110 protein-coding genes, 4 tRNA genes, 1 other RNA gene, 1 pseudogene and 1 riboswitch (2 of these 117 cut by a window edge) are annotated in these 113,640 nt (G+C 55.4%); of the genes and pseudogenes, 54 read left to right on the forward strand and 62 right to left on the reverse strand.

Annotation, left to right across the window (positions count from 1 at the left end):
* The 5 genes from mukE to RS584_RS07600 form a co-directional block, all read left to right on the forward strand.
* A protein-coding gene (gene mukE / locus RS584_RS07580; protein WP_017384823.1) for a chromosome partition protein MukE crosses the window boundary here: on the forward strand, positions 1-572 show its 3' portion. The gene continues 133 nt to the left of window position 1, outside the view; only the last 572 of its 705 coding nucleotides appear in the window; its start codon lies beyond the left edge, outside the window; its stop codon occupies positions 570-572.
* Positions 572-5,020, forward strand: coding sequence for a chromosome partition protein MukB (gene mukB, locus RS584_RS07585; RefSeq protein WP_315749213.1), 4,449 nt, complete (start codon positions 572-574; stop codon positions 5,018-5,020). Before mukE ends, mukB begins: the two co-directional genes overlap by 1 nt.
* 179 nt (positions 5,021-5,199) lie before the next feature.
* Positions 5,200-7,023: a L,D-transpeptidase gene (gene ldtD / locus RS584_RS07590; RefSeq protein WP_032647901.1), complete on the forward strand. Its 1,824-nt coding sequence runs from the start codon at positions 5,200-5,202 to the stop codon at positions 7,021-7,023.
* 175 nt (positions 7,024-7,198) lie between these two features.
* On the forward strand, positions 7,199-7,750 hold the full coding sequence (locus RS584_RS07595) for a YcbK family protein (protein WP_003858202.1): 552 nt from the start codon (positions 7,199-7,201) through the stop codon (positions 7,748-7,750).
* A 20-nt stretch (positions 7,751-7,770) separates the two neighbouring features.
* Positions 7,771-8,418, forward strand: a complete 648-nt coding sequence (locus tag RS584_RS07600; RefSeq protein WP_032619969.1) for an MBL fold metallo-hydrolase — start codon at positions 7,771-7,773, stop codon at positions 8,416-8,418.
* A 53-nt stretch (positions 8,419-8,471) separates the two neighbouring features.
* Here the strand turns inward: RS584_RS07600 and RS584_RS07605 are convergent, their stop codons facing one another.
* From RS584_RS07605 to pncB, 4 genes are all read right to left on the reverse strand, one after another.
* Positions 8,472-9,662, reverse strand: a complete 1,191-nt coding sequence (locus tag RS584_RS07605) for an amino acid aminotransferase (RefSeq protein WP_017384820.1) — start codon at positions 9,660-9,662, stop codon at positions 8,472-8,474.
* A 184-nt stretch (positions 9,663-9,846) separates the two neighbouring features.
* Positions 9,847-10,905, reverse strand: a complete 1,059-nt coding sequence (gene ompF, locus RS584_RS07610) for a porin OmpF (protein ID WP_017384819.1) — start codon at positions 10,903-10,905, stop codon at positions 9,847-9,849.
* 606 nt (positions 10,906-11,511) lie between these two features.
* Positions 11,512-12,912, reverse strand: coding sequence for an asparagine--tRNA ligase (gene asnS / locus RS584_RS07615; RefSeq protein WP_315749217.1), 1,401 nt, complete (start codon positions 12,910-12,912; stop codon positions 11,512-11,514).
* A 168-nt stretch (positions 12,913-13,080) separates the two neighbouring features.
* A complete protein-coding gene (gene pncB, locus RS584_RS07620) occupies positions 13,081-14,283 on the reverse strand; it encodes a nicotinate phosphoribosyltransferase (protein WP_015570954.1) in 1,203 nt (400 codons plus the stop codon).
* 254 nt (positions 14,284-14,537) lie between these two features.
* Here pncB and pepN point away from each other — a divergent pair, with 254 nt between their 5' ends.
* A complete protein-coding gene (gene pepN / locus RS584_RS07625) occupies positions 14,538-17,150 on the forward strand; it encodes an aminopeptidase N (RefSeq protein WP_015570910.1) in 2,613 nt (870 codons plus the stop codon).
* A 100-nt stretch (positions 17,151-17,250) separates the two neighbouring features.
* On the opposite strand, the gene ssuB is transcribed toward pepN, so the two are convergent.
* Genes ssuB through ssuE form a run of 5 tightly spaced genes read right to left on the reverse strand, consistent with a single transcriptional unit; the run spans position 17,251 to position 21,491 of the window.
* Positions 17,251-18,021, reverse strand: coding sequence for an aliphatic sulfonates ABC transporter ATP-binding protein (gene ssuB, locus RS584_RS07630; RefSeq protein ID WP_015570909.1), 771 nt, complete (start codon positions 18,019-18,021; stop codon positions 17,251-17,253).
* Entirely contained in the window at positions 18,018-18,809 is a 792-nt protein-coding gene (gene ssuC / locus RS584_RS07635; RefSeq protein WP_003858185.1) for an aliphatic sulfonate ABC transporter permease SsuC, read from the reverse strand. The genes ssuB and ssuC overlap by 4 nt, the downstream gene beginning before the upstream one ends.
* A 9-nt stretch (positions 18,810-18,818) precedes the next feature.
* The gene (gene ssuD, locus RS584_RS07640; protein WP_315749219.1) at positions 18,819-19,964 is read right to left on the reverse strand and encodes an FMNH2-dependent alkanesulfonate monooxygenase; all 1,146 of its coding nucleotides are present in this window, start codon (positions 19,962-19,964) and stop codon (positions 18,819-18,821) included.
* Positions 19,961-20,923, reverse strand: a complete 963-nt coding sequence (locus RS584_RS07645) for a sulfonate ABC transporter substrate-binding protein (RefSeq protein WP_047732497.1) — start codon at positions 20,921-20,923, stop codon at positions 19,961-19,963. The genes ssuD and RS584_RS07645 overlap by 4 nt, the downstream gene beginning before the upstream one ends.
* Positions 20,916-21,491 carry an NADPH-dependent FMN reductase gene (ssuE, locus tag RS584_RS07650; protein ID WP_003858180.1) on the reverse strand — a complete coding sequence of 192 codons (576 nt, stop codon included), beginning with the start codon at positions 21,489-21,491 and terminating at the stop codon, positions 20,916-20,918. Before ssuE ends, RS584_RS07645 begins: the two co-directional genes overlap by 8 nt.
* Positions 21,492-21,740: 249 nt before the next feature.
* Here ssuE and pyrD point away from each other — a divergent pair, with 249 nt between their 5' ends.
* On the forward strand, positions 21,741-22,751 hold the full coding sequence (pyrD, locus tag RS584_RS07655) for a quinone-dependent dihydroorotate dehydrogenase (RefSeq protein WP_015570907.1): 1,011 nt from the start codon (positions 21,741-21,743) through the stop codon (positions 22,749-22,751).
* Positions 22,752-22,917: 166 nt separating this feature from the next.
* A complete protein-coding gene (gene zapC, locus RS584_RS07660) occupies positions 22,918-23,460 on the forward strand; it encodes a cell division protein ZapC (RefSeq protein WP_315749222.1) in 543 nt (180 codons plus the stop codon).
* On the opposite strand, the gene RS584_RS07665 is transcribed toward zapC, so the two are convergent.
* Positions 23,457-24,566: a YcbX family protein gene (locus tag RS584_RS07665; RefSeq protein ID WP_047732491.1), complete on the reverse strand. Its 1,110-nt coding sequence runs from the start codon at positions 24,564-24,566 to the stop codon at positions 23,457-23,459. The two genes, zapC and RS584_RS07665, sit on opposite strands and share 4 nt — an antisense overlap.
* Before the next feature lie 98 nt (positions 24,567-24,664).
* Between RS584_RS07665 and rlmKL the strand changes: the two genes are divergently transcribed.
* The 6 genes from rlmKL (at position 24,665) to rmf (ending at position 32,590) form a co-directional block, all read left to right on the forward strand.
* Positions 24,665-26,773 carry a bifunctional 23S rRNA (guanine(2069)-N(7))-methyltransferase RlmK/23S rRNA (guanine(2445)-N(2))-methyltransferase RlmL gene (rlmKL, locus tag RS584_RS07670; protein ID WP_315749226.1) on the forward strand — a complete coding sequence of 703 codons (2,109 nt, stop codon included), beginning with the start codon at positions 24,665-24,667 and terminating at the stop codon, positions 26,771-26,773.
* A gap of 12 nt (positions 26,774-26,785) precedes the next feature.
* Positions 26,786-28,693, forward strand: a complete 1,908-nt coding sequence (locus RS584_RS07675) for an ABC transporter ATP-binding protein (RefSeq protein WP_047719337.1) — start codon at positions 26,786-26,788, stop codon at positions 28,691-28,693.
* A 13-nt stretch (positions 28,694-28,706) separates the two neighbouring features.
* Positions 28,707-29,960, forward strand: a complete 1,254-nt coding sequence (gene pqiA / locus RS584_RS07680) for a membrane integrity-associated transporter subunit PqiA (protein WP_017693685.1) — start codon at positions 28,707-28,709, stop codon at positions 29,958-29,960.
* A 4-nt stretch (positions 29,961-29,964) separates the two neighbouring features.
* The gene (pqiB, locus tag RS584_RS07685) at positions 29,965-31,605 is read left to right on the forward strand and encodes an intermembrane transport protein PqiB (protein WP_015570901.1); all 1,641 of its coding nucleotides are present in this window, start codon (positions 29,965-29,967) and stop codon (positions 31,603-31,605) included.
* Entirely contained in the window at positions 31,602-32,168 is a 567-nt protein-coding gene (gene pqiC / locus RS584_RS07690) for a membrane integrity-associated transporter subunit PqiC (RefSeq protein ID WP_315749231.1), read from the forward strand. Before pqiB ends, pqiC begins: the two co-directional genes overlap by 4 nt.
* Before the next feature lie 254 nt (positions 32,169-32,422).
* Positions 32,423-32,590, forward strand: a complete 168-nt coding sequence (gene rmf / locus RS584_RS07695; RefSeq protein ID WP_003858162.1) for a ribosome modulation factor — start codon at positions 32,423-32,425, stop codon at positions 32,588-32,590.
* A 71-nt stretch (positions 32,591-32,661) separates the two neighbouring features.
* Here the strand turns inward: rmf and fabA are convergent, their stop codons facing one another.
* Positions 32,662-33,180 (reverse strand): bifunctional 3-hydroxydecanoyl-ACP dehydratase/trans-2-decenoyl-ACP isomerase, encoded by a 519-nt coding sequence (gene fabA, locus RS584_RS07700; protein WP_000227926.1) that lies wholly within the window; start codon positions 33,178-33,180, stop codon positions 32,662-32,664.
* A gap of 68 nt (positions 33,181-33,248) precedes the next feature.
* A complete protein-coding gene (locus RS584_RS07705; RefSeq protein ID WP_315749233.1) occupies positions 33,249-35,009 on the reverse strand; it encodes a Lon protease family protein in 1,761 nt (586 codons plus the stop codon).
* 186 nt (positions 35,010-35,195) lie between these two features.
* Here RS584_RS07705 and matP point away from each other — a divergent pair, with 186 nt between their 5' ends.
* The gene (gene matP, locus RS584_RS07710) at positions 35,196-35,648 is read left to right on the forward strand and encodes a macrodomain Ter protein MatP (RefSeq protein ID WP_006809347.1); all 453 of its coding nucleotides are present in this window, start codon (positions 35,196-35,198) and stop codon (positions 35,646-35,648) included.
* A gap of 65 nt (positions 35,649-35,713) precedes the next feature.
* On the opposite strand, the gene ompA is transcribed toward matP, so the two are convergent.
* Positions 35,714-36,766, reverse strand: a complete 1,053-nt coding sequence (ompA, locus tag RS584_RS07715) for a porin OmpA (protein WP_017694761.1) — start codon at positions 36,764-36,766, stop codon at positions 35,714-35,716.
* Positions 36,767-37,122: 356 nt separating this feature from the next.
* Complete coding sequence (sulA, locus tag RS584_RS07720) at positions 37,123-37,632, reverse strand: SOS-induced cell division inhibitor SulA (RefSeq protein WP_026080726.1); 510 nt, start codon at positions 37,630-37,632, stop codon at positions 37,123-37,125.
* A 217-nt stretch (positions 37,633-37,849) separates the two neighbouring features.
* On the opposite strand from sulA, the gene RS584_RS07725 reads away from it, so the two are divergent.
* On the forward strand, positions 37,850-38,476 hold the full coding sequence (locus RS584_RS07725) for a TfoX/Sxy family DNA transformation protein (RefSeq protein WP_017384804.1): 627 nt from the start codon (positions 37,850-37,852) through the stop codon (positions 38,474-38,476).
* Here the strand turns inward: RS584_RS07725 and yccS are convergent.
* Entirely contained in the window at positions 38,433-40,595 is a 2,163-nt protein-coding gene (gene yccS, locus RS584_RS07730; protein ID WP_315749236.1) for a YccS family putative transporter, read from the reverse strand. The genes RS584_RS07725 and yccS overlap by 44 nt on opposite strands.
* 18 nt (positions 40,596-40,613) lie before the next feature.
* On the reverse strand, positions 40,614-41,060 hold the full coding sequence (locus RS584_RS07735; RefSeq protein WP_003858149.1) for a YccF domain-containing protein: 447 nt from the start codon (positions 41,058-41,060) through the stop codon (positions 40,614-40,616).
* Positions 41,061-41,182: 122 nt separating this feature from the next.
* Between RS584_RS07735 and helD the strand changes: the two genes are divergently transcribed.
* Complete coding sequence (helD, locus tag RS584_RS07740; RefSeq protein ID WP_063151327.1) at positions 41,183-43,237, forward strand: DNA helicase IV; 2,055 nt, start codon at positions 41,183-41,185, stop codon at positions 43,235-43,237.
* Positions 43,238-43,290: 53 nt separating this feature from the next.
* Here helD and mgsA read toward each other — a convergent pair whose 3' ends face one another.
* Both mgsA and csgI read right to left on the reverse strand, forming a co-directional pair.
* A complete protein-coding gene (gene mgsA, locus RS584_RS07745) occupies positions 43,291-43,749 on the reverse strand; it encodes a methylglyoxal synthase (protein ID WP_003858146.1) in 459 nt (152 codons plus the stop codon).
* 80 nt (positions 43,750-43,829) lie between these two features.
* Positions 43,830-44,492, reverse strand: a complete 663-nt coding sequence (csgI, locus tag RS584_RS07750; RefSeq protein ID WP_032653163.1) for a curli synthesis inhibitor — start codon at positions 44,490-44,492, stop codon at positions 43,830-43,832.
* A 171-nt stretch (positions 44,493-44,663) separates the two neighbouring features.
* On the opposite strand from csgI, the gene RS584_RS07755 reads away from it, so the two are divergent.
* On the forward strand, positions 44,664-45,077 hold the full coding sequence (locus RS584_RS07755) for a CoA-binding protein (protein ID WP_006809337.1): 414 nt from the start codon (positions 44,664-44,666) through the stop codon (positions 45,075-45,077).
* 32 nt (positions 45,078-45,109) lie between these two features.
* Here RS584_RS07755 and hspQ read toward each other — a convergent pair whose 3' ends face one another.
* Both hspQ and rlmI read right to left on the reverse strand, forming a co-directional pair.
* Positions 45,110-45,427, reverse strand: a complete 318-nt coding sequence (gene hspQ / locus RS584_RS07760) for a heat shock protein HspQ (protein WP_017693678.1) — start codon at positions 45,425-45,427, stop codon at positions 45,110-45,112.
* 60 nt (positions 45,428-45,487) lie between these two features.
* Positions 45,488-46,678: a 23S rRNA (cytosine(1962)-C(5))-methyltransferase RlmI gene (gene rlmI, locus RS584_RS07765; RefSeq protein ID WP_015570890.1), complete on the reverse strand. Its 1,191-nt coding sequence runs from the start codon at positions 46,676-46,678 to the stop codon at positions 45,488-45,490.
* 93 nt (positions 46,679-46,771) lie between these two features.
* On the opposite strand from rlmI, the gene yccX reads away from it, so the two are divergent.
* The gene (gene yccX / locus RS584_RS07770) at positions 46,772-47,053 is read left to right on the forward strand and encodes an acylphosphatase (protein ID WP_017693676.1); all 282 of its coding nucleotides are present in this window, start codon (positions 46,772-46,774) and stop codon (positions 47,051-47,053) included.
* Here the strand turns inward: yccX and tusE are convergent.
* Both tusE and yccA read right to left on the reverse strand, forming a co-directional pair.
* Entirely contained in the window at positions 47,050-47,379 is a 330-nt protein-coding gene (gene tusE, locus RS584_RS07775) for a sulfurtransferase TusE (RefSeq protein ID WP_003858129.1), read from the reverse strand. The genes yccX and tusE overlap by 4 nt on opposite strands.
* Positions 47,380-47,467: 88 nt before the next feature.
* Positions 47,468-48,127, reverse strand: coding sequence for an FtsH protease modulator YccA (gene yccA, locus RS584_RS07780; protein WP_003858127.1), 660 nt, complete (start codon positions 48,125-48,127; stop codon positions 47,468-47,470).
* Between the two features lie 270 nt (positions 48,128-48,397).
* Between yccA and RS584_RS07785 the strand changes: the two genes are divergently transcribed.
* Both RS584_RS07785 and RS584_RS07790 read left to right on the forward strand, forming a co-directional pair.
* Positions 48,398-50,026 carry an ABC transporter substrate-binding protein gene (locus tag RS584_RS07785; RefSeq protein WP_315749240.1) on the forward strand — a complete coding sequence of 543 codons (1,629 nt, stop codon included), beginning with the start codon at positions 48,398-48,400 and terminating at the stop codon, positions 50,024-50,026.
* A gap of 144 nt (positions 50,027-50,170) precedes the next feature.
* Positions 50,171-50,258, forward strand: a tRNA-Ser gene (locus RS584_RS07790).
* A gap of 60 nt (positions 50,259-50,318) precedes the next feature.
* Here RS584_RS07790 and RS584_RS07795 read toward each other — a convergent pair.
* Genes RS584_RS07795 through RS584_RS07805 form a run of 3 tightly spaced genes read right to left on the reverse strand, consistent with a single transcriptional unit; the run spans position 50,319 to position 53,112 of the window.
* Positions 50,319-51,080 carry an ABC transporter ATP-binding protein gene (locus tag RS584_RS07795; protein WP_315749242.1) on the reverse strand — a complete coding sequence of 254 codons (762 nt, stop codon included), beginning with the start codon at positions 51,078-51,080 and terminating at the stop codon, positions 50,319-50,321.
* Positions 51,077-52,108, reverse strand: a complete 1,032-nt coding sequence (locus RS584_RS07800; RefSeq protein ID WP_315749244.1) for an iron ABC transporter permease — start codon at positions 52,106-52,108, stop codon at positions 51,077-51,079. Before RS584_RS07800 ends, RS584_RS07795 begins: the two co-directional genes overlap by 4 nt.
* Positions 52,105-53,112 (reverse strand): ABC transporter substrate-binding protein, encoded by a 1,008-nt coding sequence (locus RS584_RS07805; RefSeq protein WP_315749246.1) that lies wholly within the window; start codon positions 53,110-53,112, stop codon positions 52,105-52,107. The genes RS584_RS07800 and RS584_RS07805 overlap by 4 nt, the downstream gene beginning before the upstream one ends.
* A 502-nt stretch (positions 53,113-53,614) precedes the next feature.
* On the opposite strand from RS584_RS07805, the gene RS584_RS07810 reads away from it, so the two are divergent.
* Positions 53,615-53,702, forward strand: a tRNA-Ser gene (locus RS584_RS07810).
* A gap of 42 nt (positions 53,703-53,744) precedes the next feature.
* Here the strand turns inward: RS584_RS07810 and RS584_RS07815 are convergent.
* Complete coding sequence (locus RS584_RS07815) at positions 53,745-54,746, reverse strand: magnesium transporter (protein ID WP_015570882.1); 1,002 nt, start codon at positions 54,744-54,746, stop codon at positions 53,745-53,747.
* 60 nt (positions 54,747-54,806) lie between these two features.
* Positions 54,807-54,976, reverse strand: a riboswitch (M-box (ykoK) riboswitch).
* Between the two features lie 159 nt (positions 54,977-55,135).
* Here RS584_RS07815 and RS584_RS07820 point away from each other — a divergent pair.
* Positions 55,136-55,639 carry a DedA family protein gene (locus tag RS584_RS07820; RefSeq protein WP_015570881.1) on the forward strand — a complete coding sequence of 168 codons (504 nt, stop codon included), beginning with the start codon at positions 55,136-55,138 and terminating at the stop codon, positions 55,637-55,639.
* Position 55,640: 1 nt separating this feature from the next.
* Here the strand turns inward: RS584_RS07820 and RS584_RS07825 are convergent, their stop codons facing one another.
* Positions 55,641-56,390 carry an SDR family oxidoreductase gene (locus RS584_RS07825; RefSeq protein WP_315749249.1) on the reverse strand — a complete coding sequence of 250 codons (750 nt, stop codon included), beginning with the start codon at positions 56,388-56,390 and terminating at the stop codon, positions 55,641-55,643.
* A 100-nt stretch (positions 56,391-56,490) separates the two neighbouring features.
* Here RS584_RS07825 and RS584_RS07830 point away from each other — a divergent pair, with 100 nt between their 5' ends.
* On the forward strand, positions 56,491-56,850 hold the full coding sequence (locus RS584_RS07830; RefSeq protein ID WP_017384779.1) for a winged helix-turn-helix transcriptional regulator: 360 nt from the start codon (positions 56,491-56,493) through the stop codon (positions 56,848-56,850).
* Between the two features lie 66 nt (positions 56,851-56,916).
* On the opposite strand, the pseudogene RS584_RS07835 reads toward RS584_RS07830, so the two are convergent.
* Positions 56,917-57,024, reverse strand: a pseudogene (locus RS584_RS07835) (winged helix-turn-helix transcriptional regulator); the annotation flags it as partial.
* A 153-nt stretch (positions 57,025-57,177) separates the two neighbouring features.
* Between RS584_RS07835 and agp the strand changes: the two are divergent.
* On the forward strand, positions 57,178-58,419 hold the full coding sequence (agp, locus tag RS584_RS07840) for a bifunctional glucose-1-phosphatase/inositol phosphatase (RefSeq protein WP_063623930.1): 1,242 nt from the start codon (positions 57,178-57,180) through the stop codon (positions 58,417-58,419).
* A gap of 32 nt (positions 58,420-58,451) precedes the next feature.
* Here agp and RS584_RS07845 read toward each other — a convergent pair whose 3' ends face one another.
* Both RS584_RS07845 and wrbA read right to left on the reverse strand, forming a co-directional pair.
* A complete protein-coding gene (locus RS584_RS07845) occupies positions 58,452-58,679 on the reverse strand; it encodes a YccJ family protein (protein WP_006809324.1) in 228 nt (75 codons plus the stop codon).
* 18 nt (positions 58,680-58,697) lie between these two features.
* Complete coding sequence (wrbA, locus tag RS584_RS07850; RefSeq protein ID WP_006809323.1) at positions 58,698-59,294, reverse strand: NAD(P)H:quinone oxidoreductase; 597 nt, start codon at positions 59,292-59,294, stop codon at positions 58,698-58,700.
* 390 nt (positions 59,295-59,684) lie between these two features.
* Here wrbA and RS584_RS07855 point away from each other — a divergent pair, with 390 nt between their 5' ends.
* The 4 genes from RS584_RS07855 to RS584_RS07870 all read left to right on the forward strand — a co-directional run bounded on the left by RS584_RS07855 (position 59,685) and on the right by RS584_RS07870 (position 61,748).
* Positions 59,685-59,855, forward strand: coding sequence for a general stress protein (locus RS584_RS07855; RefSeq protein WP_001273664.1), 171 nt, complete (start codon positions 59,685-59,687; stop codon positions 59,853-59,855).
* Between the two features lie 116 nt (positions 59,856-59,971).
* A complete protein-coding gene (locus RS584_RS07860) occupies positions 59,972-60,877 on the forward strand; it encodes a DMT family transporter (RefSeq protein ID WP_032653183.1) in 906 nt (301 codons plus the stop codon).
* Positions 60,878-60,950: 73 nt separating this feature from the next.
* Positions 60,951-61,220: a DUF1778 domain-containing protein gene (locus tag RS584_RS07865; protein WP_015570876.1), complete on the forward strand. Its 270-nt coding sequence runs from the start codon at positions 60,951-60,953 to the stop codon at positions 61,218-61,220.
* Positions 61,221-61,226: 6 nt separating this feature from the next.
* Entirely contained in the window at positions 61,227-61,748 is a 522-nt protein-coding gene (locus tag RS584_RS07870) for a GNAT family N-acetyltransferase (protein ID WP_032647926.1), read from the forward strand.
* A gap of 58 nt (positions 61,749-61,806) precedes the next feature.
* Here RS584_RS07870 and rutG read toward each other — a convergent pair whose 3' ends face one another.
* Genes rutG through rutA form a run of 7 tightly spaced genes read right to left on the reverse strand, consistent with a single transcriptional unit; the run spans position 61,807 to position 67,241 of the window.
* Complete coding sequence (gene rutG, locus RS584_RS07875) at positions 61,807-63,129, reverse strand: pyrimidine utilization transport protein G (protein WP_315749254.1); 1,323 nt, start codon at positions 63,127-63,129, stop codon at positions 61,807-61,809.
* A 21-nt stretch (positions 63,130-63,150) separates the two neighbouring features.
* Entirely contained in the window at positions 63,151-63,642 is a 492-nt protein-coding gene (gene rutF, locus RS584_RS07880) for an NADH-dependent FMN reductase RutF (RefSeq protein WP_252012125.1), read from the reverse strand.
* Positions 63,643-63,654: 12 nt separating this feature from the next.
* Positions 63,655-64,245 (reverse strand): malonic semialdehyde reductase, encoded by a 591-nt coding sequence (locus RS584_RS07885; RefSeq protein ID WP_032104810.1) that lies wholly within the window; start codon positions 64,243-64,245, stop codon positions 63,655-63,657.
* 9 nt (positions 64,246-64,254) lie between these two features.
* Positions 64,255-65,055 (reverse strand): pyrimidine utilization protein D, encoded by an 801-nt coding sequence (rutD, locus tag RS584_RS07890; RefSeq protein WP_315749259.1) that lies wholly within the window; start codon positions 65,053-65,055, stop codon positions 64,255-64,257.
* A gap of 7 nt (positions 65,056-65,062) precedes the next feature.
* Positions 65,063-65,449, reverse strand: coding sequence for a pyrimidine utilization protein C (gene rutC / locus RS584_RS07895; protein ID WP_315749261.1), 387 nt, complete (start codon positions 65,447-65,449; stop codon positions 65,063-65,065).
* Positions 65,450-65,460: 11 nt separating this feature from the next.
* A complete protein-coding gene (rutB, locus tag RS584_RS07900) occupies positions 65,461-66,150 on the reverse strand; it encodes a pyrimidine utilization protein B (RefSeq protein ID WP_062938614.1) in 690 nt (229 codons plus the stop codon).
* On the reverse strand, positions 66,150-67,241 hold the full coding sequence (gene rutA / locus RS584_RS07905; RefSeq protein WP_062938613.1) for a pyrimidine utilization protein A: 1,092 nt from the start codon (positions 67,239-67,241) through the stop codon (positions 66,150-66,152). The genes rutB and rutA overlap by 1 nt, the downstream gene beginning before the upstream one ends.
* Before the next feature lie 245 nt (positions 67,242-67,486).
* Here rutA and rutR point away from each other — a divergent pair, with 245 nt between their 5' ends.
* On the forward strand, positions 67,487-68,125 hold the full coding sequence (gene rutR, locus RS584_RS07910) for an HTH-type transcriptional regulator RutR (RefSeq protein ID WP_003858090.1): 639 nt from the start codon (positions 67,487-67,489) through the stop codon (positions 68,123-68,125).
* A 53-nt stretch (positions 68,126-68,178) separates the two neighbouring features.
* On the opposite strand, the gene RS584_RS07915 is transcribed toward rutR, so the two are convergent.
* Together RS584_RS07915 and putA are read right to left on the reverse strand one after the other, a co-directional pair.
* On the reverse strand, positions 68,179-68,571 hold the full coding sequence (locus RS584_RS07915) for a lysozyme inhibitor LprI family protein (protein ID WP_315749933.1): 393 nt from the start codon (positions 68,569-68,571) through the stop codon (positions 68,179-68,181).
* A 100-nt stretch (positions 68,572-68,671) separates the two neighbouring features.
* Positions 68,672-72,634, reverse strand: a complete 3,963-nt coding sequence (putA, locus tag RS584_RS07920) for a trifunctional transcriptional regulator/proline dehydrogenase/L-glutamate gamma-semialdehyde dehydrogenase (protein WP_315749265.1) — start codon at positions 72,632-72,634, stop codon at positions 68,672-68,674.
* A 422-nt stretch (positions 72,635-73,056) separates the two neighbouring features.
* On the opposite strand from putA, the gene putP reads away from it, so the two are divergent.
* Together putP and RS584_RS07930 are read left to right on the forward strand one after the other, a co-directional pair.
* Positions 73,057-74,565 (forward strand): sodium/proline symporter PutP, encoded by a 1,509-nt coding sequence (gene putP / locus RS584_RS07925; protein WP_315749267.1) that lies wholly within the window; start codon positions 73,057-73,059, stop codon positions 74,563-74,565.
* A 72-nt stretch (positions 74,566-74,637) separates the two neighbouring features.
* The gene (locus RS584_RS07930; RefSeq protein ID WP_315749268.1) at positions 74,638-75,057 is read left to right on the forward strand and encodes a DUF3574 domain-containing protein; all 420 of its coding nucleotides are present in this window, start codon (positions 74,638-74,640) and stop codon (positions 75,055-75,057) included.
* Positions 75,058-75,127: 70 nt separating this feature from the next.
* Here RS584_RS07930 and RS584_RS07935 read toward each other — a convergent pair whose 3' ends face one another.
* The gene (locus RS584_RS07935; RefSeq protein ID WP_131492736.1) at positions 75,128-76,312 is read right to left on the reverse strand and encodes a NupC/NupG family nucleoside CNT transporter; all 1,185 of its coding nucleotides are present in this window, start codon (positions 76,310-76,312) and stop codon (positions 75,128-75,130) included.
* Positions 76,313-76,563: 251 nt separating this feature from the next.
* On the opposite strand from RS584_RS07935, the gene efeU reads away from it, so the two are divergent.
* From efeU to phoH, 4 genes are all read left to right on the forward strand, one after another.
* Positions 76,564-77,397 carry an iron uptake transporter permease EfeU gene (gene efeU, locus RS584_RS07940; protein WP_315749272.1) on the forward strand — a complete coding sequence of 278 codons (834 nt, stop codon included), beginning with the start codon at positions 76,564-76,566 and terminating at the stop codon, positions 77,395-77,397.
* A gap of 40 nt (positions 77,398-77,437) precedes the next feature.
* Positions 77,438-78,565 (forward strand): iron uptake system protein EfeO, encoded by a 1,128-nt coding sequence (gene efeO / locus RS584_RS07945; RefSeq protein ID WP_062932061.1) that lies wholly within the window; start codon positions 77,438-77,440, stop codon positions 78,563-78,565.
* 3 nt (positions 78,566-78,568) lie between these two features.
* Positions 78,569-79,852 (forward strand): iron uptake transporter deferrochelatase/peroxidase subunit, encoded by a 1,284-nt coding sequence (gene efeB / locus RS584_RS07950; protein ID WP_023296295.1) that lies wholly within the window; start codon positions 78,569-78,571, stop codon positions 79,850-79,852.
* Positions 79,853-80,352: 500 nt separating this feature from the next.
* Positions 80,353-81,141, forward strand: coding sequence for a phosphate starvation-inducible protein PhoH (gene phoH / locus RS584_RS07955; RefSeq protein WP_315749275.1), 789 nt, complete (start codon positions 80,353-80,355; stop codon positions 81,139-81,141).
* 292 nt (positions 81,142-81,433) lie between these two features.
* Here the strand turns inward: phoH and RS584_RS07960 are convergent.
* From RS584_RS07960 to RS584_RS07970, 3 genes are all read right to left on the reverse strand, one after another.
* A tRNA-Ser gene (locus RS584_RS07960) sits at positions 81,434-81,521 on the reverse strand.
* A gap of 137 nt (positions 81,522-81,658) precedes the next feature.
* On the reverse strand, positions 81,659-82,336 hold the full coding sequence (locus RS584_RS07965) for an isochorismatase family protein (RefSeq protein WP_315749277.1): 678 nt from the start codon (positions 82,334-82,336) through the stop codon (positions 81,659-81,661).
* Between the two features lie 20 nt (positions 82,337-82,356).
* Positions 82,357-83,217 carry a pirin family protein gene (locus RS584_RS07970; protein ID WP_015570855.1) on the reverse strand — a complete coding sequence of 287 codons (861 nt, stop codon included), beginning with the start codon at positions 83,215-83,217 and terminating at the stop codon, positions 82,357-82,359.
* 109 nt (positions 83,218-83,326) lie between these two features.
* On the opposite strand from RS584_RS07970, the gene RS584_RS07975 reads away from it, so the two are divergent.
* Entirely contained in the window at positions 83,327-84,232 is a 906-nt protein-coding gene (locus RS584_RS07975) for a LysR family transcriptional regulator (protein ID WP_017384759.1), read from the forward strand.
* A 132-nt stretch (positions 84,233-84,364) separates the two neighbouring features.
* Here RS584_RS07975 and RS584_RS07980 read toward each other — a convergent pair.
* Together RS584_RS07980 and RS584_RS07985 are read right to left on the reverse strand one after the other, a co-directional pair.
* Positions 84,365-84,501: non-coding RNA, RtT sRNA (locus RS584_RS07980), on the reverse strand.
* A gap of 45 nt (positions 84,502-84,546) precedes the next feature.
* A tRNA-Ser gene (locus tag RS584_RS07985) sits at positions 84,547-84,634 on the reverse strand.
* A gap of 229 nt (positions 84,635-84,863) precedes the next feature.
* Here RS584_RS07985 and ghrA point away from each other — a divergent pair.
* The 4 genes from ghrA to RS584_RS08005 all read left to right on the forward strand — a co-directional run bounded on the left by ghrA (position 84,864) and on the right by RS584_RS08005 (position 87,777).
* Positions 84,864-85,802 carry a glyoxylate/hydroxypyruvate reductase GhrA gene (gene ghrA / locus RS584_RS07990; protein ID WP_315749279.1) on the forward strand — a complete coding sequence of 313 codons (939 nt, stop codon included), beginning with the start codon at positions 84,864-84,866 and terminating at the stop codon, positions 85,800-85,802.
* Between the two features lie 84 nt (positions 85,803-85,886).
* Positions 85,887-86,624 carry a phosphatase gene (locus RS584_RS07995; RefSeq protein WP_032670147.1) on the forward strand — a complete coding sequence of 246 codons (738 nt, stop codon included), beginning with the start codon at positions 85,887-85,889 and terminating at the stop codon, positions 86,622-86,624.
* 19 nt (positions 86,625-86,643) lie between these two features.
* Positions 86,644-87,198 (forward strand): molecular chaperone, encoded by a 555-nt coding sequence (locus tag RS584_RS08000; protein ID WP_315749282.1) that lies wholly within the window; start codon positions 86,644-86,646, stop codon positions 87,196-87,198.
* A 96-nt stretch (positions 87,199-87,294) separates the two neighbouring features.
* Positions 87,295-87,777, forward strand: coding sequence for a DUF1097 domain-containing protein (locus tag RS584_RS08005; protein ID WP_072159654.1), 483 nt, complete (start codon positions 87,295-87,297; stop codon positions 87,775-87,777).
* Between the two features lie 43 nt (positions 87,778-87,820).
* On the opposite strand, the gene csgG is transcribed toward RS584_RS08005, so the two are convergent.
* The 4 genes from csgG to csgD are packed head-to-tail and all read right to left on the reverse strand — an operon-like array spanning position 87,821 to position 90,168.
* The gene (csgG, locus tag RS584_RS08010; protein WP_315749284.1) at positions 87,821-88,654 is read right to left on the reverse strand and encodes a curli production assembly/transport protein CsgG; all 834 of its coding nucleotides are present in this window, start codon (positions 88,652-88,654) and stop codon (positions 87,821-87,823) included.
* Positions 88,655-88,680: 26 nt separating this feature from the next.
* The gene (gene csgF, locus RS584_RS08015; protein ID WP_003858054.1) at positions 88,681-89,097 is read right to left on the reverse strand and encodes a curli production assembly/transport protein CsgF; all 417 of its coding nucleotides are present in this window, start codon (positions 89,095-89,097) and stop codon (positions 88,681-88,683) included.
* Positions 89,098-89,123: 26 nt separating this feature from the next.
* Positions 89,124-89,513: a curli production assembly/transport protein CsgE gene (gene csgE / locus RS584_RS08020; RefSeq protein ID WP_058689476.1), complete on the reverse strand. Its 390-nt coding sequence runs from the start codon at positions 89,511-89,513 to the stop codon at positions 89,124-89,126.
* A 4-nt stretch (positions 89,514-89,517) separates the two neighbouring features.
* Entirely contained in the window at positions 89,518-90,168 is a 651-nt protein-coding gene (csgD, locus tag RS584_RS08025) for a biofilm master transcriptional regulator CsgD (RefSeq protein ID WP_017384754.1), read from the reverse strand.
* A 743-nt stretch (positions 90,169-90,911) separates the two neighbouring features.
* Here csgD and csgB point away from each other — a divergent pair.
* The 5 genes from csgB (at position 90,912) to ymdB (ending at position 93,342) form a co-directional block, all read left to right on the forward strand.
* Positions 90,912-91,367: a curli minor subunit CsgB gene (gene csgB / locus RS584_RS08030; protein ID WP_032647963.1), complete on the forward strand. Its 456-nt coding sequence runs from the start codon at positions 90,912-90,914 to the stop codon at positions 91,365-91,367.
* A 39-nt stretch (positions 91,368-91,406) separates the two neighbouring features.
* Entirely contained in the window at positions 91,407-91,862 is a 456-nt protein-coding gene (gene csgA / locus RS584_RS08035) for a curli major subunit CsgA (protein ID WP_003858043.1), read from the forward strand.
* Between the two features lie 56 nt (positions 91,863-91,918).
* Positions 91,919-92,251: a curli assembly chaperone CsgC gene (csgC, locus tag RS584_RS08040; protein ID WP_045342804.1), complete on the forward strand. Its 333-nt coding sequence runs from the start codon at positions 91,919-91,921 to the stop codon at positions 92,249-92,251.
* A gap of 153 nt (positions 92,252-92,404) precedes the next feature.
* The gene (locus tag RS584_RS08045; RefSeq protein WP_315749289.1) at positions 92,405-92,725 is read left to right on the forward strand and encodes a type 1 fimbrial protein; all 321 of its coding nucleotides are present in this window, start codon (positions 92,405-92,407) and stop codon (positions 92,723-92,725) included.
* An 80-nt stretch (positions 92,726-92,805) separates the two neighbouring features.
* The gene (gene ymdB / locus RS584_RS08050) at positions 92,806-93,342 is read left to right on the forward strand and encodes an O-acetyl-ADP-ribose deacetylase (protein WP_015570849.1); all 537 of its coding nucleotides are present in this window, start codon (positions 92,806-92,808) and stop codon (positions 93,340-93,342) included.
* 40 nt (positions 93,343-93,382) lie between these two features.
* Here the strand turns inward: ymdB and mdoC are convergent, their stop codons facing one another.
* A complete protein-coding gene (gene mdoC / locus RS584_RS08055) occupies positions 93,383-94,522 on the reverse strand; it encodes a glucans biosynthesis protein MdoC (RefSeq protein WP_032670142.1) in 1,140 nt (379 codons plus the stop codon).
* Between the two features lie 255 nt (positions 94,523-94,777).
* On the opposite strand from mdoC, the gene mdoG reads away from it, so the two are divergent.
* The 3 genes from mdoG (at position 94,778) to RS584_RS08070 (ending at position 99,164) form a co-directional block, all read left to right on the forward strand.
* Entirely contained in the window at positions 94,778-96,331 is a 1,554-nt protein-coding gene (gene mdoG / locus RS584_RS08060; RefSeq protein WP_015570847.1) for a glucans biosynthesis protein MdoG, read from the forward strand.
* Entirely contained in the window at positions 96,324-98,852 is a 2,529-nt protein-coding gene (gene mdoH / locus RS584_RS08065; protein ID WP_003858032.1) for a glucans biosynthesis glucosyltransferase MdoH, read from the forward strand. The genes mdoG and mdoH overlap by 8 nt, the downstream gene beginning before the upstream one ends.
* Before the next feature lie 84 nt (positions 98,853-98,936).
* Positions 98,937-99,164 carry a YceK/YidQ family lipoprotein gene (locus tag RS584_RS08070; protein ID WP_003858030.1) on the forward strand — a complete coding sequence of 76 codons (228 nt, stop codon included), beginning with the start codon at positions 98,937-98,939 and terminating at the stop codon, positions 99,162-99,164.
* Between the two features lie 7 nt (positions 99,165-99,171).
* On the opposite strand, the gene RS584_RS08075 is transcribed toward RS584_RS08070, so the two are convergent.
* The 3 genes from RS584_RS08075 to RS584_RS08085 form a co-directional block, all read right to left on the reverse strand.
* The gene (locus tag RS584_RS08075) at positions 99,172-99,546 is read right to left on the reverse strand and encodes a MysB family protein (RefSeq protein WP_220424214.1); all 375 of its coding nucleotides are present in this window, start codon (positions 99,544-99,546) and stop codon (positions 99,172-99,174) included.
* A gap of 79 nt (positions 99,547-99,625) precedes the next feature.
* Positions 99,626-100,861 (reverse strand): multidrug efflux MFS transporter MdtG, encoded by a 1,236-nt coding sequence (mdtG, locus tag RS584_RS08080; RefSeq protein ID WP_017384746.1) that lies wholly within the window; start codon positions 100,859-100,861, stop codon positions 99,626-99,628.
* A gap of 141 nt (positions 100,862-101,002) precedes the next feature.
* Positions 101,003-101,929: a Kdo(2)-lipid IV(A) acyltransferase gene (locus RS584_RS08085; RefSeq protein WP_315749295.1), complete on the reverse strand. Its 927-nt coding sequence runs from the start codon at positions 101,927-101,929 to the stop codon at positions 101,003-101,005.
* A gap of 218 nt (positions 101,930-102,147) precedes the next feature.
* On the opposite strand from RS584_RS08085, the gene RS584_RS08090 reads away from it, so the two are divergent.
* Positions 102,148-103,197: a rhodanese-related sulfurtransferase gene (locus RS584_RS08090; RefSeq protein ID WP_015570841.1), complete on the forward strand. Its 1,050-nt coding sequence runs from the start codon at positions 102,148-102,150 to the stop codon at positions 103,195-103,197.
* 38 nt (positions 103,198-103,235) lie between these two features.
* Here RS584_RS08090 and RS584_RS08095 read toward each other — a convergent pair whose 3' ends face one another.
* The 9 genes from RS584_RS08095 to mdtH all read right to left on the reverse strand — a co-directional run bounded on the left by RS584_RS08095 (position 103,236) and on the right by mdtH (position 109,897).
* Positions 103,236-103,814, reverse strand: coding sequence for a YceI family protein (locus tag RS584_RS08095; protein ID WP_017384744.1), 579 nt, complete (start codon positions 103,812-103,814; stop codon positions 103,236-103,238).
* A 1-nt stretch (position 103,815) separates the two neighbouring features.
* Positions 103,816-104,382, reverse strand: coding sequence for a cytochrome b (locus tag RS584_RS08100; RefSeq protein WP_017384743.1), 567 nt, complete (start codon positions 104,380-104,382; stop codon positions 103,816-103,818).
* Positions 104,383-104,607: 225 nt separating this feature from the next.
* The gene (locus tag RS584_RS08105; protein ID WP_003858014.1) at positions 104,608-104,721 is read right to left on the reverse strand and encodes a YceO family protein; all 114 of its coding nucleotides are present in this window, start codon (positions 104,719-104,721) and stop codon (positions 104,608-104,610) included.
* A 50-nt stretch (positions 104,722-104,771) separates the two neighbouring features.
* Positions 104,772-105,890 carry an N-methyl-L-tryptophan oxidase gene (solA, locus tag RS584_RS08110; protein ID WP_315749297.1) on the reverse strand — a complete coding sequence of 373 codons (1,119 nt, stop codon included), beginning with the start codon at positions 105,888-105,890 and terminating at the stop codon, positions 104,772-104,774.
* Between the two features lie 114 nt (positions 105,891-106,004).
* Positions 106,005-106,259 carry a biofilm formation regulator BssS gene (gene bssS, locus RS584_RS08115; protein WP_015570838.1) on the reverse strand — a complete coding sequence of 85 codons (255 nt, stop codon included), beginning with the start codon at positions 106,257-106,259 and terminating at the stop codon, positions 106,005-106,007.
* 274 nt (positions 106,260-106,533) lie between these two features.
* Positions 106,534-106,779: a DNA damage-inducible protein I gene (gene dinI / locus RS584_RS08120; RefSeq protein WP_003858011.1), complete on the reverse strand. Its 246-nt coding sequence runs from the start codon at positions 106,777-106,779 to the stop codon at positions 106,534-106,536.
* 74 nt (positions 106,780-106,853) lie between these two features.
* Positions 106,854-107,900 carry a dihydroorotase gene (gene pyrC, locus RS584_RS08125; RefSeq protein ID WP_315749299.1) on the reverse strand — a complete coding sequence of 349 codons (1,047 nt, stop codon included), beginning with the start codon at positions 107,898-107,900 and terminating at the stop codon, positions 106,854-106,856.
* 128 nt (positions 107,901-108,028) lie between these two features.
* Positions 108,029-108,589: a lipoprotein gene (locus tag RS584_RS08130; protein ID WP_017384739.1), complete on the reverse strand. Its 561-nt coding sequence runs from the start codon at positions 108,587-108,589 to the stop codon at positions 108,029-108,031.
* 99 nt (positions 108,590-108,688) lie between these two features.
* On the reverse strand, positions 108,689-109,897 hold the full coding sequence (gene mdtH, locus RS584_RS08135) for a multidrug efflux MFS transporter MdtH (RefSeq protein ID WP_003858008.1): 1,209 nt from the start codon (positions 109,895-109,897) through the stop codon (positions 108,689-108,691).
* A 236-nt stretch (positions 109,898-110,133) separates the two neighbouring features.
* On the opposite strand from mdtH, the gene rimJ reads away from it, so the two are divergent.
* The 4 genes from rimJ to murJ form a co-directional block, all read left to right on the forward strand.
* Complete coding sequence (rimJ, locus tag RS584_RS08140) at positions 110,134-110,718, forward strand: ribosomal protein S5-alanine N-acetyltransferase (protein ID WP_214604586.1); 585 nt, start codon at positions 110,134-110,136, stop codon at positions 110,716-110,718.
* Between the two features lie 9 nt (positions 110,719-110,727).
* Entirely contained in the window at positions 110,728-111,378 is a 651-nt protein-coding gene (locus RS584_RS08145; RefSeq protein WP_063931410.1) for a YceH family protein, read from the forward strand.
* 2 nt (positions 111,379-111,380) lie between these two features.
* Positions 111,381-112,304 (forward strand): Gfo/Idh/MocA family protein, encoded by a 924-nt coding sequence (locus RS584_RS08150; RefSeq protein WP_063931409.1) that lies wholly within the window; start codon positions 111,381-111,383, stop codon positions 112,302-112,304.
* Between the two features lie 129 nt (positions 112,305-112,433).
* Positions 112,434-113,640, forward strand: partial view of a murein biosynthesis integral membrane protein MurJ gene (murJ, locus tag RS584_RS08155; RefSeq protein ID WP_023303424.1) — the 5' portion only. Its footprint extends 329 nt past the window's final position; 1,207 of the gene's 1,536 nt are visible here — the first part of the coding sequence; the start codon lies at positions 112,434-112,436; the stop codon falls past the right edge of the window.

Consider the following 113,640-nt stretch of genomic DNA (forward strand, 5'->3'; position numbering starts at 1 on the left):
CCTTTTTGATGGACTTTCAGGAGTACCTGGAAGAGTTTTACGCTCGCTATAACGTTGAGCTGATCCGCGCGCCGGAAGGGTTTTTCTACCTGCGTCCGCGCTCTACCACGCTTATTCCGCGCTCGGTGCTTTCCGAACTGGATATGATGGTCGGCAAAATTCTCTGCTACCTCTATCTCAGCCCGGAACGTCTGGCGAATGAAGGGATCTTCACCCAGCAGGAGCTTTACGATGAGCTGCTGTCGCTGGCGGATGAAAGCAAACTGCTCAAGCTGGTGAATAACCGCTCAACGGGGTCCGATCTGGACCGTCAGAAATTACAGGAAAAAGTTCGCTCTTCCCTGAACCGTCTGCGCCGTCTGGGAATGGTCTGGTTCATGGGTCACGACAGCAGCAAGTTCCGTATTACCGAATCGGTCTTCCGCTTTGGCGCCGACGTGCGTGCGGGTGACGATGCGCGTGAAGCGCAGCTGCGCATGATCCGCGACGGTGAAGCAATGCCGGTGGAAAACCATTTGCAGCTCAATGACGAGCACGAAGAGAATCAGCCGGATAGCGGGGAGGAAGAGTAATGATTGAACGCGGTAAATTTCGCTCACTAACGCTGATTAACTGGAACGGCTTCTTTGCCCGAACCTTCGATCTGGATGAGCTGGTGACAACGCTCTCCGGTGGTAACGGGGCGGGTAAATCCACCACCATGGCGGCCTTCGTGACGGCGCTGATCCCTGACCTGACCCTGCTGCACTTCCGTAACACCACCGAAGCGGGCGCCACGAGCGGCTCCCGCGATAAAGGTCTGCACGGTAAGCTGAAAGCGGGCGTCTGTTATTCCGTACTGGACGTGATCAACTCCCGTCATCAGCGCGTGGTTGTAGGCGTGCGCCTGCAACAGGTTGCCGGTCGCGACCGTAAAGTCGATATCAAACCGTTTGCGATCCAGGGGCTGCCAACCTCCGTGCAGCCGACCGCGCTGCTGACGGAAACCCTGAATGAACGTCAGGCGCGCGTCCTGACGCTCCAGGAGCTGAAAGACAAGCTGGAAGCCATCGAAGGCGTGCAGTTTAAGCAGTTTAACTCCATTACCGACTACCACTCTCTGATGTTCGATCTCGGTGTGGTAGCCCGTCGTCTGCGCAGCGCGTCAGATCGTAGTAAATACTACCGTCTGATTGAAGCCTCCCTGTACGGCGGTATCTCCAGCGCCATTACCCGCTCCCTGCGCGACTACCTGCTGCCGGAAAACAGCGGCGTGCGTAAGGCCTTCCAGGATATGGAAGCCGCGCTGCGTGAAAACCGCATGACGCTGGAAGCGATTCGCGTCACACAGTCTGATCGCGACCTGTTTAAGCACCTGATCAGCGAAGCCACCAACTACGTGGCGGCGGACTATATGCGCCACGCCAACGAGCGCCGTATTCATCTCGACCAGGCGCTGGAGTATCGCCGCGAGCTGTTTACCTCCCGCAAACAGCTGGTGGCTGAGCAGTATAAGCATGTCGAAATGGCGCGCGAACTGGGCGAGCACAACGGTGCGGAAGGGGATCTGGAAGCCGATTACCAGGCGGCCAGCGATCACCTGAACCTGGTGCAGACCGCGCTGCGTCAGCAGGAAAAAATCGAGCGCTATGAAGCCGATCTGGATGAGCTGCAAATTCGTCTTGAAGAGCAAAATGAAGTGGTGGCCGAAGCCGCCGATTTGCAGGAAGAGAACGAAGCCCGCGCGGAAGCCGCCGAGCTGGAAGTGGATGAGCTGAAAAGCCAGCTTGCTGATTACCAGCAGGCGCTGGACGTGCAGCAGACGCGTGCGATTCAGTACAACCAGGCGTTGCAGGCGTTGCAGCGTGCCAAAGAGCTGTGCCATCTGCCGGACCTGACCCCGGAAAGCGCTGACGAATGGCTGGATACCTTCCAGGCCAAAGAGCAGGAAGCCACTGAGAAACTGCTTTCTCTCGATCAGAAAATGAGCGTGGCGCAAACGGCGCATAGCCAGTTTGAGCAGGCGTACCAGCTGGTGGTGGCGATCAACGGTCCGCTGGCGCGTAACGAAGCGTGGGACGTTGCCCGTGAGCTGCTGCGCGACGGCGTCAATCAACGCCATCTGGCCGAACAGGTGCAGCCGCTGCGCATGCGCCTGAACGAGCTGGAACAGCGTCTGCGTGAACAGCAGGAAGCCGAGCGTCTGCTGGCGGAATTCTGCAAGCGTCAGGGTAAAAATTACGATTTCGACGAGCTTGAGGCCCTGCACCAGGAGCTGGAAGCGCGTATTGCGGCCCTGTCGGATACCGTATCGAACGCCAGCGAACAGCGCATGACGCTGCGTCAGGAGCTGGAACAGCTTCAGTCGCGTTCGAAGACGCTCTTACAGCGTGCGCCGATCTGGCTGGCTGCACAAAGCAGCCTGAACCAGCTCAGCGAACAGTGTGGCCAGGAGTTTTCCTCCAGCCAGGACGTCACCGAATACATGCAACAGCTGCTGGAGCGCGAGCGTGAAGCGATTGTTGAGCGTGACGAAGTGGGTGCGCGCAAGCGTGACGTCGATGAAGAGATTGAGCGTTTAAGCCAGCCTGGCGGCTCAGAAGATCCGCGCCTGAATGCCTTAGCCGAGCGTTTCGGCGGCGTGCTGCTGTCTGAAATTTACGACGATGTCGGCCTGGACGATGCGCCGTACTTCTCCGCGCTGTACGGTCCATCCCGTAACGCGATTGTGGTGCCGGATCTGTCGCTGATTTCGGACCAGCTTGCAGGGCTGGAAGACTGCCCGGAAGATCTCTACCTCATCGAAGGGGATCCGCAGTCGTTTGATGACAGCGTATTCAGCGTCGACGAGCTGGAAAAAGCGGTGGTGGTGAAAATCGCCGATCGCCAGTGGCGCTATTCGCGCTTCCCGGAACTGCCGCTGTTTGGCCGCGCCGCGCGTGAAAACCGTATTGAAAGCCTGCACGCCGAGCGCGAAACGCTTTCTGAACGTTTTGCAACCCTGTCGTTTGATGTTCAAAAAACGCAGCGTCTGCATCAGGCGTTCAGCCGCTTTATCGGCAGCCACCTGGGCGTTGCCTTTGAGCCCGATCCGGAAGCTGAAATCCGCAAGCTCAACACCCGCCGTGGTGAGCTGGAGCGTGCGCTTGCCAGCCATGAAAATGACAACCAGCAAAGCCGCGTGCAGTTCGAGCAGGCGAAAGAGGGCGTTGCGGCCCTTAACCGCATCCTGCCGCGCCTGAACCTGCTGGCGGACGATACGCTCGCCGACCGCGTGGACGAAATTCAGGAACGTCTGGACGAAGCGCAGGAAGCGGCGCGCTTTGTGCAGCAGCACGGCAATCAGCTGGCAAAACTGGAGCCGATGGTTTCCGTTCTCCAGAGCGACCCGGAACAGTTTGAGCAGTTAAAAGAGGATTATGCCTGGTCACAGCAGGTGCAGCGCGAAGCGCGTCAGCAGGCGTTTGCCCTGACGGAAGTGGTGCAACGTCGCGCACACTTCGGCTACTCCGATTCAGCAGAAATGCTGAGCGGGAACAGCGATCTTAATGAAAAGCTGCGCCAGCGTCTTGAGCAGGCCGAAGCAGAGCGTACGCGCGCCCGTGAAGCGATGCGTACTCACGCCGCACAGCTGAGCCAGTACAGCCAGGTCATGGCCTCGCTGAAAAGCTCCTTCGACACCAAGAAAGAGCTGTTAAACGATCTGCATAAAGAGTTGCAGGACATCGGCGTTCGCGCCGACAGCGGTGCAGAAGAGCGGGCGCGTATTCGCCGCGATGAACTGCATGCTCAGCTCAGTAACAACCGCGCGCGTCGTAATCAGCTGGAAAAAGCGCTGACCTTCTGTGAAGCAGAGATGGACAACCTGACGCGACGCCTGCGCAAGCTGGAGCGTGACTATCATGAGATGCGTGAACAGGTTGTGACCGCGAAGGCGGGGTGGTACGCGGTGATGCGCATGGTGAAAGATAACAACGTGGAGCGTCGTCTGCATCGTCGCGAGCTGGCGTACCTGTCAGCCGATGAACTGCGCTCTATGTCGGATAAGGCGCTGGGCGCGCTGCGTCTGGCGGTGGCGGACAATGAACACCTGCGCGACGTGCTGCGTATGTCCGAAGATCCGAAGCGTCCTGAGCGCAAAATTCAGTTCTTCGTGGCGGTTTATCAGCACTTACGCGAGCGTATTCGTCAGGACATCATCCGTACCGACGATCCGGTGGAAGCGATCGAACAGATGGAGATCGAGCTGGGCCGTCTGACGGAGGAGCTGACCTCCCGCGAGCAGAAGCTGGCAATCAGCTCCCGCAGCGTGGCGAATATTATTCGTAAAACCATTCAGCGCGAGCAGAACCGCATCCGTCAGCTGAACCAGGGCCTGCAAAGCGTGTCGTTTGGCCAGGTCAACAGCGTGCGGCTGAACGTGAACGTGCGTGAGGCGCACTCCACGCTGCTGGACGTGTTGTCTGAACAGCACGAACAGCATCAGGATCTGTTCAACAGTAACCGCCTGACCTTCTCCGAAGCGCTGGCGAAGCTATATCAGCGTCTGAATCCGCAGATTGACATGGGCCAGCGTACGCCGCAAACCATCGGCGAGGAGCTGCTGGACTACCGCAACTATCTGGAAATGGAAGTTGAGGTTAACCGTGGCTCAGACGGCTGGCTGCGCGCGGAATCCGGTGCGCTCTCTACCGGTGAAGCTATCGGTACCGGTATGTCGATTCTGGTGATGGTGGTGCAGAGCTGGGAAGATGAAGCGCGTCGTCTGCGCGGCAAAGACATCTCACCATGCCGTCTGCTGTTCCTCGATGAAGCCGCGCGTCTCGACGCCCGCTCCATCGCCACGCTGTTTGAGCTTTGCGAGCGACTCGATATGCAGCTCATCATCGCGGCGCCGGAAAACATCAGTCCGGAAAAAGGGACAACCTATAAGCTGGTGCGTAAGGTGTTCCAGAACAGTGAACACGTACACGTCGTGGGCCTGCGTGGTTTCGCCCCGCAGCCACCGGAGTCTTTACCGGGCACGGCTGACGCCTCTTAACGCGGGGTGTGATAAAGGGCGGCGCTCAGGCGCCGCTTTTTTTATTCACTTAACTTGTGTTCAGGGCTGCGTTATCTTTAAACTTCTTTACATAAGGTAAGGCAGCAGCGAGTATGCCTTTCTATACTGAAGGAAAGCTCCAGAATAATGGGCATGTCGTGAAAAACAGGGGGCAAGGGATGTTGCTTAAGAAAAATCGTGGTCGTCAGCTGTCTGCGCTGAGTTTGTGCCTGACAGTGATGTTTGCTCCACTGTTTACCGCTCAGGCCGATGAGCCTGAAATTGTACCGACTGACAGCTCCGCGACGATGGGCGCGCAGCCGACGTCGCTGTCACAACCGCTGGATCAGTCTCCGGCGACGGCCATCATGGCCGGTATTAAACCGCTGCCGGAAGGCATCGATACTGAATCATTACGCCAGCAGCTTATGACCGGCCTGCCCTCGGGCTATACTCCCGCTTATATTAACCAGCTCACGTTGCTTTACGCTGCGCGCGATATGAAACCGATGTGGGAGAATCGCGAGGCGGTACGAGCCTTCCAGCAGCAGCTGGCTGAAGTGGCGATTGCAGGTTTTCAGCCGCAGTTCACGACCTGGGTTGAACTCCTGACCGACCCTGCTGTTACCGGACAGGCGCGTGACGTGGTGCTGTCTGATGCCATGATGGGTTACTTACAGTTTGTGGCGGGGATTTCGGTGAACGGCAACCGCTGGTTATACAGCAGCAAACCGTACAAGCTGGCGACGCCTGCGCTGTCCGTTATTAATCAGTGGCAGCTGTCGCTGGATAACGGCGAACTGCCGCGCTTTATCGCAAGCCTTGCGCCTGCCCATCCGCAATATGCCACGATGCATCAGTCGCTTCTTGAGCTGGTTGCGGATTCCCGCCCGTGGCCTCAGCTGCGTGGCACCACAACGCTGCGTCCGGGGCAGTGGAGCAGCGATGTGCCTGCGATCCGCGAAATTATGAAACGCTCCGGCATTCTCGACAGCGGCCCTAAAATTGCTCTGCCCGGTGACGAGACGCAAAATGCGGTCGTCAGCCCGTCGGCGCCGGTAAAAGAGAAAACGGCCGTTGCGTTGAGCAATAAGCCCGCCGCTTACGATCGCGAGCTGGTCGCCGCAGTGAAGCAGTTCCAGGCCGCGCAGGGGCTTGGCGCTGACGGCGTGATTGGTCCATCTACTCGCGACTGGCTGAACGTCTCTCCGGCCCAGCGGGCAGGAGTGCTGGCGTTGAATATCCAGCGCTTGCGCTTGCTGCCGGGCACGTTATCCACCGGCATTATGGTCAACATTCCGGCGTACTCCCTGGTCTACTATCAGGACGGTAGCGAAGTGCTGGCGTCCCGCGTGATTGTCGGCCGACCTGACCGAAAAACGCCAATGATGAGCAGCGCGCTGAATAACGTGGTGGTTAACCCGCCGTGGAACGTGCCGCCGACGCTGGCGCGCAAAGATATCCTGCCTAAGGTATGGAATGACCCGGGTTATCTGGAGCGACATAACTATACAGTGATGCGTGGCTGGAACAGCAAAGAAGCGATTGATCCCTGGATGGTCGACTGGTCAACGATTACGCCTTCGAACCTGCCGTTCCGTTTCCAGCAGGCACCGGGCGCACATAACTCGCTGGGACGTTACAAATTCAATATGCCAAGTTCGGACGCTATCTACCTGCATGATACCCCGAACCATAATCTGTTCCAGAAAGATGCACGCGCGCTTAGCTCGGGCTGTGTTCGCGTGAACAAGGCCTCCGAGCTGGCAAATATGCTGTTGCAGGATGCAGGCTGGAACGATACGCGGATATCAGATGCCCTGAAGCAGGGGGATACGCGTTACGTCAATATTCGCCACAATATTCCGGTCAATCTTTATTATCTGACGGCGTTTGTAGGCGCAGACGGACGTACCCAGTATCGTACAGATATTTACAATTATGATCTGACAGCGCGATCAGGCGCACAAATTTTGCCAAAAGCGGAACAATTAATCAGGTAAATGAAGTAGTTCGGTGAAAATGATTGTCGTAAGTTATGGTGAATATGAGGCGATCTGGCTGCAAGCCGCGTATTCACTGGGGTTGGGCGCCTTGACGTAGCAGGCTTTGCCAGTTATGGTGCCCTTCGTGCGCTAAGCATATTGACAATTTCTTTTACCTGTAGACCTGATTATCATGGACAAATTTGACGCTAATCGCCGCAAATTGCTGGCGTTAGGTGGCGTTGCGCTGGGCGCAGCAGCCATCCTTCCGACGCCAGCATTTGCCACCCTCTCGACACCTCGTCCGCGTATTTTAACGCTCAACAATCTGCATACTGGTGAGACGCTTAAAGCGGAATTTTTCGATGGCAGAGGCTATATTCAGGATGAATTAGCAAGACTCAACCATTTTTTCCGTGATTTCCGCGCGAATAAAATCAAAGCCATCGACCCTGGATTATTCGATCAGCTTTACCGCTTGCAGGGACTGCTGGGGACCAAAAGGCCGGTGCAACTCATTTCTGGCTATCGCTCTCTGGATACCAACAATGAACTGCGCGCCCACAGCCGTGGGGTAGCGAAAAAAAGCTATCACACTAAAGGGCAGGCGATGGATTTCCATATTGAAGGCGTTTCGTTAGCCAATATTCGCAAAGCGGCGTTATCTATGCGCGCAGGTGGTGTAGGATACTACCCACGTAGCAACTTTGTGCATATTGATACCGGGCCGGTTCGGCACTGGTAATAACGAAACACAGGAGCAGTATGAACTATCGTATTATTCCGGTTACCGCGTTCTCACAGAACTGTTCATTGATCTGGTGTGAACAAACTAAACTGGCCGCGCTTGTCGATCCCGGTGGAGACGCCGGGACAATCAAGCAGGAAGTCGCTGCCAGCGGTGTAACGCTGATGCAGATTTTACTCACCCATGGCCATCTCGACCATGTGGGTGCAGCGGCAGAACTGGCTGAACACTACGGTGTGCCGATTATCGGCCCGGAAAAAGAAGATGAGTTCTGGCTTCAGGGGCTACCTGCCCAAAGCCGTATGTTTGGTCTGGATGAATGTCAGCCACTGACACCGGACCGCTGGCTGAACGAAGGCGATCGCGTTAACGTAGGGAATGTAACTTTACAGGTGTTGCATTGCCCCGGGCATACGCCCGGCCATATTGTCTTCTTTGATGACGTGTCGCGCCTGCTGATTTCCGGTGACGTGATTTTCAAAGGGGGCGTAGGACGCAGTGATTTCCCACGCGGCGATCACGGTCAGCTGATTCAGTCGATTAAGCAGAAGTTATTGCCGTTAGGTGATGATGTGACGTTTATCCCTGGACACGGACCGATGTCGACGCTGGGCGATGAGCGGTTGCATAACCCGTTCCTTCAGGATGAAATGCCTGTCTGGTAAACCCGGTAAAATAAAAAAGCCTGCGCGATGCAGGCTTTTTTTATGGGTGCAGGTTACAGCACCGCGACAATGGCTTCGCACAGCGGCGCCATGTTGTCAGGCGTCATACCTGCAACGTTCACGCGGCCAGAGGCAACGGCATACACGCCAAACTCTTCACGCAGGCGCAGCACCTGCTCTTTGGTCAGGCCGCTGAAGGAGAACATGCCGTTCTGCTTGATGATGAAGCTGAAGTCACGGTCAGCGCCTTTCTCAGCCAGCGTGTTCACAAACAGCAGACGCATGCGCTGAATGCGCTGACGCATATCGTTCAGCTCTTGTTCCCAGATTGCGCGCAGCGCATCGTTGCTCAGGATCGTCGCGACCACAGACGCACCGTGTGCCGGTGGGTTAGAGTAGTTAGCGCGGATCACGGACTTCATCTGGCTGAATGCGCGATCGACGGTTGCTTCGTCAGCAGCCACCAGCGTACAGGCGCCGACACGCTCGTTATACAGACCAAAGTTCTTGGAATAGGAGCTTGCGACAATCAGCTCCTGATGCACGGCGGCGAATGCGCGCAGACCTTCTGCATCTTCTTCCAGACCACGGGCAAAGCCCTGGTAAGCGAAGTCGAACAGCGGCAGCCAGCCTTTTTCAACGGACAGCTTAGCCAGCTGTTCCCACTGTTCAAGCGTAGGATCGATACCGGTTGGGTTATGGCAGCAGCCGTGGAACAGCACCACATCGCCCGCCTGGGCTTCGCTCAGGCTGGCCAGCAGACCGTCGAAATCCAGCGCGTGGTTTGCCGCGTCGTAGTAGGCGTATTCACGCACTTCCAGACCCGCAGAATTAAAAACGCTCTTGTGGTTCGGCCAGCTTGGATTGCTTACCCACACACGCTTCACAGAGGTGTTTTTCGCCAGGAAATCTGCCGCCACGCGCAGTGCGCCGGTACCGCCTGGGGTCTGCGCCGTGCGGGCGCGTTTTTCGCTCACAATGGTGCTGCCTTTGCCGAACAGCAGCTCCTGGGTGCAGCGACCAAATTCAGGGATACCATCAATACCGAGGTAGTTTTTGGTGGTTTCGTTTTCCAGCAGATACTGCTCAGCTTTTTTGACGCTGGTCAGTACCGGAGTTTTGCCGGTTTCATCTTTATATACACCAATACCCAGGTTGATTTTGCCAGGGCGGTCGTCGGCACGAAACAGATCGGCCAGGCCCAGAATTGGGTCGGCAGGAGCGGCAGTAATGTTCTCAAACATGACGAAGTTCCATTGTGATTACAGAAGTGAAATCCGCTATCAGGTTAACGGTAGATTTACAAAATGCCAACCGTTTGCGACGAAAAGCGTGCGGCTTTTCAAAAGTCGCTATTATTTTCTCTCAGGAATAAAAAAACAGGGCCGAAGCCCTGTTCATTAAGCATATAACAACGAGGTGTGCTGATTAGAACTGGTAAACCAGACCCAGAGCCACGATATCGTCGTTGTTGATGCCCAGCTTGTTGTCGTCTTTCAGCTGGTTGATCTGATAGTCAACATAGGTAGACATGTTTTTGTTGAAGTAGTATGTCGCACCAACGTCGATGTAGTTGATGTAGTCTTCGTCACCGATACCTTCTACGTCTTTCGCTTTAGATTTGTAGTAAGCGATGGATGGACGCAGACCGAAGTCGAACTGGTACTGAGCGACGACAGAGAAGTCCTGAGACTTGTTAGCGAAACCACGGCTGCCCAGACGCGCTGCGTTACGCATTTCGCCATAAATAGCTGCCAGGTAGATGTTGTTCGCGTCATATTTCAGGCCGGTTGCCCACTGTTCAGCTTTGTCACCTTTACCCCATTCCAGCGTCTGCTGGTTGTTGGTACGGTCAGCTGCACCATAAGCACCCACAATGCCGAAACCGTCGAAATCATAGCTCAGAGAGGTTGCCCAGCCGTCACCGTTGGAACGTACTGCGTCATCACGTTCATTTTTGCCCAGGTACTGAACACCAAAGTTCAGACCGTCAACCAGGCCGAAGAAGTTGCTGTTACGGTAAGTCGCCAGACCACCCGTACGGCCTGCGAAGAAGTTATCGCTCGCGCCGGTGTCGCCGCCGAACTCAGGCAACATATCGGTGATGCCGATTGCGTCATAGACCAGACCGTAGTTACGACCGTAGTCGAAGGAGCCTGCGTCACCAAATTTCAGACCTGCGAATGCCAGACGGGTTTTGTTGCCGTTCTGTGCATCGCCACCTTCAGAGTTGTTACCCTGGAAGTTGTATTCCCACTGACCGTAGCCAGTCAGCTGATCGTTGATCTGAGTTTCACCTTTGAAGCCCAGACGCGCGTAAGTGTTGTCGCCATCGTTGCCCGCGTAATCAGAGAAGTAATGCAGGCCAACTGCTTTCCCGTAAAGATCTAATTTGTTGCCGTCTTTGTTATAGATTTCAGCAGCGTTTGCTGCACCGGCTACCAGCAGGGCAGGGACTACCACTGCCAGGATATTGCGCTTCATCATTATTTATTACCCTCATTGGTTTTTTTATGACACTCGCCACTGCCGCCAATAAATTCTGTCAATAAATATTTCCGGAACTATTGATGAGAGTTAGGTGTCTTTATGTGTCTGACAGGCATCTTTCCATTCATAGAACCGTTTCGCTACACTGAAAGTGCTACAATCTTCAAGATTCAGTTACCAAAAGAAAATATATGTAACTAAATATGTATTTTTGGGAACTTTGTGAAGCACCTCAAATTTCAGTGCCACCTGGCGAATTAAACATCCGCTTTATTCTTATATATATGATTTCCTTATGTTTAATTTAGCTAAAGGCCTTTCGTATAAACAGAAGTTAAACGGCTCATTTTTTCTTATGATCGATAAAAGCCATCCAGATGGCTGTGAAATTGGTTGTTTTTTATGCTAATGCGTAAGGATTGTTTTAAGCGCAATAAGAATGGGGTTATTTTTTTGTCTCAGGATATTTCGTGGAAACAAAACGTAACAGGTAGAGGTAATAGCGGGGTTGTGGTTTAAAGACGCTTACTTCTGACTGACGAAAACTGACATTGCAGGATAAAATAATGGCCAGCATTTGCTGGCCATTAATGATTTGGTCGGTTAGAAACTTGCGTTACGCGGTGTGCGTGGGAATGGAATCACATCACGTACGTTCTGAACACCTGTTACGTAAGCAATCAGACGTTCGAAGCCCAGGCCAAAGCCGGAGTGTGGAACGGTGCCGTAGCGACGGAGATCGCGATACCAGCTGTAGTCCGCCGGGTTCAGGCCCATCTCCTGCATACGCGCGTCCAGCACATCCAGGCGCTCTTCACGCTGGGAGCCACCGATGATCTCACCGATGCCCGGCGCGAGGACATCCATCGCGGCAACGGTTTTACCGTCTTCGTTAAGGCGCATATAGAACGCCTTAATGTCTTTCGGATAGTTTTTCACCACAACCGGTGCTTTAAAGTGCTTCTCTGCCAGATAACGTTCGTGCTCGGAGGAGAGATCCACGCCCCAGTAAACCGGGTTTTCGAATTTCTCACCGCATTTTTCCAGGATTGCGACCGCGTCGGTGTAATCGACCTGCGCGAAGTCTGCGGAGACGAAGCGCTCAAGACGGGCGATGGCGTCGTTATCGACACGCTCAGCGAAGAATTTCATGTCGTCTGCGCGCTCTTCGAGAACGGCTTTAAACACGTATTTCAGCATCGCTTCTGCCAGGGCTGCCGCGTCATTCAGATCGGCAAAGGCCACTTCCGGCTCCAGCATCCAGAATTCCGCCAGGTGACGGCTGGTGTTGGAGTTTTCCGCACGGAAGGTTGGGCCGAAGGTATAGATCTTAGACAGCGCACAGGCGTAGGTTTCACCGTTGAGCTGGCCGGAAACCGTCAGGAAGGCTTCTTTACCAAAGAAGTCTTTGTCGTAATCGACTTTACCTTCCGGCGTACGCGGCAGGTTTTCCATATCCAGCGTTGAAACGCGGAACATTTCACCTGCGCCTTCGGTATCGGAAGCCGTGATCAGCGGAGTAGAAACCCAGAAGTAACCCTGCTCGTCAAAGAAGCGATGCAGCGCCTGCGCCAGCGTATGACGCACGCGGGCAACCGCACCAATCAGGTTGGTGCGCGGACGCAGGTGCGCGACTTCACGCAGATATTCGATGCTGTGACGCTTTGCAGCCATCGGGTAGGTGTCAGGATCGTCAACCCAGCCGGTCACTTCCACCGAAGTCGCCTGAATTTCGTAGCTCTGACCCTGGCCCGGAGAGGCCACCACAACACCGGTGACGATCACGGAACAGCCGGTTGTCAGGTGCAGAACGTCATCATTGTAATTGGGCAGAGAATTATTAATGACGGCCTGTACAGGATCAAAGCAGGAACCGTCATAGACGGCGAGGAAGGAGATGCCAGCTTTAGAATCTCGGCGAGTACGCACCCATCCGCGCACGGTGACCTCCTGGTCAACGGCGACACGGCCCTGGAGTACGTCGGCTACAGGCACAACGCTCATAATATTCTCTCTGTTAATAGTCGGAAAAAATAAACACTTGTCCGCCCTTATAGGGGGGATATCTATGTTACCTGCCATCCGCTATCAGACAAGTAAATTTCACCGTCTTAAGAGAAGAAATAAGAAATTAATAAGAGAAGGGGAGCCATGAAGGCTCCCCCGAAGCCGTTAACTGGCTTTTTTAACCTGAGGCAAATCGAAGGCTTTACGTAATGCGCGGACAAACGCTTTGTCATGGCAGATGGTTTTGCCCGGACTGTCGGAGAGCTTCGCGACCGGCTTACCGTTACATTCCACCAGTTTTATGACGATGTTCAGCGGTTTCACCTGAGGAATATCACAGGTTAACCGCGTACCAATCCCGAAACTCAGGTTCACCCGCGATGAGAAATGGCGATAAAGGTCGACGGCTTTCGCCAGGTCAAGGTTATCGGAGAAGACCAGCACCTTACTCATGGGGTCGATGCCCAGTTTTTCGTAATGGGCGATGGCTTTCTCACCCCATTCAACCGGGTCCCCGGAATCATGGCGCAAACCCTGGTAGCGTTCGGCAAACTCAGGGCCAAAGTCGCGCAGGAACGCGTCCATGGTAATGCAGTCGGTAAGGGCAATACCCAGCCGATCCGGGTATTCCTCTAGCCACGCGGCGAGGGCGGCGCGCTGGCTGTTGGCAAGGTCAGGGCTGATCTGCTGGTGCGCCTGGAACCATTCGTGCGCCTGGGTGCCCATCGGCGTTAAATCAAGGCGACGTGCCAGATCGTAGTTACTGGTGCCAACGAACCACGGCTCCTGTTGCAGACGTCTGACAATGGCTTCCTGAACCTCGCGAGAGAAGCGGCGGCGCGTGCCAAAGTCCATCAGACGGAATCGGGACATATCCAGCCCTTCGGTCAGTCTGGAAAACTCAACGAGTTTATTCTCCAGAGCGGCAACCGCCTGCGTCACACCGGTTTCAGGGGAGCGATAGCGGTGGGCCAGCTCGCTGATCACGGCCAGAAGCGGCACTTCCCACATGATCACCTCGCGCCACGGGCCGGTCAGACGAATGTCCAGCTTGCCGTTATCATTGGTGACGGTGACCTGTTCCGGGTTATAGCGGAACTCACGCAGCCAGTTCAGATAATCCGCTTTAAAGAAAGGCAGGCCTGAAAGCCACTGATATTCGTCATCGGTGAGCGCCAGATGCTGCATGGCCTCGACCTGTTCACGAATGGAATCTGCGTAGATACCCAGCAAGTCGTCACCCCGGCAGCGAAATTCCGCCGCAACATGGACATCATGATAGTGGTGAAACACGGCTTGCTGCATATGCAGCTTGTACGCGTCGGTATCCAGCAACGTATGCAGAACCGGAGAAGCGAATTGAGTCATAGGTGCGCTGTAGCATCCTCTCACGGGAGCGTTTAGTACAATAAACAACTCCGGAGTATACCCTGTTTAGTGATTTATTGAACCCCGATCACAACATAAGCACACTTTATGGTCGAGAGCATTTCGTGCCCCGTGTTATAAAAATGTAGCTAAAAAGGGCGTTGTGCCTGAAAAGATGAACATTCTGCATAGCGCGTTTTACACAACAGGAATATATTGAATCGTTACTCGACAAACGATGCATAAGGTTTTCTATGACACAACAGCCACAAGCTAAATACCGCCACGACTATCGTGCGCCGGAATACCTGATAAGCGATATCGATCTGACTTTCGACCTGGATGCCACAAAAACCGTGGTGACGGCGGTAAGCCAGGTGACGCGCCAGAGCGCGACAGCCGTGCCGCTGCGTCTGGATGGTGAAGACCTGACGCTGGTTTCCCTGCATATTAACGATGAAGCCTGGTCAGACTATAAAGAAGAAGGCAACCAGCTGGTCATCGACAACCTGCCGGAACGCTTTACCCTGCGCATCGTGAATGAAATTAGCCCTGCCGCCAATACCGCGCTGGAAGGACTTTACCAGTCAGGCGTAGCCCTGTGTACCCAGTGTGAAGCCGAAGGTTTCCGCCACATTACCTGGTATCTGGATCGCCCGGACGTCCTGGCGCGCTTTACCACCAAAATTATTGCCGACAAAACGCTGTACCCGTACCTGCTTTCCAACGGCAACCGGATTGGTGAAGGGGAACTGGAGAATGGCCGTCACTGGGTACAGTGGCAGGATCCGTTCCCGAAACCCTGCTATCTGTTTGCGCTGGTGGCGGGAGATTTCGATGTCCTGCGCGACACCTTTAAAACGCGCTCTGGCCGTGAAGTCGCGCTGGAGCTGTTCGTGGACCGTGGCAACCTTGACCGCGCACCGTGGGCAATGACCTCCCTCATCAACTCCATGAAGTGGGATGAAACGCGCTTTGGCCTCGAATATGACCTCGACATCTATATGATCGTTGCGGTCGATTTCTTCAACATGGGCGCGATGGAGAATAAAGGTCTTAACATCTTTAACTCTAAATACGTGCTGGCGCGTACCGATACCGCCACGGATAAAGATTACCTCGATATCGAACGCGTTATCGGCCACGAATATTTCCATAACTGGACCGGGAACCGCGTCACCTGCCGCGACTGGTTCCAGCTGAGCCTGAAAGAGGGCTTAACCGTCTTCCGCGATCAGGAGTTCAGCTCCGATCTGGGATCGCGGGCGGTGAACCGCATCAACAACGTGCGCACCATGCGTGGTCTGCAATTTGCAGAAGATGCCAGCCCAATGGCGCACCCGATCCGCCCGGATAAAGTCATTGAGATGAATAACTTCTACACCCTGACGGTGTATGAAAAAGGCGCTGAAATTATCCGTATGATCCACACCCTGCTGGGCGAAGAGAATTTCCAGAAAGGGATGCAGCTTTACTTTGAGCGTCACGACGGCAGTGCGGCCACCTGCGACGATTTCGTCCAGGCGATGGAGGACGCCTCTAACGTCGATCTGTCTCATTTCCGCCGCTGGTACAGCCAGGCCGGTACGCCGATCGTGACGGTCAAAGACGACTACAACCCGGAAACCGAGCAGTACACGCTGACCATCAGCCAGCGCACGCCGCCAACTGCCGAGCAGGAAGAGAAACATCCGCTGCACATTCCATTCAGCGTTGAGCTGTACGACAACGAAGGCAACGTGATCCCGTTACAGAAGGGCGGCCACCCGGTGCATAACGTGCTGAACGTGACCCAGGCAGAGCAGACCTTTATCTTCGATAACGTCTATTTCCAGCCCGTTCCTGCCCTGCTGTGCGAGTTCTCCGCGCCGGTGAAACTCGAATACAAGTGGAGCGATCAGCAGCTGACGTTCCTTATGCGTCACGCGCGCAACGATTTCTCGCGCTGGGATGCGGCACAAAGCCTGCTGGCGACCTACATCAAGCTGAACGTCAACCGTTACCAGCAGGGCCAGCCGCTGACGCTGCCGGTTCATGTGGCAGACGCGTTCCGTGCCATCCTGCTGGATGAGAACATTGACCCGGCGCTGGCGGCTGAAATTTTAACGCTGCCTTCTGCGACTGAAATCGCCGAGCTGTTTGACATCATCGACCCGATTGCCATTGTCGCCGTGCGTGAAGCGCTGACCCGCACGCTGGCGACCGAACTGGCAGATGAGTTCCTCGCCATTTACAACGCCAACAAGCTGGACGCGTATCGGGTGGAACATGCGGATATCGGTAAACGTTCCCTGCGCAATACCTGCCTGCGCTATCTGGCGTTTGGTGAGGCAGAGCTGGCGAACACGCTGGTCAGCAAGCAGTACCACGAAGCCGATAACATGACGGATGCCCTGGCCGCGCTCGCCGCAAGCGTTGCCGCCGAGCTGCCGTGCCGCGATGCGCTGATGCAGGAGTACGACGATAAGTGGCATCAGGATGGTCTGGTGATGGACAAGTGGTTCATCCTTCAGGCCACCAGCCCGGCAGCCGATGTACTCAGCAAGGTTCGCAGCCTGCTGAAGCACCGTTCGTTCACCATGAGCAACCCGAACCGCGTCCGCTCTCTGATTGGTGCCTTCGCCAGCAGCAACCCGGCCGCGTTCCATGCTGAAGACGGCAGCGGTTATCAGTTCATGGTTGAAATGCTGACCGAGCTGAACAGCCGTAACCCGCAGGTGGCGTCTCGTCTGATTGAGCCGCTGATCCGCCTGAAACGTTACGATGCGCAGCGTCAGGCGAAAATGCGCGCCGCGCTTGAGCAGCTGAAAGGGCTGGAAAATCTGTCTGGCGATCTGTACGAGAAGATTGCTAAGGCGCTCGCCTGATGTAAAAAAGCCCGGTGGCGCTACGCTTACCGGGCCTACGTGGGGTCGCGGGGCATCGGTTTTCTCCCTCTCCCTGTGGGAGAGGGCCGGGGTGAGGGCATCAGGCATTAGCCTTTATCCGCTGAATCTCCGCTTCCCCACGTTTCATCACCCGATCCAGTACTTCGGCTTCCAGCTCCGCCAGTCTGGCCGATCCCACGCGGCGAGGACGTGGAATATCTACCGTCAGATCCAGACCAATTTTGCCCTCTTCTATTAACAGCACCCTGTCTGCCATTGCCACGGCTTCACTGACATCATGCGTCACCAGCAGCACCGTAAAGCCGTGCGTCTGCCAGAGGGTTTCAATCAGATCCTGCATCTCGATCCGCGTCAGGGCATCAAGCGCGCCGAGCGGTTCATCGAGCAGCAACAGGCCGGGACGGTGAATCAGCGCGCGTGCCAGCGCTACGCGCTGCTTTTGTCCACCCGACAGGGCCGCAGGCCACTCTCCCGCGCGATTCTCCAGCCCTACCGCAGCGAGTGCCTGCCGGGCGTCCTCCCGCCAGCTGCCCTTCAGGCCCAGCCCGACGTTATCCATCACCGTTTTCCACGGCAGCAGACGCGCGTCCTGAAACATCATGCGCGTATCATCCTGAATCGTGGCCAGCGGCGTAGTGCCTGCCAGAATGTCACCGCTGTTTGGCGCTTCCAGCCCGGCTAAAAGACGCAGCAGGGTACTCTTGCCGCCACCGCTGCGGCCGACAACGGCCACGAACTGTCCGGCAGGAATATGCAGATCCAGTGCATTCAGAATGGTGTTGTCGCCGTAGCGTTTGGTCACGCCGTTCAGCAGTAACGGTGTTCCCTGGTTCAGTCGTGCAGTATTCATGCTTTCGCCTCCTGAGCGGTGTAGGCCGGGTTCCAGCGCAGCCAGCTACGTTCCAGCCACTGGGCGCTGACGTCCGCAAGTTTGCCGAGCAGGGCATAAAGGATAATGGCAACCACCACCACGTCCGTTTGCAGGAACTCGCGGGCGTTCATCGCCAGATAACCAATGCCGGAGTTAGCCGAAATGGTTTCCGCCACGATCAGGGTTAGCCACATCAGGCCGAGCGCAAAACGCACCCCAACCATAATGGAGGGCAGGGCGCCCGGCAGGATCACATGGGTAAACAAGGCAAAACCTGACAGGCCATAGCTGCGGGCCATCTCAACCAGACCGCGATCGATATTGCGGATCCCATGCCAGGTATTGATATAAATCGGGAATAACGTTCCCAGCGCCACGAGGAAAATTTTGGCGCTCTCATCAATGCCAAACCACAGGATAACCAGCGGAATAAGCGCCAGATGCGGCACGTTACGCAGCATCTGAACGGAGGTATCCAGCAGCCGCTCACCCCAGCGTGACAGGCCGCTGATCAGCCCCAGCGTCAGGCCGATGCTTCCGCCAATCGAAAAGCCAATTACCGCGCGCCAGGAGCTGATGGCAAGATGTTGCCACAGCTCACCGCTGGCGCTTAGCGACCAGAACGCTTCCACAACGCCCTCCGGAGAGGGCAAAATGCGGCTCGACAGCCAGCCAGTTGAAGACGCCAGTTGCCAGACGAGGACAATGCCGACGGGCAGAAACCACGGCGCGGCGCGCAGCAGCCATTTTTGTGCGGTTGCAGACATGGTGGCTCCTTAGCTTTGCGCGACTTTTCTCGGGATAAACGCGTTCGCCACGGCTTCGCCCTGCAACTGTAGCTGACGTGGCTGCGGAATTTCCGGGATAGCGACATCCAGGTGCGGGAACAGCAGTTCACCCACCTTGTACGCCTCCTCCAGATGCGGGTAGCCAGACAGAATAAAGCTGTCGATCCCCAGCGCCGCGTATTCATTAATACGTGCCGCTACGGTTGGACCGTCGCCGACCAGCGCCGTGCCGGCGCCGCCGCGCACCAGACCTACCCCGGCCCACAGGTTCGGGCTGATCTCAAGATTTTCACGCTTGCCGTTGTGCAGGGAGGCCATCCGGTGCTGGCCCACGGAATCGGTTTTGGCAAACGCCGCCTGTGCTTTGGCGATAGTGTCGTCGTCCAGATGAGCGATCAGACGGTCGGCGGCTTGCCAGGCCTCGTCGTTGGTTTCGCGGACGATCACGTGCAGGCGAATACCGAAGCGTACCGTACGGCCATGTTCTGCGGCTTTAGCGCGTACCTGAGTAATTTTCTCTTTCACCAGCTCCGGTGGCTCGCCCCAGGTCAGATAGAGATCGACCTGCTCAGCCGCCAGCTCCTGCGCCACGTCCGACGATCCGCCGAAATAGAGGGGAGGGCGCGGCTGCTGTACCGGCGGGAAGTAGAGCTGCGCATTGCGAACGTGGATATGTTTCCCTTCGAAGGTGACGGTTTCCCCTTCCAGCAGACGTCGCCAGACGCGGGTGAACTCTGCGGAGGCTTCATAGCGCTCGGTATGATCGAGGAAGACGCCATCGCCCGCCAGCTCCTGCGGATCGCTGCCCGTCACCAGGTTGAACAGCGCACGGCCGTTGGAAAGCCTGTCCAGCGTTGCCGCCTGACGCGCCGCGACGGTTGGCGACACCACGCTCGGGCGCAAGGCTACCAGGAATTTCAGGCGCTGGGTGACGGGGATCATTGACGCGGCAACCAGCCACGCATCCTCACACGAGCGGCCCGTCGGGATCAGTACCCCGGTAAAACCGATGCGGTCTGCCGCCTGGGCGATCTGCTGTAGATAGCCGTGATCGACCGGGCGGGCGCCTTCTTCTGTGCCAAGATAGTGTCCATCACCGTGGGTGGGTAAAAACCAGAAAAGATTCAGACTCATGATTTTTTTCCTTCAATGCCAGCGGGTTGCCAGATGCGTTCGCGAATATTCACCTGCTTTGGAACCAGGCGGTTTTGATAAAAGAGGTCTGCCGTTTGCTGCTGGAGAGCGGCAACGTGGGCGTCAACCGGTGCTATGGTGGTGGGAGGACGGTGGTCAAGATAGGTGGCGATCACCGGTTCAGGCAGGCCCATGGTTTTTGCCAGCAGCGTGATGCTCTGCTGACGCTGGCTTTGGGTCAGCGCATCGGCCTGAGAGAAGGTATCCAGCACGTGCTGAATAAATGCGCCATTTTTCTCAGCGTAAGGACGTGCCGCCAGGTAGAACGAGCCGGTCTGCTTCAGGGTGGTGCCGTCTTTCAGCACCCGCACACCGCCCTGCAACAGTGCGGCGGAGTAGTACGGATCCCAGATAGCCCAGGCATCAACATTTTTTTGCTGAAACGCCGCGCGCGCATCGGCAGGCGTCAGGTAAACGGGCTGGATATCGGTGAATTTAAGGCCGGCCTCCTGCAACGCGCGCAGCAGCAGGTTGTGCGAGCTGGAACCTTTCTGGAAAGCAACCTTATGGCCTTTGAGGTCGGCGACGCTTTTGATCTCGCTGTTTTCCGGCACCAAAATAACCTCTGCCTTCGGTTTGGCGGGCTCAACGCCAACGTAAACCAGATCCGCCCCGGCAGCCTGCGCAAAGATCGGCGGGATATCGCCTGTGCTGCCTAAATCAATACTCCCGACGTTCAGCGCCTCCAGCATCTGTGGTCCGGCAGGGAACTCGACCCATGAGAATTTGGTCTCCGGGAAACGCTTCTCAAGCAACGCATGGCTTTTCGCCAGCACCATGCTGACGCTGCCTTTCTGATAACCGATACGCAGGCTCTCCGGCGCTTTCTCTGCCGCCTGAGCCAGCGACGCCACTGCCAGCAGACCTGCCAGCCCGATACGGGTAACTGTTTTAAACATGCGCCACTCCTTGTGATTGATGAAATGCCGCCGCGTGGCGATCCCGACGGTTCAGGGCGTGCCAGAAGGTTTCGAGCGCACTGTCGAGGCGGGTTTGCAGATTCGGCGTGAAATGGGGTTTATGCTGGTAGTCGATTACCTGTGAGTCGTCAGCGAAGACGCCATGCAGGATCTCCTGCGCTTTCAGCGCGTTCAGAACCGGCTTGAGGGCATAATCCACCGCCAGTAAATGGGCTACCGTACCGCCTGTGGCCAGCGGCAGGACGACCTTACCGTCCAGCGCGCGTTCGGGCAGCAGATCGAGCAGCGTTTTCAGTGCGCCGGAAAAAGAAGCTTTATAAATCGGTGTCGCGACGACCAGCCCGTCAGCACTCTTAAGTTGTTCGATCAGGGTTTTCAGCGCCGGGCTGTCGAAACGGGCGTAGAGCAGATCTTCAGGCGCGAAATTGTGCAAATTCCAGTGACACACTTCGACATCCAGAGCATTAAGCTTTTCGCGAGCGTATTCCAGCAGTGCGCTGGAGCGAGAGGGGAAGCGGGGGCTTCCGGCCAGGGTAATGACGCGCATGGTTGCTCCTTATAACTAATTGTTTGCTTTTATCTAACATTCATAACAATTTTCAGGAGTGTGACATTGCGCGGTTATTCCACTAAATGATTTATCCTCAGGATGAATGCAGAAAAATGCATAAGAAGCGAAGCGATAAGTAAACGATTGCGTTTTACGTGGCTTTTTTTGCCACAGGTCAATTCCCTTTCCGGGCGGGATCGCACATAATCCCCTCCCGGTTTGCACACCGGGAATCCAGGAGAGTTCATGTACTACCCCTTCGTTCGTAAAGCCCTTTTCCAGCTCGATCCTGAGCGCGCTCATGAATTTACATTTCAGCAGTTACGCCGTATTACAGGAACGCCTCTGGCCGCGCTGGTGCGTCAAAACGTGCCGGAAAAACCAGTTCAGTGCATGGGCCTGACTTTCAAAAATCCACTGGGCCTGGCGGCCGGTCTGGACAAAAATGGCGAATGCATTGATGCACTCGGTGCGATGGGCTTTGGCTCGATCGAAATCGGGACGGTGACGCCGCGTCCGCAGCCGGGAAATGACAAGCCACGTCTGTTTCGCCTGGTTGAAGCCGAGGGGCTGATCAACCGCATGGGCTTTAATAACCTTGGCGTCGATCATCTGGTTGAGAACGTTAAGAAAGCCCATTTTGATGGCGTGCTGGGTATTAATATTGGCAAAAATAAAGACACGCCGGTCGAGCAGGGTAAAGATGACTATCTGATTTGTATGGAAAAAGTCTATGCCTATGCCGGTTATATTGCGGTGAATATATCTTCGCCTAACACCCCAGGGCTGCGTTCATTACAATATGGCGAAGCGCTCGACGATCTTCTTAGCGCCATTAAAAATAAACAAACGGCGCTACAGGCGATCCACCATAAATATGTTCCGGTCGCGGTTAAGATCGCCCCGGATCTTTCGGCAGAAGAATTGATCCAGGTTGCCGACAGTTTAGTTCGCCATAATATTGATGGTGTGATTGCAACCAATACGACACTCGATCGCTCTCTCGTTCAGGGAATGAAAAACTGTGACGAAGCGGGTGGATTAAGTGGCCGTCCGGTACAATTAAAAAGCACCGAAATTATTCGCGCACTCTCCGCAGAATTAAAAGGCCAACTGCCGATTATTGGCGTGGGTGGCATTGACTCTGTCATCGCTGCACGCGAGAAGATGGCGGCAGGTGCATCGCTGGTGCAAATTTATTCCGGCTTTATTTTTAAAGGGCCGCCGCTGATTAAAGAAATCGTCACGCATATCTAATCTTTTCTCTTAATCAGACAACCAGGGCTTTATTTCCAGCCCTGGTTGTTTTATATTCCGTCATTGTTGCTTATTTAAACATTATAGTCTTTTATTACTAGTGTTATAAGCGAAGCGGCAAACAGGACATTTTTAGTACAGGACGTTTAGGGGACGGGAGAGAAACATGCGAATTAAACCTGACGATAACTGGCGCTGGTATTTTTGTGACGAGCATGACCGTATGATGCTCGACTTAGCCAATGGCATGTTGTTTCGCTCTCGTTTTGCGCGCCGAATGTTAACGCCAGACGCGTTTGCTCCCTCTGGCTTTTGCGTTGACGACGCTGCACTCTATTTCTCTTTTGAAGAAAAATGCCGCGACTTCGATCTCTCCAAAGAACAGCGCGCTGAACTGGTACTAAATGCGCTGGTGGCGATCCGTTTCCTGAAACCGCAAATGCCGAAAAGCTGGCATTTTCTCGCCCACGGCATGAGCTGGACCCCGGCTATCGGCGATGCGGCCAGCGTCAATCTGAGCGATACCGAAGAAGAGGTGAATTTGCTGGTGGTTGAACCCGGCGAAAACGCTGCGCTCTGTTTGCTGGCCCAACCCGGCGTGACCATTGCCGGGCGAGTTATGCAGTTAGGTGATGCCATCAAAGTGATGAATGACAGGCTGAAGCCACAGCTGCGCGTTGATTCCTTCAGCCTTGAACAGGCAGTTTAAGCTTCCAGCTGTACGGATGTTTTCGGGACACAGCTACAGCACAGGATCGTGCCGTCACTGCCAATTGCAGATTTCTTCAGGGCACTTACTTCACCATCGACCAGTTTAATGCGACAGCATCCGCAAATCCCCGCGCGACAGGAATACGGTACGCGGATACCTGCCTGTTCCAGCTGTTCCAGTAGCACCTGCTGATTGTTACCACGGATAACTTTGCCTTCCCAGTGAATATCCACCGCGGAAGCGACGTTGGTGACAACGTCAACCATCTCTTCTTCCTGACCTGCGCCGTACACCCTGGCAGGCCCGCGGGTGAGAATGTCGACCTCGTCGCCCACGCGGATCACGCCGCTGGAGCGGGGGATCAGGTTCTGGCCGAAGTCGACATCACCGTTATCCTGCGCGGTACGAAATGACTGCAAGGTTTTCAGCGGTTCGCCGGAAGGGTGTTTCTGGCCTTTCTCCGGGCTGACGGTGGTAAAAATACAGCGGCTGCACGGCTTCACGACATCAAAAATAACGCTGCCGATGCGGATCACTTTCCAGGTATCTTCATCCCAGGCATCCGCTCCGGTCACCACCAGATTCGGGCGAAACTGCTCCATCTGCACGCTGGCTTTGCAACGGTTTTGTAAATCACGCAGCGAGGCCTCGCTGGTCAGCAGGAAGGGAAAACCATCCGCGAAGGAGAGAGGAACCGCATCGTGGCGCTTCACGCGACGGGTCAGCGCAGGCCCAACCCAGCGCAGCTGAACGTCACGGGAGAAAAAGCCGCTCAGCCACTGGTTAATGTTATCCGGCGCGATACGCGCGGTAAAATGGTTGCCCCACACTTCCGTTGGCGCATCAAGCGGCGCAAAATCAGCAAAGCGGATCACGACGCATGAACCGTCCGGCGCGGTCAAATGCAGCCCGTCATGAAGCGGGGAAGGGGTAAAGCGAACCATCTGCGGGAACTGACGTGCGGTGATAAACGTACCGTCAGGCTCGGTGACCATAAAAATACGATCGAAGGCGAATCCGCTCATATCGGCCAGCGCGTGAGAGACGCCGATGCCGCGCATGGATTTCACCGGATGAATAAAAAGCCTGGATAACGTCGCCACTGCACACTCCCGCTAAAGAAAATAAGCCTTCAACTTTATGACATACACGCCATATTAGCTATAATGCGCGACAATTTTCTATGAGTAAAAGTGACGATATGAATTCTCTGTTTGCCAGTACGGCCCGTGGGCTGGAAGAGCTGTTAAAAACTGAACTGGAAGCCCTGGGCGCGAAAGAGTGCCGGGTGGTTCAGGGTGGTGTCCATTTTGAGGGCGACACGCGGCTTATTTACCAGAGCCTGATGTGGAGCCGTCTGGCGTCGCGCATCATGCTGCCGATGAAAGAGTGCAAGGTCTACAGCGATCTTGATCTCTACACCGGCGTACAGATGATCGACTGGACAGAGATCTTCACACCGGACGCTACCTTTGCGGTGCATTTCAACGGCGTCAACGATGAGATCCGCAACAGCCAGTATGGTGCCCTGCGCGTTAAGGATGCCATTGTGGATTGCTTCACGCGTCGCAATAAAGAACGTCCGAACGTTGACCGTGAAAACCCGGATCTGCGTATCAACGTCTGGCTGAACGGCGATACGGCCAGTATTTCCCTGGATCTGAGTGGCGCAGGCCTGCATCTGCGCGGCTATCGCGATCGCACCGGGATGGCGCCGATCAAAGAAACACTGGCTGCCGCTATCGTGATGCGCTCCGGATGGCAGCCAGGTACGCCGCTGCTCGATCCGATGTGCGGTTCCGGTACGCTGCTGATTGAAGCCGCGATGCTGGCCACCGACCGTGCGCCAGGGCTGCACCGCGGCCACTGGGGCTTCAAAGGCTGGGCGCAGCACGATGAGGCCATCTGGAAAGAGGTCAAAGACGATGCGCAGACCCGCGCCCGTAAAGGGCTGGCGGAGTACACCTCTCACTTTTACGGTTCGGACAGCGACGCACGGGTGATTGAACGCGCGCGCAGCAACGCCCGTCGTGCCGGTATCGGCGAGCTGGTGACCTTCGAGGTGAAGGACGTGGCGAATCTGACCAATCCTCTGCCAAAAGGCCCGTACGGTACGGTGATCAGCAACCCGCCGTATGGTGAGCGTCTGGACAGCGAGCCGGCGCTGATTGCACTGCACAGCCTGCTGGGCCGCAACATGAAAGCGCATTTCGGCGGCTGGAACCTCTCCCTGTTTAGCGCCTCGCCGGAGCTGCTGAGCTGCCTGCAATTGCGTGCCGATCGCCAGTTCAAAGCGAAAAACGGCCCGCTGGACTGCGTGCAGAAAAACTACCATCTGGCAGAGGTAGCGGCGGATAGCAAACCGTCAGGCGTGGCGGAAGATTACGCCAACCGCCTGCGCAAAAACCTGAAGAAATTTGAGAAGTGGGCGAAGCAAGAAGGCATCGAATGTTATCGCCTGTACGACGCTGACCTGCCCGAGTACAACGTGGCGGTTGACCGCTATGCGGACTGGGTGGTGGTTCAGGAATACGCCCCGCCGAAAACTATCGATGCGCAAAAAGCGCGTCAGCGTATGCTGGATGTGATTGCGGCCACCATCGCCGTACTTGGCATTTCGCCAAACAAGCTGGTGCTGAAAACCCGTGAGCGTCAGAAAGGTAAAAATCAGTATCAGAAGATGGGCGAGAAAGGCGACTTCCTCGAAGTGGGCGAATATAACGCGCGCCTGTGGGTTAACCTGACCGACTACCTTGATACCGGCCTGTTCCTCGATCACCGTATCGCCCGCCGCATGCTGGGCCAGATGAGCAAGGGGAAAGACTTCCTGAACCTGTTCTCCTATACCGGCAGCGCCAGCGTTCATGCGGGGCTTGGCGGCGCGCGTAGCACCACCACGGTAGATATGTCCCGGACTTATCTGGAGTGGGCAGAGCGCAACCTGCGTCTTAACGGCTTAACCGGCCGTCAGCATCGCCTGTTACAGGCCGACGTGCTGGGCTGGCTGCGCGATACCGACGAGCAGTTTGACCTGATCTTTATCGATCCGCCGACCTTCTCTAACTCCAAGCGTATGGAGGATAGCTTTGATGTTCAACGCGATCACCTGCGCCTGATGACCGACCTGAAGCGTCTGCTGCGTAAAGGCGGCGCCATTATGTTCTCGAATAACAAGCGCGGATTCCGCATGGATCACGACGGCCTGGCCGAACTGGGACTGAAAGCACAAGAAATCAGCCAAAAAACGCTGTCTCAGGACTTTGCCCGTAACCGTCAAATCCACAACTGCTGGCTGATCTCCGCGGTCTGAAAGGAAAAATAAATGTCTTTAATTAGTATGCACGGCGCGTGGCTCTCTTTCAGCGACTCACCGCTTCTCGATAATGCAGAGCTGCATATCGAAGATAACGAGCGCGTCTGTCTGGTGGGCCGTAACGGCGCAGGTAAATCGACGCTGATGAAAATCCTCAACCGTGAGCAGGGGCTGGACGACGGCCGTATTGTTTACGAGCAGGATCTGATCGTCTCTCGTCTGCAACAGGATCCGCCGCGTAACGTCACCGGCAGCGTGTACGATTTTGTGGCCGAAGGGATTTCAGAGCAAGCGGAATACCTCAAGCGTTACCACGAGATTTCGCATCTGGTGATGACGGACCCGAGCGACAAGAATCTCAACGAGCTGGCAAAAGTGCAGGAGATGCTCGATCACCACGGCCTGTGGCAGCTGGAAAACCGCATTAACGAAGTGCTGGCCCAGCTTGGCCTGGAAGCGGATATGGAGCTGTCGGCGCTCTCCGGCGGCTGGCTGCGTAAAGCGGCGCTGGGTCGTGCCCTGGTGAGCGGGCCTAAGGTGCTCCTGCTGGACGAACCGACGAACCACCTGGATATCGAAGCGATTGACTGGCTGGAAGGGTTCCTGAAAACCTTTAACGGTACCATTATCTTCATCTCCCACGACCGTTCGTTCATCCGCAACATGGCCACGCGCATTGTCGATCTTGATCGCGGCAAGCTGGTGACCTATCCGGGCGATTACGATACCTATCTGCTGGAGAAAGAAGAAAACCTGCGCGTGGAAGAGCTGCAAAACGCCGAGTTCGACCGCAAGCTGGCCCAGGAAGAGGTATGGATCCGTCAGGGCATTAAAGCGCGTCGTACCCGTAACGAAGGCCGCGTTCGCGCCCTGAAGGCGATGCGCCGCGAACGTAGCGAACGCCGCGAAGTCATGGGTAGCGCCAAAATGCAGGTGGAAGAGGCGTCCCGCTCGGGCAAGATTGTCTTCGAAATGGAGAACGTGAATTATTCGGTTGACGGCAAAGTGCTGGTGAGCGATTTCTCCGCTCAGGTTCAGCGCGGCGACAAAATTGCGCTGATCGGCCCGAACGGGTGCGGTAAAACCACGCTGCTGAAACTGATGCTCGGTCAGCTCCAGGCCGACAGCGGTCGTATCCACTGCGGTACCAAACTGGAAGTGGCGTACTTCGACCAGCACCGCGCCGAGCTGGATCCAGACCGTACGGTGATGGATAACCTCGCTGAGGGCAAACAGGAGGTCATGGTTAACGGCAAGCCGCGTCACGTGCTGGGCTACCTTCAGGACTTCCTGTTCCACCCGAAACGCGCCATGACGCCGGTGCGCGCGCTGTCCGGGGGAGAGCGTAACCGTCTTTTGCTGGCGCGTCTGTTCCTGAAACCCAGTAACTTATTGATTCTCGATGAACCGACTAACGATCTGGATGTCGAAACGCTGGAACTGCTGGAAGAGTTGATTGATGGTTATCAGGGAACCGTGATGCTGGTCAGCCACGATCGTCAGTTTGTCGATAACACCGTGACCGAGTGCTGGATCTTCGAAGGCAAAGGACGCATCGGGCAATATGTGGGCGGCTATCATGACGCGCGTGGACAGCAATCGCAGTCGCTGGCGCAAAAACAGGCGAAGACCAAAAATGTCGCTGAACCTGTTGTTGCAAAGGCAGAAACTGTCAAAAAGTCTCCTGCTAAAATGAGTTATAACTTGCAGCGCGAGCTGGAAGGGCTGCCGCAGCGTCTGGAAGAGCTGGAGGCTGCACTGGAAGCACTGCAAATCCAGGTCGCTGATGCGTCATTCTTTACGCAGCCTCACGACTATACTCAGAAAGTATTGGCTGAACTCTCCCAGGCTGAACAGGCGCTGGAAGAGGCATTTGAGCGCTGGGAGTACCTTGAGTCTCTGAAAAACGGCGCATAAACAGGGATAATCTATGTGTGACCAGCACCATGCCGATCGGCATATATTATGCTCGCAATGCGATATGCTCGTGGCGTTGCCAGAGCTTGGTCACGGACATAAGGCTGCCTGCCCGCGCTGCGGCGCTACGCTGACGACCGAGTGGGACGCGCCAAGGCAGCGTCCTACGGCTTATGCGCTGGCAGCCTTATTCATGTTACTGCTCTCCAATCTCTTCCCTTTCATCTATATGAAAGTGGGCGGGATGACCAGCCAGGTGGATTTACTGGAAATACCAGGCGTGATGTTCTCGGAAGATTACGCCAGCCTTGGCACCTTCTTTCTTCTTTTCGTGCAGATCGTCCCGGCTTTTTGCCTGGTCGTCATTCTGCTGCTGGTCAACCGCGTCAGGATGCCCACTGTCCTTAAAATCAAACTCGCGCGGATCCTGTTCCAGTTGAAAAGCTGGGGGATGGCGGAAATTTTTCTCGCGGGTATCCTGGTCAGCTTCGTGAAGCTGATGGCCTACGGCGATGTGGGGATTGGCAGCAGCTTTATTCCGTGGTGTCTGTACTGCGTGCTACAACTGCGCGCGTTCCAGTGCGTGGACCGACGCTGGGCCTGGGACGATATTGCCCCGGCGCCGACGCTTTCGCAGACGGTAAAGGTGGGTGTACCGGGTATCCGTCAGGGGCTTCGCTCCTGCTCGTGCTGCACCGCCGTGCTGCCCGCGGATGTCGAGGTGTGTCCGCGCTGTGAAACAAAAGGTCACGTCCGGCGTAAAAATAGCCTGCAATGGACCATGGCGCTGCTGGTGACCTCTGTCATGCTCTATCTGCCCGCCAATATCTTGCCGATCATGATCACCGATCTGCTCGGCGACAGAATGCCCTCGACCATACTGGCCGGGGTGATTTTGCTGTGGAGCGAGGGGTCTTACCCTGTAGCAGGCGTCATATTCCTCGCCAGTATTATGGTTCCGACCTTAAAGATGATTGCCATTGCCTGGCTTTGCTGGGATGCAAAAGGGCACGGTAAGCGAGACAGCGAGCGTATGCATCTGATTTATGAGGTCGTGGAATTTGTTGGCCGCTGGTCGATGATTGACGTATTCGTGATTGCGGTTCTCTCAGCGCTGGTGCGTATGGGGGGGCTGATGAGTATTTATCCCGCTATGGGGGCGCTGATGTTTGCGTTGGTCGTCATTATGACCATGTTTGCGGCCATGACCTTCGACCCTCGTTTATCGTGGGATCGTGAGCCCGATTCAAGCCATGAGGAAGAGTAAGAGCATGGAAAATAAGAGTGGAGAGGCTAAAGTGCAGAAGGTCAGAAACTGGTCGCCGGTGTGGATTTTCCCCATCGTGACCGCGCTGATCGGTGCATGGATCCTGTTTTATCATTACAGCCATCAGGGACCGGAAGTCACGCTAATTACCACCAATGCAGAGGGGATTGAGGGTGGAAAAACCACCATCAAGAGCCGCAGCGTGGATGTGGGTGTCGTGGAAAGCGCGACCCTGACGGATGATTTAACCCATGTTGAAATCAAGGCCCGCCTGAATGCCGGCATGGAAAAACTGCTCCATGAAGATTCTGTTTTTTGGGTAGTGAAACCGCAGGTCGGGAGAGAAGGGATCAGCGGCTTAGGAACGCTATTGTCCGGGGCTTATATTGAACTCCAGCCCGGCAACAAAGGCGCCCAGCCAGCAAACTATCAGCTGCTGGATTCACCGCCGCTTGCGCCACCGGATGCAAAAGGGATCCGCGTTATTCTGGACAGCAAAAAAGCGGGCCAGCTCTCGCCGGGCGATCCGGTGCTGTTCCGTGGATATCGCGTCGGTTCGGTTGAAACAAGCACCTTCGATCCGCAAAAACGGACCATCAGCTATCAGCTTTTTATCAATGCGCCTAATGACCGCCTGGTGACCAGCAACGTTCGCTTCTGGAAAGACAGCGGGATCGCGGTGGATCTGACCTCTGCGGGGATGCGCGTTGAGATGGGTTCACTCACCACGCTGTTTGGTGGGGGCGTCAGTTTTGATGTGCCGGAAGGTATTGATCTGGGACAACCGGTGGCGGAGAAAACCGCCTTCAGGCTGTTTGACGATCAAAAAAGCATTCAGGATGCGCTCTATACCGATCACATCGACTACCTGATGTTCTTTAAGGACTCAGTACGCGGCTTGCAGCCGGGGGCGCCAGTTGAGTTCCGCGGTATCCGTCTGGGAACCGTGGGACAAGTGCCTTACTTTGTTCCGGGACTCAAGCAGATGCTTGATGATGATTATCGTATTCCGGTGCTGATCCGCATTGAGCCTGAGCGTTTGATTAACCAGATAGGCGAGGACCAGGATATTGGGGAGCATATCAGCGATCTGATGAATCGCGGTCTGCGCGGCTCGCTGAAAACTGGCAACCTGGTCACAGGGGCGTTATATGTCGATATGGACTTCTATCCAAAAGCGCCACCAATGACGGGGATCCGTGAATTTGGCGGCTACAAAATCATTCCTACGGTCAGCAGTGGCCTGGCGCAGATCCAACAGCGCCTGATGGAAACACTGGATAAGATCAACAATCTGCCGCTGAATCCAATGCTTGAGGCCGCGACGGGATCACTGCATCAGAGCCAGGCGACGATGCAACGTCTGCAAACCACGCTGGATAATATCAACAAGATCACCGCCAACCAGTCCATGCAGCAGCTGCCGCAGGATATGCAGAAAACGTTGCGCGAACTGAATCGCAGTATGCAGGGCTTCCAGCCGGGCTCAGCGGCTTACAACAAGATGGTGGCGGATATGCAACGTCTTGATCAGGTTTTACGCGAGCTACAGCCCGTTCTGAAAACGCTCAATGAAAAGAGCAACGCGCTGGTGTTTGAAGCGAAAGACAAAAAGGATCCTGAGCCTAAGAGGGCGAAACAATGAAAAAATGGCTAATCATCGCAGGCGCACTGGTATTAACGGCCTGTAGCACTGGAAGCGATAACAAAAGCTACTACCAGTTGCCGTTAAGCGCGCAATCCGGTGCGCAGAGTAGCAGCTCGCAGGGCAGCCGTCTGCTGTGGGTTGAACAGGTTGCCGTGCCAGATTATCTGGCTGGCAACGGGGTGGTCTACCAGACCAGCGATGTGCAGTACGTTATTGCCAACAATAACCTGTGGGCCAGCCCGCTGGATCAGCAGCTACGCAATGCGCTGGTGGCGAATCTGAGCAGCCAGCTCCCTGGTTGGGTAGTCGCCTCGCAGCCTCTGGGAAGCGATCAGGATACCCTGAATGTTAACGTGACGGGATTCCATGGCCGCTATGATGGTGCGGTTGTTATCAGCGGGGAGTGGCTCTTGAATCATCAGGGCCAGCTGATTAAGCGTCCTTTCCATCTGGAACTGAAGCAGCAGAAAGATGGCTATGACGAAATGGTGAAAGTGCTTGCGCAGGGGTGGGCACAGGAGTCGGCTGCTATCGCAAGAGAGATTTCCCGGCTGCCATAAGTAAAATTCATCGACGAAAGCCGCACTCAGCTTCTTGCTGATTGCGGCTTTTTTTTCGTTTTATGTTCAGTTTGTTACTTGTCCCGCGTCACATTTTTTGTACAAACAATCTTCCATGTAGCTCACAAATATGACACCCGTATGAATTTTGAACGTTGACGCTGACGCCGATTCGGGGTATTCGTTAACTGTGCTTGCACATATTGCAATCACTGTTTTCTTTCCACCAGACAAAAGAATGAGGGAAACGAGGCATGAAGAGACAGAAACGAGATCGCCTGGAAAGGGCTCATCAACGTGGTTATCAGGCTGGCATCGCCGGACGTTCAAAAGAAATGTGTCCCTATCAGGCCCTGAATCAAAGGTCCCAATGGCTAGGGGGCTGGCGAGAAGCCATCGGAGACAGGGCAGTACTTGCTTGATACCGTCTCTTTAAAAAGAAACCTCCGCAATGCGGAGGTTTCGCCTTTCTGGAAGGGGCTAAAAGCCGTTATCAGAAAGCGGAGGTATCCTGGAACAGACCCACTTTCAGGTCGTTCGCGGTATAGATAAGACGACCATCTACCAGCACTTCACCGTCCGCCAGGCCCATAATCAGGCGGCGGTTAACGATGCGTTTGAAATGGATACGGTAGGTGACTTTCTTCGCGGTAGGCAGAACTTGACCGGTGAATTTCACTTCGCCTACGCCCAGCGCACGGCCTTTACCTTCACCGCCAAGCCAGCCCAGATAGAAGCCAACCAGCTGCCACATGGCATCGAGGCCCAGGCAGCCAGGCATTACCGGATCGCCAATAAAGTGGCAACCGAAGAACCACAGGTCCGGGTTGATATCGAGTTCTGCTTCTACGTAACCCTTATCAAAGTTGCCGCCGGTTTCGGTCATTTTCACGACACGGTCCATCATCAGCATATTTGGGGCCGGTAACTGCGGGCCTTTCGCACCAAACAGTTCACCGCGACCAGAGGCAAGAAGGTCTTCTTTAGTATAGGATTCGCGTTTATCTACCATGTTCTCAGTAAGCCTTATTTTAGTGAAGGACGCAGGATAGCTAACACGTGTACGCTGAACAAGTCCGATCAGTTAGCACTAAACCAACTTAACCAGCGTAACGGCCACGGGTAACGATGACGAGCATCCTGCTGTGTCGCCTGAGCTATACGTTCCTGAATGGTCTGCATCAGGGTTGTCTGGCCTTCGCCGTCCCAGACCAGGTTTGTCAGTAAGGGTAGTGCATCCTCAACCCCTTCGATGGCCCAGACGGCGAATTGTTGCTGTTCTACCGCATCCAGAATCGCCTGGCTCAGGCTCAAATGGCGAGCGTTAGGCGCCGGAATAATCACGCCCTGTTTGCCGTTTAAACCGCGCTGCTGGCAGATAGCGAAGAAGCCTTCGATTTTCTCATTCAGTCCACCCACCGGTTGAGCACGACCAAACTGATCCACGGAACCGGTAATCGCAATATTCTGATTAATCGGTACGTCTGCAAGCGCGCTGATCACGGCGCACAGCTCTGCCATCGAGGCGCTGTCGCCATCGACTTCACTGTAGGACTGCTCAAAGGTCAACGAGGCAGAGAAGGGGATCTGCTGCTCCAGCTGAAGTTCAGACATCAGGAATGCCTGCATGATCATCATGCCTTTGGCATGAATGTTTCCGCCTAGTTCGGCCTTGCGTTCGATATCGGTAAATTCGCCGTCACCAATGTGCACGACACAGCTGATACGGGAAGGCTCGCCAAAGGCGCGCGGGTGTCCGGGGAACTCGATGACGGATAAGGCATTGATTTGCCCGATACGTTCGCCTTCGGTCTCCACCAGAATCTGTTCCAGCAGAATTTCATCCTGCATACGGTCAGCAAGATAACCTTCACGCCATTCACGCTGGGCCAGCATCTGGCTAAGCTGCTCGCCGGTAAACGGACCGTTGCCGCTGATAACGCCCACTTCACGCAGCTGTTTACCGATCCAGAGCGGGCAGAGCGGCAGGGTTTCCTGATCGCCAGTGTAGCGTACGGCCTCGCGGATTAAGCCCGGCCACGCATCCTCGGCAGGCGAGGGCAGCGCGAAACGTTCCGCCACAGCCATAACCCACTGACACCACTGCGCCATGTCATCGGCATCGGCGATCTGAATATTGTCTTCAAATTCACTGTAAACCGCCTGCTCCGCGAGTTCTGGCTCCATTTCCTGGAAATCAGCCAGAGATTCACGGTCACCCGTCAGCACGACGGTCAGCGACAGCGGCATAGACGGAATGGAAACAGGCAGCGGACGTGAATCATCGTAGCCTACCCAGTCAAAACGTTGCTGCGACACCACCGTTTTCAGGCGCATCCACAGCAGAGGCTGTGCAAGCAGGGTGCGAAGGGAGATGAGCAACACACCACCGTTCGCGCGGTGTACCAGACCGGGTTGCAGTGACACATCGCCATTGAACTGACGAAGGCAGCCGAACAGCTGTTCTGCTTCCACCCAGTTGGCGGTAATCACCTCGCCTTTTGCAGCGAACAGTCCGTCTGCCTGTGTGGCAGGTTCGAAGGTCACGTCACGTCCGGCAATATGATACTGACCACCAAAAACGGCATTCGTTTTTGGCTGCAACTGGCGCATGGCATCACCGAGAAGCGTCAGATACTCGGCTTCTTCCGGGGCTTTGAGCAGCATGAAAGGAGATGTAGCCCATGGGGATGACATCTGCTCCAGCGCGTAATGCAAACGCGGTTGTGTATCGCTAAGTATGAATTCGTGTTCTTTTGTGAGGTCTGGCTGTGCAAACAGCTCCTGATAGCTCTCGGTATCCGGAACCAGGTCACGCCATGCAAGTTTCGTAATGGTCAAAGTTGATGTTTTTTAGTCAGAAGTAAAACCGTGGAGTATACCGTAAGCGGCGCACTCTGCCCAAGCAGGATTCGGGTTTTCGTCATGCGGATCGCCTGCGGCGTTTCACAGGATATGATTTCTTTTCAGCAGATTGCCAAAAAACTGATATTCTGAACAGAGTTACACGGTAACACTGAGATCGCAATGAAATATCAACAACTGGAAAACCTCGAAAGCGGCTGGAAATGGAAGTACCTGGTCAAAAAGCACCGTGAAGGGGAGCTGATCACCTGCTACATCGAAGCCAGCGCGGCACAAGAAGCTGTGGATATGTTGCTGACCCTCGAAAACGAACCGGTGCAGGTCAACGGCTGGATTGAGAAACACATTAATCCGGCCTTGTTAAACCGGATGAAGCAAACTATCCGAGCTCGTCGTAAACGGCATTTCAATGCCGAGCATCAGCACACCCGTAAGAAATCCATCGACCTGGAGTTCATGGTCTGGCAGCGTCTGGCCGGGCTTGCGCAGCGGCGCGGGAAAACCCTGTCGGAAACGGTGGTGCAGCTGATTGAAGATGCCGAGCACAAAGAGAAGTATGCCAGCCAGATGTCGACGCTGAAGAACGATCTACAGGCACTGTTAGGTAAAAAATAAGCTTTTTACTTTTCTTCAGATAATAAAAAACCCCGCATCGCGGGGTTTTTTTATAAGACGGTAACTTATGCCGCAGGCTGAGTTACAACGTCTTTGATACCTTTAACTTCGATCTCTACGCGACGATCTGGTGCCAGGCAGTCGATCAGTGCAGCGCGTGGTTTCACGTTGTCACAGGTAGAACCGGTAACTGGGTTAGATTCGCCCATACCACGTGGGGAGATCTTGTTAGCTGGGATACCTTTAGATACCAGGTAATCAACTACAGACTGGGCACGTTTCTCAGACAGACCCTGGTTGTAAGCGTCAGAACCGATACGGTCGGTGAAGCCCAGAACCACTACAGAACCGTCTTTAGGATCCAGGTTGCTCAGCTGGGTATACAGCTGATCCAGTGCCTGCTGACCTTCTGGTTTCAGGGTAGCTTTGTTGAAGTTGAACAGAACGTCAGACTTCAGAGTGAAGTGCTTGGTCTGTACTTCTGGAGCTGGAGCCGGAGCTGGAGCTACGACTGGCGCATCTTCCTGCTGACCGAAACGGTAAGAAACACCAACGCTCAGCATGCCGTTGTCTGGACGAACGCCAACGGTAGCACCGTCACCGATGTTGTTAACCCACTGGTATTCCAGACGGGTAGCGATGTCACGGGTCATTGCCCACTCAACGCCACCAGCGAATACTGGGGAAACACCAGTGTCGTGGTCGTCACCAGCGATGCTGTTGCTGGAGTCTGCACGCCATACCATGCCGCCCAGACGGGTGTACACGTCCAGATCGTCAGTTACTGGGTAACCCAGTTTAGCGGTCAGCTGTACGCCTTGAGCTTTGAAAGCGCCATTTACGTTGTCGCCTTTGTAAGGCATACGACCTAACCAGTCGTAACCCATTTCAAAGCCAACATACGGGTTAACCTGATAGCCACCGAACGCACCTGCACCCAGCTGGCTCTCGTGAGTAGGGCCATCGTTGTTCAGGCTGCTGTTGTACCAACCGGTGTCATGGAACTGAGACCAGCCCAGTTTACCACCTGCATACCAGGTATTATCTTTCGGAGCGGCCTGCGCTACGGTAGCGAAGCCAGCCAGTGCCACTGCAATCGCGATAGCTGTCTTTTTCATTTTTTGCGCCTCGTTATCATCCAAAATTTGCCATGAATATCTCCATCGGAGGAATCACGGTTAAATCCTTCACCGGGGGGCGTGGTCAAATATAAACCTACCGATATCTTCGGCTTAGGCCGAGCACCCCTGGCGATGTAAAGTCTACAACGTAGCTGAAAACTTACAAGTGTGAAGTCCGTCAGGCATATGAAAAAAAAAGTTCCGTATACCTAATATTTAACAATTTTTGAACGAATTTTGTGCAGTAAAATTAACGAGAACCGCGTCAGACAAGCCTTGCCGCAGTTTTGGCGCGTTGAACTTTTTTTGCATACTGCGGTCGAAAAAAATTCCAGGAAAACTCTTAAAATGACTCAATGGTACACATTTGAGTGAATTTTTAGCCCGGGATGTTGTCCTCTGCGATAGGAATCTCCACGAACCGGCCGCATGATGAAACCCATCGCGTTACCTTCTTCAGCCGCTTCAGTCAGACGCAAATGTTCCTCTTGCGACAGATCCTCAGGCAACCATCCAATCACGACGCTATAGTTCCCGGTACGTAATGCCCGGACCATCGACTCGACCGTATCGCAAGGGGAGAGTTGATTAATCTGCATCACCTTCGCTAACGGCAGGCCAGCCGACTGAACCCATTCACGACTTAATTTTTGCTGTGGCGTCAGCCAGAGCTGCCAGCGAGACTGTTGCCCGAGCTGCTGCAAAAGCGGCAGGAGTAAGAGTTGTGTTAACAGCGGCTGGTCTTCACGGTAAACCACTTCACTGATAAGCCCTGTCGATACACGCCCGATAGAATTCTGCGCAGCATTGCCTGCGGCAGAAGGAGAAGGTGTTAAGTGATTTGCATAGCCTGAAGTGTACATATTCATTCCAGCCCTGTAGTTACTGTATGGATATACAGTAACCCCTGTGTGCATAAAGATCAACCTCATTTTCGGAAAGCGACTCGCAAATTTCATCCATTCCTGGTGAACCTGAAAAAATCATCTTGCCCAACGGCAATAAGTTGCCTATTTTCCTGCTAACGGATCCGTTAGTAAGAAATATCGTGTTTACTGTATGATTTTTAATGGAATTATCATGAAAAAGATATCTTATGATCGGATTTATCAATCTCAGGAATACCTCTCTCCGCTGGGCGAAATTCATCATCGCGCCCTGTTTGGCGGTTATACCCTGGCCGTGGATGAAGCGGTGTTCGCGATGGTGTCTGACGGCGAGCTGTACCTTCGCGCCTGTGAGCAAAGTGCAAAATACTGTGTAAAAAACGCCTCCTCTTTTCTGACCCTGATGAAACGAGGACGGCCAGTGCTGCTTAATTACTACCGTGTGGATGAAGGTCTGTGGCAAAACAGGGAAAAGCTGCTTCAGCTCTCCTCGTTTGCGCTCGATGCCGCCAGGAAAGAGCGCTACCAGCGCCATCAGCGTAACCGGCTTAAGGATCTGCCGAACCTGACCTTTCAGATTGAGGTCCTGCTTATGGAGGCGGGCATTACCAATGAAGAGACGCTACGACAGTTGGGGGCGAAGACGAGCTGGCTGAAAATGCGCTCTAAGAATAAAGCGCTGAGTATCCGGGTATTGTTCGCGCTTGAAGGCGCCATTGAAGGGTTACATGAAGCGGCACTCCCGGCGGATATTCGCCGGGAGCTTATGGAGTGGTTTAATGCGCTGCCTGAGTCGCAGGGCCATCATTCCGCCAGGTAGCGATCTTCTGTCGCAGCCGACAAATTTCCGGCAGCAAAGCGATAAGCAGGCCAATTTGCTGTAGGACCAGCGGAGCTTTGTTGTCGGTGCCAGGATCAAGGTGTGCGATACGTTGCACCAGTTCATCCAGTGCCTGGTGAACCCGTGGCTCATCCGCAGGTTGATGATGAAGCGCATCATCAACGTAGCAAACGGCGTCGTCCAGCAGCGCCAGGATGCCCGGATTTGTCAGTTTCTCACGGTGGGCGCCAAGGGTAGAGATATAGCTGGTGAACGTGTGGTTCAGACACAGCATGCGGAAGGCTGTCTCCCGGATTTCTGCCGTGGCGCGCGGCTCAGTTGACATATTCGAGACAACGGAAGCCAGCTCTGCGTCCGTGTTATGCGCATCGCGACGGGCAATCCGATAGGCCAGACGGTTATCGCGACCCTGATGGTATTGCTCAAGAATAGCATCCAGATAGCGGCAGTTGGCGTTCATTGCTCTGTCGGACACGCGCGGTAAGTTACGAAAACGCCAGTCCGGCCAGATAAAGCTCACCGCCGCCCAGGCAATGGCGCAGCCGATTAGCGTGTCGATAACGCGAGGAAGGGCCACTTCAAAGCCTTCACCCAGCAGATTGAAGCAGAGCAGCACCAGCAGCGTGATGAACATCGTGGCGTGGGCGTACTGCACATTGCGGAAGGCGAAAAACAGTACACCGGTAATCACAATCAGGATCAGTTGCCCTTCTACGGATGGCACAAAGTAGAGCACCGGCAGCCCGATGGCGACCCCGACTAATGTCCCGACAATACGCAGCGCGAGCCGATGGCGGGTAGCGTTATAGTTCGGCTGGCAGACAAACAGGCTGGTCAGCAGGATCCAGTAACCGTGGTGCAATCCTGTTATCTGGATAAACGCGTAGCCGACGCACAGAACCAGCGACATCCTTACCGCATGGCGAAAGAGGGCGGATTCCGGCGTAAAATGACGGCTCAGGCGCAGCCACATATCGCTGAAACCGTTGAGACTGTCGTCGGCAAGCTGGTTGTCGGCGTCATTGCCCGGCATTGCCATCGCCTGTTCAGACTCAATGGTGGCGAGCTGAGCATCGATGGCTCTCAGGTTGTTGAGCAAGAATCCCAGGGCTTTGAACTGTTCCGGCGATGTCCCACTGGCCTGAACGCGATCGAGGGCCGCATCCAGATGACTGAATGCGCGTTCAAAGCGAGGATCGTGCTGATAGGGCGTGCGCAGCAGTATTGAACGCGCAAGTTGCTGGCAGGCCTGAGACTGCATCGACAGCAGGCGCTGGAAACGGAACATCACGTCGCTGTAGCGGAATTTCTCGCGCAGGTCAGCGTACTGCACATGCGAGGAGCTGGCGCGCTCGTGAATATCCTGGGCGACAAAGTAGTAGTGCAGTGTACGCCGGGTACCGCGCTGACCGCGATCGCCGCGCAGACGGGTGAGCAGAGATGCTTTGGTCTGATTCAGCGTGGCGACAAGCTGGCCATTTGCCAGCGCCAGATCGTACAGGGGCGCCTGGCTGTCCTCTTCAATATCCGGATCAAACAGCCGGGATTTCAGCTCCAGATAGTGGGCCAGCTGTTCGTAACTGCGGGCAATGTTGTCCTGTAAGGCACGAACCGGAAAAATAAGATGCCCGGTTAAGGTCAGCAGGTTATACCAGATAGCGCCCAACAGCAGCAGGACCGGCTGCTGATACCACTGATCGTAAAGAGAGACGCCCAGCATGGTGTAAATGGCAATCAGCAGGGCGCCAAACGCGATAGTGGCGTAGCGTTGCCCGAGGCCGCCGAGCAAAATGAAGCCGCTGGTGGACACCGTCAGCCCTAAGGCAAACAGCCAGGGCCAGGGGAAAAGCAGCTCAACGGAGGCGGAAGCAATAAAGAAGCAGACCAGCGTGATGACCAGATTACGCAAACGACCGGCCAGGCGGTCGTCGAGATCCGCCAGCGCGCCGGCCACCACCCCAAGCGTGAGAGGGATGGTGAGCTTCACATCATTCAGCCACCACGGCAGAGCGACGGTGCCGCAAAGGGCGATAAAAATCCTGACGTTATACAGCCAGTTACTGTTCCACGTATAGCGACGAAGCAGGGGGCTTAGCATGAGTGCGGCCAGTCCTTATTACTGAAAACGGCGACGGGCGTTGGCTTCACGCGCGGCTTGCGCGACTTCGACCGGGACAACACGGCGTCCTACCGGCCACAGGGCGATGGTGGCAATTTTGAAATTAGCGATGCCAACCGGAATGCCTATAATCGTGATGCACTGGGCGATACCGGCGAAGATATGCATCAAACACAACCACCAGCCAAAGAAGATCAGCCATAAAATATTCAGCAGCGTGCCGCCGGTATTCATCAGGGCATTTTTTCTTTCCGGCTCCAGTTCATCCACGTGCACGGCTTCATTTCCATAAGGAACGAGGGACAGTTTGGTGATTTCCCAGCAGGAGCGCGTCAGCGGAAGGGTGAAGATGAGCACGATGCTCACCAGGGTGGCAAAAAGCCAGGAAAGGGTGGTGGCAAAACCGCCAAGGACAAAATTCAACACATTCAGAACGGTACGCATAAACCCTCATTTCCTTCGATATGATTAACGCCCGGTGATTGTAACGTTTTTTTGGGCTGGAGCACCTTAAAACTGGCAGTTAAACTGTCTGACAAATTATGACCTCGTGGATCCGGCAGGATATGGAACTGAAAGCAACTTCAATGGGCAAACGCCTGGCGCAGCACCCTTACGACAAGATTGTCCTGCTCAATGCAGGAGTGAAAGTCTCCGGTGAACGCCACGAATACCTTATTCCGTTTAATCAGCTACTGGCCATTCATTGTAAACGAGGGCTGGTATGGGGGGAGCTGGAGTTCGTCCTGCCGGCAGACAAAGTGGTGCGACTCCACGGGACCGAGTGGGCGGAAACCCAACGCTTCCACCATCATCTGAACACGCGCTGGCAGCAGTGGAGCCAGGAGATGAGCGTGATTGCCGCACAGGTTCTGCAACAGGTGCTGGACGATATCGCGTTAAGCAATACGCAGCAGAAGTGGCTGACGCGCCAGCAAACCGCCGGGCTTCAGCAAAAAATCGCCCAGGCGCTGACGGCATTGCCTTTACCGGTGGCGCGGCTTGAGGAATTTGATAACTGCCGCGACGCGTGGCGGAAGTGCCAGGCCTGGCTGAGCGATATCGAGAAAAGCCGTCTGGCGCATAACCAGGCCTGGACTGAGGCGATGCTTACGCAATATGCCGACTTCTTCAGTACGGTGGAGTCATCGCCCCTCAATCCTGCCCAGGCGCGCGCCGTGGTGAATGGCGAGCAGTCTTTATTGGTGCTGGCAGGTGCCGGGAGCGGCAAAACGTCGGTGCTGGTGGCGCGCGCGGGCTGGCTTCTGACAACGGGCGAGGCGGTTGCCGACCAGATTTTGCTGCTGGCCTTTGGTCGCAAGGCTGCGCAGGAGATGGATGAGCGCATTCAGGCGCGTTTGCATACCCAGGATATCTCGGCGCGCACGTTCCACTCCCTCGCTTTACACATCATTCAACAGGGCAGCAAAAAAGTTCCTGTTGTCAGCAAGCTGGAGAACGACGCTCAGGCTCGCCAGGCGCTGTTTATCAAGGCATGGCGTCAGCAGTGCAGTGAAAAAAAGGCGCAGGCGAAAGGCTGGCGTCAGTGGCTTGAAGAGGAACTCAACTGGGAGGTGCCGGAGGGCAGCTTCTGGCAGGATGAAAAGCTGGCGCGCCGGCTGGGCTCTCGTCTCGACCGGTGGGTAAGCCTGATGCGCATGCACGGCGGCTCTCAGGCGGAGATGATAGAAAGCGCACCGGAGTCGATCCGCGCTGTGTTTTCTAAACGGGTTAAGCTGATGGCGCCGATGCTGAAAGCGTGGAAAACCGCGCTGAAAGACGAAAACGCGGTCGATTTTTCGGGGCTGATCCATCAGGCCATTATCATTCTGGAGAAAGGGCGCTTCGTCAGCCCGTGGAAACACATCCTGGTGGATGAGTTTCAGGATATCTCGCCGCAGCGCGCTGCGCTGCTTTCGGCGCTGCGGGCGCAGAATAAACACACGTCGCTGTTTGCCGTGGGCGATGACTGGCAGGCTATCTACCGTTTCAGCGGGGCGCAACTATCCCTCACGACGGCCTTCCACCACTATTTTGGGGAAGGCGATCGCAGCGATCTGGACACCACCTACCGCTTCAACTCGCGGATTGGCGAAATAGCCAACCGTTTTATTCAGCAGAACCCGCACCAGCTGTCGAAACCGCTTAACAGCCTGACGTCGGGGGATAAAAAGGCCGTCACGCTGCTGGCGGACGATCAGCTGGAACCGCTGCTGGATAAACTGAGCGGCTATGCGAAACCGGATGAGCGCATTCTGGTCCTGGCGCGTTATCATCACCTCAAGCCGACGGCGCTGGAAAAAGCGGCGACGCGCTGGCCAAAACTTCAGCTCGATTTTATGACCATTCACGCCAGTAAAGGGCAGCAGGCCGACTACGTGATTGTGGTGGGGCTAAAAGAGGGAAGCGACGGTTTCCCGGCACCAGCGCGGGAATCCGTGATGGAAGAGGCGTTATTACCTGTTCCGGAAGATTTCCCGGATGCAGAGGAGCGGCGTTTACTGTACGTGGCGATAACCCGCGCGCGCCATCGCGTGTGGCTCTTGTTCAACAAAGAGGAGCCGTCGGTGTTTGTCGATATTTTGAAAAGTATTGACGTGCCGGTGGCGAGAAAGCCGTAACGCGCCGGGCAAATTCTGTAGGCCCGGTAAGCGCAGCGCCACCGGGCAAAAAACTACTTCAGTCTCTCCGCAAGATAACGCTGATAATCCGGGATCAAAATCTCCACCGGATCGTTAAACTGCGGCGATTCAATGATGAAATCTGCCGTTGAAAGATTGGTGGCTACCGGAATGTTCCACACCGTCGCCAGACGCAGCAGCGCTTTAACGTCCGGATCATGCGGAACCGCGTTCAGCGGATCCCAGAAGAAAATCAGAACGTCAATTTTACCTTCTGAAATCTGAGCACCTACCTGCTGGTCACCCCCCATCGGGCCGCTCAGCATGGCATTCACTTCCAGACCGGTTTCGCGGTGGATCAGGTTGCCGGTTGTTCCCGTGGCAGAAAGGGCATGATGCTGTAAAAGAGGCTGATGGCGACGAACCCAGTTAAGCAGCATTTGTTTACAGTGATCGTGCGCAACCAGAGCAATGTGCTTGCGCGCCGGAAGTGTGCGTGTTGTCAGTTCCATAATCTTATCCGTGAGGTTACCTCGTTACACGATGACGGGAACTGGCTGATGCTGCAAGAGAAAGGACGAAAAAATGTGGCTTACGACGAAGGTTGTTGCTTCGCCCATTGCAGAAAACGGGCGCGCGTGTCCGGATCGGCATTCTGGAACCAGAACTTGAGGCGTTGCTCAGTAAGGGTCTGCGACTGAGGGGGGAGTACATCCAGCTCCGATACGCCCGAAAGCAGGGTACTGTCATCCGCCATCATGGTGGCGAACTGGGGCAGCGAGGCGCGCCTGCTGGCCCTGTTGTAGGTCTCGGTGTCCGCTTCATAGTCTGTTCCCTTTGACCTTTTTGTCAGCGCCAGAATATCCAGTTTTACCGGGATGGGCATGGAGTCCCCGTCCACCAGTTCAATGCGCGGCGAGGCATCAAATGCCAGTGACTCCTTTTCTGTCTCAAGGCGCGGGAGACGAAAATTGACCTGGCTGATAAGCTGGGTATTAAAGCTGACCACCAGCGGAGGCGAAATGTACACCTGCTGTTCGTTGTCGGCGAGGCGAATGGTCTTTTCCACCCGAAAAACCACCTGGTGCGGGCCGTTATCCAGCTCGATACTGTCTGCACCCCGCAGCAGGGAGCTGGAGACTTTTTTCCCGTCCAGCACCAGCAGGTCAATGTCGGTTGAGAGTCTGAGGGTGGTTGCGAAAACACAAACCGGCATGATTAACGCAACCATAGCCCAGGCAATGTCGGTTTTCATAGCAGACTCCTGTAGACAAACTACCCGGTAAGAATGTATCAAAAGTTTTCGACAAACACGTTTACTAACATATAGACATATTCTGCCGTTTTGCCCTCATACTTCTGTATGGGATGCGTGGTTGAGATGTCCGCTTTGACGTACACTTTGAAAAAAGCCAGGAGGAAGAGCATGAAAGAGAACGACATTGTCGAGATTCTGACGTCCACGCGCACTATCGCGCTGGTCGGCGCGAGCGATAAACCGGATCGCCCAAGCTATCGGGTCATGAAATACCTTCTGGATCAGGGTTATCACGTGATCCCGGTCTCGCCGAAGGTGGCGGGGAAAACGCTGCTGGGCCAGCAGGGCTATGCGACGCTCGCGGACGTGCCGGAAAAGGTGGATATGGTGGACGTTTTTCGTAATTCAGAGGCGGCCTGGGGCGTGGCGCAGGAGGCGATTGCCATCGGCGCGAAAACGCTGTGGATGCAGCTGGGCGTGATTAATGAGCAGGCGGCCGTGCTGGCGCGCGATGCCGGGCTGAAGGTGGTGATGGATCGCTGTCCGGCAATCGATATTCCCCGTCTGGGGCTGGCAAAATAAAAAAAGCCCGTTTGACGGGCTTTTTTACACCTTCAGTTGCGCAGTCTTGGTGCCTGTAACTGTTTGCGGATGGTCTGAGCAAGCTCGTCCATAGTGGGTTGTTCCGGATGCTCATCCTGTAGTTCACCACTCAGCTGCGCTTCGGCAAGATAGGTATGGACAGGCTGACCATCGTCGCCCTCCATAACCACATGATACCAGGGCGCGGCGCGAAGCGCTGCGTCAACGGCCAGATCGTCTGCTGACGGTTCATCAAGGGAATACTCCGGGTCGATATCCACGACCACACCCAAATATCCAAGCAAGGTGTGGCGGACCTGCTGGCCGATACCGAATTTGCTGGCAATCATAGTCACCTCCCGGGAAACATTACATACACACTATGTGCGGGCAATATTTCTCTTTTCAAGTTACATGACGCGACAGGCAAACCCTTTCAGATACAGCCCTTCCGGGTAGGTAGCGATCACCGGGTGATCGGCGGCCTGACGGAACTGCTCTATAAATTGTACATCACGACCCGCATCTATTGCGGCATCGGCGATGATTTTTTGGAATAAATCTGTCGTCATCAGGCCAGAGCAGGAGAACGTCAGCAGCACGCCGCCCGGGTTCAGCAGCTGGATCGCCAGCATGTTGATGTCTTTATAGCCACGGCAGGCGCCCATCAGCTGGCTTTTGTTTTCAACAAATTTCGGCGGGTCCATCACGATGACGTCAAATTTCTCGCCCTGGTCGCGGTATTTACGCAGCAGTTTGAATACGTCGTCGCGCACAAACTCCGCTTTGCTCAGATCCAGCTTATTCAGCTCAACGTTCTGCTTCGCCACGTCCAGCGCTTCCTGTGAGGTGTCGACGCTCACCACCTGAGCACAGCCGCCCATCAGGGCAGAGACCGCAAAGCCGCCGGTATAAGAGAAGCAGTTCAGCACGCGTTTATCGGCAACGTACTGGCGCGTTGCCAGACGGCTGTCACGCTGGTCGAGGTAATAACCGGTCTTATGGCCGCCCTGAATATCCACCAGCAGCTTCATGCCATGCTCTTCAATAGGCAGCAGGGCTGGCGGCAGTTCGCCGGTGACCGGGCCTTGCGTCAGCTCCATGCCCTCTTTTTTACGTACCGCCACGTCGCTGCGGTCGTAAATGGCACATTCCGGGAACAGGGTTTGCAGGGCGCTAATCAGCGCGGCACGCTGGTATTCCGCCCCGGCGCTCAGCAGCTGCAACACCAGGAAATTGCCGAAGCGGTCAATGGTCACGCCCGGCAGCCCGTCGGACTCTCCGGCAATCAGACGATAGCTGTCCAGCCCGTCACGCTTTGCCAGCCACTCGCGCCACTGCTGCGCCTGTTGCAAACGACGGACAAAGAAGTCGATATCGATGGTTTCTTCTTTATCGAATGTCCAGACGCGCGCGCGGATCTGAGATGCTGGCGAGTATGCGCCGCGTGCTAACCATTTCCCCTGATGGTCAACAATATCGATGGTTTCACCGAGGCTGGCTTTACCTTCCATGCGGGCAACCGCGCCGGAAAAGACCCAGGGATGGCGGCGCAGTAATGACTTCTCGCGCCCTTTGGCTAACACTAAACGTACACTCATAATTTGCTATTCTGTCGATTCCAATGAAATGGCCGCCATTTTCCCGACTTCAGTGAGGAAATGCAACGCGCCAGTCGGATAAGGAGAAGGATGATGTCAAATGTTTGCACCATTGCCTGGGTTCATGGCCTTGTACAGGGCGTCGGATTCCGCTACAGCACCCAGCGCGAAGCCCTTCAGCTCGGGCTGACAGGGTATGCGCGTAACATGGATGATGGCAGCGTGGAGGTTGTGGCCTGCGGTGAGGCGGATCGGGTTGAGAAGCTGGTGGCGTGGCTGAAAGCGGGCGGACCGCGCAGCGCGCGGGTTGATAAGGTGCTAACGGAACCGCATCAACCCGACCGGGAATACGCTGACTTCAGTATTCGCTATTAAATGCATTTTACCGGCTTTGGCAGGCCGGCGATTTTTGTCGCCTGTTTAGCCGGGCCTTTCGGAAACAGGCGATACAGATAACGGCTGTTGCCTTTCTCTTCGCCAAATTTATTCGCCATGGCTTTGACCAGCATGCGGATAGCCGGCGAGGTGTTGAATTCAAGGTAAAATTCTCGCACGAAGCGCACCACTTCCCAGTGTTCCGGGGAGAGGGTAATTCCTTCATTTTCCGCAATTTTCTCCGCCAGCGCTTCGCTCCACTGGCTGCTCTCTTTCAGATAACCGTCGTTATCGGTTTCGATCTCTTTGCCTTCAAAACTCAACATATTCATTCACACGTTAGTCAAAAACCGCCTAAGTCTACCAAAAAAACAAAGCCCCGCATAAGCGGGGCCCTGTTCACAGCACGGTGAGTTAATCGCGGCTGGCGAAGCCCAGGATGCTCAGCAGGCTGACAAAAATGTTGTACAGCGACACATACAGGCTCACGGTGGCGCGGATATAGTTCGTCTCACCGCCGTGAATGATGTTGCTGGTTTCATACAGGATTGCGCCGGATGAAATCAGGATAAACACCGCGCTGATTGCCAGATGCAGCGCAGGCAATTGCAGGAAGATGTTCGCCAGCATACCGACCAGCACAATCACGATACCTGCCATCAGCATACCGCCAAGGAAGGACATGTCCTTACGGGTGGTCAGCACGTAGGCCGAGCAGCAGAAGAACACCAGCGCGGTACCGCCCAGCGCCATACCAATCACGTCGCCCATTCCGGCAGACAGATAGGCATTCAGGATTGGCCCCAGAATGTAGCCCAGGAAGCCGGTAAAGGCGAACGCGGAGAGAATACCCACCGGTTTATCCGCGGTTTTGTAGGTCAGGAACATCAGACCGTACATACCTACCAGCGTGAGGATCAGGCCCGGAGAAGGCAGCATCAGTACGGTGCTGGCCGTCGCGGTGATCGCCGAAAACGCCAGCGTCAGGCTGAGCATGAAATAGGTATTGCGCAGCACCTTATGGGTGCTGAGTAGCGATGTGCGGTCGCGTGAAGAAGTAATTATACGATCCATGAGTCACTCTCTTATGACAGATGTAATTAGCGCAAAGAATAGGAAACGGCGCGGCAGACGCAAAGTGGTTTTACCCATCTTTACTCAGCCCCTTAGGGATTATGCTGGTTTTTTATTCTGGCAAAGCCTTTGTACTCAGAATGAAGTGCGGTTTGTAGGGCGTGTTCAGATCAACCTCTTATAGGTCACTGAAAAATATTGCGTTATTTCCCTAAGGCCGCTAAGAGTTATTTCCGGATCGTCATAAAAACAGACAATAAGGCGAAGGAAATGAAACCACAAACACGCACGCACTTTACACTCTCTTTGTTAACCGCAGGGATCCTGTGCGCCAGCACGGCAACCTGGGCGGCTAACGTGCCGGCAGGAACCCAGCTGGCAGATAAGCAGGAACTGGTCAGGAACAACGGCAGTGAACCCGCCTCGCTCGACCCGCATAAAGTCGAAAGCGATGTCGAATTCAATATTATCAGCGATTTATTCGACGGGCTGGTCAGCGTCTCTCCGGCAGGTGAAATCCAGCCGCGCCTGGCGGAGAAATGGGAAAATAAAGACAACACCGTCTGGACGTTCCATCTGCGTCCGGGCATTACCTGGAGCGATGGAACCCCCATCACCGCAGAAGATATTGTCTGGAGCTGGCAGCGGCTGGTCGACCCGAAAACCGCCTCTCCGTATGCCAGCTATCCCGGTAGTATGCGTATCGTCAACGGCACTGATATCGCAGAAGGCAAAAAAGCGCCCGAGTCGCTGGGGGTGAAAGCCATCAATGACACCACGCTGGAAGTTACGCTCACGCAACCTAACGCCGCTTTCCTGGCGATGCTGGCTCACCCGTCTCTGGTGCCAATTGATAAAGTCCTGGTAGGCCGTTTCGGTGATAAGTGGACCAAACCGGAGCACTTCGTCAGCAGCGGGGCTTATAAACTGTCACGGTGGGTGGTTAACGAACGCATTGTGGCGGTGCGTAACCCGAAATATTGGGATAACGAACATACCGTCATCAACAAGGTGACCTATCTGCCCATTTCCTCTGAAGCTGCTGACGTCAACCGCTACAAAGCGGGCGAAATCGACATTGTTTACACGGTGCCGATCAACCAGTTTGCTCAGCTGAAGAAAACGCTGGGGAGCGAGCTGGACGTTTCACCGCAGCTTGCCACCTATTATTATCAGTTCAACACCACCCGGCCGCCGTTCAACGACGCCCGCGTGCGCAAGGCGCTGAACCTGGCGCTGGATAAAGACATCATCGCCGGGAAAGTATTAGGGCAGGGCCAGCGCCCGGCATGGCTGATCAGCCAGCCGGATATTGGCGGCGTCAAGCTCCAGAACCCGGATTACGCCAGCTGGCCGATGGATAAACGCATTGCCGAGGCGAAAAAGCTGCTGGCCGAAGCCGGATTTAACGACAGCCATCCGCTCAGCTTTAATCTCCTCTATAACACCTCGGAATCGCACCAGCGTATTGCCATTGCCGCCAGCTCAATGTGGAAGAAGAACCTCGGCGTGGAGGCGAAGCTGCAAAATCAGGAGTGGAAAACCATGCTTGATACCATGCACACCCATAACTTTGACGCGGTACGCTACGCCTGGATTGCCGATTACGACGATGCGGCAACCTTCCTGAACAACTTCCGTACTGGGGACAGCCAAAACACCACTCAGTACAGCAATCCGGACTACGATCGGGCACTGGTGAACGCGGCGAAATCGAAAACGGCGGAGGAGCGCGGTAAGTTCTACCAGCAGGCAGAAGATCTGCTGGGACGCGATGTACCGGCGATCCCGGTCTATCACTACGTGCGCACGCACCTGGTGAAACCGTGGGTAGGGGGTTTCACGCCAGACAAGCTCGGGTACTACTACACCAAAGATATGTACATCAAAAAGCACTAACGATCCGCGGTGGATAATATGCTGCCAAAACGGCCAATCTGTCGTCTATTCAACCGATTAAACGCATTTTGGCTATTTTTAAAGCGAACGAATGCGCGCACTCTTTACAGCGCGCGGTGAGGTGTTTATAGTTCGCCTCACTTAGGAAGCGTGGCCGAGCGGTTGAAGGCACCGGTCTTGAAAACCGGCGACCCGAAAGGGTTCTAGAGTTCGAATCTCTACGCTTCCGCCAAATTCGAAACCCCTGCGATAGCAATATCGCAGGGGTTTTTGCTGTTGCGCCAGTCTTCCGTCATGCCACCATGCTGTAGCTTATCGTGATCCCGGCGTCGGCCTTGCAGACCTGAGCTTTTACGCACCAGGTGTCCTCGATGTTTGCCGGCGTCAGAACCGCTTCGGGCGCGCCCGTGGCGGCGATCTGCCCGGCCTTCAGGAGGATCAGACGCTGGCAATAATTGGCCGCAAGATTGAGATCGTGCAGTGCAACCACCACCGTAAGCGGCAGCTGTGAAACGAGCCGCATCAGCTCCAGCTGGTGCTGAATGTCCAGGTGGTTTGTCGGTTCATCGAGCAACAGCACCTGCGGCTGCTGGGCCAGCGCGCGGGCTATCTGGCTTCGCTGGCGCTCTCCGCCAGACAAAGAGTGCCATCGCCGCTGGCGTAAGTGGCATAACTGCATCAGGCCAATCGCCTGCTCAACCGCAGCCTCATCATCGCGCGAGGTTCTCTGGAATGTTTTCCGGTAGGGCGTACGCCCCAGTCTGACAATGTCCTCAACGGTCAGTTCTCCGTCGACCTCAGCATGTTGCGGGACAAACGCCATGTGCTGCGCGCGTTTTTTCAGCGGCATCATGCCAAGCGTTGTGCCATTAAGCGCCACGCGTTCGCTGAGTCGTGGAAACAGCCCGGCGAGACAGCGCAGCAGCGTCGACTTGCCCGAGCCGTTTGGCCCTAACAGGCCGACAATCTGCCCGGATGGCAGGTCGAGATCGATATCCTTAAGCACCGTCTGCGCTTGTCGGGTTACGGTTAACCCGGCCACAGTAATATTCATAGATGCTCCTTTCGGTTTTGATAAAGCAACGCCACAAAGACGGGGGCGCCCACCAGCGCAGTCACCACCCCGATGGGCAGAACCTGGTGCACAATCAGCGTGCGTGAGACGATATCGGCGAGGATCATAAAGTGGGCGCCGATGAGAAACGTCAGCGGGATCGAGCGACGATGGCCCGGCCCACATAGCATGCGCGTTACATGGGGAATGACCAGCCCGACAAACCCCACTGCGCCCGTGGCGCTCACCAGCGTTGCGGTAACAATGGCACAGGTCAGCAATAAGACAATACGCACGGCGGTAACCGGGATCCCCAGCGTGGTGGAGACCTCATCCCCGAAGGTAAAGGTGTCCAGCGCCCGTGAAAAGAGCAATACCACCAGTAAACCCGCAAGCGTAACGGCCAGCGCCAGCAGCGCGTCAGGCCAGCGCACGCCGCTTAGACTTCCCAGCAGCCAGAACATGACGCTACGGGACTGCTCGGCATTGGCGGACGTACTGACGACGTACGCGGTCATGGCGTTGAAGAGCTGGGTGCCCGCAATGCCAGCCAGCAAAATGCGCGACGGGCTTTCACTCATTCCGTTTGTTATCACCATGATGAGCGCAAAGGCGGCGCACGAGCCGACAAACGCACCGCTGCTTACGCCAATCACGCTCCCCCCGATGCCGAGAAGCATCACGCAGACGGCCCCCAGCGATGCGCCCGCGGAAATCCCCAGCAGATAAGGCTCAGCCAGAGGGTTACGCAGGATCGACTGTAACACCAGCCCGCACAACGCCAGACCGCCGCCGCTGCACGCGGCCATTACTGCCCGGCTCATGCGATATTGCCAGACGATACCTTCCTCCGTTTGCGGCAACGCATAAGAGGTCAAACTCAGTCCGTTGAGGATCGCTTTCCCGGTACTGGCATACGACACCGGCATATCACCGATACTGGCGGCAAAGACCAGCATCAGCGGCAGCGCCATGGCACCTGCTGCCAGTAAACCCTGCTGGCGGCGGTCAAAAGCGAAATGACTCATTGTTCATCCTGGAAAGAAGCCAGCCGATCGCTGATAAGCTCAACCGCATCGACGTTACGCAATGAAGGGTTTAACGACATCGCTGGCACCACGATGATGTGGTTGTTCCTGACCGCAGGCATGTTCTTTGTCACCGGGTCACTGCGCAAGAACGCTTTTTTTACCTCAACGTCATCGGCAGGGTAGAGCTTGCGGGACATCCCGGCGATAACAATCACGTCCGGCTGCGATCGGGCTATATGTTCCCACGTTACAGCGGGCCATTCGTCGTGAGAGTCAATAATGTTCTTCAACCCCAGCGTGCGGCTGATCCAGCCAGGCGCGCCGTAATTCCCGGCCACCCAGGGATCGCCATTCAGACGGCTGCTGGAGAACCAGAATACGACGCTAAGTGGTTTCGCGGAGGCGCGCGCCTGGGCCTTTTTAATACGCTCCGCCAGCGCACGATTGAGCTGCTCACCTCGCGCGGAAACATCAAAAATCCTCGCCAGATCTGTCACTTCCCGTGTAATTTCAGCCAGTGAAAACGGCGCGCTACGTGCTCCGTCTGCGTTTGAGGTTTCCGTTACCGTTTTATCCGTGCAGTCGGCAGGGGAGATCCACGTATTAATCCCCAGCGACGCAAACTGCTCACGGGTTCCCACTTCTCCCTGCGGACCAATGTGCCAGTGATACTGCGCGAGAACGAGTTCAGGTTTCTGCCCTACCACGGCTTCAAAGGAGGGGGAGTTATCCGCAAGCCGGGGGAGGTTTTTCCCGGCATCATCCAGCGTGGGTGGGAGCTTGCCGAACCAGACTGACGTCGCGGCGATCGTTTTCTCCAGCCCCAGTGCGAGCAGTAATTCTGTTTCATGCTGACCCACGGTAACGACGCGCTGAGGAGCCTGCGTAAAGGTCTGCTTGACGCCGCAATTTTCAATCTTGAGGGGCCAGGTGGTAGCGGCGAAAGCGGCAGGCGCCATGGTGAGCAGTGAAGCCAGAAATAATCCTTTTTTGAGTAACATAGAACGCAATCCAAAATTGTTATGTTATAACATAATACATATATTGTGATTGAGAGCAACACGCTCACCGTCGCTTGTTGCAGAAACGAAAGGCTGGACTATTCGCAACATACCCACCTGGCATTCGCGGGTTGCCTGCAATGGACTGCATCGCCAGAATGTTTTTTGAGCGTATATTTAATTTCTCAAGATCCTTACACGGTAGGTGCTGGTCGTTTTTTGTGATAGTTGCAGCTTTTCGCTATGTCATGGTTTTCCAGGAAGAAGACAGGGGAACTCTTTTATCGCAGTGAGGCTTAGCTAATTGGTGTTGTACGAAAAAAGTCTAAATGACCACCCGCGAATCTAATAAACGTTATGAATGTAAAAATAAATGTTTGCATTTTAGCCAGTCGATGGCGAAGAAATCAGCGGGACGGAAGGGGACGACGAAAGACGTGTAATGTTATGCAAATTCGTGCTTTACATCATGCTCAGAGATGTTTATAGTGCGCCTCACTTTGGAAGCGTGGCCGAGCGGTTGAAGGCACCGGTCTTGAAAACCGGCGACCCGAAAGGGTTCTAGAGTTCGAATCTCTACGCTTCCGCCAAATTCGAAAACCCTGCGATAGCAATATCGCAGGGTTTTTTCGTTATTCCAGCCCCAGCGTATACTGCGCGATTTTGAAGTAGATAATCAGCCCGGTCCCGTCGATTAGCGTGGCGATAAACGGTGCGGAGACCACCGCCGGATCGATTTTGCAGCGTTTCAGTACCATCGGGATCACCGACGAGACGATGGCGCTCCACAGCGTAATGCAGACCAGCGTCAGGCTGACGATGAGCGTGATTTCCATCCCAATACCCATCATCCAGGCGCGAACGCAGCCCGCCAGACCCAGCGTGGCGGCAATCATTAACGAGGTGCTGATCTCTTTGCGCAGCACGCGACCCACATCGCGAAGGTGGACTTCACCCAGCGCCATGGCGCGCACCAGCGTCGAGGTGATCTGCGTCCCGCTGTTTCCGCCGGTGCCAATCAGCAGCGGAATAAAGAACGCCAGCGCGATGGCAGATTCCAGCGCCTCTTCAAAATGCTGGATCACCGAACTGGTATACGCTTCCGCAACAAACAGCAGCAGCAGCCAGACGGAGCGTTTCTTCCACAGGCTGAAGGCGCTGGTTTCCAGATAGGGCTTCTCCAGCGGCAGCGTCGCCCCCTGAAGCTGGGCATCTTCAGTAACGTCATCTTCCAGCAGATGGGCGATTTCACGCTCGGTAAGGCAGCCCACCAGCTTGCCGTGGGTCACCACCGGCACTACATCCGCACCCGCGTGCGCCAGCAGCCCGGCGACATCCGCCCGCTCATCTTCCGGTTTGAGCTGAATAAAATCCGATATCATCAACCCCTTAACAGGCTGCACGGTGTCCGTGGCCTGCAATAATTTGCGTACGGCGATTAAACCCGCGAGGCGACCGTTATCTTCGATAAAAATATGCGACGGAATATCATCATCTTTTAATTTTTCAAAGAACTGCTCGCGTGCCAGAGCTACGCATAATGAAATATCGATAACGATAAAATCGGTATTCATATATTGCGCGATGGCGCTGTCATTAAAAGCCAGGTTTTGGTTGTGAATTGCGTAAGACATAGTAAATTCCCTTTGAATAATAAAATCTCTCAGGGGCGAGCAAGACAGGGCATGTCGGAAAGGAGATCCCCACGTCCTGGGTTCAGCACTGTACACCGTATCCCACAAGGGAAGTTATACTGACAAAGCCTTGATTCGACAGTGCCTGTTTTACCCTGTGCCGGTTCTCTCGAACCCACCAGAGCGATAACGTGTATTTGTACAGGAGCCTCGCCATAACGAGATCGTTGTAAAACGAGAGGGATAATACGCCTGTTTAAATTTAGTGCTCAGAAAATTAAATAATGTTTAAGAACGGTTTAGGTAAATCTTATTAATAAAATGTTGAGGGTTTATTTAAGGTTATTCATTTTAAATGGAGAATTAAATTATTAACGGGGGAGGGGAAAATGACATGGTTTGATAACCTGCTGAATCATTTTGCGCTGTATCCGGCACATCTGTTTGTGCTGTTATTCGTGATGGCGCTGAGCAAATCGACGGTGCTGATCTCCTCCGTCCTGCCGCCCGCGTCGGTGATGCTGCTGGCGGGCATTACCGTCAGCCAGGGGAGCATGCATCCTGCGCTGACGTGGCTCGCCGTGGTGATGGGGGCAACGGCGGGTTCGGTGCTGAATTACCATATCGGCCAACTGATGGGGCATACCCGGATGGTCACGCGCTTCACCTCAAAGCATGCCAATAAGTTCCTGCGGGTCCAGCATCAGCTGCAAAAGAACGGGGTCATCGTGCTTTTTACGTCGCGCTTCCTGGCGGTGTTGCGTTACATCGTCCCGCTGGCGGCCGGGATGCTCAGGCTGAACGCCGTCAAGGTCTACGCCGTCAGCCTGCTTTCCGCCTGTGCGTGGGCGGCGCTGTATGTCGGCGCGGTCACCGGCATCAGCGCCTTTTGAATTACAGGCTCCCCATTCCGCCGTCCACCAGCAGTTCCGTTCCCACCGTGTAGCTCGACTCGTCGGAGGCCAGATAGAGTGCGGCTTTTGCCAGCTCGGTCGTCGAGCCCATTCTGCCCAGCGGCACCAGCTTAATGACCTCTGCCATCATCGCGTTAAGCGCCTCGTCGCTTAAGCCAGTTTTCGTAAACGCCGGGGTTTCCACCGGACCGGGACTCAGACCGTTGACGCGGATCCCGCGCGGCGGCAGCTCCGCCGACAGCGTGCGCGCCAGCGACAGCAGGGCGGCCTTGCTCGCGGCATACGCGCTGCTGGTGGGCAGGCCGATGCGCGCGCTCACGGAGCCGCAGAGGATCACCGAGGATGGGTTATTCAGCAGCGGCAGCAGCGCCTGAATTAAAAAGAACGGTCCCTTCAGGTTGATGTTCATCAGACGGTCCCAGGCCTCTTCCTGCCAGACTTCCAGCGGCGCGTGCGTTACGTCTCCGGCGTTGAGAAAGACCGCATCCAGGCGTGGCCAGCGGGCGGTGAGGGTCTCCGCCAGCGCTTTTTGCGACGAAATATCGCCTGCGTCGGTTGGGATCACCCAGGCCTTATCGCCCAGAATGCGCTCTGCTTCGGCGAGGGTATCCGGGTTGCGTCCGGTCACGGCGACGCGCGCCCCTTCGGCGATAAACGCCTGCGCGGTGGCGAGACCGATACCGCTGGTGCCGCCGGTAATCAACGTATACTTATCGGTTAAACGACCCATGTTCTTCTCCTGAAATGTCTCTGGAGAAAGCACTATAGAAACGTTAGTATCGAAAGGAAACCAGGTACCAAATGGATACTGACGAGGCAAGAGGTGTGAAATGGCAGAGCTACTGGAAGCGTGCTGCGAAAAAAAATCTGAGGCGTATACCTGCCCGATGACGCAGTTTGTGAACCTGATTTCCGGTAAGTGGGCGATCCCCATTCTCTATCGCCTGATTGTGTTCAATACGCCCGTTCGCTTTGGCGATCTGCTGCGTGCCGCTGCCCCCATCACCCAGAAAGAGCTGACGAAGCAGCTGCGCCTGTTTGAGCAGCGCGGGCTGGTGACGCGAACGGTCTACCCGGAGATCCCGCCGCGCGTGGAGTATCAGATCACCGAGCTGGGGCTAACCCTTCAGGACGCACTCTCGCCGCTGGCCGCCTGGATGAGCGAATACGGCGACCAGCTTCAGCGTTAGGCTACTGTTTTACGTAGCGCGGAGCCCCGCTTCATCGGTGAGATCGGCCACCAGAATATCGACTGCGACCCCGTAGCGCGCGTCGCGAACAATCAGCAGCGACCACCAGTCGCCGATAATATCCAGCGAACGGGCGACGGGGCAGGTGCTCTCTTCAAGGCGGGTACGTTTCACAGCGAATTCTCCGGTGGGGTATGGTTTTTTTATAAAACTCATCGGCACACGCCGTAAGCACGTTAATCATCAGTTTGAGAAATGCTTCCCGAAAAACCTGTCACGAATCTGTCACACTCAGGGCGACATTAAAAAACGTGTGAGGAATTAGGGATGAGAAAAGCACTACTCGCAGTTGCTGTGGCAGGTACCCTTTCCGTGACCTTTGGCGCACAGGCGCAGGACACGCCGGACGGCTATCAGCTGGAACAGGTGCTCATCATGAGCCGCCACAACCTGCGCGCGCCGCTTGCCAATAACGGCAGCGTGCTGGAGCAGTCCACGCCGAAGCAGTGGCCGGAGTGGGACGTCCCGGGTGGACAGCTCACCACCAAAGGTGGCGTACTGGAAGTGTATATGGGTCACTATATGCGCGAGTGGCTGGCAGAGCAGGGGATGGTGAAGACGGGTGAATGCCCGTCAGCGGATACCGTCTATGCCTACGCCAACAGCCTCCAGCGCACCGTGGCGACCGCGCAGTTCTTTATCACCGGCGCGTTCCCCGGGTGCGATGTTCCTGTACATCATCAGGAAAAAATGGGCACCATGGACCCCACCTTCAATCCGGTCATTACCGATAACTCCCCTGAGTTTCGCGAGAAAGCGCTGAAAGCGATGGAGACGGAACGGCAGAAAATGCAGCTGGATGAAAGCTACAAACTGCTGGAACAGCTTACAAACTACAGCGACTCGCCGTCCTGCAAGGAGAAAAAAGTCTGCTCCCTGACGGAGGCGAAAGATACGTTCAGCGCCGATTATGAAAAAGAACCGGGCGTCTCCGGGCCGCTGAAGGTGGGTAACTCGCTGGTGGATGCGTTCACGCTACAGTATTACGAAGGCTTCCCGACAGACCAGGTGGCCTGGGGGGAAATCAAAACCGATCAGCAGTGGCGCGTGCTGTCGAAGCTGAAAAACGGCTATCAGGACTCGCTGTTTACGTCGACGGAGGTGGCGCAGAACGTGGCTAAACCGCTGGTGAAGTACATTGATAAAGCGCTGGTGACCGACCAGGCAAAAGCGCCAAAAATCACCCTTCTGGTGGGGCACGACTCTAACATCGCCTCGCTGCTGACCGCGCTGGACTTCAGGCCTTATCAGCTGCACGACCAGCAGGAAAGAACCCCGATTGGCGGTAAAATTGTCTTCCAGCGCTGGCATGACAAAAACACTAATCAGGAGCTGATGAAAATTGAGTATGTCTACCAGAGTTCAGAGCAACTGCGTAACGCCAGCGTACTGTCGCTGCAATCCCCTGCGCAGCGCGTGACGCTGGAGCTGAAGGGCTGTCCGGTGGATGGCAACGGCTTCTGTCCTGTCGATAAATTCAATGCGGTGATGAACAACGCGGCGAAATAGAAGATAACCCCCCGCGTGGGCGGGGGGAACGTTCAGACGTTTTTACGTTCGATGGTTTGCTCGCCCCAGAACAGCGAGTCTTTGTCGGTTTTTTCGAAGGCGCGAACCAGCACTTCATCGTTGCCTTCTTCCCAAATCTGCTCAGCCAGCTTTTCGTCATAATTGGCGACTTCAAAGATGGCTTCGGCAATCTCCGGAGAGGTATTGCGTAAACTTGCCCATTCGCCCACGTGGTGAGCTTTGGATTCTTGAGTTGGCATACTTGTCCTCCTGTTGGGTTAGCCGTTCAGTTTTTTGGCAAGACCCGCGACGTATTCACCCTGATAGCGGGCGATTGAAAGTTCTTCATTGCTTGGCTGACGTGAACCATCGCCACCGGCAATGGTGGTCGCACCATACGGTGTCCCGCCACGAACCTGGGAAACATCGAACAGTTCCTGCGCGCCGTAGCCAATCGGCACAATCACCATCCCATGATGGGCAAGAGTAGTCCAGGTGGAGGTGATCGTCTGCTCCTGGCCGCCGCCCGTGCCGGTAGAGCTGAACACGCTGGCCAGCTTGCCGTATAACGCGCCGGAGGCCCAGAGCCCGCCCGTCTGGTCGAGGAAGGTGCGCATCTGGCCGGACATATTGCCGAAGCGGGTCGGGGTGCCGAAGATAATGGCATCATAGTCCGCGAGCTCCTGCGGGGTGGCGACCGGGGCGTTTTGTGTTTTCCCCCCGGCTTTGGCGAAGGCTTCCGCCTGCATGGTTTCCGGTACGCGTTTAACCACGACCTCAACGCCGTCTACTCTGTTTGCGCCTTCTGCTACTGCGTGAGCCATGGTTTCAATGTGTCCATACATGGAATAATAGAGCACCAGAACTTTTGCCATTTTGCATCACTCCTCGTTGGTTTTTCTTACAGCGGATCGCTGCGTTCCTTTAAAGATATGACATCACAGCCAGACTGCAAAAATGAACGGCATTTCTTTGATATATAACAATATCTTTTTGTTACGTGCCTTGTAGCAAAATGAAACAACTTTCGCGGCGCGGATTTTCAAAATATAAGAATGGCTTATGAATGACTTCACCGATATTACATACGAAAGGCTGAGATCATGTTGCAGAATATTACCTCTCGCTTGCCGGATAGCCGCATTACACTAAGCTTAGTTTCACGCGGCACAGATAAAGGCACTGCCCTTGAGCCGCGAGGTGAAAGAATCCTCTTTTACTGAATGCAATATGATGTCTAATGTTTCACACTCTGGAGGTTAGAGATGGCAAACCATCGTGGTGGTTCAGGTAATTTCGCTGAAGACCGTGAAAGAGCATCAGAAGCAGGTCGTAAAGGTGGCCAGTCTAGCGGGGGCAACTTCAAAAACGACCCTCAGCGCGCATCAGAGGCTGGTAAAAAAGGGGGTAAAAATAGCCACGGCAGCAATAAGTAGTACGCCGGGTTAACGCCCTGCCGCCGGGTTTCCCGGCGGTTTTTTTATGTCAGCTACATTGAACTGTAATCAAAGGCATCGCACACTACAGGATTAATTCTTCGTGCTGGTGTCCCATGTCCGTTTCCCGTTTTACCTTCTCCATTAAGCCTCAGGAAGCGATCCTGATTTTGATCACCATGTTCTGGGGCGGAACCTTTCTTGCCGTTCAGTACGCGGTTACGATGAGCGATCCGTTTTTCTTTGTAGGGCTGCGCTTTGCAACCGCGGCGATTGCCGTGGCGCTTATTTCGCTGAAAACCCTGCGCGGGTTGACCCTGAGAGAGCTTAAAGCGGGTGTCGCCATTGGCGTGGCGATTGCCATGGGCTACAGTCTGCAAACGTGGGGGCTCCAGTCTATCTCCAGCAGTAAATCCGCCTTCATCACCGCCATGTACGTACCGCTGGTGCCGCTGTTGCAGTGGCTGTGCCTCGGCAGAATGCCGGGCCTGATGTCGTGCATTGGCATCGTGCTGGCGTTCATCGGCCTTATTTTATTAGCCGGGCCGGAAAATAATCTGCTGGCGCTGGGGCCGGGGGAGATCATCACTCTGGTGGGGGCCGTCGCCATTGCGGCAGAAATTATCCTGATTAGCGCCTGGGCAGGAAAAGTGGACGTCAAGCGGGTGACGGTCGTGCAGCTTGCCACCGCGTCGCTGGTGGCGTTCGCGACGATGGTGCCGGCAGGGGAGTCCGTCCCGCCGATGTCTACCGGGCTTATCGTCGTGGCGCTGGGGCTGGGCATTTTCAGCGCCATTATCCAGGTCACCATGAACTGGGCGCAGCGCAGCGTATCCCCGACACGGGCGACGGTTATTTACACCGGTGAACCGGTATGGGCGGGTATTTTCGGGCGACTCGCCGGGGAGCGTCTGCCCCTGCTGGCGCTGGTGGGCGCGGCGTTTATTGTTCTCGGCGTGCTGGTGAGTGAGTTAAAGCTCAGAAAGCGTCGGAATGCGGTGAACGATTTAACGGCCGAATAAGCTTTTGATTGAAATAAAGGGCAGGTTTAACTACGATGTGTACGGATGAAAACCGTACACGATAAATGAAACCATGCCAGCACTCAAAAAACAGCGTATCGATCTTCGCCTGTCGGACGAAGACAAAACAATGATTGAAGAAGCGGCGGCGATGACCAACCAAACGATCACCCAGTTTATGGTGAACAGTGCGTCAGAGCGTGCTGCCGAAGTCATCGAACAGCATCGGCGTCTCGTATTAAACGAAGCCTCATGGATTGCCGTTATGGATGCCATCGACAATCCGCCAGAGCCAAATGAACGCCTGAAGCGAGCGGCGAAACGTCTTCGAAACATGGAGTGAAGCGTCGTGGCAAATCTCACGATCGAAATGTTATCAGAGGGAACCGATTACGATTTCGGCGATTTCGATTGTGGTGAACCCTCGCTAAATGCCTTCCTTACCGAGCACCTGATACGTCAGCACGGCGGGCGTATTTTACGCGGCTACCTCCTTAAAGAACGCGACCATCCGCGTGTCCTGGGCTATTACACACTCTCGGGAAGTTGCTTTGAAAAAGCGATGCTTCCTTCAAAGACTCAGCAGCGCCGCATCCCATACAGCAACGTCCCCAGCGTGACGCTGGGGCGTCTGGCTGTCCATAAAGAACTCCAGGGAAACGAGTGGGGAACAACGCTTGTCACACACGCTATGCGCGTTGTTTATCTGGCCTCGCAGGCTGTTGGCGTCCACGGAATTTTTGTGGATGCGCTTAACGAACGGGCCAAACGATTTTATCTGAAGCTGGGGTTTATCCCGCTGGCAGGTGAAAACAGCAGTTCGCTGTTCTTCCCCACGCAATCTATAGAACGACTGTTTGAGCAGGCGTGATCGCTCTTAAGGAACATGCAGGTCGGGTAAGGCGGCGCCGTTACCCGACGTGCAGATCTCACGGATCCTGAGTCACCACGGTACACTGCGGCGTGGCAGCCATCCGGCGGCTCAGCAGGGCATTGAGCAGGATCGCGCCGAAGGTCGCCGTGCCAATCCCGCCCACCGTAAACCCGCCCAGCGTCAGGGCGAAATCACCCGCCCCCAGCACCAGCGTCACCGCCACCATGATCAGGTTACCGTTCTGGCTCAGATCAACATGATTCTGCACCCAGATGCGTGCCCCCGCGACGGCAATCAGACCAAATACCACAATCGAGGCGCCGCCAATCACGGGTGCCGGGATGGTGTGGATCAATGCGCCGAATTTTGGGGAAAAGCCGAGCAGCATCGCCATCACCGCCGCCGCCACGAAGACCAGCGTCGAATAGACTTTGGTCACTGCCATCACGCCGATGTTTTCCGCGTAGGTCGTCACGCCGCTGCCGCCGACCGAGCCGGAGAGCATGGTCGCCAGACCGTCTCCCACAAACGCCCGCCCCATATACGGATCCATATTGCGCCCGGTCATTCCCGCTACGGCTTTCAGGTGGCCCAGGTTTTCAGCCACCAGAATCACCGCGACAGGCGCGATGAGCATCATCGCCTGAGCGTTAAAGGTGGGTGAGGTCATCTGCGGCAGGCCGAACCAGGCGGCCTGGTGAATCAGTGTGAAATCAACCGGTTTGCCGAGACCGAACACGTTCGCCAGCAGCGCGTAGACCAGACAGGCCGCAATCAGCCCGACCAGGATCAGCAGCCGTTGGATCATGCCGCGCGTAAAGACCGCCACCACGCCGATGCACAGCACCGTTATCACCGCCATCCAGCTTTCAAATGGTGAGCCGGAAACGCTCTTCACCGCAATCGGCGCAAGGTTCAGGCCTATCGCCATCACCACCGCCCCGGTGACGACGGGGGGCATCATCCGCTCGATCCAGCGCGTGCCGACTTTCATCACCACCAGACCGGTCAGGGTATAGACCAGCCCACAGGCGATAATGCCGCCGAGGGCCACGCTCAGGTTGGGGTTAATACCCTGACCGTTAAACCCGGTCGCTGCAATGACCACCCCAACAAAGGCGGCGCTGGAGCCCAGATAGCTGGGCACACGCCCGCCGGTGACAAAAAAGAACAGCAGGGTACCCATACCCGACATCAAAATGGCGAGGTTAGGATCCAGCCCCATCAGCATGGGCATCAGCACCGTCGCACCAAACATTGCGACCGCGTGCTGCACGCCCATCACCATTGTCTGCCCGAGCGGGAGCCTTTCATCCGGCGCGACCACGCCTTCTTCTGTGGAGGTCGATTTCAACTGCCAGTGGGGAAGTCCGAACATGATCTGTCTCCTGAATGCGGATTAACAGGCGGGTCGCATAAGTGCGTGATAGCCGCGGTCGAACCACACCAGCCCTTGCGGCGCCGGGTGGCGGATAATCGATACAATGTCGCAAAACAGAATGTCGTGAGTGCCGACACTCACCACCTGGCTGATGCGGCAGTCGAACGAGGCCAGCGCATTTTCCAGACGCGGGCAGCCCGTGTCGCCTGTCTGCCAGCGGGCAGCGGCAAAGCGGTCCGCCATCGGCGTTTTCCCGCCAAACAGGTTGGATAAAGGCTCCTGTCCGGCACTCAGCGTGTTAACGCACAGGGTGCGGTTCTCGCTGAAAATCGGCCAGACCGACGCGCCGCGGTTCAGGCACACCAGCAGGGTAGGCGGGGAATCCGTGACGCTGCATACCGCGCTGGCGGTGAAGCCCGCCAGGCCTGCCGGGCCGTCGGTGGTAATGATATTGACCGCTGCGCCGACGCAGGCCATAGCGTCGCGAAAGGTTTGTTTATCCGGTGTCATCACGTTCGCTCCTTACGCCAGCCCGCAGGCATCGTCAAAGGCCAGACGCGGCAGGCGTCCATACAGTTTGGTCGTATCGCCATAGCCGATGTTAATCAGCAGATTGCTTTTGAGTAGCGTGCCCGTGAAAAAGGCCGCGTCCACTTTTTCCCGGTCAAAACCCGACATCGGCCCGGTGTCCAGCCCGAGCGCGCGGCAGGCGAAAATCAGGTACGCGGCCTGCATTGAGCTGTTGCGAAAGGCGGTCTCTTCCGCCAGCGCGGGGCTTGCGGTAAACCAGCTTCTGGCATCGCCGTGCGGGAACAGTTCAGGCAGGCGCTCATAAAACTCGCTGTCCCAGGCGACAATCGCCGTGACCGGGGCCGTGAGCGTTTTCTCCAGGTTGCCGCTGGAGAGCGCCGGGCGCAGCTTCTCTTTTCCTTCCGGGCTTCGCACAAACACAATGCGCGCCGGGGAGCAGTTGGCGGACGTCGGCCCCCATTTCATCAGGTCATAAATCTCGCGCAGCGTCTCGTCACTGACCGGTATATCCAGCCAGCCGTTATGGGTACGTGCGCCGGTAAACAGCGTTTCCAGCGCGGCGGGCGTGATGGCTTCGCTCATTCAAGCTCCTTACAAAGCGGGTTCTGGGCTGTGCAGCAGGCTGGCAAGCCCGTTCAGCAGCAGAGTGTTAAAGATGTCCGGCGCGGTCACATTGCAGGCATGCCCGCCCTGGCGCATGACCGTTTTGCGGGCGTGCGGGAGGGCGGCGTGCAGTTCAGCGGAGCAGACGGACGGCACCAGCAGATCGTCGGTGGAACAGATAATCTGTACGGGGCAGCGAACGCGTGCAGCGTGGCGGCTGAAATCGGCCAGTTTCAGCGCATGCAGCCTGCGCAGCAGATTGGCTTTGCCCTGAAAATGGGCCAGCGCCAGCGCATCCTCGGCCTCCAGCCGCGGGGCGCGGGCGGCCATCCAGTCTGCCGGGTAGAGGAACAACGGCTGTGCCTCTACCCACGCCTGCGCGCCGCCCGCATGCAGCAGACGTTCGCGAACGTCAAAACAGCGGCGGGTATGGGCATTGAGGGTCAGCCAGCCGTTGACGCAGACCAGCGCGGTGAGGGCGTCGGGCTTATCGATGGCCAGCCGCAGGCCGACCAGCGCCCCCAGCGCGTGGCCGACCACGCAGTAACGGGCGATCCCGGCCCCGGCTAACGCCAGCGCAAGCTCGTCGGCCATGTGTGCGAGGGTGTAGTCTTCCGGCAGGGTATCCGGGTTATTCCCCGTGCCCCGCTGGTCGTAGCACACCACCTGATACTCCTGCCCCAGCACGGCGAGCTGGGGCAGCCAGTAGCTGCCGCTGCCGCCGAGCCCGGCAATCAGTACCACCACGGGCGCGCCCGCAAAGGGGGGCGGTGAAATGGACAGTTTCATGGCCGCCTCACTTCGCGATGTGCGCAACGGTGGCAATTTCAACCAGCGCTTCGGGCTTTACCAGCCCGCACTGGATGCAAAACCGCGCCGGTTTATCGCCGGGGAAAAACTCCGCGTAAGTCTCGTTAATCGCGGCGTAGTTTTTCCAGTCGGTGATAAAGATGCTGTTGAAGGTCACGTCCTCCATCGTCCCACCCGCCGTTTCGATCACGGTTTTGATCGTCTCCAGCACGTGGCGGGTTTGCGCCTTTGGGTCATCAATAAACACCACGTTGTTGTCTTTATCAAACGGCAGCGTGCCCGAGACATACACCACGCCGTCGGCGAGGGTGCCGGGGACAAACGGGGCAATCGGGGTGCTGGTGCCCGGCGGAATAATCACGGATTTCGGCATAGCGGTTCTCCTCAGGCGATGCGGGCGAGCGGGGGATCCAGCGCGTCGCAGAAATCATTGACGTTACTGACCCAGCCAAAAAAGGTTTCGATATTGAACAGGGCGGCTTTCTGGGCAAAATCCGGCCCGGCCTGATGGGTGGCATCCTCCAGCACCACCCCAAAATACTCGAGGAAAAAGCCGTCGCGCAGGGTCGACTCCACGCACACGTTGGTGGCAATGCCCGTAAAGACCAGATGGCGAATGCCCCGGCTGCGCAGCAGGCTGTCGAGCGGGGTATTGAAAAAGCCGCTGTAGCGCGGTTTCGGCAGCACGATATCGCCGGGTTCCGGTACCAGCTCATCCACCAGCTGATAATCCCAGCCGCCTTTCGCCAGCAGCGTGCCCTGGAGTTCGGGCCGTTGGCGCATGGTTTTCAGGGCGTTGGATTTGTGAAAGTTGGGGGAACCGGGACCGCCAGCCTCGACGTACTGGTCGTCCCAGCCGTTCTGGAACCAGATGATCAGCATGCCCGCAGCACGCGCGGCGCTCACGGCGGTTTTGATGTTCTCAATCACCGGCTGCGTGGTGGAGACGTCAAACCCGGCCAGATCCAGATACCCGCCTTTACTGGCATAGGCGTTTTGCATATCCACCACGATCAGCGCGCTGCGCTGCGCGTCAAAGGTAATGGCTTCCGGGCGAGCGTTGAGGGTCGTCATTACGCCACCTCCTTCGTCACGGCAGGGATGTGGGCGCGGCACTGCATCAGCGGCTGGATGCGCTCGCCGAAAGTTTCCACGCCGGTGAGAAAATCATCGAAGGTCAGCAGCACGCCTTCGGCGCCGGGCACGGCAGCCACTTCGTCGAGCATTCTGGCGACGCTGGCATACGAGCCAACCAGCGTGCCCATGTTGATATTGACGGCAGACGTCGGGTCGGCCATCTGGCGCACATTGGTGTCCGCGCCGGAGCGGGTATCTTTCTGGCTCTGCTCGGTCAGCCAGCGCAGCGCGTCGTCATCCGCGCCGTCCTTGTATCGTTCCCATTTTGCGCGCGCGGCGTCGTCGGTTTCGTCGGCAATCACCATAAACAGCACGTAGGAGCCCACGTCGCGCCCGGTTTTGTCGGCGGCCGCTTTCATGCGTGCCGCGGTGGGCGCGAAGGCGGCAGGGGTGTTAACGCCTTTGCCGAAGCAGAAGTTGAAGTCGGCGTATTTCGCGGAAAATTCCATTCCCGCGTCGCTCTGCCCGGCGCAAATCACCTTCATCGGCACCGACGGCTGTGGGCTGACGCGGCAGTCGTTCATGGTGAAGAAGTCGCCTTTGAAATCGCTTTTTCCGGTGCCCCACAGATCGCGCAGCACCTGCACATATTCGGTCAGGTAGTCGTAGCGGCGGGAGAAGTAATCGTCGCCCGGCCAGATCCCCATCTGCTCGTACTCCGGCTTTTGCCAGCCGGTGACCAGGTTAACGCCAAAGCGCCCCCCGGAGATGGAGTCGATGGTGGAGGCCATCCGCGCCACGATCGCCGGGGGAAGGGTAAGGGTGGCGGCGGTGGCGTAAATCTGGATGCGCGAGGTTACCGCCGCCAGGCCCGCCATCAGGGTGAAAGACTCCAGGTTGTGGTCCCAGAATTCGGTCTTACCGCCGAAACCGCGCAGCTTGATCATCGAGAGCGCAAAGTCGAAGTGGTAGTGCTCCGCTTTCTGCACGATGGCTTTATTCAGCTCAAAGGTCGGCATGTATTGCGGGGCAGTGGTCGAGATAAGCCAGCCGTTGTTGCCGATCGGTACAAATACGCCAATTTTCATCACGAACCTCTCTTCATTACGTCGCAGGTGTCACGATGTTTTAGCAAAGGGAGTGCCAGTTTTGAAAATCACTTTGTTATTAAGGTGTTAAATGATGGTTGTTAAAATTAACAGCGAAAATGTGGACTGGATGGTCAAAATCATTGCACAGAAAACAGGCACTCATGCGCGCTGAGGGTGCAGAAGGTCGTGGCGAGACGGGGGTTTTGCTATGCTGAGCGCAGGACAGAAAATGGAGAGCGAAAATGACACAAGGCGCAGTGAAAACACCCGGTAAACGTTCGCAGGCGGTGAGCGCCAAGAAACAGGCGATCCTCAGCGCTGCGCTGGAGACATTTTCGCAGTTTGGTATTCACGGTACGCGCCTTGAGCAGGTGGCGGAGCAGGCCGGGGTATCCAAAACCAATCTGCTCTACTACTACCCGTCAAAAGAGGCGCTCTATATCGCGGTGATGCAGCAGATCCTCGATATCTGGCTGGCACCTCTCAAGGCGTTTCGCGAAGAGCTGGCCCCGCTGGTGGCGATAGAGGAGTACATACGCCTGAAGCTGGAGGTATCGCGTGATTACCCGCAGGCATCAAGGCTGTTCTGCCTGGAGATGTTGCAGGGCGCGCCGCTGTTGCAGGCGGAGCTGACGGGAGATCTAAAGCAGCTGGTGGACGATAAATCGGCCATTATTGCCGGATGGGTCGCCAGCGGAAAACTGGCCCCGGTCGATCCGCATCATCTGATCTTTATGATTTGGGCCTCCACCCAGCATTACGCTGACTTTGCGGCCCAGGTTGAAGCGGTGACCGGTAAAACGCTCCAGGACGAGGCGTTTTTCCAGAGCACCCTGGAAAACGTACAGCGGATGATTATCGAAGGGATCCGCGTGCGCTAGTTTCCCTCACCCTAACCCTCTCCCGGAGGGAGAGGGAATAGTTCCGTGCCTCGTCAGCCCGGCGGGAGGGGACAGCTTAAGTCGCCCTCTTCACACTGCATCAGCGTGGCCAGAAACGCTTCGCGCTCCGCGGTTTTCTCCGCCAGACACTGGTTAACAATCATTGGCTGAACGCTCCCGCCTTCCGTACCCGAACCGATAAACGCACAGTCCGCGTCGCGCAGGCCGATCCACGCCTGCTGCGCCTTTTTCAGTAGATCGCGCTGAGGCGCTGCCGCACGTTTGATGGCGGCCTGATACGTCTCGTTGAGCTTTTTATCGGCGGCCTGGTACTGCTGCGCGCTACAGGTGTTCAGTTCAAGCTGGGTGGTCGCGTTGTCGCACTCGTCGGCCAGCGCGCTGGCGCTCATGAGCAGGGCTGCACCTGCGAGAAATACTCTTTTCATCATCCCCTCCATGTAAAAAAGCCGGATACGCTGTGCTTATCCGGCCTGGGCTGTTTTGTAGCCCCGGTAAGCGTAGCGTCACCGGGGAGAGTTTACACGATTAACCGATTGTCATCAGGCTGGCGTTACCACCCGCCGCCGCGGTGTTAACGCTGAGCGAACGCTCAACGTACAGCCGCTCCAGCAGCAGGTTGGTCTCCCCGCGGGCGAAGCCCTGCACCGAGACAATCGCGCCGCTGCGGGCCGCCACCTGCTCGCACAGTTCGCGTAGCTGGTCGGAATCACCGTGGTAGATCACCGCGTCAAACGGCTGGGTCAGCAGGGCATCGGCCTTCGCAAAGCGAATGCGGGCCGAGACCGCTTTTGGCAACTGTTTGGCGAGGTCGCGATGCAGGGCATCTTCCGGCCACAGCACCTCACAGCCCGTTGCCGTTGCGGCTGCCAGCTGCACCAGCGCATCCTGCTCGTTATCCGCCACGCACAGCACACGCTCGCGCGGCATCAGCGTCCAGGTGTTGCGCTCACCGGTTGGACCCGGCAGCAGACGCTGTGTTCCCGCCTGCGCCAGCTCGCCGTAATGCTGTGCAATCGCATGCAGCTCGGGACGATTTTCAGCCCACTTAATCAGCGCGTCCAGCGGCTGGGTCAGCACGGCTTTCACCTGCGCATCCACCGGATATTCCGCGTCCTGACGCGCCAGCGTCACGCCCAGCGCATTTTCCGGACGGTTTGCCAGCAGGCGGTACAGATAGAGCGGACCGCCCGCTTTCGGGCCGGTGCCGGAGAGACCTTCACCGCCGAATGGCTGCACGCCCACGACCGCGCCAACCATGTTGCGGTTGACGTACAGGTTGCCGACTTTAGCATTGCCGGTCACCTGGGCAATGGTTTCGTCGATACGGGTATGCACGCCAAGCGTCAGGCCGTAACCCGAGGCGTTGATCTGATCGATCAGCTCGTTGAGGTTGTTACGGTTGTAGCGCACCACGTGCAGTACCGGACCGAAGACCTCTTTTTTCAGCTCGTCGAAGCTTGCCAGCTCAATCAGCGTTGGCGGCACGAAGGTGCCGGTCTGCCACTCGCGGGCATCTTCGCTGTTCTCCCGCACCGCCTGGAACACCGGACGGCCTTTGGCACGCATGGTCTGAATGTGGTTTTCAATGTTGGCTTTGGCTTCCGCGTCGATCACCGGCCCGATGTCGGTGGTGAGACGGCCCGGGTTGCCCATGCGGCATTCCGCCATCGCACCGCGCAGCATCTTCAGCGTGTGGTCAGCCACGTCATCCTGTAAGCACAGTACGCGCAGGGCGGAACAGCGTTGGCCCGCGCTGTCGAAAGCAGAGGCCAGCACGTCAACGACGACCTGCTCGGTGAGCGCGGAGGAGTCCACGATCATGGCGTTCATGCCGCCGGTTTCAGCGATCAGCGGGGTAGGACGGCCCTGCGCATCCAGACGGGTGGCGATGTTGCGTTGTAGCAGGGAGGCCACTTCGGTAGAACCGGTAAACATCACGCCGCGCACGCGGTTATCGGAAGTCAGTTTGGCCCCGACCGTTTCACCGCGCCCTGGCAGCAGCTGCACCACGCCCGCCGGTACGCCCGCTTCCAGCAGAATGTTAATGCCCTGGGCGGCAATCAGCGGGGTCTGCTCTGCCGGTTTCGCCAGCACGCTGTTGCCTGCGGCCAGCGCCGCGGCAATCTGACCGGTGAAGATCGCCAGCGGGAAGTTCCACGGGCTGATACACACCACAGGACCGAGCGGACGGTGGGTTTCGTTGTCGAAATCATCGCGCACCTGACCGGCGTAGTAGTGCAGGAAGTCGACCGCCTCGCGCACTTCGGCGATGGCGTTGCTGAAGGTTTTACCCGCTTCACGCACCAGAATGCCGATAAGCTGCTGCATCTGATCTTCCATCAGCACCGCCGCGCGTTCCAGAATGGCGGCACGCTCCTGCGGCGGGGTGGCAAACCAGATTGGCGCGTTGTTCATCGCGCTCTCCAGGGCCTGCTCCACTTCCGTTTCCGTGGCTTCGCGCACGTAGCCGACGATATCCTTCGGCTCTGCCGGGTTGATCACCGGCTGCATTTCACCGTCCTCAACGGGCTGCTCAAGGATCGGCCTGGCCTGCCACTTCTGCAATGCGCTGTTAAGCAGGGCAGAAGAGAGCGACGCCAGACGGTGTTCGTTGGCAAGATCCAGACCCGCCGAGTTGACGCGACCTGCACCATACAGCTCGCGCGGCAGGGCAATCTTCGGATGCGGCAGACCAATCTGGCCTTCCTGCGCCGCCATCTTCTCAACGGCCTGTACCGGGTCGGCCACCAGTTCGTCCAGCGGCAGGGTGGTATCGGCGATGCGGTTAACGAAGGAGGTGTTCGCCCCGTTCTCCAGCAGACGACGCACCAGGTAGGCCAGCAGGGTTTCGTGGGTACCTACCGGGGCATAAATTCGGCACGGACGGTTCAGCTTGCCGTCGGCCACTTTACCGGTCACCTGCTCGTACAGCGGTTCACCCATGCCGTGCAGGCACTGGAACTCGTACTGGCCCGGATAGTAGTTCTGACCCGCGAGGCTGTAGATCGCCGCCAGGGTGTGGGCGTTGTGGGTGGCGAACTGAGGATAAATCAGGTTCGGCACGCCGAGCAGTTTTTTCGCGCAGGCGAGGTAAGAGACGTCGGTATAGACCTTGCGGGTATAGACCGGATAACCTTCCAGACCTTCCATCTGGGCGCGTTTGATTTCGCTGTCCCAGTAGGCGCCCTTCACCAGACGGATCATCAGGCGGCGACGGCTGCGGCTGGCCAGGTCAATCAGGTAGTCAATGACGAACGGACAGCGTTTCTGGTAGGCCTGGATAACGAAACCAATCCCGTTCCAGCCCGCCAGCTCCGGCTCGAAGCACAGTTTTTCCAGCAGGTCGAGGGAGATCTCCAGACGGTCCGCCTCTTCGGCGTCGATGTTGATGCCGATGTCATACTGGCGCGCCAGCAGGGTCAGGGACTTCAGGCGCGGGTAGAGTTCTTCCATCACCCGGTCGTACTGCGCACGGCTGTAGCGCGGGTGCAGGGCGGAAAGCTTGATAGAGATGCCCGGACCTTCATAAATACCGCGACCGTTGGACGCTTTACCGATGGCGTGGATCGCCTGCTGGTAAGAGACCATGTAGGCCTGCGCGTCGGCGGCGGTCAGCGCCGCTTCACCCAGCATGTCGTAGGAGTAGCGGAAGCCTTTGTCTTCCAGCTTGCGGGCGTTCGCCAGCGCTTCGGCAATGGTTTCCCCGGTGACGAACTGCTCGCCCATCAGGCGCATCGCCATGTCCACGCCCTTGCGGATCAGCGGCTCGCCGCTTTTGCCGATGATGCGGTTCAGAGAGCGCGACAGGTTGGCTTCGTTATGGGTGGAGACCAGCTTGCCGGTAAACAGCAGGCCCCAGGTGGCGGCGTTAACGAACAGGGACGGACTGCGGCCAATGTGGGAGTGCCAGTTGCCGTTACTGATTTTGTCGCGGATCAGGGCATCGCGGGTGGCTTTATCCGGAATACGCAGCAGCGCTTCCGCCAGACACATCAGCGCCACGCCTTCCTGCGAGGAGAGGGAGAACTCCTGCAACAGACCCTGCACCATACCGGCGCGTCCGCTGGCGGTTTTCTGGTTACGCAGCTTGTCGGCGAGCTGATACGCGAGGCTGTGCGCCTGAGCGGCAACGGCTTCCGGCAGGCGCGCCTGCTCCAGGAGCATCGGCACGGCGTCGGTTTCGGCACGGCGGTAGGCGCCGGTAATGGCGGCGCGGCTGACGGACTGCGGCAGGATCTGCTCGGCAAATTCCAGGAACGGCTGGTGGTTCTCTTCAACGGCCGTCGCGGCCTCTTCGCTTTCGTTCGCTGCACCCGCCAGCAGGGCAGGCAGCTCCGGCAGACCTTCTTCACTCTCCAGTCTTTCCAGATAGTTAAAAATCGCCTGCTTGATTAACCAGTGCGGTGTGCGGTCGATGCGGGTCGCAGCGGTTTTAATCCGTTCGCGGGTAGCGTCATCCAGCTTAACCCCCATGGTGGTCATCCCCATGCCAAAACTCCTGTTGTTCTGTAATAGCGTTCTGTTGATAGCGTGAAATATCCACCATGTTGCAACTTTGTGCAACCGTGTTAAATGTGACCTGGTCTGCAAGCTGGAAAATGAATGGATTGTTAACGATTGGTTAGCTGTGAAAAAGAACGTGCGGCGGTTTCTGAGCCCAGTTTTTATGCGGTGCTTAACACTTTTTAAAGGTGCAACCCGTAAAAGCGTGAGCGAGTGCAACCTATAGGAAAGACGTATAAAACCAGGGATGAAATTCATGTAAATGCAGTGTTAAATCGTTTGTCAGTGGGGTGCGTATACGGCAGGATAGCGCGCCCAACGGAAACACATACACACATCACTACGTTCCGGTGATGACATAACAAGGCAACCCGGACGGTTGTCGCTCGACATTTTGGAGAATTTGAATGGCTATTAGCACACCGATGCTGGTGACATTTCTCGTTTATATTTTTGGCATGATCCTGATAGGGTTTTTGGCATGGCGTTCAACGAAAAACTTTGACGACTACATCCTCGGCGGGCGCAGCTTAGGCCCGATGGTCACCGCACTCTCTGCGGGCGCTTCCGACATGAGCGGCTGGCTGCTGATGGGCCTGCCGGGCGCGATTTTCATCTCCGGTATCTCCGAAAGCTGGATCGCCATCGGCCTGACCGTTGGCGCGTGGATCAACTGGAAGCTGGTGGCAGGCCGTCTGCGCGTGCACACCGAAGCCAACAACAACGCCCTGACGCTGCCGGACTACTTCACCGGACGCTTTGAAGATAACAGCCGTATCCTGCGCATTATCTCCGCGGTGGTGATCCTGCTGTTCTTCACCATCTACTGTGCCTCCGGCATCGTGGCGGGCGCGCGCCTGTTCGAAAGCACCTTCGGCATGAGCTATGAAACCGCCCTGTGGGCCGGCGCCGCAGCAACCATCCTCTATACCTTCGTGGGCGGATTCCTGGCGGTAAGCTGGACCGATACCGTGCAGGCGAGCCTGATGATCTTCGCCCTGATCCTGACTCCGGTGATTGTCATTTTCACCGTCGGCGGCTTTGGCGAATCGCTGGAAGTGATCAAGCAGAAGAGCATCGAAAACGTCGATATGCTGAAAGGGCTGAACTTCGTCGCCATTGTATCTCTGATGGGCTGGGGCCTGGGCTACTTCGGCCAGCCGCACATTCTGGCGCGCTTCATGGCGGCGGATTCTCACCACACCATCGTTCACGCGCGTCGCATCAGCATGACGTGGATGATCCTGTGTCTGGCGGGGGCGTGTGCGGTCGGCTTCTTCGGTATCGCGTACTTCAACAACAACCCGGCGCAGGCGGGCGCGGTGAACCAGAACGCCGAGCGCGTGTTCATCGAGCTGGCGCAGATCCTGTTCAACCCGTGGATTGCCGGTATTCTGCTCTCCGCGATCCTCGCGGCGGTGATGTCCACCCTGAGCTGTCAGCTGCTGGTGTGCTCCAGCGCCATCACCGAAGACCTCTACAAAGCGTTTCTGCGTAAGGGCGCGAGCCAGAAAGAGCTGGTGTGGGTAGGGCGCTTTATGGTGCTGCTGGTGGCGCTAATTGCAATTGCGCTGGCGGCAAACCCGGAAAACCGCGTGCTGGGGCTGGTGAGCTACGCCTGGGCGGGCTTTGGTGCAGCATTTGGTCCGGTGGTGCTGTTCTCTGTACTGTGGTCACGCATGACCCGCAACGGCGCGCTGGCGGGGATGATTATCGGTGCGGTAACCGTTATCGTCTGGAAACAGTTCGCGTGGCTGGGCCTGTACGAAATTATTCCGGGCTTCATCTTCGGCAGCATCGGGATTGTGGTGTTCAGCCTGCTGGGTAAGGCCCCGTCTGCCGCCATGCAGAAACGCTTTGCGGAGGCGGACGCGCACTATCACTCAGCGCCGCCGTCTAAGCTCCAGGCTGAGTAATTTTCCCCTCACCCTAACCCTCTCCCCGGTGGGGAGAGGGGATAGTCCTTTCACCTTTGTGAGTCTTCATCAATGAGAATTAAAACAGGGTTAATGGTGGCAGCATTCGTGCTGCTGGCGGGCTGTAACGCACCCTCGCAGCATGCGGCGGTGGAAACCTGCAAAGCAGAAAATCAGATGCAGCAGACCACGCTCTATTTCGGCTTAAACCGTCCTGCCGGGGCGCAAATCACAGGCAACGAATGGCAGCAGTTTGTCGACCAGGACGTGACGCCACGCTTTCGCGATGGTTTAACGTTATTTGATGCGCGAGGTCAGTGGCTAGGGAATGATGGAAAAGTGGCGCGCGAGCCGAGCAAGGCATTGATGCTGATCCACGCTAAAGACGCGCAGAGTGAGAAGAATATCGAAGCGTTGCGCGGGATCTATAAGTCACGCTTCGCGCAGGAGTCGGTGATGCGGGTCGACCAGCCGGTGTGCGTGCAGTTTTAATGAAAACGGCGGGAAATCCCGCCGTTGTTGTTTTGTAGGCCGGGATCGCTGCGCGCCACCCGGCATTGCATCAGAGCACCAACCCCGCAAAACTCGCCGACAGCAGGCTTACCAGCGTTGCCCCGTATACCAGGCGTAAACCAAACCGCGACACCACGTTACCCTGTTGCTCATTCAGACCTTTTATTGCCCCCGCCACAATGCCAATGGAAGCGAAGTTAGCGAACGATACCAGGAACACGGACAAAATCCCCAGCCCGCGCGGTGACATTTGATGGGCTATTTTTTGCAGCTCGATCATCGCCACAAATTCATTCGCCACCAGCTTGGTTGCCATAATGCTCCCCGCGTTTAAGGCATCGCTCAGCGGAATACCAATAAGCCACGCCAGCGGATAAAACACATAACCCAGAATCTGCTGGAAGCTCATGCCAAATATGCCGGAGAAGAGGGCGTTAATGGCGCTAATAAGGGCGATAAAGCCAATCAGCATCGCCAGAATAATCATCGCCACCTTAAAACCGGCCAGAATATACTCGCCAAGCATTTCAAAGAAGCTCTGGGATTCGTGCAGTTTTTCCAGCCTGATATCCGGCTCCGCTTCCGGGCGGGCCGGGTTAATAACCGAAAGAATAATAAAGGTGCTAAACATGTTCAGGATCAGCGCCGCGACGACAAATCTGGCGTCGAGCATAGTCATATAGGCCCCGACAATCGACAGCGAAACCGTCGACATGGCCGTGGCAGCCATCGTAAACAGACGACGCGAGGAGAGATCGCCCAGCACGCCTTTGTAGGCAATGAAGTTTTCCGACTGACCGAGGATCAGCGAACTCACCGCGTTAAAGGATTCCAGCTTGCCCATGCCGTTCAGTTTTGACAGCAGCGTCCCGATCACCCGAATAAAGATCGGCAGAATACGCCAGTGCTGAAGAATACCAATCAGCGCCGAGATAAAAATAATGGGGCAGAGCACGCCAAGGAAAATGAACGCCAGCCCTTTTTCACCCATCCCGCCAAAGACAAAATTCGTCCCTTCGGCAGCGAATTTAAGCAGCGACTCAAAGAAACCGGAAACGTATTTAATAATAAACAGGCCGCTTTCTGCGTGGAGGAAAAAGAACGCCAGCGCGATTTCGATCACGATCAGCTGTAAAACGAAACGAATACGAATTTTTCGGCGGTCGAAACTCACCAGCCAGGCGAGCGCAAGAATAATCACCAGCGCCAGCAGGAAATGGACAATTTTAAACATGGCTTATTTTCAGTTGGTTTTCGAGGAGGACATTTAGCCACAGCCCCGGTTAACCGTAAATGGGCATTTTCGTTATACCTTATAAACGTAACGGTTACTCAGGCAATTATTACTTCGCAATGCGTTTACATCTGGTCATCAAAACGCAACACATTTCGCTTGTTTTTCTTGTTGCCGTAATGATAATCACTATCACAAGAATTTACTTTTCTTTGCATCAGTTGACCGCGATAAACATTTAAGGTGTCGGCATGTTTGTTCCTTTTCTCATTATGTTACGTGAAGGCCTTGAAGCGGCCCTGATTGTTAGCCTTATCGCCAGTTATCTGAAGCGTACCCAGCGCGGACGCTGGATTGGCGTGATGTGGGTTGGGGTTTTCCTTGCTGCGGCGCTCTGCCTGGGCCTCGGTATCCTCATCAACGAAACCACCGGGGAGTTCCCGCAGAAAGAGCAGGAGCTGTTTGAAGGGATCGTCGCCGTGATTGCGGTGGTGATCCTCACCTGGATGGTGTTCTGGATGCGCAAGGTCTCCCGTAACGTGAAGGTACAGCTTGAGCAGGCGGTGGATAACGCCCTGCAAAAAGGCAACCACCACGGCTGGGCGCTGATCATGATGGTCTTTTTCGCCGTGGCGCGTGAAGGCCTGGAGTCTGTGTTCTTCCTGCTCGCGGCTTTTCAGCAGGACGTGGGCATCTGGCCCCCACTGGGCGCGATGCTCGGGCTGGCCACGGCGGTTGTGCTTGGCTTCCTGCTCTACTGGGGCGGCATTCGTCTTAACCTGGGCGCGTTCTTCAAGTGGACCAGCCTGTTTATTCTGCTGGTGGCCGCGGGGCTGGCGGCAGGGGCGATCCGCGCCTTCCACGAAGCGGGTCTGTGGAACCACTTCCAGGACGTGGCGTTCGATCTCAGCAACGTCCTGTCGACCCATTCACTGACGGGTACCCTGCTCGAAGGGATCTTCGGCTACCAGGAAACGCCGAGCGTCAGCGAAGTGGCGATGTACTTTATCTATCTGGTTCCGGCGCTGATCCTGTTCGCTATGCCGCCGCGTACCGGCTCGCAGGCGTCGCGCGTTGCGCCGTAAGTGCTGTTTTAGTTACAACATACTTTTAAAGGGAAGAGTCATGGCCATTCAGTTCCGTCGTAGTGCGTTATGCGCAGGCATTGCCGCGCTGTTCGTGTCTGCCTTCACCGCTCAGGCGGCAGATATTCCGCAGGTAAAAGTCACCGTCAACGATAAACAGTGCGAGCCGATGACCATCACGGTTAACAGCGGTAAAACGCAGTTTATTATTCAGAACCACAGCCAGAAGGCGCTGGAGTGGGAGATCCTGAAAGGCGTGATGGTGGTGGAAGAGCGCGAGAATATCGCGCCGGGCTTCAGCCAGAAGATGACCGCAAATCTTCAGCCCGGGGAATATGACATGACCTGCGGCCTGCTGACTAACCCGAAAGGTAAGCTGATCGTCAAAGGCGCAGCGACGGCGGACGCGGCCAAGGGCACGGCGCTGCTGAGCCTCGGCGACGCCATTACCGCCTATAAAGCCTACGTCACCAAAGAGACAGCAGACCTGGTGGCAGGCACCAAAGCCTTTACCGACGCGGTGAAAGCGGGCGACATCGAAAAAGCGAAATCCCTGTATGCGCCTACCCGTCAGCACTACGAGCGCATTGAGCCGATTGCCGAACTGTTCTCTGATCTCGATGGCAGCATTGACGCCCGTGAAGACGACTACGAGCAGAAGGCCGCCGATCCGAAATTCACCGGCTTCCACCGTCTGGAAAAAGCCCTGTTTGGCGATAACTCCACCAGTGGGATGGAGAAATACGCCGATCAGCTCAACAGCGACGTGCTGGAGCTGCAAAAACGCATCAGCGAGCTGGCCTTCCCGCCGTCGAAAGTGGTGGGTGGCGCAGCGGGTCTGATTGAAGAAGTGGCCGCCAGCAAAATCAGCGGTGAAGAAGATCGTTACAGCCACACCGACCTGTGGGACTTCCAGGCGAACGTCGACGGCGCACAGAAAATTGTCGATCTGCTGCGGCCTCAGCTGCAAAAAGAGAACGGCGAGCTGCTGGCGAAAGTGGATGCCAACTTTAAGAAAGTTGACGCTATCCTGGCGAAATACCGCACCAAAGACGGATTCGAAACCTACGACAAGCTGACCGATGCTGACCGTAACGCGCTTAAAGGCCCGATTACGACGCTGGCGGAAGATCTCTCCCTGCTGCGTGGCGTACTGGGTCTGGATTAAGCGATGAACAAGCATGACGAGTACGACGTGGCGGAACCTTCCCGACGTCGGTTGTTAAAAGGGGTAGGGGCGCTGGGCGGCGCGTTTGCCCTGGCGGGCGGCTGTCCGGTGGCGCATGCGGCAAAACCGCAAAGCGCCCCCGGCACGCTCTCCCCGGATGCGCGTATGGAAACGCAGCCGTTTTATGGTGAGCACCAGGCGGGGATCCTGACGCCGCAGCAGGCCTCGATGATGCTGGTGGCTTTCGATTCGCTGGCGAGTGATAAGGCCGACCTTGAGCGTCTGTTCAGGCTGTTGACCACGCGCATTGCCTTCCTGACCGCCGGCGGTCCGGCACCGGAAACACCGAATCCACGCCTGCCGCCGATGGATTCCGGCATCCTCGGCGCGTTTATCGCTCCCGATAATCTGACCATCACCGTGTCGGTGGGGGAATCGCTGTTTGATGATCGCTACGGACTGGCGAAGCAGAAGCCGAAAGCGCTGCAAAAAATGACGCGATTCCCGAATGATTCTCTCGACGCGGCGCTGTGCCACGGCGATCTGCTGTTGCAGATCTGCGCTAATACCCAGGATACGGTGATCCATGCCCTGCGCGATATTATCAAGCACACCCCGGATCTGCTGAGCGTGCGCTGGAAGCGGGAAGGTTTTATCTCTGACCACGCCGCGCGCAGTAAAGGGAAAGAGACGCCGGTCAACCTGCTGGGCTTCAAAGACGGCACCGCCAACCCGGACAGCAGCAATACCGCGTTGATGAAGAACGTGGTCTGGGTGACGGCGGATCAGGGCGAACCGGCCTGGGCGGTCGGAGGCACCTATCAGGCGGTGCGTATCATTCAGTTCCACGTGGAGTTCTGGGACCGCACGCCGCTGAAAGAGCAGCAAACTATCTTCGGTCGCGATAAGCAAACCGGCGCACCGCTCGGCATGAAGCACGAGCACGATGAACCCGACTACGCCCGCGATCCGAACGGGGATGTCATCGCGCTGGACAGCCATATTCGCCTCGCCAATCCTCGCACCAAAGAGACGCAGTCCAGCCTGATGATGCGCAGGGGCTACAGCTACTCGCTGGGGGTGACCAACTCCGGTCAGCTTGATATGGGACTGCTGTTTGTCTGCTATCAGCACGATCTGGAGAAGGGATTTCTCACCGTGCAGAAGCGGCTCAACGGCGAAGCGCTGGAGGAGTATATCAAGCCCATCGGCGGCGGCTATTTCTTTGCTCTGCCCGGCGCGCGTGACGCGAACGCCTGGCTCGCTCAGGGTCTGATAGAAGCCTGATAATCGTCCCTGCGACAGTTCGCGGGGACATTATTTTTTCGAAGGACTATCTTATTGTTATATTTCTGTAATATTTCTATATAAGACTGATTTTCCATGTAGGGGCAGTCCTAAAAGTTGCATTCAGGTAAAATAAATGTTGCATTTATGATAATTCCTGATGTACTTAAGAGAAGACAGCGGTAGTTCCCGGCAGTGATGCTAACTCACTATGGAGATCGCGAATGGTTGCGTCCTGTACTGGACAAGGTAAACACATCAACCGCAGTACCCGGCGCGGAGGCTCAGACTCCGGCAGCGATTTCCTCACCACCAAATTCTCTCCTTCACCTCAAGAACCTTTTTCTACCGACGTGCATAACGGTGCGCGTAGCCGTTGTATATCGTCATCCGGTAATGCAAGCAATGGCTTACAAGGAAGCCAACCCTCTGATGTTCGTGCGCATAATCGTGCCGATGCTGGCGCGTGTGATGAATACCAACAACTCAAGGTGCTATCCATGGGAAGACAGAAAGCAGTGATCAAAGCTCGTCGTGAAGCAAAACGTGTGCTGAGACGGGATTCACGTAGTCATAAACAGCGTGAAGAAGAATCGGTCACCTCGCTTGTGCAGATGAGCGGCGTAGAATCCATTGGCATGGCGCGGGACAGCCGCGATGCATCGCCAATTGTGGCGCGGAATGAAGCTCAGGCGCACTACCTGAATGCTATCGAGAGTAAACAGCTCATCTTTGCAACCGGGGAAGCCGGATGCGGGAAAACCTGGATCAGCGCCGCCAAAGCGGCGGAGGCGCTGATTCATAAGGACGTGGAAAGGATCATCGTTACCCGTCCGGTACTGCAAGCGGATGAAGATCTGGGCTTCCTGCCCGGAGACATTTCGGAGAAGTTTGCCCCGTACTTCAGGCCCGTCTATGACGTGCTGGTGAAGCGGTTGGGCGCTTCCTTTATGCAGTATTGCCTGCGACCAGAGATTGGCAAGGTGGAAATCGCGCCGTTCGCCTATATGCGCGGACGTACATTTGAAAATGCGGTCGTTATTCTTGACGAGGCTCAGAACGTGACCGCTGCGCAAATGAAGATGTTTTTAACGCGCCTCGGGGAGAACGTGACGGTTATCGTCAACGGCGATATTACCCAGTGTGACCTGCCGTCGGGCGTGAAGTCCGGCCTGAGCGATGCCATGTCACGTTTTGAGGAAGATGAGATGATAGGGATGGTCCGCTTCACCAAAGATGACTGTGTGCGCTCAGCGCTGTGTCAACGCACGTTGGAAGCGTATTATTGAGTATGTTGTTGTATTCAAGGCCCGGGAAACCGGGCTTTGTTTTTTGTGCATTTTAACCCCTCTCCCCTGGGGAGAGGGTTAGGGTGAGGGGCTCAGGCCGCACCGAGCTGCATATAGCACCGGGGGGATTGACTCGCTGCGCTCGCCCTGCGGGCAGCCTGTTCGCTTCGCTCTCAGCCTGTCCAACTGGCTGCGCCAGTTGTCGAACCCCGGTCGGGGGTTCTCATCCCCCCCAAAGGGGTGCACATGCGAAAAAAAAGCCCGCATTTTCATGCGAGCTCTTCTTCAAATATGGCGGTGAGGGGGGGATTCGAACCCCCGATACGTTGCCGTATACACACTTTCCAGGCGTGCTCCTTCAGCCACTCGGACACCTCACCATATTGTTTTGCTGCCTGACCGCTTGGGGGGCAACGGGGCGCTACTATAGGGAGTTGCGCTAAAACGGTCAAGCAGATTTTCAGCATTCGTGCTTGTTCGGTTAAGCCTTAATCAGCTTATATCGCAGCGCGCAGGATTAACGCTGCGAATCGAGCACTTCGCTATTTTTCACCACGTCCTGCGCTTTGCTGTAGCTTTCGATCAGCAGCTGGTAGGCCGGGAAGATGTGGGTGTACACCTCAGCCCATTCACCCGCATCTTCACGGTTCCACGTGCGCTGAATTTCGGAAGCAACAGCAGCCGTGTCCATCGGCACCACGCCTGCCTGCACCACGCGCGCCAGGGTGATCTCCTGCGCCATTTTGCTGTAGGTGCCAGAGGCATCAATCACCGCAAACACTTTATATCCGTCCGCCACCGCGCTGATGGATGGGAAGGCCATGCAGACGCTGGTGATCGTCCCCGCGATAATCAGCGTTTTGCGCCCGGTGGCTTTCACCGCTGCCACGAACTCCGGGTTATCCCAGGCGTTGATCTCACCCTTGCGTGCCACATACTGTGCGTGCGGCGCGTTGGCGTGGATCTCCGGGATAAGCGGGCCGTTCGGTCCCTGTGGAACCGACGCCGTGGTGATTACCGGGATCTTCGCCAGCGAGGCGATTTTTGCCAGCGCCGCTGCATGGGCGCGCAGCTCAGGCATTGGCATGTCACCTACGGTCTGGAACAGCCCGCTCTGGTGATCGATAAGCAGCATAACGGCATCGTTTACGTCAATAACGGGACGTGCACCGTTGAAGTTTGCAGGGGTAGACATAATGCGCTCCTTTATTACGTTTAGATTTGGCCAAAGCGGCCGGAGTTGAAATCGCGAATAGCCTCGGCAATTTCGGTTTTACTGTTCATTACAAACGGGCCATAGCCCACGATGGGTTCATTCAACGGCTCCCCGGCCATCAGCAGCACTTTGGCATCGCTGCTGGCTTCGAGATGCAATTTGTCACCGCTCTGACTCAGCACGACCAGTTGCGCCTCACCGGCAGGCGTGGTGCCGTTCACCGTCACGCTGCCTTCAACGACAACCAGCGCCGTGCTCCAGCCTTCGGGCTGATTGAGCGTCAGATGGCTACCCTGGCGCAGCGCGAGATCCCACACGTTCAGCGGTGAGAAGGTATGCGCCGGGCCGGTTACCTCTCCAAAACGGCCAGCAATCACGCGCAATGTTCCGCTGTTATCCGGCAGGGTGACCACCGGGATATCCGACTGAGTGATGCTCTGGTAGCCAGGCGTCGCCATTTTGTCTTTGGCGGGCAGGTTGACCCACAGCTGCATCATTTTCAGTTCACCGCCTTTCTGCGAAAACGCGCTGGAGTGGAACTCCTCGTGCAAAATGCCTGCGCCTGCCGTCATCCACTGCACGTCGCCTGGGCCAATAACGCCGCCTCTGCCGGTGGAATCACGGTGCTCCACTTCGCCTGAGTAGACGATGGTCACCGTTTCAAAGCCGCGATGAGGATGCTCGCCCACGCCGCGTTTCGCGCCGTCCGCCGGGAAGGTATGCGGTCCGGCGTAGTCCAGCAGCAGGAACGGGCTCAGGGGCTCGCCGTGCGTCTGGTAAGAAAACATCGAACGAACCGGAAAACCGTCACCGACCCAGTGCGGCCGAGGTGCGGTATACACGCCTGTTACGTTTTTCATGATTAACTCCTGATGTCCTGTTGATGGAATTAGCTTATATTCAGGGTTAATATCCCGGTAGATAGCAAAAATGACATTCACTGTTCTTTAAATGGAACAATGGAGGCGTATGCAGGATCTCAATGATTTCGTATGGTTTGTGAAGGTGGTGGAGCATGGTGGCTTTGCGGCGGCGGGTCGGGCGCTCGATCAGCCTAAGTCGAAACTGAGCCGTCGGATTGCTCAGCTGGAAGAACGCCTGGGCGTTCGGTTGATCCAACGTACCACGCGGCAGTTTGCGGTGACGGAGGTGGGGCAGACGTTCTATCAGCACTGTAAAGCCATGCTGGTGGAAGCTGAAGCTGCGGAGGAGGCGGTGGCTGCTTTACAGGCTGAGCCGCGCGGTATGGTCCGGATCACCTGTCCTGTCACCTTGCTGCACGTTCACGTGGGGCCCATGCTGGCGCGGTTTATGGCGCGCTATCCAGGGATCAACCTCCAGCTCGAAGCCACCAACCGCCGGGTCGATCTGGTGGCGGAGGGGGTGGATGTGGCGATCCGCGTTCGTCCGCGCCCGTTTGATGACAGCGATCTGGTATTAAGGGTGCTGGCGGACAGGGGGCACTGTCTGGTTGCCGGGCCGGCACTGATTGAACGGATGGGCAACCCGGCGATGCCCTCTGAACTCAGCGAGTGGCCGGGGTTAAGTATGGGGGCGGGCAAGCACCTGCATAAGTGGGAATTGAGCGGGCCGGAGGGCGCAAAGGCAGAAATTCACTTCACGCCGCGCCTGGTGACTACCGACATGCTGGCGCTGCGGGAGGCGGCGATGGCGGGCGTGGGCGTGGTACAGCTGCCCATTTTGATGGTGAAGGATCAGCTGGCTTCAGGTGAACTTGTTCGGGTGCTGAATGCCTGGGAACCCAGACGGGAAGTGATCCACGCGGTGTATCCATCCCGGCGCGGCCTGCTGCCATCGGTCAGGACGCTGGTGGATTTTCTCACCGAAGAGTATGCAAAGATGGTTGAAGACTAGCTTTTTGTAGGTCGGGTAAGCGTAGCGCCACCCGACACAATTACCGCAGAGGCTGCAAAGTTCGAATCCCCCACAGGCGTGCAACATGTGAAAAAAAAAGCCCGCATTTTCATGCGAGCTCTTCTTCAAATATGGCGGTGAGGGGGGGATTGACTCGCTTCGCTCGCCCTTCGGGCAGCCTGTTCGCTACGCTCTCAGTCTGTCCAACTGGCTGCGCCAGTTGTCGAACCCCGGTCGGGGGTTCTCATCCCCCCCAAAGGCGTGCAACATACGAAAAAAAAGCCCGCATTTTCATGCGAGCTCTTCTTCAAATATGGCGGTGAGGGGGGGATTCGAACCCCCGATACGTTGCCGTATACACACTTTCCAGGCGTGCTCCTTCAGCCACTCGGACACCTCACCATATTGTCATCCCGTTGTTGTCGGGACGGGCGCTAATGTAAGGAAAAGCCGTACTGCCGTCAACCCACTTTTTCAGTAATTTAGCGTGTTTAGACAAACTTCAGGCAACCTGATTCCGAAATGTGCGAAATGCGCCGCTTTTATCAGCAACGCGGTTTAGCGATAAATTTGTTATGCTGGCAAGCCAGTTGAAAATGAAAATAAAACAGCGCAATAAAAGGCAATGACTATGGATATAATCTTCTATCACCCTACTTTTGATACGGTTTACTGGATTAACGCGCTTACGGCGGCACTGCCTGGCGCACGCGTTCGCGAATGGAAACAGAGCGATAATGAACATGCCGACTACGCGCTGGTCTGGCATCCCCCGGTCGAAATGCTTCAGGGACGCCGTTTGAAGGCGGTGTTTGCTCTTGGTGCGGGTGTGGATTCCATTCTCAGTAAGCTGAAGGCACACCCTGAAATGCTGCCGGAAGATATTCCCCTGTTTCGTCTGGAAGATACCGGTATGGGGCAGCAGATGCAGGAATATGCCGTGAGCCAGGTGCTGCACTGGTTCCGACGTTTCGACGATTATCAGGCGTTTAAACAGCAATCCCACTGGGAACCGCTTCCGGATTATCAGCATGAAGATTTCACCATCGGCATCCTCGGCGCGGGTGTACTGGGTTCGAAAGTCGCCGAAGCGCTCGCGCCGTGGGGCTTCCCACTGCGCTGCTGGAGCCGGAGCCGTAAGGATTATCCAGGCGTCGAGAGCTTTGCCGGAACGGACGAACTCCCGGCGTTCCTGAAAGGGACTCGCGTCCTCATTAACCTGCTGCCGAATACGGCGGAAACGGTCGGCATTATCAATGGCACGCTCCTCAACCAGTTGGCAGAAGACAGCTACTTAATGAACCTGGCGCGCGGGGTACACGTTGTGGAAGACGATCTGCTGAAAGCGCTGGATAGCGGTAAACTGAAAGGCGCAATGCTGGATGTGTATAGCCGCGAACCGCTGCCAAAAGACAGCCCGCTCTGGGCACATCCGCGCGTGGCGATGACGCCCCATATTGCGGCCGTGACGCGACCGGCGGAGGCTGTGGCGTACATCTCGCATACCATCAGCGAAATAGAGAAGGGCAACGCGGTGACCGGACAGGTCGACAGACAGCGAGGCTACTGAGAGAAACCCGGCGTTCGCCGGGTTTTTGCTAATATTCGCCGCTGATAACTGCTATCCTTTGGAAAAACCGCAGAGGAGAGAAAGATGTATCCCGTTGACCTGCATATGCACACCGTCGCCAGTACCCACGCTTACAGTAACCTCCATGATTATATCGCTCAGGCGAAGCTGAAAGGCATTAAACTGTTTGCGATAACCGATCACGGTCCGGATATGGCGGATGCGCCGCACTACTGGCATTTTGTGAATATGCGTATCTGGCCACGCCTGGTGGACGGTATCGGGATACTGCGCGGCATCGAAGCGAACATCAAAAATACTGACGGTGAGATTGACTGCACCGGCCCGATGCTGTCCTCGTTAGATCTGATCCTCGCCGGCTTCCACGAGCCGGTCTTTGCGCCCCAGGATAAAGAGACTAACACCGCAGCGATGATTGCCACTATTGCCAGCGGCAACGTGCACATTATCAGCCACCCGGGAAATCCGAAATACCCGATTGATATTCAGGCCGTGGCGCAGGCGGCAGCGAAGCACCGCGTGGCGCTGGAGATTAACAACTCCTCCTTTGTTCACTCGCGTAAGGGCAGTGAAGCCAACTGCCGCGAAGTGGCGGCGGCCGTGCGTGACGCGGGCGGCATGGTGGCGCTGGGCTCTGATTCACACACGGCCTTCACGCTGGGTGATTTCAGCGAGTGCCTGAAAATATTGCGGGACGTGAATTTCCCGGAAGAACAGATCCTGAACGTCACGCCGCGTCGTATGCTCGACTTCCTTGAGTCGCGCGGCATGGCGCCGATTGATGAATTTGCCGATCTTTAATTAATAACGGAATAAAAACATGAATGAGTTTTCCATCCTTTGCCGCGTGCTGGGCACCTTATATTACCGCCAGCCGCAGGATCCGCTGCTGGTTCCGCTGTTTACCCTGATTCGTGAAGGTAAACTGGCGCAGAGCTGGCCGCTGGAACAGGATGAATTGCTGGAACGTTTGCAAAAAAGCTGCGATATGCAGCAGATTTCAACGGATTACAACGCGCTGTTTGTGGGGGAAGAGTGTCGCGTGTCGCCGTATCGTTCTGCCTGGCAGGAAGGTGCGACCGAAGCGGAAGTTCGGGCGTTTCTTTCAGAACGCGGCATGCCGCTGACGGATATGCCTGCCGATCAAATCGGTACCCTGCTGCTGGCGGCCTCCTGGATTGAAGATAATGCAGGTGATGATGAGAACGAGGCGATTGAAACCCTGTTCGAAACGTATTTGCTTCCGTGGGTTGGCACCTTCCTGGGTAAAGTTGAAGCCCACGCCACCTCGCCGTTCTGGAGAACGCTGGCTCCGCTGACGCGTGACGCCATCGCTGCCATGTGGGACGAGCTGGAAGAAGAGAACGAAGAGTGATTCGAATCACAAAAATCCTGCAACGATACATTTCAACTTGCACGTAATGTGCTTCTGATCTCATTTCTAAGGTGCGCATCTGCTAAGATGCGCACCATGAACATACTACTTTGTATTGCAATCACGACTGGCATCCTCTCCGGCCTCTGGGGTTGGGTGGCTGTCTCTCTCGGCTTGTTGAGCTGGGCTGGTTTTCTTGGCTGCACGGCCTATTTCGCCTGCCCGCAGGGTGGTCTCAAAGGGCTCTTCATCTCCGGCTGTACTCTGATGAGCGGTGTGATTTGGGCGCTGGTCATTATGAAAGGCAGCGCGCTGGCGCCGCATGTGGAAATCCTGGGGTACGCCATCACCGGCATTGTGGCCTTCCTGATGTGCGTTCAGGCAAAACATCTGCTGTTGTCCTTTGTGCCCGGCACGTTCATGGGTGCCTGCGCGACCTTTGCGGGGCAGGGGGACTGGAAGCTGGTGGTCCCTTCGCTCATGCTGGGATTACTGTTTGGCTACGCCATGAAGAACAGCGGCCTCTGGCTTGCGGCCCGACGCGAGAAGAGCCAGAGCGTTCCTGCGGTAAGTAAATAAAAAAAGGCGAGACGGAAATCTCGCCTTTTTTATGCGCCGCCGATTATGACTCTGGCGGCACCGACATCTCTCGGTATTTCACCAGCACCGCATTACTCACGTCACTTTTATTCTGAAGATCCCACAAGCCGCGATCGATACCGTCATTAATCAGGAAAATCACGCCGGTTTCGATGGCCGACATCAGACACAGCATGACCGGCTCGTTAGAGGTATAGCCAATTTCACCCTCCAGCAGACGCTGGTAATCGATAAAGCGGAACACCCCGGCCTGCACTTCATAAGAGAGAATCGTTTTGCTGGTGGTCACGGAGGATAATATCTCACCCGTGCTCACGTTAACCACGCGCAGGTTGACGGCAATCTGATCCAGCTGATACTGCGTGTCGGCCCCGATGCCAAAGTAACGCGCACCCGCGCCGCCCGATTTCACGTTACTTTCGTAGCCGATAATCGAGCCTTCCACCATGATATTGGCTGCGGTGAGAGACTGTAGCGGCATGCGGTTATTGACGCCAACGGTACCATTCTCCTGCGCGGCACGAATGATTTTTCGTTCGTTAAGCAGGTTTTGCAGCCCCTGACGTTCCAGCGGGATAAACCAGCGAGAATCTTTCAGGGCGGTGACCAGCATCGCGGTGGCGCTCTGCGGTACGGCCGTCGAGAAGTTACTGGCCGGATACGGTTTGAACTGGCCCGTCTCATCCTGAATGTTATAGACCGAGACGAATATCTTCCCGGTAGGGACCGGCAGATGCGTCAGATCCCGGTAGCTCTGGGCACGAGGCATCAGGGTGGGTTTAGCGGCTTCTTTTGGCGGGGCAGTTAAACAACCGCTTAATAAGCACACTGCAACTATAATAAAAAAGCGCTGCATAATAATTGTCCTTATTTCGGGGTTGTTTAGAAATCAGTTGAACTGGTCTGCAAACCGGAAACCTGGATTGTCGACGTTTTACCGGTTTTTCGGTCTGTCACATTTAACTGAAGCTGCCCGTCTTTATTGGCAATATCGACGATAAAGTCGTTAGTGACCATCCGGCCGGGTTTTCCGGTATTAATGTTGGTTAATAAGCCACCTAATATTTGCGACTGGATGGCCTGAGTGAAATTATCCAGGGCCGACGGGGTCTCGATACCGAAATCATCGTCATAGCTGGGGTCTTTATAGGAGTTTTGAGCCTGAGCCTGGTTAAGCATAAAGGCTCCGTTATTCGGGTTGCCGCCAAAATTAGGGTTGCGGAACTGGAATGTCATATTTCCGGCCCAGCTCAACGGCGCAATGAGCATTAACGAAATCACTGTGTGTGCGAGACGCATTACAGCCTCCGAAATAGGTGTCGTTGCTAGAACTCATCTTTTGCTAAATCGCCTGTGCTCAAAAGGGCTTTGTCTAACTGTAGGCGGTTAATAGCGTCTTCTGTTTGTGCCAGCGCGAAAGCGACGTTCTGATCGAAGTCTCTTTTCGTTGGGAATAGAAAAGTCTGGTAAATAACGTCCTGATTAGCGGTTATTGTGATCCAGCTTCCCCACCGCGCACTGGGCCGTTCGTTGATGGTTAAGTTACCCGGATAATCGCTTTCCCACTTATCGCTGAAGGCACGATAAAAATCGTGTCCGACAGAGGTGACGGTGTGGTCGGTCAACAGTCCGGGAACTTCCACCTCAACAGCCTGAAGGTTTCCGGCAGCAAGCATAATGCCTGCGGCGGCAATCCAACTTAGGGTGCGTTTCATGCTATTAACGCCTGAGGTTATCGTTTGCCCACGACACCGCCTGCGTGCGATTTTTAACAGCTATCTTTTTGAAAAGATTATAAAGATGCGTCTTAACCGTATTTTCGCTGATAAATAACGAACGGGCGATTTCAATATTTGAAGCACCAATACGCAGTTTGTTCAGGATCTCTTTCTCACGGTGCGTCAGAAGTGCAGATTCTGAACTGTTATAGCGATAATTTCCGGAGTGGGTAATGAGGTAGCTGGCCAGTTTTTGCGAGAAATAACACTCCCCCCGCAATATGCCCTGCAAACCCTCCACGACACGGTTTTCTTCTTCAGTGACGTAAAACACGCCGTTAATATGCGGCCAACTCTCAATATCGCGGAAAGGATACTCATCAGGCGTATTTAATAACAATACGCGGATATTATTGTTTTTTCTGCTTAAATTATCCTGCCAGTAATGGACCAGTTTTTTATCCGCTTCCATCATATCGAGAAGAATGATGCTGCCAGGAGCGATATCATCAAAAGAACGTTGAATATTATGCAGTTTCCCGTTAAGCGAGAGGCATTGTTTTAAATGCTGCAATAATGCTGTCGCTTGTAAGGAAGGTTTTGTGATCAACAATAATGTATGACCGGGTAAGCTATGGACTTCATTAAACATGATGAAACCCCACGTTATTTATGACACCCGGCAGCTGCCCTCGTATTATTGAAAAGGGCACCAGAAGTACTGACAGGTGTGGCACTGCTGTGTGTAGTTAAAAAACCTTCCTCCAAAGGAGGCGGTAAAATTAAAAACAAATAACGTACTGCTGTTTTCAATCTAGCTATTGCAAACTTTAAAGCAAGTGTTAATCATGTAACAGAATGTAAAATTCGATATTAAGTTGTGTATTTTGCAGGGCGAATAGATTTTAAGATAAGGGGAAAGTTGTACAGGTGTATAAACGTGCACAGATTTTGAAAGTCATACAATATATTATAACGGATTGAATTGTTGTGCTTTTAATTATTGTAAGCCAGCCGGTAAAAAGTATGAACTCAGCTAAAAAGTTAAGCCTTCTCTAAGCCGGAGAATTTTCTTAAGAAAACTTGCTTCGTGTCACGCACCTGGCAAAAGACATTGCCGTGTTTGTCTGTAGAAGCCGGTACAGGTTGGACAGCCTGTCTCGCTGTTGTTCAGGCGCACAGACAAGAATTTATTTCTGCATTAGTGGTGTGTCGCGTCGTTTCAGGCGAGATTTACGACTTTGAGGTGAATGAGCATATAAAAATAAGGCACACGGGTGAGATATTAAATATGTTTCGGCAGACATACTCTTTTCCGTAACGCGGCGTTAACAAAACGAATCGCGTTAACGGGTAAAGAAATACCTATTTTATAGCCAGGTCCAGGGTGACAGCATGAAAAACAAAACGTTGTTTATGATGTTTACATTACTGGGTGCGCCTGGGTTTGTAATCGCAGGTGATTCAGATTTAGCCAGTTCTGAATATAATTTTGCGATAAATGAATTAAGTAAAGCTTCATACAATCAGGCAGCCATTATTGGTCAACAGGGTTCAGGTAATAATGCTGATGTACGCCAGGGCGGTTCTAAATTGCTGTCCATTATTTCCCAGGAGGGCGGGAATAACCGCGCGCATGTTGATCAGTCAGGGACGTATAACCTTGCTTATATCGATCAGACCGGCAACGGCAACGATGCGAGTATTAAGCAGGGCGCTTTTGGCAACACCGCCATGATTATCCAGAAAGGCTCGGGTAACAGGGCGAATATAACGCAGTATGGTACGCAGAAGACAGCAGTTGTAGTGCAGAGACAGTCGCAAATGGCTATTCGCGTTATTCAACGCTAGCGATGTGTGACGCCTTAATCAATCCGATGGGGGTTTACCATGAAACTTTTCAAAGTGGCAGTTATTGCAGCAATCGTAGTTTCTGGCAGTGCTTTCGCAGGTGCGGTACCACAATTTGGCGGCGGCCACGGTGGTGGTTGGGGTGGCGGCAATAACGGCCCTGACTCAACCCTGAGCATTTACCAGTACGGCGGCGGTAACTCCGCACTTGCTTTGCAGACGGACGCCCGAGATTCTGAATTAACCATTACCCAGCACGGTGGCGGTAACGGTGCAGATGTTGGCCAGGGCTCTGATGACAGTTCTATCGATCTGCTGCAAAAAGGCTTTGGTAACAGCGCCACCATCGACCAGTGGAATAGCAAAGACTCTGTTATCAACGTGAAACAGTTCGGCGGCGGCAACGGCGCGGCGGTAGACCAGACAGCGTCCGGCTCAACGGTGACTGTGCACCAGGTTGGCTTTGGCAACAACGCGACCGCACATCAGTACTGATTCATTTCTGTACCAAAAAACAGGGCATGCGCCCTGTTTTTTTTCGGGAGGATCTCATGAGCACCTTCATTCTTCTTGCCGCGCTTGCCAGCCAGATAACGTTCAGCACCTCACAGCAGGCAAATATGACAACCATTATTCCTCAGGTCACGCTGGCAGACGCCTGCGAATGTCAGGTTGAGGTGTTATCTGTCCGACAAGGGCAAGCGGGACAAAGTACATCGCGGCAGAAAAATACTCTTTTTATACCCGCTAATCAGCCGATTGATTTAACGCGAATCAGTTTAAATATTCGTTCAGGGGAGGCGGTAAAAATAATCGTCACCGTTTCCGATGGAAAATCGCTTCATTTATCACAGCAGTGGAACGCACCGGTAAGTACGCTTTAATAATTCATGAAATCAATGATTTAATAAAGTGGCGGCGCTGCACAGGTAAGCTATGCTGATATCAAGAACCCAGTCATCGGGTTGCTTAAATTGATACGTCATAACGGAGCGTTTTTACCCCTCAAGGACGAATTTCATTGAGGAGTACAAATAATGTTCAAATCCGCAGCGTGTATTATTTCTGGTCTGGGACTGCTCCTGTCCTCTTTTTTATCTCCGGCTTATTCAGCAACTATAGAAAATGGTGGGGTGATTCATTTTCGTGGCGCGGTGGTCGCTGACCCGTGCGAAGTCACGCCCCGGCATCAGCAGTTTGCGATCTCCTGTCCGGAAAATAACCGTATGAAAACGCATACCATCAGTTATGACGAGGCGCTCCGGGGCCATCATCCTCATTCAGCTCTGGCCGCTGTCAGCATGAAATACCTGAATGAACAGAAAACGCTTGCGGTCGTTCAGGTGGATTACCGCTAACCGACGTTTTTTTCGCGGCAGTTTTTCTCCTTCTCCCTCTGCGATACACTGATGAAAAAGGCGGGTTGCAGAGGGTGTTTATGAGACCGCAAATCGACGTTATTCATGGCGATATCACGACGGTACACGTTGACGTGATCGTCAACGCAGCCAATTCCTCCCTGATGGGTGGGGGCGGGGTGGACGGTGCCATTCACCGGGCCGCAGGCCCTCAACTCCTTGAAGCATGCAAAACCGTGCGTCAGCAGCAGGGAGAGTGCCCGCCGGGGCATGCTGTTATTACGCTTGCGGGCGATCTCCCGGCCAAGGCGGTGATCCATACCGTTGGACCCGTCTGGCACGGTGGCGACCGCCATGAGGCTGAGATTCTGGAGCAGGCGTATCGTAACTGCCTGCGGCTTGCGGCGGATAACGGGTATAAGACCATGGCGTTCCCCGCCATTAGCACCGGGGTGTACGGTTATCCAAAGGAAGCGGCAGCTACAATCGCCGTGAATACCGTTTATCACTACCTTTCCCTCAAACCCATGCCGGAAAAAGTCATTTTTGTCTGCTTCGATGAGCACACCGCCGACCTGTATCAGCGGATTTTGACCGCGCGCAGCCAGGCATTTTGATGTCTGAATGCAAAAACGGCGCCCTGGAGGCGCCGTTTTGTTATCCCGCTTTAACCTGAGGTTTGCCTGAGAACAGGAAACGCAAAAGCGGGATCCGCAGGTGGATTTCATACAACACGATGGCAATACCAACCACAAAGACCAGGCCGGTGAAGAAGCCCAGCGCATTCGAGGCAATATGCGGCGTAATGTACGCCCCGAAAAACAGCGTCAGCGGATGGTGAACCAGGTAGATAAACAGCGATGCATTAACGAAATAGGTAACGCGGCTGGATTTAAAATTCAGCAGACGATGGCCAAGGGCGAACACCACGTTAACCATCCACAGGCCCATCAGCATCGTTATCACGCTCTCTGTCTCATACATCCACGCGTCCCCGCTGCCATAGCGCTGATTGAGAAGATAGGCGGCAAAGGCCAGCGCAGCACCCACCGCACACCAGGGGGAGGGGGTGGTAAACAGCGCTTTAAGCCGGGGATGAATAAATGCCAGCGCCCCAATCAGGAAGAAGGGAATGTAGAACAGGGTCTGCATCACCACGAAATTAAACAGCCCATCGCTCAGAATGGGAGGGTAGACAATGAGCAGGGTACGCCTGACGGCGGCATACGCGACCCCCAGCGCAAGAAACAGGAACGACAGCTTGCCCAGGGTGATGTTGGCGAAGAAGGTCGAGGATGCGGTGCTCGCGCGCTGGCGCAGCTGGCTGAAGATCAACAAACTCACCGTGGTTAGCACCACCAGTACCAGCAGGAACCAGAGGTGGGAAATCAGCTCCCAGACCAGAGTGTTGTATTTCTCATAGAAGGAGAGATTCGGCCAGTTTTCCGCCTTGCCTTTAACATGCTGCAACATGATGAACTGCGGCAGCGTCAGCAGCGGAATGGCCGTCAACATCGGTATGCCCACGCGCTCCACGCGCACTTTCCACCACCGTTTGAGGGGATAGCGCAAGAAGAGCATGTAAGAGAAATAACCGGAAATGACAAAAAACACCTGCATGCGGAAGGCATGGATAAAATCATTAAACAGCGTCAGCCACCAGGAGGGCATCTGGCTGTTCACGTGCCAGGTGTGGCTGGAATAGATCAGTGAAATATGAAAAGGGATCCCCAATAGCATCAGCCATGCGCGGATCGAGTCGAGGAAATATTCACGTTGTACAGGGGTTGTGCTCATATAACTTTGCGCATTCTCAGACTTTTCGCCTTATCCCTAAGGCTCATAATGGTTACATTCGGAGCCAACCCTACACCAAGACCGACACCCTGTCTCCAGGATAAGCACGCAAAGTGAAAAGCGGGTTCTTTCATTTGCTTAATCCATGAGCCAGCGAGCTGAACAAAGCAGTGATATTGTTGTCGGATTGCCTGAGTTTCCATTAAAATGGATCGGATCGATATAAGCACACAAAGGGGGAAGTGCTTACTTATTATGAAACATAAACCACAAATGATGAAAATGCGTTGGTTGGGTGTAGCAGTGCTGTTGTCACTGTATACCTCATCTGCACTGGCCTTTAACATCGATGATGTCGCAAAACAGGCTAAATCGATGGCGGGCAAGAGCTACGAAGCGCCAAAAAGTAACCTGCCCTCCGTTTTCCGCGACATGAAATACGCGGACTATCAGCAGATCCAGTTCAATCACGATAAAGCGTACTGGAACAATATTAAAACCCCGTTCAAGCTTGAATTTTACCACCAGGGTATGTACTTCGACACGCCGGTTGCCATCAATGAAGTGACGGCGACCGCGGTACGCAAAATCAAGTACAGCCCGGATTATTTCAATTTTGGCGATGTGCAACACGATAAAGACACGGTGAAAGACCTCGGCTTCGCAGGCTTCAAGGTGCTTTACCCGATTAACAGCAAAGATAAAAACGACGAAATCGTCAGCATGCTTGGCGCCAGCTACTTCCGCGTGATTGGCGCGGGGCAGGTGTACGGGCTTTCTGCGCGCGGTCTGGCAATTGATACCGCGCTGCCATCAGGTGAAGAATTTCCACGTTTTCGCGAGTTCTGGATCGAACGTCCAAAACCAACCGACAAACGTCTGACAATTTATGCGCTGCTGGACTCCCCTCGTGCGACAGGCGCTTATCGCTTCGTGATCATGCCAGGGCGTGACACGGTGGTTGACGTACAGTCTAAAGTTTACCTGCGCGATAAAGTGGGCAAACTGGGCGTCGCGCCGCTGACCAGCATGTTCCTGTTCGGGCCGAACCAGCCCTCTCCGGCGACCAACTTCCGTCCTGAACTGCATGATTCCAATGGCCTTTCCATTCATGCGGGTAACGGCGAGTGGATCTGGCGTCCGCTGAACAACCCGAAACACCTCGCCGTCAGCAGCTTTGCGATGGAAAACCCGCAGGGCTTTGGTCTGCTGCAACGTGGCCGTCAGTTCTCCCGCTTTGAAGATCTGGATGACCGCTACGATCTGCGTCCAAGCGCCTGGGTTACGCCGAAAGGCGACTGGGGTAAAGGCAAGGTTGAGCTGGTTGAAATTCCAACTAACGATGAAACCAACGATAACATTGTGGCGTACTGGACACCGGATCAGCTGCCGGAAGCCGGTAAAGAGATGAACTTCAAGTATGCGATCACCTTCAGCCGTGACGAAGACAAGCTGCATGCGCCGGATAACGCGTATGTGATGCAGACGCGTCGTTCGACGGGTGACGTGAAGCAGTCCAACCTGATTCGTCAGCCGGATGGCACGCTGGCATTTATCGTGGACTTCACCGGGCAGGATATGAAAAAACTGGCGCCGGATACTGCCGTGACGGCACAGGCCAGCATTGGCGATAACGGTGAAATCGTTGAGAACGCCGTGCGTTACAACCCGGTCACCAAAGGGTGGCGTTTGACCCTGCGCGTGAAGGTGAAAGATCCGAAACAGACCACTGAAATGCGCGCCGCGCTGGTCAGTAACGATAAGCCGCTGAGTGAAACCTGGAGCTATCAGCTACCTGCCAATGAATAATACATCTGAATATATTGATGCCATGCCGCTGACGGACATTGAAAAAGCGGCACTCCCTGCGAGCGACATCCGCGCGGTTCACACCGCGCTGGATGGTGAACATCGTCACTTTTCCCGTGATGATGATACGCCGCTGGGGTCAGTGAAGGCACGTCTGGAGCAGGCATGGCCGGACTCACTGGCAGAAGGGCAGCTAATCAAGGATGACGAAGGGCGTGACCAGCTACAGGCGATGCCGAAGGCCACGCGTTCCTCCATGTTCCCCGATCCGTGGCGCACCAACCCGGTGGGCCGCTTCTGGGATCGCCTGCGTGGGCGTGACGTGACGCCGCGCTATCTGTCACGTCTGACCAAAGAACAGCAGGCATCCGAGCAGAAATGGCGTACCGTGGGAACGATTCGTCGTTACATTCTGCTGCTGCTGACGCTGGCGCAGACGGTTGTCGCCACCTGGTACATGAAAACCATTCTGCCGTACCAGGGCTGGGCGTTGATTAACCCTGCTGACATGATTGGCCAGGATATCTGGGTCTCCTTCATGCAGCTGCTGCCGTATATTTTACAGAGCGGCATTCTTCTGCTGTTCGCGGTGCTGTTCTGTTGGGTCTCCGCCGGGTTCTGGACGGCGCTGATGGGCTTCCTGCAACTGCTGATGGGGCGTGACAAATACAGCATTTCCGCGTCGACGGTCGGGGATGAGCCCCTCAATCCTGAGCACCGTACCGCGCTGATCATGCCTATCTGTAACGAAGACGTTGACCGCGTATTCGCCGGGCTGCGTGCTACCTGGGAATCCGTAAAGGCGACCGGTAACGCGGCGCATTTCGACGTCTATATCCTGAGCGACAGCTACAATCCGGATATCTGCGTGGCGGAGCAAAAAGCCTGGATGGAGCTGATTGCCGAGGTGCAGGGCGAAGGGCAGATCTTCTACCGTCGTCGTCGTCGTCGTGTTAAGCGTAAGAGCGGAAACATCGATGACTTCTGTCGTCGCTGGGGTAACCAGTACAGCTACATGGTGGTACTGGATGCAGACTCCGTGATGAGCGGCGACTGCCTGAGCGGGCTGGTCCGTCTGATGGAAGCCAACCCGAACGCGGGTATTATTCAGTCCTCGCCAAAAGCGTCCGGTATGGACACGCTGTATGCGCGGTGTCAGCAGTTTGCGACCCGCGTCTACGGGCCGCTGTTTACTGCCGGCCTGCACTTCTGGCAGTTGGGTGAATCTCACTACTGGGGCCACAACGCCATTATCCGCGTGAAGCCATTCATCGAGCACTGCGCCCTGGCGCCGCTGCCGGGTGAAGGGTCGTTTGCCGGGTCCATTCTGTCGCATGACTTTGTGGAAGCTGCGCTGATGCGTCGCGCAGGGTGGGGCGTCTGGATTGCCTACGATCTGCCTGGATCGTATGAAGAGCTGCCGCCGAACCTGCTGGATGAGCTCAAACGCGACCGCCGCTGGTGTCACGGTAACCTGATGAACTTCCGCCTGTTCCTGGTGAAAGGGATGCACCCTGTTCACCGTGCGGTGTTCCTGACGGGCGTTATGTCCTATCTGTCTGCGCCGCTGTGGTTTATGTTCCTGGCGCTCTCAACCGCGTTGCAGGTTGTGCATGCCCTGACGGAGCCGCAGTACTTCCTGCAACCGCGCCAGCTGTTCCCGGTGTGGCCGCAGTGGCGTCCGGAGCTGGCGATCGCGCTGTTCGCGTCGACCATGGTGCTGCTGTTCCTGCCTAAGCTGCTCAGTATCATTCTGATCTGGTGCAAAGGTTCGAAGGAGTACGGTGGTTTCTGCCGCGTGACCCTTTCACTGCTGCTGGAAGTGCTGTTCTCGGTCCTACTGGCGCCGGTGCGTATGCTGTTCCATACGGTGTTTGTGGTGAGCGCGTTCCTGGGATGGGAAGTGGTGTGGAATTCACCGCAGCGTGACGATGACTCTACGCCGTGGAGTGAAGCCTTTATGCGCCACGGCTCTCAGCTGCTGCTGGGCCTGGTGTGGGCCGTTGGTATGGCCTGGCTGGATCTGCGTTTCCTGTTCTGGCTGGCGCCGATTGTGTTCTCGCTGATCCTGTCGCCGTTTGTGTCGGTGATCTCCAGCCGTTCCACGGTGGGCCTGCGTACCAAACGCTGGAAGCTGTTCCTGATCCCGGAAGAGTATTCTCCGCCGCAGGTGCTGGTGGATACCGATACCTATCTGGAGCAGAACCGCAAACGCACGCTGGATGATGGCTTTATGCATGCCGTGTTTAACCCGTCATTCAACGCGCTGGCAACCGCGATGGCGACGGCGCGTCACCGCGCCAGCCAGGTGCTGGAGATCGCCCGCGATCGCCACGTTGAGCAGGCGCTGAACGAGACGCCAGAAAAGCTTAACCGCGACCGTCGTCTGGTGCTGTTGAGCGATCCGGTGACGATGGCACGGCTTCACTACCGCGTGTGGTCCTCTCCGGAGAGATACTCTTCTTGGGTGAACTACTACAAGGACGTGAAGCTCAATCCGCTGGCCCTGAAGGCGAAGTAAGTTGTTAAGTAGGGCGGGTAAGCGAAGCGCCACCCGCCAAATAAAATACCGGCTTAATCGCCGGTATTTTTTTAGAGGTCAGAAATGAAAGTAATCATTGTCGTCATGATGGCATGCCTGCTCAGCGGTTGCGGCAGCATTATCAGCCGCACCATCCCCGGGCAGGGCCACGGGAATCAGTACTACCCCGGCGTACAGTGGGATGTCCGTGATTCCGCATGGCGCTATCTCACCGTGCTCGATCTGCCGTTTTCGCTGATTTTCGACACGCTACTGCTGCCCATCGATGCCAGCCACGGCCCCTACGAGTAGCGGTGACTTATCGCTCGTCCCATTCGTCCGCTGCGGCCTGACCCTCTTCGGTATCCAGCGGCGGTTCGAGCTGAAACTCACCTTCGTCCCATTCGTGCAGCGTATTTTCTTCCAGCCACTCCTGACGTAACTCAATTTCGTCATAGTCGCCGTCGAATACCGCCTGCGCACCTTCACCACTCAGTATCGGCAGACATTCACCATCTTCACCTTCATCAGCAAAGAATTCGGCCTGCCACATAATATCGCCGTCCTGTAGGACGTATTTTTGGATATTGAGTTGTTGCACGTCAGCATTTTCTTCCTCAATGCCGGGATTATCGGCGAGGAACTCTTCGCGAGCGGCATCAATTGCTTCTTCCAGAGTGGCGTACATGGTCATTGGTGTCTCCCTGTTTTTCGTGAAGGTATTCAGGGAAAGAATAGCTGATTATGTGATTTTGCAAGTATGAATGCGAAAATTAGCCGTCACGATGTTGTCTTATTCGCGCCGGGCGTAGCGCCCGGGATAAGCTGAGCCACGAATAAACGGCGTTGAACAGCACGACGCCTGCCGTCACGATAAAGACCGCCCGGAAACCGAAGCTGGCCGAAATCCCCGCGCCGACCAGCGGTCCGGTGACGTTACCCAGATCGCGAAACGACTGGTTATAACTGAAAATACGACCGGCTATCTGGTTGGTGGAGTTATAGACCAGTAGCGTCTGTACAGCCGGGAGTAGCGCACCATCCGCAGCCCCCAGCAGGAAGCGCAGGACGCCGAGCTGCCACGGAGACTGCACCAACGCCATGGGGATCAGCAGCAGGACGGAGACGATCAGGGCGCAGATCAGGATCTTTTCCGGGCCGATACGGTCTCCCAGCTTGCCGAGCCTCGGCGCGCTCAGTAGCGCCGCCACGCCGGGAACAGAGGCTATTAAGCCGCTGATAAAGGCGATATTGCTGACGTTTCCCGCCAGGTCGCGTACGTAGAGCGTCAGTATAGGCGCGATTGAACCGGTGGCCACCTGGATAATCATGGTGGTTACAAACAGGCTCAGCACCAGCTTTGGGTTTTTCAGCGAGGCCAGCACATCCCGGGCGTGCAGCATCTCTTTTTTGGCCACGGGCGTGAAATTCTCGCGGATACAGATAAGCGTCACCAGGAAGCAGAGGAACAGCACGCTGGCGGTAATGAAGAATACCGGCCGCAGTCCGTAGTGGTCGGCCAGCAGCCCGCCCGCCAGTGGGCCCAGCAGTGCGCCGCTTACGCCGCCAGTGGATAGCGTGCCCAACGCCCAGCCGCTTTTCTGGCGCGGGATTTGGGTGGCGATCAGGGCGTTGGCGTTAGGGATAAATCCCCCGAGCAGGCCCAGAAGCGCGCGTAGTATCAGGAACTGCCAGACATTCTGCGCCACCCCCATCAGCAGCATAATGATCGCCATGCCGAGCGCGGAGCGCAGCAGCATAATTTTGCGGCCTTTGCGATCCGCCAGCCCACCCCAGAAAGGCGACGCAATGGCGGAGAACAGGAACGTAATGCTGAACACCAGGCCGGACCACATATTCAGGGCGCTATGTCCGGTGACGCCGAGCTGTTCAACGTAGAGGGGCAGGAAGGGCATCACCAGGCTAAAGGCGGCGCCAGTAAGAAAACAACCCAGCCACGCAACCGTCAGGTTACGTTTCCAGTTTATGGGAGCATCTGTGGGGGACATAACTATCCGCATAATGAGGTGCAGGGCACCGTGAACAGTGAGGTAATAAGCCTGCTAATTATGCGCCCGGGGTATGATTGCCGCAATGACGGGGAGCTTTTAAAGCTAAAACAACATGCGGCCCGGAAGGCCGCACGCAGGTTAATACCGGGAAGGGACGCCCTGAGGCCGGGTTTTAAAGCGGCGATGCAACCACATGTACTGCTCCGGCGCGAGCATAATGCATTTCTCGACAACGCCGTTCATCCAGCGGGCGGTGGTTTCTGCATCAATCAGCGGTGGCGCGAGTTCCGGCTCCATCATGATGAGCTGATAGCCTGAACCGTCTGGTTTACGGCGCGGTACAAACGGCACGATAGCCGCTTTGGACATCCGCGCCAGCATCCAGGTCCCGGTGGTCGTCGCGGCATCTTCCACCGCAAAGAACGGGACAAACACGCTGGATTGCGGGCCATAGTCATGATCCGGGGCATACCAGACCACTTCACCTGATTTCAGGGCGCGGATCATCCCTTTCAGGTCTTTGCGATCGATCATGCTTTTATTGGAGCGCATGCGTCCGTTGGTCTGGATCAAATCGATCACCGGATTATCGTTAGGACGATAAACGCCTATACCCGGCGCCTGCATGCCGAACATCCGCGCGCCAATTTCGAGCGTCAGAAAATGAACGCCAATCAGCAGGACGCCTGTCTGGTTGGCCTGAAGAGTATGCACCGGCTCCATGCCGGTCCCGGCCACTTCCGTCCAGCGCGCCATGCGCTTATCCGACCAGAACCAGGCCATACCGGTCTCCATCAGCCCCATGCCGACAGATTCGAAGTTTTTAACCACCATGTCGTGGCGCTCAGATTCACTCATCTGAGGAAAACAAAGCTCAAGGTTACGATACGCGATCCTGGCGCGACGCTTCATAAACTGCTGAGCAATGCGGCCCAGTCCTTTACCCATGCGGAAAATGACGGGATAAGGCAGCTGTACAATTAGCCACAACAAGCCAATGCCTGACCATGTTAACCAATAGCGGGGATGCAAAAGCGCGGCAGTAAATTTCGGTAACTGGGTCATGTCTGTCCTGTGTTCTAACGTCCTGAAAGGATATTGTCTCATTTTTTAAGGCATAGCCAAAATGTCTGTCATCGAAACATGAAAGAATATGCAAATGTTAAGTCTGATTAATCAGGTTGACTGAAATGTAGCGTAAATTGTGTGGATGTAAATTGTCTTTGTTTGCTATATCATGCCGACCGATTTTTATTTCTCAACGATTGCAGGACTTGTACACCATGCCAGTGTTACACAACCGCGTTTCGAATGAGATGTTGAAAGCGCGTATGTTGGCCGAAACCGAACCGCGCACAACGATCTCTTTCTATAAGTATTTCACCATCGATGATCCCCAGGCGACCCGCGATGCGCTTTACCAGGCTTTCACCGCCCTGAACGTGTTTGGTCGCGTCTATCTGGCGCGTGAGGGGATTAACGCGCAGATTAGCGTGCCGGAAAGCAAGGTCAGCGCCTTCCGCGACCTCCTTTACGGGTTTGATCCGGCGCTTAACGGCTTACGCCTGAACATTGCGCTGGATGATGACGGTAAATCATTCTGGGTGCTGCGCATGAAGGTGCGCGAGCGTATTGTGGCGGATGGCATTGACGATCCGAGCTTCAATGCTGCTAATGTGGGGGAGTACCTCAAGGCCGCTGAAGTGAACGCGATGCTCGACGATCCGGATGCGGTGTTTATCGATATGCGTAACCACTACGAATATGAAGTGGGGCACTTCGAGAATGCGATGGAAATTCCTGCCGACACCTTCCGCGAGCAACTGCCAAAAGCCGTTGAGATGATGCAGGAGCATAAAGACAAAAAGATCGTTATGTACTGCACCGGGGGGATCCGCTGTGAAAAAGCCAGCGCCTGGATGAAGCACAACGGGTTTAATAAAGTCTGGCACATTGAGGGTGGGATCATTGAGTATGCCCGTCGCGCCCGTGAGCAGGGTTTACCGGTGCGTTTTATCGGTAAGAACTTTGTGTTTGACGAGCGTATGGGCGAGCGAATTTCAGAGGACGTGATCGCGCACTGCCACCAGTGCGGAACACCGTGCGATACGCATACCAACTGCAAAAACGACGGGTGTCATCTGCTGTTTATTCAGTGCCCTGCATGTGCCGAGAAGTTTAATGGCTGCTGTAGCGAGCTGTGCAGTGAAGAGAGTATCTTGCCTGAAGAAGAGCAACGTCGTCGCCGTGCCGGACGCGAGAACGGGAATAAGATCTTTAATAAATCCCGGGGCCGACTGAATACCAAACTGGGTATTCCGGACCCGGAGTAAAACACTGCCCGGCGGCGCGAAAGCCTGCCGGGCCTGTTTTATGACTTCTGCTGAACGCCTTCCACCGAAATAATCAACTCAACATCCTGCGATGCCGGGCCTAAATCCGTGGTGATATTAAAATCTTTCAGATGAATTTTGCCTGCTGCTTCAAAGCCAGCACGTTTGCCACCCCACGGATCGTCGCCCTGTCCAATTAATTTGGCATCCAGTGTGACCGGTTTTGTTACGCCGTTCAGCGTCAGATTACCGGTAATAGCGAGCTTATCACCGTCTTTCTTCACCTCTGTCGACGCGAAAGTAGCTTGCGGGAATTTGCCCACGTTCAGAAATTCAGCGCTGCGCAGATGTTTATCACGCTCGGCGTGATTAGTGTCGACGCTGTTGGTATTAATGGTGACGTTCACTTTATCGGCAGCAGGGTTTTTCTCGTCGAAAGTAAATGTGCCATCGAAATCATTGAATGTGCCATATAACCAGCTGTAACCCAGATGCTGAATACGGAAATTGACAAAGGCATGCTGGCCCTCCTTATCAATTTTATAGTCAGCGGCAATGGCCGAACCGGTGGTAAATAGCAGCGAACCTAATGCGATACCCAACAGGCGTTTTTTCATTTTATGCTCCAGAGTCAACTGACGAACGGCCAAGCATGCGCTTCAGCGTATCGTCTTTATCAATAAAGTGGTGTTTCAGGGCCGCAAGGCCATGCAGGACAGACAGGATCACCACGCTCCATGCCAGCCACAGATGAACCACACCTGCGGTGTCAGCCTGTGAACCGGCGTCAGCCAGCGTGGCTGGGACGTCAAAAAGCCCAAACACGCTGATCGGTTTACCGTCTGCGGTCGAAATGAGATAGCCGCTGATCAGAATGGCGAACAGCAGGGCATAGAGTGCGATATGTGCGCCAACAGCGCTTATGCGGGTAAGTCGGCCATGGCTTTTGGGTGCTGGAGGGGGCGGAGAGATATGTCGCCAGATCACGCGAAAAACCAGACCCATCATCAGCAGAACCCCGATGCTTTTGTGCAATTCGGGGGCCTGATGATACCAACCGTCATAATAGCTTAATGTCACCATCCACAGGCCGAGACCAAACATGGCATAAACGGCAAGTGCAAATAGCCAGTGTAAACACATGGATATTATTCCGTAGCGGCGGGAGGAGTTACGCCATTGCATATGAATTTCCGTTCTTAAATGACTGAGCAATAAAAATGGACGGGTTAAATAAATAATGCAACTGAAAAAAATGAATAATGTTTTTTATTTAATTTATTTCAGCGAATTTGAATGTATTTCCGCAATGTATTTCAATCGCTTCGTTCAATAAATTTGAGGTGACGTTTTTTAAAAATATAAGTTAAATAAATTTAAAGGAGTGTCAATAAACGTCAGCGAGAATTTTCAGAAGAATACAATATAGATAACGTCAATGATCGCCAGCAGCGACCAAAGAACAATGTAGAGCATGAAATGCTCGCGGATGTTATTGATAAGGTAATTCACCAGTCTGCGCATCATGCCCCTCTCGCTAAACAGGCCCCGGTTATTCGGAGCCTGTAGAGGTATTATCGGTTAAAGCGCGAGAGCGCGAAGGGCTTGAGATCAAACGAAGGCGCGATCCCCTGCGCAAACTGGGCGGCAATTTCACCTAACACAGAGGCAAATTTAAACCCGTGACCGCTGAGCCCGGTTACGAGCAGGGTGTTATCGTGTCCCGGCAGGGTGTCGATGATAAAGTCTTCATCCGGGGTGTTGTCGTAGGTGCACGCTGCGCCGTAAAGCAACCCGCCTACGCCCGGCAGGATATTACGCAGGAACGTGAAGGCTTCGGAACCATCCTGCGGATAAGCACCGTAAGGCTTGCGTTCTTCCGCAGAGGAAATTACCTGTCCGCCGTTATGTTTGCCAATCTTGAGCGCGTCTTTTTCCGAGGGGAAACCATAGAACTGGTCGCCATTGGGTAACTCGCCTGTAAACGCCGGGAATTTGTTCTGACTGCTGTAACGCCCGTCAGACTGGAACCAGGAGAAGACTTTTCGCACCGGCTGGATGGGCAGGTTCGGCAGCAGTTTCGTCACCCACGTTCCCGCACTGACCAGCAGGCGCGTGGCGGTATATTCACCTTCAGAGGTGGTGACGGTTGAACCCTCTGCATGGTGGGTGATGCCCGTGACCGGACAGTTGAACAACTGCGCGCAGCCCGCTTTGGCGGCGAGATCAATCCAGGTCTTAATGGCCGTTTCGCTGTGCAGTACGCCAGAGTTGGCTTCAAACAACCCAATGTAGTCTTCAGGGACAGAAATTTCCGGCCAGCGCGCCATGATGCCCTTCGCATCCAGACGCTCGACGTCCAGGCGGTAGGCTTTCGCGCTCTCCTCGACGGTCGCCAGAAACGTGGAGCTGGCTGGCCCCAGGTTAACGACCCCGGTGCGCTCAAAAATGCGATCTTCGGTGAGTGTGGCCAGCTCATCCCACAGCGTCTGAGCCCGAAGCACAAGCGGTACATAACGTTCACCTTCACCGTAAGCGTGACGGATCAGACGGGTATCGCCGTGATGGCTTCCTTCAGAGTGGGGGGGAAGGTGGGCGTCAATCATCAGCACTTTCAGACCCGCCTGCGTGGCGTAATAACCGGCGGCAGATCCTACGGAGCCGCTTCCGATAATGATTAAATCGTATTTCATAGGCTTCTCTTTACTAACGCTTTGTTAGCAGAGTAATTAACTATGTGGGCTTATACAAGAACGAAATAAATAAGGCACCGCGAGGGTGCCTGTTGAGTGAAAAGGGGCATAAGGTCAATGCCGTTTATACTCATTTTCCTGATAGTCGCCAGATTCTATTTTTGCGATGCCTGCTTCTAAAATAGAGATAAACTGACGGGCGACGTCTGTTGTAAGCCACAGCGTCTGTCCAACTTCCGCTTCATCACGGTTTTGCTGATTTGGGGTCTGGTAGTGCAAACGCAGCATCAGCGCATCGTAGCTGTCTACGGTGCTGATATCCCAGCCAACAAGCGGATGGGTCTGGATGACTTCACTATTCTTTTCCATTATAACCCCCTTAATGCGTGTTAGAAGACAACGACTTTGAGGTTCAATGCATGTTTTTCTGAAAGCAATTTCAGTATATCAATTAATAAGGGTTCAGAAGGAAAAAATAAACGGGTAGCAACACATTTTTATGCTTTTTAGGATTGTTCGAACAATAAAACGCCATCTTGTTCACGATTTTCTAAGAAGATGCTGAAATATTTTGAACTTTCAGGAGACGAAACGAAAAAAAGCCGGGGCGACCCGGCAAAAAAACACAATGAGGGAGCAAATTTTAATCAGTGATGAACCAGTCGTCGGCGCTTTCCCATGTTTCCTGCAAAATTTCGCTGATGCGTTCTTTGTCTTCTTTCGCGCCGCCGATGACGGAAAGATGGTTTGCTGTCGCATAACGTACCGTTACGGCGCCATCGTTTTCAGGAAAAGTGCTGTTAATACGTCGGGATAGTTCACCCGCCAAAGCGTCGAGTGCGCCAGCAGGCAGGACGGTGGATTTGGCTATGGTGACTTCGATACGCATAAATGCCCCCTGTGTAATATACTGTTTATTTATACAGTTATATTGTCGCTTTGACAACAGGGGGCGCGATTTTTTTAGCGTTTTACCGTCCAGTTTACGGTTTCACCGGCCAGGAAGGGGATCAGCGTATCGTCGGTGAGCGCAATCGACGCTTCAACCTGGCTTTCTTTACGCTCCAGCTCAATGAACGTGTCATTGACCGGCAGACCGTAGAAACGCGGGCCGTTAAGGGAGCAGAAGGCTTCGAAATGGTCTAACGCATTCATCTCTTCAAACACGGTTGCGTAACTTGCCAGGGCGGTCGGGGCGTTAAAGCAGCCTGCACAGCCGCAGCTCGCCTCTTTACGGTGACGGGCATGCGGGGCGGAATCCGTGCCGAGGAACGCGCGCGGGAAGCCGCTGGCGACCAGCTCACGTAGCGCCTGCTGGTGGATGTTGCGCTTGAGGATCGGCAGACAATACAGATGTGGGCGAACGCCGCCCACCAGCATGTGGTTACGGTTAAACATCAGGTGCTGCGGGGTGATGGTGGCGGCAATCAGCTCGTTTCCATCCCGGACATACTCTGCGGCATCTTTAGTCGTAATGTGTTCAAACACCACTTTCAGCCCCGGAAGACGCTGGCGCAGCGGCTCCATGACCGTTTCGATAAAACGTGCTTCGCGATCGAAAATATCAATGTCAGCGTGGGTCACTTCCCCGTGCACCAGCAGCGGCATGCCCAGTTTTTGCATACGCTCCAGAACAGGCATGATGGCGTCGATACTGGTCACCCCATGGCTGGAGTTGGTGGTGGCATTCGCCGGGTAGAGCTTCGCGGCGGTGAACACACCTTCGTTAAACCCGCGCTCAACCTCATTCGGATCCAGCGAGTCCGTCAGGTAGCAGGTCATCAATGGGGTAAAATCGTGCCCGGCCGGAACGGCGTCAAGGATACGCTGGCGATAGGCAATCGCGGCCTCGACGGTAGTGACTGGCGGAACCAGGTTAGGCATAACAATCGCACGGCAATAAATTTCGCTGGTATACGGCACGACGGTTTTCAGCATGTCGCCATCACGAAGATGGATATGCCAGTCGTCTGGGCGGCGGATTTTGAGAACCTGGGATTGTACAGTCATGGAAGCTCCGGCTTGAAAGAGATCAGTCATAAGAGGGCTGTTTTTGCCGGACACAAATCATAAGCGGAAACGTTTTCGTTTGCACACTATTCCGTTAAAAAAAACGGGCGCCTGAGCGCCCGGAGTGTTTAGTCGGTGAAAGGGATGATAATTTCACCCGGTTTCACCTCTATCCCTTTGGCATATTTTTTCGCCAGAGATTCGCCTTTGCTCTTGTCTTCGCTCAGAACATAGGCAGGCTGTTGGTTAAAGTAGTTCTGCAACGACTGGTTGAGATACGGCATCAGCGTTTGCAGCACCGGTTTCATTTTTTCCGGCGTCACAACCGCATCGACGATTTCCATCTCTTGCAGGAAAATGGCCCCTTTCTCTTTATTGAAGACCGGCAGCGCCTTGAGCTTCAGCTTGATATCCGCTTTCTGATTGCCGAAGAGCGAGGTCATATCGAGGCTGGCATCGCCGGAAAGGGTGACTTTGTTAGGCTCCTCGCGCCCAATCTGGCTGGCGAGATTCGTCAGGACGATATGCGCATCCGCAAGGCCGGGCACGCCGATATCTTTTGAAAAGTTATTATGTTTTTCCAGCGCCTGATTAATTTCCTGCTCACTGACGGTGTACTGCGTAAGCTGGTTACATCCCACCAGCAGACCACTGACAATTAACGCAGCGGCAATAACGATCTTTTTCATGGCGTTCCTCAACATAAAATCGGCGCATCTGTCCTGATACGCCAGTATGTCAGGGTGATCCAACAGAAACCAGCAGAAAAAACTGATAGTGAAAGAGGGTCAGGCGCCAGGCTCCAGCATCCCGCGGGTGCTGCGTTTATCACTGAACTGCCACCAGAGGGCAATCAGCGTCATAAAGCCGACCATGCCGAGCATGACCCACGGCAGCTCCGGCTGATGGAGCGCTTTTCCGGCATCAAACAGCCAGCCGCCACCGGTGTAACCCAGTGCACCGCCAAGCGCCAGCCCGAGACGGCTGAAGCCCATGTAGCTGCCGCGGGCCCGGGCGTCGGCAAGTGACGCGCTCAGCGTTTCACGGGCTGGCTCGGCAATGATTGAGCCAATATAGAAGGTGCAGATCAGCATAAACAGTTGCTGAAGCGAACTCACCAGGCCGATGGGCATCATGCTCAGCGTCATCAGCAACAGCCCGGCCATCAGACGGTGCTCAAGCCGGAAACGGCGCTCGCTCCAGCGGGCAATCGGATAGAGCAGCGTCAGAGAGAGGCAGGCCTCAATGGCATACATCCATTTCACCGCTGCCGGCGTGCCGGCAATATCGTTAACCATAATGGGCAGCATCAGCATGACCTGCACGGCGAGCATGTAGTAGCCGGTCAGGGTTAACACATAGGTGACGAAGCGTTTATCGCTTAGCACACGGTCAAGCCCTTCCCGCACAGGTGCTTTCACCGTTGACAGCTTCCACGCGGGCAAAAACAGACCGTTAAACAGCGCGCAGAGAATAAACAACACCGCGCCGGTGGCGCAGACCAGGCGGAAATCGTATTGCAGCAGCCAGCTTCCCAGCAGGGCGCCCACCACCGCGCCAGCGCTGTCCTGCATCATCAAAATCGAGAAGAAGCGCCCCCGGTGTTGCGGACGGATAAGCTTAACCACCAGCGCGGTACGCGGTGGGTCGAAAAGGGTGCCGCCAATCCCGGAAAGGAAACAGGAGAACCACAGCAGCCAGGGTTCATGAGCGATTGCCATGGTGGCGAATCCCGCCGCACGTAACAGCATGCCGGTGACGATCATCGGTTTCGCGCCGAAGCGGTCGGCTATTGCGCCGCCAAACACGCCCAGACCCTGTTGTACAAACTGGCGTAGACCCAGCGCGATCCCGACCATCAATGCCGCCCAGCCCATTTGATCGACAAAACGAATCGATATAAGCGGAAAAACGACAAAAAAGCCGAGCACGACCAGCATGTTATCGACGAGCAGGAAATATTTACCCAGGCTCCTGGCCTGTGATACGCGGGACATTTTCCCTCCAGGGAAAATAAAAGGTGAGCACGCTAACATTCTGCGGTGTCGCCGGGCTTTTTCCCATACCCGCTGGCGACAATATTTTTTTATCAAAAAGGTGCTTTGATAGAGAGTTCTCATCGAAAAATGTGAAAAGCGATCAAAATGGTATGTCACTGTTTTCACAGAAGGCACAGGCGCAGGTATAGTAAAGCTAACAGGCAGAGCAGAAGCGACGGGAAGGAGTGGTAACGATGTTTGGCTATCGCAGTAATGTGCCAAAAGTGCGTCTGACGACGGACAGGCTGGTCGTTCGTCTGGTGCATGAGCGTGATGCCTGGCGTCTGGCGGATTATTACGCCGAGAATCGCCAGTTTTTAAAACCCTGGGAACCCGTTCGGGACGAGAGCCACTGCTACCCCTCTGGCTGGCAGGCGCGCCTCAGTATGATTGCGGAATTTCATAAACAGGGAAGTGCGTTTTATTTCGCGCTTCTCGATCCGGAAGAGAAAGAGATCGTTGGCATTGCCAATTTTTCAAACGTGGTACGCGGGTCGTTTCACGCCTGTTACCTCGGGTACTCCATCGGTCAGAAATGGCAGGGGCAGGGGCTCATGTTTGAGGCGCTGACGGCGGCGATTCGCTACATGCAGCGCACGCAACATATCCATCGCATTATGGCCAACTACATGCCGCACAATAAGCGCAGCGGCGATCTGCTGGCCCGCCTGGGGTTTGAGAGAGAGGGCTATGCCAAAGATTATCTGCTGATTGACGGCGAGTGGCGGGACCATGTGCTCACCGCGCTCACCACGCAGGAGTGGACCGCGGGTCGTTAAGGAGAAAAAATGAAATATCAGTTAAATGGCGCCGAAGCGCGCGTGGTCGGTTGCCTTCTGGAAAAGCAGGTCACCACGCCGGAACAGTATCCTCTGTCCGTGAATGCCGTCACGATGGCCTGCAACCAGAAGACGAACCGTGAGCCGGTGATGAACCTTGGCGAGCACGAGGTGCAGGATATCCTTGATGAGCTGGTGAAGCGCCACTACCTGCGCACCGTCAGCGGCTTCGGTAATCGCGTCACTAAATATGAACAGCGCTTTTGTAATTCCGAATTTGGCGATTTAAAACTCAGCGCCGCAGAAGTGGCAGTTATCACCACGCTGCTGCTGCGCGGGGCGCAGACGCCGGGTGAACTGCGCACACGCGCCTCCCGCATGCATGAGTTTCAGGATATGCAGGACGTTGAACAGACGCTGGAGGGGCTGTCCTCACGCGAGGACGGTCCTTACGTGGTGCGTCTGCCCCGCGAGCCGGGCAAGCGTGAAAGCCGCTACATGCACCTGTTTAGCGGCGACGTTGAGCCCTCTGCGCTGGCCGTAGAATCCGACACGCCAGCATCAAACGACAGCCTGACCGCGCGCGTGGCGGCCCTGGAAGACGAGGTTGCCGGGCTGAAGCAGCGTCTGGATGCGTTACTCGCACATCTGGGAGATTAATCGTGACAACATTACGCATTGGTGTTGTGGGGCTGGGAGGGATCGCGCAAAAAGCCTGGCTGCCCGTTTTAGGCGCCGCGTCCGACTGGACGCTGCAAGGGGCGTGGTCGCCCACCCGCGAGAAAGCAGAGCGCATCTGCAAAACCTGGCGCATCCCTTATGCCGGTTCGCTACAGGATTTAGCCCGTGAATGTGATGCGGTATTTGTGCATACCTCAACCGCGACGCACTACCAGGTGGTGAGCGAGTTGCTGAACGCAGGCGTTCACGTCTGCGTGGATAAACCCCTGGCGGAAAATGTACAGGATGCTGAGCGACTGATTGAGCTGGCCGCGCGTAAAAAGCTGACGCTGATGGTCGGCTTCAACCGCCGTTTTGCGCCGCTCTATCAGCAGCTTAAAGCGCAGTCCGGCTCGTTCGCCTCTCTGCGTATGGATAAGCACCGTACCGACAGCGTGGGGCCGAACGATCTGCGCTTCACGCTGCTGGATGATTATCTCCACGTCGTGGATACGGCCCTGTGGCTGAGTAACGGAAAAGCCCAGCTGCAAAGCGGCACGCTGCTGACCAACGAGCAGGGTGAGATGGTTTACGCCGAACATCATTTTGCCGTTGAGCATTTGCAGGTGACGACCAGCATGCATCGTCGGGCGGGCAGCCAGCGCGAGTCCGTGCAGGCCGTTACGGATGGCGCGCTGTATGACGTCATCGATATGCGAGAGTGGCGGGAAGAGAAGGGCAATGGCGTGGTCGCGTTACCGGTTCCTGGCTGGCAAAGCACCCTGGAGCAGCGTGGCTTTGTGGGCTGCGCGCGTCACTTCATCACCTGCGTGCAGAATCAGACGGTTCCTGAAACGTCCGGGGAGCAGGCTATTCTGGCGCAGCGCATTGTGGAACGACTCTGGCGCGAAGCCATGTCGGAATAACGCGTTGTAACATCTGCCGATAGTAATTCGTTGAAATCCGGTTAGACTAAGCGCCGCTTGTTGGCTTTGCCGGGTGGCGCTAACGCTTGCCCGTCCTGGAAATCCGTAGGGTTGTGGAACTTCACGTTAATGAACTTATTAAAATCGCTGGCGGCCGTCAGCTCGATGACCATGTTTTCCCGCGTGCTTGGCTTTGCGCGCGATGCCATTGTGGCAAGGGTTTTTGGCGCCGGGATGGCGACTGACGCCTTTTTCGTCGCCTTTAAGCTGCCGAACCTGCTGCGCCGTATTTTTGCCGAAGGGGCCTTCTCACAGGCATTTGTCCCGATCCTCGCAGAATATAAAAGCAAACAGGGCGAAGATGCCACCCGCGTCTTTGTGGCCTACGTTTCCGGATTACTGACGCTGGCGCTGGCGATCGTGACCGTCCTGGGGATGCTGGCAGCGCCCTGGGTGATCATGGTGACGGCGCCGGGTTTTGCTGACACAGCGGATAAATTTACCCTGACCACCCAACTGCTGCGTATAACCTTCCCCTATATTCTGCTGATTTCGCTGGCGTCGCTGGTGGGTGCCATCCTGAATACCTGGAACCGCTTCTCCGTTCCGGCCTTTGCCCCCACGTTCCTCAACGTCAGCATGATTGGCTTTGCGCTGTTCGCCGCGCCGCATTTTAACCCACCGGTGCTGGCGCTGGCCTGGGCCGTGACCGTCGGCGGCGTGTTACAGCTTGCTTACCAGCTTCCGCACCTGAAAAAAATCGGCATGCTGGTTCTGCCGCGCATTAATTTCAAAGATGCGGGCGCAATGCGCGTTATCAAACAGATGGGACCGGCGATACTCGGCGTGTCCGTTAGCCAGATCTCGCTGATCATCAATACCATCTTCGCCTCTTTCCTGGTGTCGGGCTCGGTGTCCTGGATGTACTACGCCGATCGTCTGATGGAGTTTCCATCCGGGGTGCTGGGCGTGGCGCTGGGGACTATTCTGCTGCCGTCGCTGTCGAAAAGTTTCGCCAGCGGCAACCACGATGAATACTGCCGCCTGATGGACTGGGGCCTGCGTCTCTGTTTTCTGCTGGCGCTGCCAAGCGCGGTGGCGCTGGGGATCCTGGCAAAACCGCTGACGGTTTCATTGTTCCAGTATGGAAAATTCACCGCCTTTGATGCCGCCATGACCCAGCGTGCGCTCGTAGCCTACTCGGTGGGGCTGATGGGGCTGATTGTCGTGAAGGTGCTTGCGCCCGGTTTCTATTCACGTCAGGACATCAAAACGCCGGTTAAGATTGCCATTGTGACGCTGATCATGACGCAGCTGATGAACCTGGCGTTTATTG

The organism is Enterobacter sp. DTU_2021_1002640_1_SI_PRY_ASU_LCPMC_013 (assembly GCF_032389435.1).
Classification (GTDB): domain Bacteria; phylum Pseudomonadota; class Gammaproteobacteria; order Enterobacterales; family Enterobacteriaceae; genus Enterobacter; species Enterobacter hormaechei_C.

Coding starts and splice junctions, on each gene's coding strand:
- mukB (WP_315749213.1), top strand. CDS start 572: ATGATTGAACGCGGTAAATTTCGCTCACTAACGCTGATTAACTGGAAC.
- ldtD (WP_032647901.1), top strand. CDS start 5,200: ATGTTGCTTAAGAAAAATCGTGGTCGTCAGCTGTCTGCGCTGAGTTTG.
- RS584_RS07595 (WP_003858202.1), top strand. CDS start 7,199: ATGGACAAATTTGACGCTAATCGCCGCAAATTGCTGGCGTTAGGTGGC.
- RS584_RS07600 (WP_032619969.1), top strand. CDS start 7,771: ATGAACTATCGTATTATTCCGGTTACCGCGTTCTCACAGAACTGTTCA.
- RS584_RS07605 (WP_017384820.1), bottom strand. CDS start 9,662: ATGTTTGAGAACATTACTGCCGCTCCTGCCGACCCAATTCTGGGCCTG.
- ompF (WP_017384819.1), bottom strand. CDS start 10,905: ATGATGAAGCGCAATATCCTGGCAGTGGTAGTCCCTGCCCTGCTGGTA.
- asnS (WP_315749217.1), bottom strand. CDS start 12,912: ATGAGCGTTGTGCCTGTAGCCGACGTACTCCAGGGCCGTGTCGCCGTT.
- pncB (WP_015570954.1), bottom strand. CDS start 14,283: ATGACTCAATTCGCTTCTCCGGTTCTGCATACGTTGCTGGATACCGAC.
- pepN (WP_015570910.1), top strand. CDS start 14,538: ATGACACAACAGCCACAAGCTAAATACCGCCACGACTATCGTGCGCCG.
- ssuB (WP_015570909.1), bottom strand. CDS start 18,021: ATGAATACTGCACGACTGAACCAGGGAACACCGTTACTGCTGAACGGC.
- ssuC (WP_003858185.1), bottom strand. CDS start 18,809: ATGTCTGCAACCGCACAAAAATGGCTGCTGCGCGCCGCGCCGTGGTTT.
- ssuD (WP_315749219.1), bottom strand. CDS start 19,964: ATGAGTCTGAATCTTTTCTGGTTTTTACCCACCCACGGTGATGGACAC.
- RS584_RS07645 (WP_047732497.1), bottom strand. CDS start 20,923: ATGTTTAAAACAGTTACCCGTATCGGGCTGGCAGGTCTGCTGGCAGTG.
- ssuE (WP_003858180.1), bottom strand. CDS start 21,491: ATGCGCGTCATTACCCTGGCCGGAAGCCCCCGCTTCCCCTCTCGCTCC.
- pyrD (WP_015570907.1), top strand. CDS start 21,741: ATGTACTACCCCTTCGTTCGTAAAGCCCTTTTCCAGCTCGATCCTGAG.
- zapC (WP_315749222.1), top strand. CDS start 22,918: ATGCGAATTAAACCTGACGATAACTGGCGCTGGTATTTTTGTGACGAG.
- rlmKL (WP_315749226.1), top strand. CDS start 24,665: ATGAATTCTCTGTTTGCCAGTACGGCCCGTGGGCTGGAAGAGCTGTTA.
- RS584_RS07675 (WP_047719337.1), top strand. CDS start 26,786: ATGTCTTTAATTAGTATGCACGGCGCGTGGCTCTCTTTCAGCGACTCA.
- pqiA (WP_017693685.1), top strand. CDS start 28,707: ATGTGTGACCAGCACCATGCCGATCGGCATATATTATGCTCGCAATGC.
- pqiB (WP_015570901.1), top strand. CDS start 29,965: ATGGAAAATAAGAGTGGAGAGGCTAAAGTGCAGAAGGTCAGAAACTGG.
- pqiC (WP_315749231.1), top strand. CDS start 31,602: ATGAAAAAATGGCTAATCATCGCAGGCGCACTGGTATTAACGGCCTGT.
- rmf (WP_003858162.1), top strand. CDS start 32,423: ATGAAGAGACAGAAACGAGATCGCCTGGAAAGGGCTCATCAACGTGGT.
- fabA (WP_000227926.1), bottom strand. CDS start 33,180: ATGGTAGATAAACGCGAATCCTATACTAAAGAAGACCTTCTTGCCTCT.
- matP (WP_006809347.1), top strand. CDS start 35,196: ATGAAATATCAACAACTGGAAAACCTCGAAAGCGGCTGGAAATGGAAG.
- ompA (WP_017694761.1), bottom strand. CDS start 36,766: ATGAAAAAGACAGCTATCGCGATTGCAGTGGCACTGGCTGGCTTCGCT.
- sulA (WP_026080726.1), bottom strand. CDS start 37,632: ATGTACACTTCAGGCTATGCAAATCACTTAACACCTTCTCCTTCTGCC.
- RS584_RS07725 (WP_017384804.1), top strand. CDS start 37,850: ATGAAAAAGATATCTTATGATCGGATTTATCAATCTCAGGAATACCTC.
- yccS (WP_315749236.1), bottom strand. CDS start 40,595: ATGCTAAGCCCCCTGCTTCGTCGCTATACGTGGAACAGTAACTGGCTG.
- RS584_RS07735 (WP_003858149.1), bottom strand. CDS start 41,060: ATGCGTACCGTTCTGAATGTGTTGAATTTTGTCCTTGGCGGTTTTGCC.
- helD (WP_063151327.1), top strand. CDS start 41,183: ATGGAACTGAAAGCAACTTCAATGGGCAAACGCCTGGCGCAGCACCCT.
- mgsA (WP_003858146.1), bottom strand. CDS start 43,749: ATGGAACTGACAACACGCACACTTCCGGCGCGCAAGCACATTGCTCTG.
- csgI (WP_032653163.1), bottom strand. CDS start 44,492: ATGAAAACCGACATTGCCTGGGCTATGGTTGCGTTAATCATGCCGGTT.
- RS584_RS07755 (WP_006809337.1), top strand. CDS start 44,664: ATGAAAGAGAACGACATTGTCGAGATTCTGACGTCCACGCGCACTATC.
- hspQ (WP_017693678.1), bottom strand. CDS start 45,427: ATGATTGCCAGCAAATTCGGTATCGGCCAGCAGGTCCGCCACACCTTG.
- rlmI (WP_015570890.1), bottom strand. CDS start 46,678: ATGAGTGTACGTTTAGTGTTAGCCAAAGGGCGCGAGAAGTCATTACTG.
- yccX (WP_017693676.1), top strand. CDS start 46,772: ATGTCAAATGTTTGCACCATTGCCTGGGTTCATGGCCTTGTACAGGGC.
- tusE (WP_003858129.1), bottom strand. CDS start 47,379: ATGTTGAGTTTTGAAGGCAAAGAGATCGAAACCGATAACGACGGTTAT.
- yccA (WP_003858127.1), bottom strand. CDS start 48,127: ATGGATCGTATAATTACTTCTTCACGCGACCGCACATCGCTACTCAGC.
- RS584_RS07785 (WP_315749240.1), top strand. CDS start 48,398: ATGAAACCACAAACACGCACGCACTTTACACTCTCTTTGTTAACCGCA.
- RS584_RS07795 (WP_315749242.1), bottom strand. CDS start 51,080: ATGAATATTACTGTGGCCGGGTTAACCGTAACCCGACAAGCGCAGACG.
- RS584_RS07800 (WP_315749244.1), bottom strand. CDS start 52,108: ATGAGTCATTTCGCTTTTGACCGCCGCCAGCAGGGTTTACTGGCAGCA.
- RS584_RS07805 (WP_315749246.1), bottom strand. CDS start 53,112: ATGTTACTCAAAAAAGGATTATTTCTGGCTTCACTGCTCACCATGGCG.
- RS584_RS07815 (WP_015570882.1), bottom strand. CDS start 54,746: ATGTCTTACGCAATTCACAACCAAAACCTGGCTTTTAATGACAGCGCC.
- RS584_RS07820 (WP_015570881.1), top strand. CDS start 55,136: ATGACATGGTTTGATAACCTGCTGAATCATTTTGCGCTGTATCCGGCA.
- RS584_RS07825 (WP_315749249.1), bottom strand. CDS start 56,390: ATGGGTCGTTTAACCGATAAGTATACGTTGATTACCGGCGGCACCAGC.
- RS584_RS07830 (WP_017384779.1), top strand. CDS start 56,491: ATGGCAGAGCTACTGGAAGCGTGCTGCGAAAAAAAATCTGAGGCGTAT.
- agp (WP_063623930.1), top strand. CDS start 57,178: ATGAGAAAAGCACTACTCGCAGTTGCTGTGGCAGGTACCCTTTCCGTG.
- RS584_RS07845 (WP_006809324.1), bottom strand. CDS start 58,679: ATGCCAACTCAAGAATCCAAAGCTCACCACGTGGGCGAATGGGCAAGT.
- wrbA (WP_006809323.1), bottom strand. CDS start 59,294: ATGGCAAAAGTTCTGGTGCTCTATTATTCCATGTATGGACACATTGAA.
- RS584_RS07855 (WP_001273664.1), top strand. CDS start 59,685: ATGGCAAACCATCGTGGTGGTTCAGGTAATTTCGCTGAAGACCGTGAA.
- RS584_RS07860 (WP_032653183.1), top strand. CDS start 59,972: ATGTCCGTTTCCCGTTTTACCTTCTCCATTAAGCCTCAGGAAGCGATC.
- RS584_RS07865 (WP_015570876.1), top strand. CDS start 60,951: ATGCCAGCACTCAAAAAACAGCGTATCGATCTTCGCCTGTCGGACGAA.
- rutG (WP_315749254.1), bottom strand. CDS start 63,129: ATGTTCGGACTTCCCCACTGGCAGTTGAAATCGACCTCCACAGAAGAA.
- rutF (WP_252012125.1), bottom strand. CDS start 63,642: ATGACACCGGATAAACAAACCTTTCGCGACGCTATGGCCTGCGTCGGC.
- RS584_RS07885 (WP_032104810.1), bottom strand. CDS start 64,245: ATGAGCGAAGCCATCACGCCCGCCGCGCTGGAAACGCTGTTTACCGGC.
- rutD (WP_315749259.1), bottom strand. CDS start 65,055: ATGAAACTGTCCATTTCACCGCCCCCCTTTGCGGGCGCGCCCGTGGTG.
- rutC (WP_315749261.1), bottom strand. CDS start 65,449: ATGCCGAAATCCGTGATTATTCCGCCGGGCACCAGCACCCCGATTGCC.
- rutB (WP_062938614.1), bottom strand. CDS start 66,150: ATGACGACCCTCAACGCTCGCCCGGAAGCCATTACCTTTGACGCGCAG.
- rutA (WP_062938613.1), bottom strand. CDS start 67,241: ATGAAAATTGGCGTATTTGTACCGATCGGCAACAACGGCTGGCTTATC.
- rutR (WP_003858090.1), top strand. CDS start 67,487: ATGACACAAGGCGCAGTGAAAACACCCGGTAAACGTTCGCAGGCGGTG.
- RS584_RS07915 (WP_315749933.1), bottom strand. CDS start 68,571: ATGAAAAGAGTATTTCTCGCAGGTGCAGCCCTGCTCATGAGCGCCAGC.
- putA (WP_315749265.1), bottom strand. CDS start 72,634: ATGGGGATGACCACCATGGGGGTTAAGCTGGATGACGCTACCCGCGAA.
- putP (WP_315749267.1), top strand. CDS start 73,057: ATGGCTATTAGCACACCGATGCTGGTGACATTTCTCGTTTATATTTTT.
- RS584_RS07930 (WP_315749268.1), top strand. CDS start 74,638: ATGAGAATTAAAACAGGGTTAATGGTGGCAGCATTCGTGCTGCTGGCG.
- RS584_RS07935 (WP_131492736.1), bottom strand. CDS start 76,312: ATGTTTAAAATTGTCCATTTCCTGCTGGCGCTGGTGATTATTCTTGCG.
- efeU (WP_315749272.1), top strand. CDS start 76,564: ATGTTTGTTCCTTTTCTCATTATGTTACGTGAAGGCCTTGAAGCGGCC.
- efeO (WP_062932061.1), top strand. CDS start 77,438: ATGGCCATTCAGTTCCGTCGTAGTGCGTTATGCGCAGGCATTGCCGCG.
- efeB (WP_023296295.1), top strand. CDS start 78,569: ATGAACAAGCATGACGAGTACGACGTGGCGGAACCTTCCCGACGTCGG.
- phoH (WP_315749275.1), top strand. CDS start 80,353: ATGGGAAGACAGAAAGCAGTGATCAAAGCTCGTCGTGAAGCAAAACGT.
- RS584_RS07965 (WP_315749277.1), bottom strand. CDS start 82,336: ATGTCTACCCCTGCAAACTTCAACGGTGCACGTCCCGTTATTGACGTA.
- RS584_RS07970 (WP_015570855.1), bottom strand. CDS start 83,217: ATGAAAAACGTAACAGGCGTGTATACCGCACCTCGGCCGCACTGGGTC.
- RS584_RS07975 (WP_017384759.1), top strand. CDS start 83,327: ATGCAGGATCTCAATGATTTCGTATGGTTTGTGAAGGTGGTGGAGCAT.
- ghrA (WP_315749279.1), top strand. CDS start 84,864: ATGGATATAATCTTCTATCACCCTACTTTTGATACGGTTTACTGGATT.
- RS584_RS07995 (WP_032670147.1), top strand. CDS start 85,887: ATGTATCCCGTTGACCTGCATATGCACACCGTCGCCAGTACCCACGCT.
- RS584_RS08000 (WP_315749282.1), top strand. CDS start 86,644: ATGAATGAGTTTTCCATCCTTTGCCGCGTGCTGGGCACCTTATATTAC.
- RS584_RS08005 (WP_072159654.1), top strand. CDS start 87,295: ATGAACATACTACTTTGTATTGCAATCACGACTGGCATCCTCTCCGGC.
- csgG (WP_315749284.1), bottom strand. CDS start 88,654: ATGCAGCGCTTTTTTATTATAGTTGCAGTGTGCTTATTAAGCGGTTGT.
- csgF (WP_003858054.1), bottom strand. CDS start 89,097: ATGCGTCTCGCACACACAGTGATTTCGTTAATGCTCATTGCGCCGTTG.
- csgE (WP_058689476.1), bottom strand. CDS start 89,513: ATGAAACGCACCCTAAGTTGGATTGCCGCCGCAGGCATTATGCTTGCT.
- csgD (WP_017384754.1), bottom strand. CDS start 90,168: ATGTTTAATGAAGTCCATAGCTTACCCGGTCATACATTATTGTTGATC.
- csgB (WP_032647963.1), top strand. CDS start 90,912: ATGAAAAACAAAACGTTGTTTATGATGTTTACATTACTGGGTGCGCCT.
- csgA (WP_003858043.1), top strand. CDS start 91,407: ATGAAACTTTTCAAAGTGGCAGTTATTGCAGCAATCGTAGTTTCTGGC.
- csgC (WP_045342804.1), top strand. CDS start 91,919: ATGAGCACCTTCATTCTTCTTGCCGCGCTTGCCAGCCAGATAACGTTC.
- RS584_RS08045 (WP_315749289.1), top strand. CDS start 92,405: ATGTTCAAATCCGCAGCGTGTATTATTTCTGGTCTGGGACTGCTCCTG.
- ymdB (WP_015570849.1), top strand. CDS start 92,806: ATGAGACCGCAAATCGACGTTATTCATGGCGATATCACGACGGTACAC.
- mdoC (WP_032670142.1), bottom strand. CDS start 94,522: ATGAGCACAACCCCTGTACAACGTGAATATTTCCTCGACTCGATCCGC.
- mdoG (WP_015570847.1), top strand. CDS start 94,778: ATGAAACATAAACCACAAATGATGAAAATGCGTTGGTTGGGTGTAGCA.
- mdoH (WP_003858032.1), top strand. CDS start 96,324: ATGAATAATACATCTGAATATATTGATGCCATGCCGCTGACGGACATT.
- RS584_RS08070 (WP_003858030.1), top strand. CDS start 98,937: ATGAAAGTAATCATTGTCGTCATGATGGCATGCCTGCTCAGCGGTTGC.
- RS584_RS08075 (WP_220424214.1), bottom strand. CDS start 99,546: ATGACCATGTACGCCACTCTGGAAGAAGCAATTGATGCCGCTCGCGAA.
- mdtG (WP_017384746.1), bottom strand. CDS start 100,861: ATGTCCCCCACAGATGCTCCCATAAACTGGAAACGTAACCTGACGGTT.
- RS584_RS08085 (WP_315749295.1), bottom strand. CDS start 101,929: ATGACCCAGTTACCGAAATTTACTGCCGCGCTTTTGCATCCCCGCTAT.
- RS584_RS08090 (WP_015570841.1), top strand. CDS start 102,148: ATGCCAGTGTTACACAACCGCGTTTCGAATGAGATGTTGAAAGCGCGT.
- RS584_RS08095 (WP_017384744.1), bottom strand. CDS start 103,814: ATGAAAAAACGCCTGTTGGGTATCGCATTAGGTTCGCTGCTATTTACC.
- RS584_RS08100 (WP_017384743.1), bottom strand. CDS start 104,382: ATGCAATGGCGTAACTCCTCCCGCCGCTACGGAATAATATCCATGTGT.
- RS584_RS08105 (WP_003858014.1), bottom strand. CDS start 104,721: ATGCGCAGACTGGTGAATTACCTTATCAATAACATCCGCGAGCATTTC.
- solA (WP_315749297.1), bottom strand. CDS start 105,890: ATGAAATACGATTTAATCATTATCGGAAGCGGCTCCGTAGGATCTGCC.
- bssS (WP_015570838.1), bottom strand. CDS start 106,259: ATGGAAAAGAATAGTGAAGTCATCCAGACCCATCCGCTTGTTGGCTGG.
- dinI (WP_003858011.1), bottom strand. CDS start 106,779: ATGCGTATCGAAGTCACCATAGCCAAATCCACCGTCCTGCCTGCTGGC.
- pyrC (WP_315749299.1), bottom strand. CDS start 107,900: ATGACTGTACAATCCCAGGTTCTCAAAATCCGCCGCCCAGACGACTGG.
- RS584_RS08130 (WP_017384739.1), bottom strand. CDS start 108,589: ATGAAAAAGATCGTTATTGCCGCTGCGTTAATTGTCAGTGGTCTGCTG.
- mdtH (WP_003858008.1), bottom strand. CDS start 109,897: ATGTCCCGCGTATCACAGGCCAGGAGCCTGGGTAAATATTTCCTGCTC.
- rimJ (WP_214604586.1), top strand. CDS start 110,134: ATGTTTGGCTATCGCAGTAATGTGCCAAAAGTGCGTCTGACGACGGAC.
- RS584_RS08145 (WP_063931410.1), top strand. CDS start 110,728: ATGAAATATCAGTTAAATGGCGCCGAAGCGCGCGTGGTCGGTTGCCTT.